Source organism: Streptomyces sp. NPDC059816 (genome assembly GCF_042732055.1).
Classification (GTDB): domain Bacteria; phylum Actinomycetota; class Actinomycetes; order Streptomycetales; family Streptomycetaceae; genus Streptomyces.
The window spans coordinates 1-113,501 of the sequence record NZ_JBHWIQ010000020.1; the positions used below are offsets into that span (position 1 = coordinate 1).

Genomic DNA, 113,501 nt, shown 5'->3' on the forward strand with positions numbered 1-113,501 from the left:
CACGCTGTTGAGTTCTCAAGGAACGGACGCTTCCTTTGTACTCACTCCAGCCATTCGGCTGAGGCTTTCCTCCGGGCGCTTCCCTTCGGTGTTTCAAACTCTATCAGGTCTTTTTCTTTACCCTGACCAGCTTCTCGCAGACATGCGAAATTCTGATCTCAAGATGAGAAAAGAGGACTTGAAGGAGACTGCCCGGCTCCACAACACTCTCGTGTCGCTCGCGGGCAGGGTTACGACTGTACAGCGGGCTTGACAGCGGGGGCAAATCGAGGGTGTACCCCTCCCTCGGCCACCCGGCTCCGCCCACACGGAACTCGGACTTTTTATGACTTACGCTGCTGAACAGTGCGCTGGTCCCGGGCAGACGGGTGACGGCGCCGTCGGACTCCGAGCCCTGGGAGGCTTGCCCATGACCCGTGTGACATCCCCCGTCTCCGGCCGTGCCATCGGACTGACCGCGGTGCCGGATCCCGTCTTCTCCGGTGCCATGGTCGGTCCCGGAACCGCGGTCGATCCCGAGCGGACGCCCGCGGAGGCGGTGGCTCCCGTCTCCGGGGTGATCGTCTCCCTCCATCCGCACGCGTTCGTGGTGGTGGACGACGAGGGGCACGGCGTGCTCACCCATCTGGGCATCGACACCGTGCAGCTCAACGGCCAGGGCTTCGAGCTGCTGGTGAACAAGGGGGACAACGTGCAGCGCGGGCAGGCCGTCGTGCGGTGGAACCCCGCCGAGGTCGAAGCGGCCGGCAAGTCCCCGGTGTGCCCGGTGGTGGCGTTGGAGGCCATGGTGGACTCCCTGTCGTCCGTGAACGAGAGCGGTGACGTGAAGGTGGGCGACACGCTCTTCGACTGGCAGTAGCGGCGACCGGCAGACCAACCATCGCGGCGGCGGGCCCGTCGCTTGTACGCGGAGACGGTGAGATGGAAACAACGCTGCGGGGCGTCGGCGTGAGTCACGGTGTGGCGATCGGCGAGGTACGGCACATGGGCACGGCGGTCCTGGAACCGCCCGCGAAGCAGATCCCCACCGAGGACGCCGAACGGGAGCAGGGGCGTGCCCGCCAGGCGGTGGACGCCGTGGCGGCCGATCTGAACGCGCGGGGCAACCTCGCGGGCGGAGAGGCCCAGGCCGTGCTCGAAGCGCAGGCCCTGATGGCCCAGGACCCGGAGCTGATCGTCGACGTCGAGCGACGGATCGCGGTGGGCAGCACGGCCGAGCGCGCCGTGTACGACGCCTTCGCCTCGTACCGGGCCCTGCTGGCCGGGGCCGGCGAGTACCTCGCGGGGCGGGTGGCCGACCTCGATGACGTGCGCAACCGCATCGTCGCCCGGTTGCTGGGCGTGCCCATGCCGGGTGTGCCGGACAGTGACGAGCCGTACGTGCTGATCGCGCGGGATCTGGCGCCGGCCGACACGGCGCTGCTGGATCCGTCGTTGGTCCTGGGCTTCGTGACCGAGGAGGGCGGGCCGACGAGTCACAGCGCGATCCTGGCGCGGGCGCTCGGGGTGCCGGCCGTGGTGGCGCTGCCGGGCGCCGGGGAGCTGGCCGAAGGCGCGGTGGTCGCCGTGGACGGCAGTACCGGGGAGGTGTTCGTGGAGCCGAGCGCCGAGAAGCGGGCCGCGCTGGCGGCGGTCGCGGAGGAACGCAAGGCGGCGCTGGCTTCCTCGACCGGTCCCGGCGCGACGTCCGACGGGCACAAGGTGCCGCTGCTGGCCAATGTGGGCGGGCCGGCGGACGTGCCGGCGGCGGTGGAGGCCGGCGCCGAGGGGGTCGGGCTGTTCCGCACCGAGTTCCTGTTCCTGGACGACAGCGCGAAGGCGCCGTCCGAGGAGAAGCAGGTGACCGCGTACCGGCAGGTGTTGGAGGCGTTCCCGGAGGGTCGGGTCGTCGTCCGGGTCCTGGACGCGGGGGCCGACAAGCCGTTGGACTTCCTCACCCCGGCGGACGAGCCGAATCCGGCGTTGGGGGTGCGGGGGTTGCGGTCCCTGTTGGACCACCCCGATGTGCTGCGCACCCAGCTGACCGCGCTGGCCAGGGCCGCCGAAGGGCTTCCGGTGTATCTGGAGGTGATGGCGCCGATGGTGGCGGACCGGACGGATGCGAAGGCGTTCGCTGACGCCTGTCGTGCGGCGGGGTTGCGCGCGAAGTTCGGCGCCATGGTGGAGATCCCCTCGGCGGCGCTGCGGGCGCGTTCGATCCTCCAGGAGGTCGAGTTCCTGTCGCTGGGCACCAACGACCTCGCGCAGTACACGTTCGCCGCGGACCGGCAGGTGGGTGCGGTGTCGCGGTTGCAGGACCCGTGGCAGCCGGCGCTGCTGGATCTGGTGGCGCTGTCGGCGGAGGCGGCGAAGGCGGAGGGCAAGAGTTGCGGGGTGTGCGGTGAGGCGGCGGCCGATCCGCTGCTGGCGTGCGTGTTGACGGGGCTGGGCGTGACGTCCCTGTCGATGGGCTCGGCGTCGATCCCGTACGTACGGGCGGCGCTGGCCAAGTACACGCTGGCGCAGTGCGAGCGCGCGGCGGCGGCGGCCCGGGCCGCGGACACCGCCGAGGACGCGCGGAACGCGGCGCAGGCGGTGCTCTCCGGGGAGTAGTCGGTGCCGGGGCGCTCCGCTGTGCGGGGCGCCCCGGTGACGGGTCCGGGTGTCAGTGGTGGGTGTGGCCGCTCGTGCCCGGGCCGATGCCGTCGATGTCGGGGGGCGCGCAGTAGTCCACGCCGGATTCCGGGGAGATGGGTTCGCCGGAGACGGCGTCGGTGCAGTAGGCGTCGAACACCTGTGCCGCGGTGAGGGGGGCGAGTCCGTCGTCGACGAGGCGCCAGCCCTGGACGCGGTCGTCGTGGCCCGGGGTGGTGGTGCGCATGACGAGACCGCCGGGGCTCCGGGTCGCGAAGCCCGTGGCGAGCACGGTGGCGAGTTCGACCGCGGCGGCTTCGTCGGCTTCGGTGAGGCCCGTCGCGTCGCTGCGGGCCCGGAAGACGCCGAGGAGGGTTTCCGCGGGGGTGGTGACGCTGCCGACGAGGTGGTGCGCGCCGGGGCGGGCGGAGCGCAGGATGCGCAGCAGGAGGTCACAGGCGCGGGCGAAGGCGGCCCGGCCGATGTCCTCGCCGCAGGTGGCGCACTCCCCCGCACGGGCGAGGGCGTGGGTGGCGTACTCCCAGGTGGCCTGGCGTGCGGTCTCGTCGAGGAGGTCGGGGAGCAGTTCGGCGAGGGGGCGGCCGTCGTAGGGGACGGTGGGGCCGGTGGCGGCGAGTTCGGCGGTGAAGCGGGTGCGGGAGGCGCGGGTGTCGGGATCGATGCCGGTGCGGGCGCAGTAGGAGGCGTACTGCTCGGGGTCGAAGAGGGCGATGCTGGTGTGTTGGCCCCGGGCGTCGAGTGCGCGGAGGACGGCTTCGGTGTGGCGCAGGTAGGCGTGGTGGTCGTCGAAGGGGAAGCTGCGGTAGCGGCGCATGGCCGTGAAGTCCACGGCGTCGGCGAGGAGGCCGAGGGTGCCGGCGATCTCGCGGTAGATCCGTTCGTTCGAGGTGGCGTGGTGGTCGGTCGGTGTCATGGTTCCCCCTGTGCACGGTCGATCGATGCTCACTCACCGTAACCGGGGGGACTGACATCGGTGCTCGGCGTGGGTGGCGGGGTCGGGGTCAGGGGCGGCGGGCGGCGAGTTCCACGTAGAAGTGGAGGAGGTCGACGCGGTCGACGGAGCCGGGGTTGACGGCCCGGTCGAGGGGGGTGCCCTGGAGGAGGCGTTTGACCGGTACTTCGAGGCGTTTGCCGGTGAGGGTGTGGGGGACGGCGGGGACTTCGATGATCTCGTCGGGGACGTGGCGGGGGGAGAGGTTCTCGCGGATGGTCCGCTTGACGAGGGAGCGCAGTCGGTCGTCGAGGGCGGTGCCCGGGGCGAGGTGGACGAAGAGCGGCATCCAGTACCCGCCGTCGGCCTGTTCGACGCCGACGACGAGGGATTCCTTGATCTCGGGGAGGCGTTCGACGGCCTCGTAGATGTCGGCGGACCCCATGCGGACGCCCTGGCGGTTGAGGGTGGAGTCGGAGCGGCCGTGGATGACGACGGAGCCGTGGGGGGTGAGGGTGATCCAGTCGCCGTGTCGCCAGACTCCGGGGTAGGTGTCGAAGTAGCTGTCGTGGTAGCGGTGGCCGTCGGGGTCGTTCCAGAAGTAGAGCGGCATGGACGGCATGGGCCGGGTGACGACGAGTTCGCCGACCTCGTCGAGGAGGGGCCGCCCCTGGGGGTCCCATGCCTGGAGGTCGGTGCCGAGGCCGGGTGCCTGGAGTTCGCCGATGTGGACGGGGAGGGTGGGTACCGCGCCGGCGAAGCAGGAGCAGACGTCGGTGCCGCCGCTGACGGAGGCGATCCACAGGCCGCCGTCGCGGTCGGCGAACTCGTCGTGCAGCCAGCGGAAGCCGTCGGGGGGCAGGGGGGAGCCGGTGGTGGCGACGCAGCGGACGCGGCTGAGGTCGTGGTCGCGGGCCGGGTGCACGTCGGCCTTGCGGCAGGCCATCACGTAGGCGGCGGAGGTGCCGAAGAAGGTGGCGCCGGTCCGTTCGGCGATGCGCCACTGGGCACCGGTGTCGGGGTGTCCGGGGCTGCCGTCGTGCAGGACGATCGTGGTGCCGGTGAGGAGCCCGGAGACGAGGAAGTTCCACATCATCCAGCCGGTGGACGTGTACCAGAAGAAGCGGTCGTCGGGGCCGAGGTCGCAGTGGAGCCCGAGTTGTTTGTAGTGCTCCAGGAGGATGCCGCCCTGGGACTGGACGATCGCTTTGGGCAGTCCGGTGGTGCCGGAGGAGTAGAGCACCCACAGGGGGTGGTCGAAGGGGACGGGGGTGAAGTCCGGTGCGGTGTCGTCGGCGGTGAGGTCCGCCCACGCCAGGGCGCCGTCGGGGGCGGGGGTGCCGAGCAGGGGGACGTGGACGACGGCGCGCAGGGTCGGCAGCTGGGCCCGGAGTTCGGCGACGGTGTCGGTGCGGTCGTGTTCCTTGCCCCCGTAGCGGTAGCCGTCGACGGTGAAGAGGACGACGGGTTCGACCTGTTGGAAGCGGTCGAGGACGCTGCGGGCGCCGAAGTCGGGGGCGCAGGAGGTCCACACGGCGCCCACGGTGGCGGTGGCGAGGAGGGCCACCACGGCCTGCGGGACGTTCGGGAGGTAGCCGCTGACCCGGTCGCCCGGGCGGACCCCGAGGTCGCGCAGCGCGGCGGACAGCGAGCCGACCTGGCGGCGTAGCTCGGCCCAGGTCACGGGGGCGGGGCCGTGGGTCTCGTCGACGTGGAGGAGGGCGGGTTCGGCGGGGCGGTCGGCGGCGGTTCGCAGGGCGTGTTCGGCGTAGTTGAGGGTGGCGCCCGGGAACCAGGTCGCGCCGGGCATCCGACGGGTGCCGAGCACCTGTGTGGGGGGCGTGGTGAAGCGGACGTCGAACCATGCGGCGACGGCCTGCCAGAAGGTGTCGAGTTCGTCGACGGACCAGCGGTGCAGGGCCGGGTACCCGCCGTGGGCGGGGGCGCCGTGGTGGGCGGCGGCCCAGGTCTGGAAGCGGGTGATCCGGGCGGACTCCACGGTCCGCCGGTCGGGCTGCCAGAGCGGTGGGGTGTTCGCTGAGGACGAGGACATGGTCGGTGCTCCCCTGCCGTGTGCTGGGTGTGGGCGTCCTCGGCGCACGGTGGGTGGTGTGCGCCTCGGCGGCTGAGGGGGACGATGCCATGTGATCGACTCGCGCACCAGGGCGGGACGCACCGGTGAGCAGTGGTGGTGTCCCGGGTGAACGGCGGCTGAACGCACCACGTTGCCCCCGGGCGCGGTGGCAGGGTGATCGTCATGGATGGTCGTGGCCTGTTGCGGTCGGTGAAGGCACTCGGTGCGGGGGGACCGTCGCTGGGGCTGCGTGCGGTGCGCGCGGCGCTGCGCCGACGGCGGGTGGACGCGTCCGCCCTGGCGCCGCGGGGGGCGGAGCGGGCCCGGGTGCCGGGTGCGGTGACGGACGTGGAGTCGGGTCCGGGCGGGGGTGTCATCCGGTTCGCCCGTTCGGAGCTGCGGCTCCTGGTGACGGTGACGGGAGCGGTGTTCTGGGGCTGGGACGGTGCCGGGCCCGAGCCGTCGTACGCCCTGTGCGGCGCGGCGCCGGAGGCCGATCCGCGCGCCATGTTGGAGCCGGACAAGGACGGTGGGTGGCGGGTGGTGTCGGAGCGGATCACGGTCGCGGTGTCGCGGTACGGGGGGATCGAGGTCCGTACTCCGGGCGGGGTGGTGTTGCGCCGGGTCGAGCCGCCGCGCTGGTGGGAGTCGGCCGGGGGCGGGGTGGCACGGTGGGTGCAGCGGGCGGAGGTGGCGGCGGACGCGCGGTTCTTCGGGCTCGGGGGGCGGGCGGCGGGGCCGCGGCTGGTGGACGGGACGTACCGGTTGTGGAACACCGATCCGGGGGGTTCGTTCGGGCCGGGTGACGACCCGTTGTCGATCACGATGCCCGTGCAGTGGGTGGTGGCGGACGGCGGGACGCATCTGGTCTTCCACGACACGACGTGGGACGGGTCGGTCTCGCTCCAGGAGGGCGAGGAGGGGGACGGTTCGGGGCACGACCGGCCGGGGACGGTGGAGCTGCGCTGTGACGGGGGGCCGTTGCGGTGTTGGGTGGTGGTGGGCGCGCCGGCCCGGGTGCTGCACACCTGGGTGTCGTTGACGGGCGCGCCCGCGGTGCCGCCCGGGTGGGCGCTCGGGTACCAGCACGCGCGGTGGGGGTTTGGGAGCGCGGCCGAGGTGCGGCGGACGGTCGCCGGGTACCGGGAGCGGGGGTTGCCGTTGGACGCGGTGCACCTGGACATCGACCATCTGGACGGGCACCGGGTGTTCACGGTGGACCGGCGGCGGTTCCCGGAGTTGCCGGAGTTGGCGCGGGAGCTGGCGGCGGACGGGGTGCGGTTGGTGTCGATCGTCGATCCGGCGGTGAAGGCGGAGCCGGGGAACCCGGTGTTCGAGTCGGGGCGGGCCGTGGGGGCGTTCGTGCGGGACGCGACCGGGCGGGAGGTGGTCGGCACGGTCTGGGCGGGTGAGTCGGTGTATCCGGACTTCACGGATCCGGGGGTGCGTGCGTGGTGGGGTGACTGGTACGGGGAGCGGTTGGGTCAGGGGTTCGCGGGGTTCTGGCACGACATGAACGAGCCGGTGTCGTTCGCGGCGTTCGGCGAGCGGACGTTGCCCCGGTCGGCGCGGCACTCGTTGGAGGGGCGGGGCGGGGACCACCGGGAGGCGCACAACGTGTACGCCCTGGGGATGGCGCGGGCTGCCTACGAGGGGGTCCGGCGGCTGCGTCCGGCCGAGCGGCCGTTCCTGTTCTCGCGGTCGGGCTGGGCGGGGATGCAGCGGTACGGGGGCACCTGGTCGGGGGACGTGGCGACGGGGTGGCCGGGGTTGCGCGCGTCGTTGGCGTTGGTGCTGGGGTTGGGGTTGTGCGGGGTGCCGTACTCCGGGCCGGACGTGGGGGGCTTCACGGGGAGTCCGTCGCCCGAGTTGTACCTGCGGTGGTTCCAGTTGGGTGCGCACCTCCCGTTGTTCCGTACCCATTCGGCGCTGCGGGCGGGGCGGCGGGAGCCGTGGGCGTTCGGCGAGGAGGTGGTGGAGCACGCGCGGGCGGTGCTGCTCGAACGGCGGCGGTTGGCTCCGTACCTGATGACGCTGGCGCAGTTGGCGGCGCGCACGGGGGCGCCCTATGCGCGTCCGTTGTGGTGGGGTGCTCCGGAGGACCGGGCGTTGCGGGACTGCGGGGACGCGTTCCTGTTGGGTGACGCCCTGTTGGTCGCGCCGGTGATGGAGCCGGGGGTGGACCGGCGTGCGGTGCACCTGCCGGCGGGCACCTGGTACGACGCGGTCAGTGGCGCCGCGTTCACGGGTCCGGGGCGGGTTCGGGTGGCGGCGCCGTTGTCGCGGGCGCCGGTCCTGGTGCGTGCGGGTGCGGTGCTGCCGGTGCGCGGGGCGGACGGCGGGGTGGAGTTGGAGGTGTGGCCTCCCGTGCGTGGGGGTACGGGAGGCGGCCTGGTGGTGGCGGACGCCGGTGACGGGTGGGGGACGTCCGAGGTGGAGCGCTTCACGACGCGGTGGCGGGGTGAGGGGGTGGTCGTGGAGCGTGAGGGCGGTGGCCCGGTGGGGTATCCGGTCCGGCTGCGGGAGGTGTGAGCCGGACCGGCGCGCCGCACGGTACGGACCGCCGGGGTCGTGGCCCGGGGTGCCGGGCCGTCCGGTCGGGGTGCCGGCTCAGCCGTGGCGGCCCTCGAACCACGCCTTGGCGGCCAGGGTGTGAAGGGGGAAGGCGAGTTCCGTGGGGCGGCGCAGCAGGTGCCACCCTTCCGTCTCGTCCGTGGGAACGGAGGGGGGCAGTTCGGACGCGGGTCGTTCCGGGAGGGCTCCGAAGAGGACGAGGTACCCGTCGGGTGCGCTGAGTACGTGGGCGATGCGCACGTCCCGGGCCGCGGCGTCGATGCCGGTCTCTTCCTTGAGCTCCCGTACGAGGGCCTCGCGCCAGTCCTCGTGGTGCTCGATGAACCCGCCGGGCAGGGCTATGCCGCCGAGTGCGGGGGCCACCGTGCGGGTGATGACGACCAGGGCGGTGCCCTGGTCGTCGTAGACGGGCTGGAGGGCCACCGCCACGGGCAGGGGGTTGCGGTACGTCGTGGTGCCGCAGGTGGCACACCCCCTGGGCCAGCCGGATGCCTCGGCGGCGAAGGGGGCGCCACAGCTCGAACAGTGGGAGTCCCGTACGGGGTTGGTGGTGTGGTGCTGGGAATCGGACACGCGCGGACTGTATCCGATCGCCCGGGGCGGACGGCGCGCCGTCCCGTGTGCGGGCGGTAGGGGCGTCGGGTCGTGCGGTGGGGTTGGCCGGAACCACCCCCGTCGGTCCCGGCCAACCTCACCGATAAGACCGGACGCAGTTCGGGGGTGTGCGGTTCTGTCGTCCGGGGCTGAATTTCACCGTTCGCCGTTCGCCGACCGTCGCGGGGGGGGTGCCCGACGGTCGGTGACGACCGGTCCCGTCAGGTGGTGGCGGTCTGGCGCGTCACCTCGCCGACGGTCAGGGCGTGTTCGACGACCTCGATGAGGACTTCCTTGGCGGAATCCCGGTGCCGGACGTCGCACAGGACGACGGGAACGGAGCCGTCGAGGTCGAGCGCTTGGCGCACGGAGTCGGCGGGGTAGCGGTCGGCTCCGTCGAAGCAGTTGACGCCGACGATGAAGGGGATGCTGCGCCGTTCGAAGTAGTCGACGGCGGCGAAGCAGTCCTCCAGGCGGCGGGTGTCGGCGAGGACGACGGCGCCGAGCGCCCCGGTGGCGAGTTCGTCCCAGAGGAACCAGAAGCGGTCCTGTCCGGGGGTGCCGAAGAGGTAGAGCACCAGGTCCTGGCGGAGGGTGATGCGGCCGAAGTCCATTGCCACGGTGGTGGTGTTCTTGCCCTCGACGCCGTGGGTGTCGTCGACCGGGCGGCCCGCTTCGCTGAGGGTCTCTTCGGTGCGCAGTGGCTTGATCTCGCTCACCGCGCCGACCAGGGTGGTCTTGCCCACGCCGAAGCCGCCCGCCACCAGGATCTTGAGGGTGACGGGTTCTATGGGGGCCTTGCCCCGCTCAGTACGCCCCAGGACCATCGGATTCGTCTCCTGCCTCAGTGGTGTGGGGCGGCGGGGGACCGTATCCTCCGCCGCCAGGTGTTTCGATGACGAGTACGTCGCCGGGGCGGACAGCGACCGTGTCGCTGCCGTCCAGGTGCAGGACCGTACCGTCCGGGTGTTCGACCCGGTCGGTGCCGAGGGCGCCCGGGGCACCGCCGGCGAGACCGTAGGGCGGGACCCTGCGGTGTTGGGAGAGGGTGGAGACGGTCATGGGCTCGCGGAACCTGATGCGGCGCACGGCTCCGTCGCCGCCGTGCCAGCGGCCGGCGCCGCCGCTGCCGTGTCGGACGGCGAACTCCTCCAGGAGGACGGGCAGGCGCCACTCCAGGACCTCGGGGTCGGTGAGCCGGGAGTTGGTCATATGGGTCTGGACGACGGACGTTCCGTGGAAGCCGTCCCCGGCGCCGGAGCCGGAGGCGATCGTCTCGTAGTACTGGTGGCGGTCGTTGCCGAAGGTGACGTTGTTCATCGTGCCGGAGCCCTCCGCCTGGACGTCCAGGGCGGCGTACAGGGCGCCGGTGATGGCCTGTGAGGTCTCCACGTTGCCCGCGACGACGGCCGCCGGGGCGCGCGGGGCGAGCAGCGAGCCGGGCGGGACGACGATGTGCAGGGGGCGCAGGCTGCCGTCGTTGAGGGGGATGTCGTCGGCGACGAGGGTGCGGAACACGTAGAGCACGGCCGCGACGACCACGGCGGACGGGGCGTTGAAGTTGGTCGTCAGCTGCGGGGACGTGCCGGTGAAGTCGATGGTGGCCGCGCGGGCCGCGCGGTCGACGGTGACCCGTACCCGGATGACGGCGCCCGAGTCGGTCTCGTAGGTGTGGGCGCCGTCCCGGAGGGTGTCGATCACGCGGCGGACGGATTCCTCGGCGTTGTCCTGGACGTGGCGCATGTACGCCTGGACGACGTCGAGGCCGAAGTCGTCGATCACGCGGCGGACCTCGTCCACGCCCTTGTGGTTCGCGGCGATCTGGGCGCGCAGGTCGGCCAGGTTGGTGTCGGGGTCGCGGGAGGGGTGGGTCGCCGTGGTGAGCAGCTGGAGGGTTTCCGCCTCGCGGAAGCGGCCGTCCTCGGCGAGCAGCCAGTCGTCGAAGAGGACGCCCTCCTCGGCGAGGGTGCGGCTGTCGGCGGGCATGGAGCCGGGGGCGGTGCCGCCGATCTCGGCGTGGTGTCCGCGCGAGGCCACGAAGAAGAGCGGGGCACCTGGGGTCTGCGCTCCGGGGCCGGTGGCGGCTTCGGCTTCGGCTTCGGCTTCGGTGCGGGTGTCGGTGGGGCGGGCGAAGACGGGGGTGATGACGGTGACGTCGGGCAGGTGGGTGCCGCCGTGGTAGGGGTCGTTGACCGCGTAGGCGTCGCCGGGGCGGATGGTGCGGCCGCGGCGGCGGATGACCTCCTTGACGCTGGTGCCCATCGATCCCAGGTGGACGGGGATGTGCGGGGCGTTGGCCACGAGGTCGCCGTCGGGGTCGAAGAGCGCGCAGGAGAAGTCGAGGCGTTCCTTGATGTTGACGGACTGCGCGGTGGACTCCAGCCGGGCGCCCATCTGTTCCGCGATGGACATGAAGAGGTTGTTGAAGACCTCCAGGAGCACCGGGTCGGCGGTGGTGCCGGTGCGGGAGTCCGCGGGCGCGGTGGTGCGTTCCAGGACCAGGTGGCCCGCCGGGTGCAGGGTGGCCCGCCATCCTTCGTCGACGACGGTGGTGGCGCCGTCCTCGGTGATCAGTGCGGGCCCGGTGACGGCGAGGTCCGGTGACAGGTGGGCGCGGCGGTGCAGGGGGGCCCGTCGCCAGGCTCCGCCGGTGTGCAGGGCCGCCTCGGCGGGGGGCTCGGGGGCGGTGGCGGGCGGGGCGAGGGAGGACAGGTCGGGGGGATCGGTGGGGCCCACGGCCTCCACCGACACGGATTCGACGACGATCGGGCGGTCCAGGGCGAAGGAGTACACGGCGCGGTGGCGGTCCTCGAAGGCCCGGGCCATCGTGTCCGGCTCCCCGAGGTCGACGGTGAGGGTGGTGTCCGTGCCGTCGTAGCGCAGTCGGGCGCGCCGGGTGACGCGGACGTCCTCGTCGGGGACGCCTTCGGCCAGCAGTTCGGCGCGGGCGGTCGCTTCCAGGGCGTCGGCGGTGTCGCGCACCCGGGGAGTCGTGGCCGGGCCCAGGGGCGCTTCGACGGACCGTTCGCGTAGGGCGGCGAGGTCGGCGAGGCCGATGCCGAGGGCGGACAGCACGCCCGCCAGGGGTGGTACGAGGACGGTGCGGATGCCGAGCGAGTCGGCGACCCGGCAGGCGTGCTGTCCCCCGGCGCCGCCGAAGGTGGTCAGGGCGTAGCGGGTGACGTCGTGGCCCTGTTGGACGGAGATGCGGGTGACGGCGTTGGCGATGTTGGCCACGGCGATGCGCAGGTATCCCTCGGCGACCTGTTCCGGGGTGCGGTCGTCGCCGGTGCGGCGGGTGATCTCGGCGGCGAGCGCGGCGAAGCGGTGGCGGACGAGTGCGCCGTCGAGGGGCTGGTCGCGGTCGGGCCCGAACACCCGGGGGAAGTGGTCGGGCTGGATGCGGCCGAGCATCAGGTTGGCGTCGGTGACGGTGAGCGGTCCCCCGGCGCGGTAGCAGGCGGGGCCGGGGTCGGCGCCGGCGGAGTCGGGGCCGACGCGGTAGCGGCTGCCGTCGAAGTGGAGGACGGAGCCGCCGCCGGCGGCGACGGTGTGGATGTCCAGCATGGGGGCCCGCAGTCGCACCCCGGCGACGGTGTGGGTGAGGACGCGTGGGTAGGTGCCGGCGTAGTGGGAGACGTCGGTGGACGTGCCGCCCATGTCGAACCCGATGACGCGGTCGTGGCCGGCGAGTTCGGACATGCGGGCCATGCCGACGATGCCGCCCGCCGGTCCGGACAGGACGGCGTCCTTGCCGCGGAACCGGGTGGCGTCGGTGAGACCCCCGTTGGACTGCATGAACAGCAGGCGTCCACGGGGCACGTCCAGTGCCTCGCCCAGGCGCTGGACGTAGCGGCGCAGCACCGGCGAGAGGTAGGCGTCGGCGACGGTCGTGTCTCCGCGGGGCACCAGCTTCATCAGCGGGCTGACCTCGCTGGACAGGGAGATCTGGGGGAAGCCGACGCGGGCGGCGAGTTCACCGACGCGCTGTTCGTGGTCGGGGTACAGATGGCTGTGGAGCAGGACGACGGCGACGGCGCGGACACCGTCGGCGCGGGCGGCGCGCAGCGGTCCTTCCAGGGCGTCGAGGTCGGGCTGGCGCAGTACCTGGCCCTCGGCGGTGACGCGTTCGTCGACCTCGATGACGCGCTCGTGGAGCGGGTCCGGCAGGACGATCTCGCGGTCGAAGATGCGGGGCCGGTTCTGGTAGGCGATGCGCAGGGCGTCGCGGAACCCCCGGGTGATGACGAGGGCGGTGCGTTCCCCGGTGCGTTCGAGCAGGGCGTTGGTGGCGACGGTGGTGCCCATGCGCAGGGACGCGATCGTGGGCGCGGCCGGGGCGGGTCCGGGGTGCTGCGGGCGCTCTGCTCGTCCTGGGTGGGCTGCGGGCTCGGCGTGCGCTGCGCGCGCGGTGTGTTCGGCGTGCGCGGCGTGTTCGGCGAGGAGGAGCCGGATGCCCTCGACGGCGGCGTCGGGGGTCTCGGGTCCGGGGTCGCCGGGGGTCCCTCCGGGTCCCGCGGGGTCGCGGGGCCGTGCGGAGAGGACCTTGCGGGTGACGAGGCTCCCGTCGGGCCTGCGTGCGACGACATCGGTGAAGGTGCCACCGCGGTCGACCCAGAACTGCCAGCCCGTCACGTCGTTCTCCCCGCTGCCGTGCTGCTCAGAGGGCCCTCAGGCCGCTGATCACGTCGCGCAGGATACTCGCGTCCGGCAGCTCGGCAGGTGGCACGGGGCGTGTCACGTGCACGAGTTCGTCTTCGACGAGGTCACCGATCAGGACGCGGACCACGCCGATCGGAAGGTCCAGTTCCGCCGCGAGTTCGGCGACGGACTGCGGCGTGTCGCGGCACAGCTCGATGATGTCGACGTGTTCCGGGGAGAGTGACTGGTCGGCCTCCGGGTTGGCTACGTGGGACTCGGTGAGCACCACCGCGATCAGATCGAGGCGGTGTTGGTTGGCGCTGGTGGTGCGGCCCCGGGTCATCGCGTACGGACGTACCACGGGGCCGGCGTCGTCATCGAACCAGTGGGGGGTTCCCTGACCGTCTGCGCTCATGCAGTCCCACTACCCGCCAGGGGACGGTTCGGTGCGCGGAGCGGCCCCCAAGTGCGCGCCGACCCGCTTCACGAGCAGGGTCATCTCGTAGGCGACCTGACCCACGTCGGAGTCCGCGTCGGACAGGACGGCGAGACAGCTGCCGTCTCCGGCGGCGGTGACGAAGAGGAACGCCTCGTCGAGCTCCACGACGGTCTGGCGGACGCCGCCCGCGTCGAAGTGCCGGCCCACGCCCTTGGCCAGGCTGTGGAAACCGGAGGCCACCGCTGCGAGGTGCTCGCTGTCCTCCCGGGTCAGGCCCTGCGACACACCGGTCGGCAGGCCGTCACCGGACAGGACGAGCGCCTTCCGGATGCTGGCGACCCGCTGGACGAGTTCGTCGAGCAGCCAGTTGAGGTCGGAGTTCTCCCCGGTCGCGATGTGGCCGTTGGCCTGTGGTGCGGTCATCGACCGTCCCCCTCAGATGTGGTTCCGTGTGCTGTGCCGCCCCGGGCGTTGTCGCCCGCGGCGTTCTCCTCGCGGCCGCGGGCCCACCCTCGTTGGAGCGAGGCCATGCGGCTGCGTACTTCGTCGGCGTCCCGCTCTTCGGGCGCCGGTCGGGCGCGATCGCTGCGCAGGTCCGGGCCTTGTCTGAGCTGGGGCGCGAGATTGGCCTGGCGGACCCGGCGCGGGAGGCCGCCGGTCGGGGGTTCCGCCGTGGGACCGTCCGGGCCGGGGCGCCGTCGGTCCGTGGGGGTGCGGTCCCGTCGGGGCAGGGTGGCTCCGCCACGTGCGGTGGCGTCGCCGCCCGTGGGCTGGATGCTTCGTACGGCGTCACCGCCGGGCGCGGGGGTGCTCGTGGTGGCCTCCGGGAAGCGGCGTCTGCGCGGGAGGTCCGGCGGGGTGCCGGGGCCGGTGCGCGAGGTGGTGCGCTCCGCGCCGGGTTCGGGGGTGCGGGCTCCGGCTTCGACGACCGGACGGCCGTGGGAGCTGACGAGCTTGGGGGCGCGACGGCGCTGGAGGTCCGGTTCGGCTTCGCGGTACTCGTCCGGCGCGCGGTGCCGTCCGGGCGGGGGCGCGTCGTCGTCCGGGGTGCCGAGGCGGCCGGTGAAGACCTCGATGTCGTCGGCGGAGCCGATGGGCGCCGCCACTTCGGCGGGGCCGTCCAGGACGGAGGCGGGCAGTCCGGGGAGCGTTCCGGTGCCCTGGGCCGGGGTCGCGGCACGGCCGCCCGCCCTGGCCTCGGCGAGGACGCGTCCGGCGCGGACCCCGACGCCGTCGGTGTCGCCGTCCGGAGCCACGTCGGTGAGCAGGGTGTCGGGCAGGAAGACGACGGCGGTCGTGCCGCCGTACGGCGAAGGCTGGAGCGCGACGCGGACGTTCTGGCGCTGGGCGAGTCGGCTGATGACGAACAGGCCCAGGCGGTCCGTGTCGGACAGTTCGAACTCGGGGGTCTCGGCGAGCCGGAGGTTGGCGTCGAGCAGGGCCTCGGAGGTCATGCCCAGTCCCCGGTCGTGGATCTCCAGGGTGAAGCCGTTGGCCACGTACTCGCCGTGCACCTGGACCGTGGTGTGCGGCGGGGAGAACACCGTGGCGTTCTCCAGGAGTTCGGCGACGAGGTGGCTGACGTCGGCGACGGCGGGGCCGATGACGGCGATCCTGGGCAGTCGGCGGACGGCGATGCGCTCGTAGTCCTCGACTTCGGCGACGGAGGCGCGGACGACGTCCATCAGCTGCACGGGCTTGCGCCACTGGCGGGAGGGGGCGGCGCCGGAGAGGATCACCAGGCCCTCCGCGTGGCGGCGCATGCGCGTGGTGAGGTGGTCGATGCGGAAGAGGTCGGCGAGTTCGTCGGTGTCCTCGGTGCGACGCTCCATGGCGTCCAGCAGCGTGAGCTGTTTGTGGAGCAGGACCTGGCTGCGGCGGGCGAGGTTGACGAAGACCTCGGAGACGCCGTGGCGCAGTTCGGCCTGTTTCACCGCGGCTTCGACGGCGGCCCGCTGGAGGATGTTCAGGGCGAGTCCGACCTGGCCGATCTCGTCCTTGCCGTATTCGAGGCGCGGGGCTTCGGTGTTGACGTCGATCTTCTCGCCCGAGGCGAGCCGCCGCATGACGCCCGGGAGCCGGACGCCGGACGCCTCGGTGGCCTCCAGCCGCAGCTGGCGCAGGTCACGGATGAGTCCGCGGCCGATGCGCACGGAGAGGAACACCGAGAACAGCACGGCGATCAGGCCGAGGACGCCCGCGATGACGGCCCGGGCGATGACCCCGACGGCGATGGGGTGGACCCGGTCCTGGTAGCGGTCGTTGGCGGCGGCGTTGCGGTCGGCGAGGTTGTCGAGGACACCTTCGGTGGCGTCGTTCCATTCGCCCGCGGAGACCATGGTGGGCACGCCGGGAGCGGCGGCGCCGACGGACTGCTCGGCGACCCTGAGCGCTGCGGTCTCGTCGTCGTGCCAGTAGTTCTCGTAGCGCTCGCGCTCGGAGGACGGGAGCAGGGTCAGGTTCACCTCGTACAGCAGTTCCCGCTGGGCGACGAGGTCGGAGATGGTGCGGATCTCGTGGCGGGTGAGGCTGCGGGCGACGAGCGCGGAGCCGAGGAGCGCGTCCTCCCGGGAGAGGAGTTCGCGGGCGCGGGCGATGCCGACGAGGGCGCGGCCCTGCTTGTCCATCTCCGGGTCGTCCAGACCGTGCACGGTCATGACGAGCGCGTAGCTGGGGTCGATCAGCAGGTTGTAGAGGTCGAGGGCGGTGGTCCGGCTGACCGTGCCCTCCTCCACGGCGTGCCGCACCGAGTCGATGCCGTCGAGGGCTTCGAGGAGGGAGGTGAGGCGGTCGCGGGACTCGGCGTCGAGGTCGTCGGCGACGCCGGAGGCGCGGGTGTTCTTCCGGACCTTCGCGACGAGCTCGTCCGTGCGTTCCCGGACCCGGTGCAGATCGGTCAGGGCGTCGCTGGAGCGGGGGTCCGCGAGGTAGACCATGGACTGGCGGCGCTCCTCCTGGATCGCCTGGACCATGTCCTCGATCGGATAGCCGATCTTGTCGACCACCTCGGCGACCGTCAGGAGTTGGGCCGCCTCACGACTGGTGATGACGGTGGAGAAGCTCCACAGAGCGGTGAGCGAGACCAGCGGCACCAGCAGCAATGCCACGATCTTCCGGCGGATCGATCTCCCGCGAAAGCGCATGGCCTCCCCCTACTTCGAACCCCCGTGCCGGGGGTAAACAGGCGCGTCAAGAAACGGCGTGAGCCTACTACTGACGTAGCCACTTCTCGAAGACGTGTCCGGATAATTGTTCCCGCCGGAGCCCACGAGACATCATCAGTTGTCCACCTATGATGGGAGATTGCCGCCCAGACCGGCGCATGTGTCTCCGAGCCCGATCCCTCAGCTCAGCGAGATCAGTTGGCTGGAAACGTGCGGTATGCGGGAATCTTCACGTGCACTCGTGCGTCTTCCTTACGGAGGCGGGGCACGGGGTGACGCCTTCGAAGTGGCCGGCGCGAAGGGGAGCCGGCGTTCATGAGCGGGGTACGAGCGGGGCCGCCGGATCACCGTGTGGTCACAACGGCCCCGTGCCGCCGCCGGGCGGCATAAAACAGAGCAACACGGGCACGACATGGTTGTCGACGGCTGCGGCACCGGCGGACGGACCCGTGGACGGTGGGGAGTGACGAGGTCATGAAGACGGCAGAGCGGCGGACACCGATCGGGCGGAAGACCCCGGTGGAGCGTCCGGACGCGGGCGGCGGAGTCGGGGCGACCGCCCGGGTCCACCGCGTGGACGACTCGGCGGGGGTCGCACCGCCCCGCCCCAAGCCCTTGTGGGTCGAGGAGCCCGCGCACCGGTACCGGATGGCCGATCCGGTGCGCACGGCGGCCGTGCGGGCCGTGCTGATCGTGTCGGTCACCCTGATCCAGGCCATGGTGGCGTTCTTCTGCACGCTCGCCGAGTCGTGGCTGGCCTTCCCGATGGTGCTGAGCAGCATCCTCAGCACGGTGGTCGCCACCTGGAGCGTGCTCGACGTCTGGGTGACGCGCCAGGTGTGGAAGCAGCGCCACGGCGTGGTCTCCACGCCCAGCAGCACGGCGCGGGCCCTGCGGCGCGAGCGGCGCCGGGCGCTGAAGCAGGAGCGGCGGGCCGAGCGGGCCCGTACCCGCCAGGAGCGGCGCGGGGGCCGGCCGGAGCAGCTGTCCCACTCCTAGCCCCGGTGAGGCCCTGGTGCCCGCGCCGCCCTGCGCGGCGCGGGCACCGGGCGTCAGGCCGTGGGGGCCGGGCGCTTGTACATCCGGGTCGCGGTGATCTCCCCGTGCACGCCCTCGTCCGAGGCCTCGGCCCGGGGCAGTCCGGGACGCAGGTGCTCCTCGACGCTGATGTACTTCAACCCGGCCCGCAGGTCGGCGTCGTTGCGCAACCTGATGACCAACGGGAACTCCGCGAGGGCCGTGGTGTCGAAGAGTCCCGTGGTGTACAGGAGCTGGACCCCGAGCGCGTCCGACACCGCGCGCTGGAGCTCCAGCAGGTACGTGGCGTTGGCCCGGCCGATCGGGTTGTCGAGGAACAGGGTGCCGGCATGGCGGTGCTTGTCGTGGCCCCGGTCGTTGGAGCGCAGCGCGGCCATCGTGCAGTAGAGGGCGATCGCCGCGGTCAACAACTGGCCGCCGGAGAACACGTCGCCCATCTGTCCGACCGGTACCCGCTCCGCGCGCAGGACGGCGTCCGGCTTGAGGATCTCCACCGAGATCCCCCGGGGCTCCAGGGCGGCTCCCACCCCGCGCAGCAGCAGGGACATCCCGTCGCGCCGGAGGTCCGCGTTCTTGCGGACGGCGGCCCGGGTCGCCTCGTCGATCACCTCGCCCAGCCGTTCGACCAGGGTGGCCTGGTCGGGCTCCTCGAAGCGGATGCGGAGGAACTCCTGCCCCGACCACTCGCCGAGCCCTTCGGGCAGCCGGGACAGGCGCTGCGCCGAGCGCAGGGTCGCCAGGGCCGACTCGACGAGCCCGCGCAGTCGGTCCACGATCGAGTCGCGGTTGCGCTCCAGTTGGGCGAGTTCGTCGGTGAGCACCCGCAACCGGGGCGCGAACGCGTCGGCCCACTTCTGGGCGTGCTCGGGCAGCGCGGAGGCGGGCAGTTCGCGGATCTGCTGGCGGGCCGGGGTGCGGACCTGCTCGTACCGGGTGGAGTTGGCGTGCCGGACGAGGACGTCGCTGGCCTCGCGCACGGCGCCGTCGGCCGCCGAGAGGTCGGTGGCACAGCCGCGCAGCGCACGGCGGGTCTCGGCGGCGGCGGCGCGGGCCTGATCCAGGCTGCCCGGGTAGGGCTCGGCCTCCTCGGCGGCGGACTCGTCGTCGTGGTGGTCGCGCAGCAGGTCCCGCAGGAGTGCCGCGGTCTCGTCGAAGCCCCCGGCGGCGTCCTGGGCCGCGCGGTGGGCCTGGAGCAGTTCCCCGTGCGCGTCGCGGGCCCCGTGCAGTGCCTCCGTACGGGCCGCGAGGTCGGCGGTCGCGGCCCGCAGCAGGATCTGGGCGTGGTCGACGCTGGTGGGGGTCTTGTCGTCGGGCAGCTCGGTGTGGACCTCGGCGTCCTCGGGTGCGAGGCGTTCCGCGTCGCCGCGCAGCCGCCCGAGTCGCTCGCTGGCCGCGGAGACCCGGTTCTCCAGGAGCTGCACCAGTTCCTCGGCGCGGGCGGCGGCGGCCTGCCGGGAGGGGCCGTCGGCGCCGTCCGGGGACTGGAGGAGTTGTTCGGCCCGGGCGCGGACCTTGTTGGTGAGGCGGTCGAGTTCGGTGAGGGCGGTGCTCTCGTCGCTCTCGGCCCGGGCCTGTTCGGCCCGCAGGTCGGCGCCGACGCCGACCTTCTCGTACACCTGGGAAGCGGCGCGGTACGCCTCCCGGAGCGCGGGCAGCGACGCCTTCGGTGCGGCCGGGGCGGCGTCGTCCTGCTCCTGGTGGTCCTCGGGGGCGCCGGCGATGTCGGTGCGTTCGGCACGCAGGGCGCGGGCCGTGCGGCGGGCGTCGTCGGCGGCCCGCTGGGCGGCGCGGCGGTCCTCGTCGGCGGCGCGGGCGCGGTCGAGGCAGTGCTGGGCCCGGGCCTCCGACTCGACGGCCTCGTCGGAGAGCTCGCGCACCTTCACCTGCCAGGCCGCGCGTTCCCGCAGCCGGAACGCCAGGCCGGCGAGGGCGTCGGCCGCACGGCGGGCGCGCTGGGCGGTCTCCTGGCGTTCCTCGCGGACCCGGGCGGCCTCGGCGGCGGACTCCTCGGCCTCCGCGCGCTCGGTGCGGGCCTCGGCCAGTTCGGCTTCGGCCTCCTCGGCGAAGGCCCCGGCCTGCTCGGCGGCGACGGCAAGTTCGGTGAGGCGGCCGGCGGGGCAGCCGGTACGCCAGGAGGCCAGGCGGGAGGCGAGTTCGCGATCCTTGCCCAGGCGCGCGGCGAGGGTCCTGATCTCCTCGTCCCGCCGGGTGGCGCGCGTGCGTAGGGCCCGGCGCTCCTCGTCGGCGGCGTGCTCGTCGTGCATGGCCGGGTTCGGGGGGACCAGGAACACCGCGGTGTCGGCGGAGTCCTCGGCGATGCCGGCCGGCGGGGTGGGGGCGAGCAGGGCCGCGGCGGTGCCCACGGCGACCGTGGAGCGCGGCAGCAGGGCGGCGCCGGCGAGCGCCTCGCGGGCGCGGGCGTGGGTGTCGGGGTCGGTGATGACGACCCCGTCGACGAGTTCCGGGCGGGCGGCGAGCACCCGCGCGTGGTCGGCGGGGTCGACGGCCTGGGCGAGGTAGCGCCAGCCGGGGAGGGCGGGGATGCCCTGTTCGCCGAGGAACTCGACGGTGGCGAGGACGTCGGGGCCGGGCGGCAGCAGTCCGCCGTCACCGAGGGCGCCGAGGATGCGGGAGTCGTCGGCGGCGGCGGTCCGCAGGTCGAAGAGGTGCCGCTCGGCCGCGGTCACGCCCTCGTCCAGGAGGCCGCGCAGGTCGTCGGCGACGTGGTCGAGTTGCTCGACCGTGAGCGGGCCCGCCGTGCCCGGGGTGGTGTCCGGGTCCGGGTACGGGTCCGGGGCTGCGGCGGCGCTCACGGGACGGCGGGCGGCCTCGCTGTCGGCCGGTGCCGAGGGCGACCGGCGCGGCTGCGGCACGCCCGGGGCGTCCCCGGGGCGGGGCGGGGCGCCGGGCAGGCCGAGGAGTTCGGTGAGGCGTTCCTCGGCGGCGAGTGCTTCGACGGTCAGCCGCTCGGCCTCGTGGTCGCGGCGGGCGGCCTGCGCGGCGTCGGCGGCGCGGGCGGCGGTGAGTTCGGCGCGGGACTCCACGGCGGCGGCCTCGCGGGCGCGTTCGGCGGCCCGGCGGGCGGACTCCCGTGCGGTGTCCCAGGCGGCGACGGCGGACTTCTCCGCGTCGCTGGCGGCGAGTGCGGCCCGCGCCGGGTCGGCGTCCGGGGCGGTGTCGTCCAGCCAGCCGGCGCGCACCGCTTCGGCGGTCTCCTGTTCCACCTCGGCGAGGCGCTGGCGCAGGTGGCCCACCTCGCTGCGGGCGCGCTGGGCTTCGGTGGCGGCGACCGTGGCGTCCCGGTGGGCGACCTCGCCCGCTTCCTGGAGGGCGGTGGAGCGCTCCTCGCCCTCGTTGGCCAGGGCCTCGGCCTCCTCGGCGGCGGTGTGCAGCACCCGGACGAGGTCGGCGGCGGCCCGGGCCCGGGCCGCCAGCGCGGGGGCGGCGTCCCGTTCGGCCTCCAGGATCGCGGCGGCGACCCTGGCGGAACGGTCGGCGGCGGCGCGGTGCCGCAGCACGGCTTCCGCGCCCTGCCAGGCGGCGTGCAGGGTGCGGGCGTCGGCGACCTCGCGCTTCTGCGCCGCCGTGGCCTTCTCCGCCCGGACCAGCGCCAGGGAGGCGTGCCGGAAGGCGAGTTCGGCGGCGATCAGATCGGTGCGGGCGCGCCCCTGTTCGGCTTCGCCGACGGTCTGCTCGGCGGCGGTGACCCGCTGGGCGAGGTCGGCGGTGCGCATTCGTTCGGCGGCGCCGCGCGCCGAGAGGCCGCGGAGCAGGGTGCGGGTGCGTCGTTCGGCGGCGCCGTGGATGTCGCGGGCCCGGGCGCGGGTCTCCGCGGCGTCCACGATCTTGCCGAGGAGGTCGACGGAGCCCGCGGTGAAGTCGCGTTCGGCGATGAGCTCGGAGCGGCGGCCGAGTTTGTTGCCGAAGCCGCTGACGAGGTCGGCGAGTCCGTCGGTGTCCCGGGTGTCGGTGACCGCGCGCAGCAGCAGGTCGGTGAAGTCGGAGTCCTTCTTGACGGCGAACAGTCCGGCCGCTTCGCCCTCGTCGGCGTTCATCTCGCGCTGGTAGCGGAAGAGTTCGGGGTCGAGGCCCAGTTCGCCGAGGTGTTCCGTCCAGCGTTCGTGGGTCTCCTCCCAGTGCACGTCGAGGTGCGGGTACGCCTTGCCCGCCTCGGTGAGGGCGTCGCGGAACCCCTTCATGGTGCGGCGGCGGCCCCGGGCTCCGGAGGCCCCTTCGACGGGCGGGCGGACGGCGGTCGACTCGGCGACGGGCAGGTTGTCCAGGCTGAGGCCGGGGCCGGGGCGCAGGGAGTACCACGCCTCGGCGAACTTGCGGGGGTCGTTGGAGACCTGCCGGCCGCGCCATTCGCTGACCTTGCCGACGACCACGCACTCGCCGGTCAGGGTGTGCTGCCACTCCAGGGCGACGTGCCCGCAGTCGTCGGCGAGCAGGAACTTGCGCAGCACTCCGGAGCTGGCTCCGCCGAGGGTGTTGCGGTGGCCCGGGAGCATCACCGAGAAGATGAGTTTGAGGAGGACGGACTTGCCGCCGCCGTTCTCCAGGAACAGCACGCCCGCGGGCGCGGGGCGGCGCGGCGGCCCGACCGGCTCCTCCTCGAAGAACTCCGCCTGGGTGGGGGCGGGGTCGGGCACGGGGGCGCCGACTCCGCGCAGGTCGAGCACGGTGTCGGCGTAGCGCGCACCGGCCGGCCCGATCGAGTAGAGGCGGACCCGGGACAGCTCGTACATGGCGGCGGACTCTCGTCGAGAACGTGGACGTGGGGGGCGATCGTGGCGGACCTGCCGCGGGGACGACGGGCTGCCGTCAGGTCAGGTCAGGTCAGGTCAGGTCAGGTCAGGTCAGGTCAGGTCAGGTCAGGTCAGGTCAGGTCAGGTCAGGTCAGGTCAGGTCAGGAGTGGAACGGAAGGCCGGCGTCGGCGACGAGTTCCAGGTCGTCGGCCTGGTCGGCGGGCAGCAGGGTGGCGGTGCCGTCGGTGACGGGGACCACGCCCAGGTCGAGCAGTTCGGCCATCGCGGCGCCGCCCGCCAGGTCGCGGACCTGGAGCTGGTAGCGGGCGGTGGTGCGGAAGGTGCCGCCGGCGTCGTCCCCGGTGCGCTGGAGGAAGCCCGAGTCGGTGAGGAAGGCGACCGCCTTGGCGACGATCCCGGTGGTGGATCCGGCGAGTCTGCGGGCGTCCTTGGTGGCGCCGGTGGAGCTGCGGCGCGCCCAGGTCCGCCAGGCGGCCTCCAGGCCGGGCTCACCGGACGCGGGGTCGGTGTTCTCGCCCTGCTCCGCCGCGCGCTCCTCCAGCCGTCGGCACGCCTGCCGGACGAAGGCGTCGACGCCGTTGACGGTGACCCTGCCGATGTATCCGTCGTCGACGAGGTCCTCGGGGCGGGGGAAGGCCAGCGCGGCGACGGCGAGGTGGGCGAGGCCGTGCAGGAAGCGGTCGGTGGAGTCGGCGGCGGTGCGGCGGGCGTAGTCGCTCATCCGGACCGCGAAGACGGAGTCCTCGGCGGCGGTGACGGCCATGCCCGCACGCGGGGACACCTCCAGGACGACCAGGCCGAGGCCGGTGGCGACGGCGTCCGCAAGTCGGGCGAACGCGGGGTCCTCGCGGTAGCGGCGCAGCAGTTCGGCGTACTCCTGGTCGCGGGCGGGCTGGAGTTTGGGCTGGAGTCCGAAGGCGACGAGCCGGGCGGCGTCGGCGGTGTCCGCGGGGGTGACGGGGGCGGGGGCCGCAGCTTGCTGCCGGTCCTCCGGCTCGCTCCACGCGGCGGTGTCTGCGTGGTGGTCGCTCACGGCTGGTACTCCTCGATCGGGTGGTTCGTGGTGCCGGTGGGGCGGGTGGAACGGAAAAAGGCCCGGGGCGTGCGGGGCCGACGGGGGGTGCGGTCGCGGTCCGGTGCCCGGGGCGCGGGGGCGGGTCTCACACGGCCTCCTTCCGGTCGGCGGCCATCCCCAGGGCGTCCAGCAGGGCGGTGCCGACGATGAGGTCGGCGCCGCCGAACTCGGGGTCCGCCAGCTCGGTGCCGTCGTCGACGGCGAAGAGCAGTTTCTCCTCGCCCTGGCGGTAGGCGGTGCCCACCGCCGGGCTCGCCGCGTGCACGGCGAGCAGGGCGAGCAGGTAGGGCAGGTCGTGGTCACCGCCGCGGCGGGCCTCGGCGAGCAGTCCGGACAGCCGCCGGGGGGCGTCGGGCGGCAGGTCGAGCAGCCGCATCGCCTGGGCGAGCTGTTCGTCGCTGAAGCGGCTGTCGTCGGGGGTGGCGATCAGATCGGGCTCGGGCATCTCCGCGCCGAGGTGCTCCCGCTCCAGGGGCGGGGTGAGCAGGATGTCGACCAGGTCGGCGACACGCACCGACACGGGGGTGCGCAGGCCGGTGCCGTGGGCGAAGAACGCGTCGGTGACCCGGGTGGCGTGGGCGACGGGGAGCGGCAGGGTGGGGGCGACGAGTTGGCCGTACAGGTCGAGGCCCGCGCTCGCGGTGGGCGGGGCGAACGCCTGACGGTCCTGTTCGGCGCGGAACAGGGGGCCCGCTTCGAGCAGCCGGGACTGGAGCTGGGTGTGACGGCGGATGCAGTCCTTGACGATGTCGACGAGTTCCGCGGCGCGGCGCTTCTGCTCGGGGTCCTCGGACTCGTCGCGGGCCTTGCGGATGTTGGTGAGGATCGCGTTCTCGTGGCGGTAGCGGTCGGCGACGTGGTCGAGCGCTTCGTCGATCATGTCGGGGACGCCGTGGAGCCAGTCGACGGCGCGCACGTTGCGCCGGGTGGCGTCGAGGGCGCGGCGCAGCGTCTCGGAGTACTGGACCGTACGGTAGCGGGCCTGTTCGGCGGCGAGTTGCGCATCGGCGAGGCGGCCCCGGCGGATCAGGACGTCCAGTTTGACCTCGGCGGCGATCTGCGCGCTGGTGACATCGGTGTCGAGGGCGCCGACGAGGACGTTGACGGCTTCGTCGGTGGTCCGGAGGTAGACCCCGCCGCCGTAGCCGGAGACCTCCTCGATGAGTTTGAAGTCGTAGTCGCGCCGTACGTAGGTGCCGTCCGTCGCGAAGGTGCCGTACACGGCGCGGAAGCCGCGGTCGACGCTGCCGACGTTGATCAGGTTCTCCAGGACCCAGCGGGCGACCCGCTCGTGTTCCCCGGCGGGGCGCCTGGGCGCCTGTGCGGCGATGCGGGGCACGAGCCGGGCCACTATCTGGTCGTGGTCGGCGCCCGTGTCGAAGTCCATGTTCAGCGTGACGAGGTCGATGGCCGACAGCGCGACCTCGGCCATGCCGTAGACCGAGTACTCCCCGGCGAGGTTCGCCTTGCGGGCGTCGAGGTCGTGGAGCGGGGCGGTGCACGCGAGCGCGCGCAGACGCCGCGCCAGGCCCTCGTCGGCGGCCGGGCCCGGGGCGGGGCGCGGCCCCGCGCTGAGCTGGGGCGGAACGGGTTCCGTCGAGACAGGCGAAGTCACGGGGCACAGCCTAGGTCCTCGATCTGACATCGGCCGAAACGACGCAGATGCCCCCGGGCGCGGCGGTCCGGTGTCCCGGGGCCCGGCGTCCCGGCATCCCGGCGTCCTGGGGGCAGGGGGGTGCTCCGGGGCTCCGGCACGTCACCCGAGGTCGGGCTCGGCGGCCGTCCGTTGCCCGTACGCCTCGACCAGCCGGCGGCGGGAGTCGTCCAGGTAGGTGGCGAGGAGGTGTTCCGCGGTGGCGCTCTCGCCGCTCTCCAGGGCCTTCAGGATGCGCTCGTTGCGGGCGAGGTAGGGCTCGTGGAGCCCTCGGGGGTCGTCCACCAGGTGGAAGGCGAGGCGCAGTTCGGCGAGGACGCTGCGCATGAGTTCGTCGGTGCGTTCGCTGCCGGCGAGGGCGACGAGTTCGCGGTGGAAGCGGATGTTGGCGGTGGAGACGCCCTTCCAGTCCCGGGCGTGGGCGGCGGCGCGGCCCTCGGCGACGGCGGCGGCGATCTGCTCCACGGCGTGGGGCGGGGTGCCCAGGCCCCGGACGACCGCGCATTCGACGAGTCGACGCGTGCGGTAGATGTCTTCTACGTCCTGGATGCTCAGCATGCGCACGAAGACGCCGCGGTTGAGCCGGTGTTCCAGGAGGCGCTCGTGGGTGAGCAGCCGGAAGGACTCCCGCAGGGTGTTCCGAGAGATGCCGAGCGCCCCGCCGATGGCGTCCTCGGAGAGCCGGGTGCCGGGCGGGAAGTACCCGTCGGCGATGCGACCGCGCAGGACGTCCGCGACCCGTTCGGCGGTGCTGGTCCGGCCGAGGAGCACCCGGTCACCGGCCAGGCCGGTCAGTTCTGCCATGCCGGGGATTCAATCGCAGCCCCCGGAACGGGACAACCGCGGGACGACGGTCCCCGACGAGAACGGGTCCACACGGGTATTGAGCGATCGTTGAACGATCCTCTACCTTGCTGAAGAGACGGCCCTTCGGCCCCCGGTACCGCCCACGACGCGACGCCTGGCCCCCGCCGGCCCTGCCCGGCCCGAGCGCGGCCGCGTCATCGCGTCATCGCGTGACCGCGTGACCGGCGCCGACGGACTCCGAGGGACGGGAAGGGAGGGGCACGTGGTCACCATCGACCTCAACGCCGACCTGGGCGAGGGCTTCGGCCGCTGGACGCTCACCGACGACGAACGGCTGCTGTCCGTCGTCACCAGTGCCAATGTGGCCTGCGGGTTCCACGCCGGGGACGCACTGACCATGCGGCGGGTGTGCGCACGGGCGGCGGAGCTCGGCGTACGGATCGGGGCGCAGGTCTCGTACCGGGACCTGGCGGGCTTCGGACGGCGCGCCATGGACGTCCCGCCGCAGGAGTTGGCGGCCGAAGTGGCGTACCAGATAGGGGCGCTGGAGGTGTTCGCCCGGGCGGCGGGGGCGGCGGTGGCGTACGTGAAGCCCCACGGCGCGCTCTACAACCGGGTGGTCCACGACGGGGAACAGGCCGCCGCCGTGGTGGAGGGCGTGCTCCTCGCGGGCCGCGCCCTGCCCGTGCTGGGGCTGCCCGGCTCGCGGTTCCTGGCAGCCGCCGGGGCGGCCGGACTACCGGTCGTCACGGAGGCGTTCGGCGACCGCGCCTACACCGAGGGGGGCACGCTCGTGCCGCGCGGCACGGACGGCGCGGTGGTCACCGACCCGGACGACGTCGTGTCGCGTTCGGTGGGCATCGCCCGTACCGGCTCGGTCCGCGCCCACGGCGAACGGGAGATCTCCGTGGCGGCGCGCTCGCTGTGCCTGCACGGGGACACCCCGGGAGCGGTGGAGCTCGCCCGTCGGGTGCGGGCGGGGTTGGAGCGGGCCGGAGTGCGGGTGGAGGCGTTCGCATGAGGCCGCTGGAGGTCGGGGAACGCGCCCTGCTGGTGGAGGTGGACAGCGGCGCGGAGGCACAGGCGCTGCACGCCGAACTGGTGCGGCGCCGGGACGCCGGGACGCTGCGGGTGCGCGAGATCGTGCCCGCGGCGCGCACGGTCCTCCTCGACGGCCTGGACGACCCCCGGGGGCTCGCGGCGCAGCTCCCGACCTGGGCGGCCCCGCCGCCCCGGGCGAACACGACGGACACCGTCGAGATCCCGGTGCGCTACGACGGGCCGGACCTGGCCGAGGTCGCCGCGCGGTGGGGGGTGTCCGTCGACGAGGTGCCGGCGATCCACTCCGGTACCGCGTTCCGGGTCGACTTCTGCGGTTTCGCGCCCGGCTTCGGCTATCTGACGGGTCTGCCGGACCGCTACGACGTGCCGCGCCGGGCCACTCCGCGCACGACGGTGCCCGCGGGTTCGGTGGCGCTGGCCGGACCGTACACGGGGGTGTACCCGCGTGCGTCGCCCGGCGGCTGGCAGCTCATCGGGACGACCGGGGTGACGCTGTGGGACCCCTGTCGGGTGCCCGCCGCGCTGCTCTCCCCCGGTGTCCGCGTCCGGTTCGTCACGGGGGAGGTCCGGTGAGCGGTTCGACGGCCCCGGCGGAGGGGTCCTGGTGACCGACCGCGCCGTGGTCGTCGTACGGCCGGGCGCGCTGACCACCGTGCAGGACCGGGGACGCCCCGGGTACGCCCACCTCGGGGTGGGGCGCTCGGGTGCCCTCGACCCGCCGTCCGCCGCGCTCGGCAACCGGCTCGTCGGCAATCCGGAGGACTCCGCCGTGCTGGAGACCACCGTCACCGGCTGTGCGGTGCGGCCCCGGCAGGGCGTCCTGGCGGCGGTGACCGGGGCACCCTGCCGGGTCACCGTGGACGGGCGCCCGGCCGGGTCCGGCAGTGCCCTGTGGGTGCCGGCCGGGGCGGTCCTGGACCTCGGCACGGCCACCGCCGGGGTGCGCAGTTACCTGGCGCTCGGCGGTGGCGTGGCCGTGGACCCGGTGTTGGGGAGCCGCTCGACGGACCTCCTGTCCGGGCTCGGGCCACCGCCGCTCGGCGCCGGGGACGTGCTCCCGCTGGAACCGGGGCGCCCGCCCGTCGCCCGGGTGGACACCGCGCCGCAGCCGGGTCCGCCCGGTGCGCGCCGGGAACTCGTGCTGGGGGTGCGGTTCGGGCCGCGCGCCGACTGGTTCACCGCCACGGCGCTGCACGTGCTCACCACGCGCGCGTACCGGGTGTCCCCGGCGAGCAACCGGGTGGGGCTGCGCACCGAGGGGCCGGCGCTGCAACGCGCCGTCGGGGGCGAGCTGCCCAGTGAGGGCCTGGTGCTGGGCGCCGTTCAGGTGCCGCCGGACGGACGTCCGGTGGTGTTCCTCGCGGACCATCCGACGACGGGTGGCTATCCGGTGGTCGCCGTCGTCCGGGAGGCCGATCTGCCGGCCGTCGCACAGGCGGCGCCGGGCACGCCCGTGCGCTTCGTGGTGGCGCCGGCGGAGCGCCGCCGCGGTCACGGCTGACCGAGCACGTCCGGCACCTCGCGCCGGCGGTGCGGTCGGCCCGGGAACGGGGCGCGGGCGCCCCGTTCCCGGCGGGGTTCAGACGGCCGGGGCGTCGGGGCCGATGCGGCTGCGGACGGCCGTTTGGACCTCGTCCTCCTCCGCGGGGTCCGCGGCGAGCCTGCGCAGCCGCTCCACCACCCGCGCGTCGCCGGTCTCCGCGTGCCGCGCGGCGATCTCCCGGGTGCTCTCCTCGCAGTCCCACAGGCATTCCACGGCGAACCCGGCCGGGAACGACCCGTCGGTCGCGGCGAGGGCGCGGGCCGCGCGCCCCCGCAGATGGGAGGAGGCGGTCTCGCGGTAGACGTGGCGCAGCACCGGGGCCGCGCAGACGATGGCGAGTCGACCCGCGCCGTCCACGAGGGTCCACAGGGTCGCGGCGTCCGGGCCTTCGGAGCGCACCGCCTCCCGGAGCGCGCCGAGCACCAGGGTCGCGTCGCGGGCGCCGCCCCGGCAGGCGAGCACGCGTCCGGCGGCGGCTCCGAGGGCGTCGGGCCGTTGCACCCAGGCCCGGGCGCGGTCCACGGCGGCGACGCTGCGCATGCGTTCGAACGACTCGACGGCGGCCTCCACGACGGTCGCCGAGGGGGAGGCGACGGCCGCTTCGATCAGGTCGAGGGCGAGGGGGTCGTGGGCGTCGGCGAGGTAGCGCAGGGCGGCCGAGCGGGCGCCGTCGGTGCCGCTCAGCGCGGCTTGCGTGATCTCGGGGCGGTCCTGCGGCCCGGCGACGGCCGTGAGGCAGCGGGCGGCGGGCGCGTGCAGGGGCGTGCCGCGTTCGGCGCCCTGGTCGGCCCAGTCGAGGACCGCGCGCACGCTCCAGCCCGGGCGCGGCCCGGTGGAGTCGAGTTGGCGCTGCCAGCGGTCGAAGGAGCCCTGTTCGCCGGCGGCCCGGACCCGGCCGGCCACCGCCTCGCGGGGGTCGTCGGCCCACAGGCGCCAGGGTCGTGGCTCGTAGGCGTCGCGGACTGCGGCGGCGAGCGCGGCCTCGCCCTCGGTATCGCGGGCGAACCGGGCCAGGACGGGCACGGCGAGGGCGCGCAGCCCGGCGTCGTCGTCGCGCAGCGCCAGTTCGTCGAGGGCCCAGGCCCAGTTGGTGCCGTGCGTGGCGTACCGCCGCAGCAGGTCCAGGGCGTCCCGGCGCCCGTAGGAGGCCAGGTGGCCGAGGACGGCGAGCGCGAGCCCGGTACGGGAGTCACGGGTGTCGAGGACGTCCTCCGGGTGGAAGAGGTGCGCCTCGACGGCGTCCAGTTCGCCGTGCAGGTCGAGGTAGAGCCGCGCGTAGTACAGGGAGCGGTTCTCGATCTGCCAGTCGTGGCGGGGGTCGTGGAGAACGCACTGGTTCAGTGCCGCGAGCGCGTCGGCCCGCGGAGCGGTGAGCGCGTGGAGCGTGCCGTCGCCACGGCCTCTCTGGAGGAGACCTAGCAACGTGCCACTGGGCGCTATACCCGAATCGAACATGGGAAACAGCCTCACATCAAGCGTCGACGCGACCGGGGATTCGCATTTACCAGGTCACGCGACAACACGTCGGGGCGCCCGTCGTCTCTTGCTTGCTGTAGACCATCTTCCTCTGCCTCTCGTCGGTGGCCCGTGCCGGGCCGTTCAGGGCCCGCGCGGTGCGGCAACACCTGCCCATCCGTCGCGTCCATGAATCACGTGGTCATGATGACCCAGGCGTTCACAATGCCGCGACCGATTTCCCGGACCGGCGTTCCGCCTGGTCAGGGGCGGGTGCTCTAGCCGGCGCCGAAGAGTTCCAGGAGCTGGGTCTTGCCGAACATCCGGGCGGTGTCCGTGGCGGACGGGCTGCCGGCTCCGGGGTCCGCGCCGCCCTCGAACAGGACCCGGGCGACCTCGTCCTCGCCCTTGAAGACGGCTCCCGCGAGGGGGGTCTGTCCGCGGTCGTTGGGCCGGTTCGGGTCGGCGCCGCGCTCCAGGAGGGCCCGCACCACGTCGGCGTGCCCGTGGTAGGCGGCCAGCATGACGAGGGTGTGGCCGTGGTCGTTGGTGAGGTTCACCGGGACGCCGGCGTCGACGTAGGCCGCGAGCCGGTCGGCGTCCCCCGTGCGGGCCAGCTCGTAGAGCTTCGTCGCGAGTTCCACGACGTCGGCGTCGGGGGTGGCCCCGGGCTCGGGGGCTTCGCTCATCGGACGGTGCCTCTCTCTCGGTCGGTGCAGGTCCCGAGGGTGCCGGTGGGCCCTCGGACGGTGTCGAAGAGACCAAAGACACAGAGGTCTCCCCGGACGGGTGAATCGACAGGGTACTGCCCGTGCGGGTGCCTGAGCGGCGGCGCCCGCGGGTGACGCCGGCTCCCCGTTCGGCGGCCCCGGCAGCTGGGGGCGCGTGCCCGTTCGGGTCACGGGGCGTGCCGGTCCGGGGCTCCGCCGGCCCGCACCGGGGCGCCGGGCCCGTAGACCGCGGGCGGGGGAACCCCTGCCGGACGGGTGAACAGACGTACGCCACTCAGGCGAAACATCGAGCAATTCACCCCATTGCACCTTTTATCGTACGGATACCTGCTGTGAGCCTGGAACAGCTCATGGTGACTGTCCCCACCGACCAGGAGAAACCCCATGATCCTCTCCATCTCAGGCGTCGTGCTGCTCGGAATCATCGTGTTCCTGTTCTTCCGCAAGGACGGCCTCAAGGGCTCGCACGCCGTGGTCTGCGCCCTGTTCGGCTTCTATCTGGCGAGCACGGCAATCGCCCCCAGCATCAAGGCGGGCGGGGCGAGCCTCGCCAGCCTCCTCGGCGGGATCAAGTTCTGACGTTCCGCCGCACCTGCCCACCCCTTTCGTGCCCACCCCCCGCACGCACCCCAGGAGATCGACGTGGTCCGGCGCCCCCTCCCCCGTCTGCTGCGCGACGGCAGCGCACCGATCGCCCGGAGCCGGGAGCTGGCCAGGTCGGCGGCCGACAGCGCCACCGACGTCCTCCATCCGCTGATCACGATCGCGCGCGGACTGCGCCGGCTGTCCGCGGCCGGGCGGCGCAAGTGGGCCGCCACGCCCAAGGACGGGCGCGGCGGTCTGCTGTTCGTCGCCGCCTCCCTGGTCCTGGTGGTGGCACTGGTCCCGTACGGACCGGCGGTCGCCGTGGTCACCCTGATGGCGGCGGCGGCCTGGTCCGGTCGGGACCGGGCCCCCGCGACCCCCGCCGGTCCCGACGAGTCCCAAGTCCACCGCCTCACCTCGCTGTACGAGGCGCTGGTCCCGTACTTCTCCGTCCCCGAGGACCCCAACCCGCTGTACGCCCACGGCGGTGACTGGGAGCAGGCGTTCGGCGCCTTCGAGTTCGACGACGGCCGCCTCTCGCGCCTCCTGGTTCGCTACCCGGCGTACTTCACGGACGGCGAGCCGGCGGCGCGCGCCCGTATCGAGCAGGTGCTGCACGCCAAGTCGGGGCGCGGGCGCGAGTACCGCTTCGACTGGGACGAGGAGGGCAACGAGTTGACGGTCACCGCACTGTCCCCGCTGCCCACCGACATCGTCGCGCAGCGGTTCGTCACGGCGCCCGGCGAACTCGTGCTCGGCCTCACCGACCCCACCGGCGTGCCACGCACCCTCCCGGTCGTCCACGGCGACGACATCCGCGACGAACCGCCCGTCGTCTGGCGCACCGGCCACCGGTCCACCGAACCGCATCTGCTCGCCGTCGGACGTCCGGGCAGCGGCACGACCAGCCTGTTGCGCTCCCTCGCCCTCCAGGCGCTCCCCCACGGCGACGTCCTGGTGGTGGACGGCGCCGGGACGGGCGAGTTCGCGTGCCTGATCGGCCGTACCGGCGTCCTCGCCGTCGAGACCGGGCTCTCCGGGGCGCTCGCGGGGCTGGGGTGGGCGGCGCACGAGACGGAACGGCGGTTGACGGACGCCCAGGAGGCCCGTCGGGCGGGCAGCCCACCGCCCGAGGACGTCCGGCGCCCGCTGTACCTCCTGGTGGACCGGCCGTCGGTACTCGGACACCTGGCCGCGGCGGACGGCACCCGTGATCCACAGGCCCTGCTCCAGACCGCGCTGCGGCACGGCCGGGCCGCGAGCGTGACGGTGGTGGTCGCGGAACAGTACGACGCGCTCGACTCGCTCGCCGAGGCGGTCCTACGGCACACCCGGGCGCGGGTCACCCTGGGGCCGGTGGTCGAGGGCACCGAAGGGGTCCTGGGCGCGGCACCGCACACCACGCCCGTCAAGGAGGTGCCGCCGGGCCGGGGGTACGCCCGCCTCGGCGACGGACCCGTGCTGCGGTTGCAGGTCCCCGCGACGCCCGATCCGTACGACGAGGCGACCAGCGAGGCGCACCGGCAGGCCGTGCTGGCGCTGCTGCCGGAGCGAGCCGCGGCGACCCCTCCCCCGGCCGAGGCCCCGTCATCCGCCGAGGCTCCTTCGCCGGCCGAGGCTTCTCCACCCGTCGAGGCTTCTCCACCGGCCGAGGCTTCCGCACCGGTCGAGGTCCTGCCGCCCGCCGGGGAGGGTGACGTGTCGGACGCACCCACCCGGGACGTGCGCTCGCGCCGGGCGGCCGCGGCGTTGGAGGGCTGACCCGCCCCGGCCGGGCCGCCCCGGTCAGGCCACCCGGGCGGCCCGGGTCAGGCCACGAACGTGCGCGTGGGCTCGGCCCCGTTCGCTCCCGCCGCACCGCTGCGGACCAGTCGCGCCGCCGCCGCGAGCCGGGCCGCCGCCTCGTCGGCGACCGCGCCGCCGACCGTGAACGGCAGCCGGACGTACCCCTCGAACGCCCCGTCCACCCCGAAACGGGGGCCGGACGGAACCCGGATGCCGACCCGTTCCCCCACCTCCGCCAACCGGGAGCCGGAGAGCCCGCCGGTGCGCACCCACAGCGTCAGACCGCCGTCCGGCACCTCGAACTCCCAGTCGGGCAGCTCCCGTCGCACCGCCGCCACCAGGGCGTCCCGGTTCTCGCGGGCCTGGGCGCGGCGCAGCGCGACGGCCTCCTCCCAGCCGCCGCCGCGCAGCAGCCAGTTGACGGCGAGCTGTTCGAGGACGGGGGTGCCGAGGTCGGCGAAGGCGCGGGCCGCGACGAGGCTGCGGATCAGGTCGGGGGCGGCCCGGACCCAGCCGATCCGCATGCCCGCCCAGAACGCCTTGCTGGCGGAGCCGACCGTGATCACCGTGGAGCCCGCGGGGTCGAACCCGCAGACGGGGCGGGGCATCGTCAGGTCCGGTTCCAGAGCCACTTCGCTCATCGTCTCGTCCACGATGAGCACCGTTCCCGCGGCGCGGGCGGCCTCCACCAGGGCGCGCCGCTGGTCCTCGCCGATGAGGGCCCCGGTCGGGTTGTGGAAGTCGGCGACGACGTAGGCGAGCCGGGGCGCCGCGTCCCGGAGCACCTGGCGCCAGCGGTCCAGGTCCCAACCGCCGAGGCGTTCGGCCATCGCGACCGGGACGAGCCGGGCGCCGGCCTCCCGCATGAGCTGGAGGATGTTGGCGTAGCTGGGCGACTCCACGGCGATCCGCTCGCCGCGCCCGGCGAAGAGGTGACAGATCGCGTCGGTGGCTCCCATCGCCCCGGTGGTGACCATGATCTGCTCCGGCATGGTGGGGATGCCGCGTGCGGTGTAGCGGGCGGCGATCATCTCCCGTAGCGCGGGCAGCCCGGCCGGGTAGTCGCCGTGGGTGTGGGCGTACGGCGGCAGTTCCTCCAGGGCGCCGTGCACCGCCCGGGTGAGCCAGGGCTCGGGGGCCGGCAGCGCGGCACAACCCAAGTCGATCATGGACCCCAGGGCCTCCGGGGGCAGCGGTTCGAGGCCGCGCGCGGGGAAGGGGTTCCCGGCCGGCACCGAGGTCCAGCTCCCGGCGCCCCGACGGGACTCCAGGAAGCCCTCGTTGCGCAGCTCCTCGTACGCGGCGGCCACCGTGGTGCGGCTCACCGACAACGCGAGGGCGAGTTCGCGCTCGGCGGGGAGCCGGGCGCCCACCGGGACCCTGCCCTCCAGCACCAGCAGGCGGACTCCGTCGGCGAGCGCCCGGTACGCGGGCGGTCGACGGCTCCCGGGGCCGGCCGGCCTGGCCTGCTGCGAGGTGAGCAGACGGGCGAGCTGAGCCGAACCCACCGTTGAGGTCCACTGAGCCATGCTCTTCAGTCCACCTTCCTCGAATTGGCCATGGAACGAAGCAACGTCCCCGCCACAGAGTGACACGAGCCAGGCCACTACCACCACTCAGGGGCGCCGCGTGTCTGTGTCGACTTCACCTCCCTCTCCCCCGTCCACAACGACCGGCGCCGAGCGGAACGTCCCCGCGCCCGAGGCGGCTCCCCCCGACCCGCTCCCCCGCCGGCTGCTCCGCCTGTACGGCGGGCTGGCGCTGTACGGGGTGAGCTGCGCCCTGCTCGTGGAGGCCGGACTGGGCCTCGAACCGTGGGGCGTGCTGCACCAGGGGCTCGCGGGGCTGACGGGCCTGACCATCGGTGCGGTCACGATCATCGTGGGCGCGCTGGTGCTGCTGCTGTGGATACCGCTGCGCCAGCGCCCGGGGCTCGGCACCGTCTCGAACGTCGTCGTGATCGGCCTCGTGATGGACGCGACCCTGTTCTTGGTGCCGGACGCCCGGGCCCTGGCCGTCCGCATCCCGCTGATGGTCGCGGCGGTGGCGCTGAACGGCGTGGCCACCGGGCTGTACATCGCCGCGCGCTTCGGCCCCGGCCCGCGCGACGGCCTGATGACGGGGTTGCATCGGCGGACCGGGCGGTCGATCCGGCTGGTCCGCACCTGCCTGGAGGTCGCCGTCGTCACCACCGGGTTCCTGCTGGGCGGCACGGTCGGCGCGGGCACGGTCGTGTACGCACTGGCGATCGGTCCGCTGGCCCAGTTCTTCCTGCGGCTCTTCACCGCCCGGGCCGCGTCCCGGGTTCCCGTCGCCGGAGGAGGCCGGGCGATACTGCGCAAGTGACCCCACAGCCCCACCACCCCTATCTGGACCACCCCGCTCCGCTCGCGTTCGCCCACCGCGGAGGCGCCGCGGACGGCCTGGAGAACACCGTGACCGCCTTCCGGCGGGCCGTGGAGCTGGGTTACCGCTATCTGGAGACCGACGTCCACGCCACCGCCGACGGCAAGCTCGTCGCCTTCCACGACGCGACCCTGGACCGGGTCACCGACGGCTCCGGGTCGATCACCGCACTGCCCTGGTCCGCCGTGGGCCGGGCACGGGTGGGCGGCACCGAGCCGGTCCCCCTCTTCGAGGAGCTGTTGGCCCGGTTCCCCGAGGCGCGCTGGAACGTCGACGCCAAGTCCGAGTCCGCCGTGCTCCCGCTGCTGGACCTGATCCGGCGCACCGGGGCCTGGGACCGGGTCTGCGTGAGCTCGTTCGCGGAGGCCCGGGTGGCGAGGGCGCGACGCCTGGGCGGCCCCCGGCTCGCCACCTCGCTGGGCGCACGGGGCGTCCTGGGGCTGCGGCTGCGCTCGTACGGGCTGCCGGCTCCGGTGCGCGGTTCGGCGGTGTGCGTCCAGGTCCCCGAGGTGCAGACGGGGGTGCGGGTGGTGGACCACCGCTTCGTCCGGGCCGCGCACGCCCGCGGGCTCCCGGTGCACGTGTGGACGGTGAACGACCCCGCACGCATGCACGCGCTCCTGGACCTGGGCGTGGATGGCATCATGACCGATCACATCGACACCCTGCGGTCGGTCCTCACGGACCGGGGCGCGTGGGTCTGAGCGCACCCCCGCACGGGCCTCCCGCGCCGGGGAGCACGACGGGGAAGCGAGGGGGCCGGTGGGGGCCAGGGCCGTGCGGACGGATCCCGATGACGACGCCGGGCAGCGGCGGCGCGAACAGCACGGGTGGTACCTCTACGACTGGGCCTGCTCGGTGTACTCGACGACGGTCCTCACGGTCTTCCTCGGCCCGTACCTGACCGAGATCGCCAAGGCGGCGGCCGACGCCGACGGCTATGTGCACCCGCTCGGCGTCCCGGTGCGGGCGGGCTCCTTCTTCGCGTACTCGGTGTCCCTGTCGGTGATCGTCGCGATCCTGATCATGCCGATCGCGGGGGCCGTCGCCGACCGCACCGGTCGCCGCAAGCCGCTGCTGGCCGCCGCGGCCTACACCGGAGCGTCGGCCACGGCCGGCATGTTCCTGTTGGGCGGCGACCGGTATCTGCTCGGCGGCCTCCTGCTCGTCGTCGCCAATGCGTCCCTCGCGGTGTCGATGGTCCTGTACAACTCGTTCCTGCCGCTGATCGCCCGTCCCGAGGAGCGGGACGCGGTGTCCTCGCGCGGCTGGGCCTTCGGTTACACCTCGGGCGCGCTGGTGCTCGTCGCCAACCTCGTCCTGTTCCTGCGGCACGACGACTTCGGGGTTTCGGAGAGCACCGCGGTGCGGATCTGCCTGGCGTCGGCGGGCGTGTGGTGGGGCGCCTTCACGGTGATCCCGCTGCGCCGTCTGCGTGACCGCCGCACGGAGAAGGCTGCGGGCGCCGGGGGCGCCGCCGGCGGCTGGCGGCAGTTGGCGGCCACCTTCCGCGAGATGCGCCGGCAGCCGCTGACGCTGGCGTTCCTGCTCGCGTACCTCGTCTACAACGACGGGGTGCAGACCGTGATCTCCCAGGCGTCCTTGTACGGCTCCGAAGAACTGGGGCTCGACCAGTCGACCCTGATCGTGGCGGTCCTGCTGGTCCAGCTCCTCGCGATCGCGGGCGCCCTCGGCATGGGGCGGCTGGCCCGGACCTACGGGGCGCAGCGGACGATCCTGGCCTCACTGGTCGCCTGGACGCTGATCCTCGGGGCGGGGTACTTCCTGCCGGCCGGGGCCCCCGTCTTCTTCTTCCTGCTGGCCGCCGGGATCGGTCTGGTGCTGGGCGGTACGCAGGCCCTGTCGCGCTCGTTGTTCTCCCACCTGGTGCCGCCGGGCAAGGAGGCGGAGTACTTCTCCGCGTACGAGATGAGCGATCGCGGGATGTCCTGGCTCGGCCCGCTGCTCTTCGGCCTGACGTACCAGGTGACCGGAAGCTATCGGGACGCGATCCTGTCCCTGGTGGCCTTCTTCGTGCTCGGGTTCTTCCTGCTCGCACGGGTTCCGGTACGCCGGGCGGTGCGCGACGCGGGCAATCCGGTGCCGGAACGGATTTAGCGCATGGGGGCAAAGGGCGGTAGTGTACGCCTTTGGCCTGCCAGGCGTACCGTTACTGCGCGCTAAACCAGCCGAAACGTTGGGTTACATCTCCTATCAGATGTGACAAACCGGGCGCGGGTGGGTACTGCATTGGTCAACAAGGCTGCGGCTACGACGGCGACGCAGGAGCCCGGAACGGGAATCTTTACCGCCGACCGGACGTTGACCGGATGACGACGACAGCGACACCTGTCCTGTGGGCGACAAGCCCGGGAGGCACGATTCATGAGTGAGCGAGCTCTTCGCGGCACGCGCCTCGTGGTGACCAGCTACGAGACGGACCGCGGCATCGACCTGGCCCCGCGCCAGGCCGTGGAGTACGCATGCGAGAAGGGGCATCGATTCGAGATGCCCTTCTCTGTGGAGGCGGAGATCCCGCCGGAGTGGGAGTGCAAGGTCTGCGGGGCCCAAGCACTCCTCGTGGACGGCGAAGGCCCAGAGGAGAAGAAGGCGAAGCCCGCTCGAACGCATTGGGACATGCTGATGGAGCGCCGCACCCGCGAGGAACTCGAAGAGGTCCTTGAGGAGCGGCTTGCCGTACTCCGCAGCGGCGCGATGAACATCGCCGTTCATCCGCGGGACAGCCGCAAGTCCGCCTGACCCCGTCCGGGGTGCAGGTGGAAAAACAGAACAGCTCGATCGCCTCCGGGCGGGTGCCCCTTCAGGTAGGGCACCCGCCCGCGGCTTTTCCCGTCAGGGCTTTCCCGTCAGGTGGTCCCGTCAGGGGGTGAGGGGCGGGCGCGGGCCGTCCTGCTCGGGAGCGGGTTCCCGGTCCCGGATCACCTCGCCCTGGACGACCTTCCCGTCCGGGCGCCTCATCCGGGCCTGCTGGAAGGCGTCCCCGAGGAAACCGTCACCGCCACCCGCCGCCGCCACCCGGCGCTCCAGGGCGCGTTCCGTCCGCCGCCCGATGAGCCCCCGGACCGGCGGGAGCAACAGCAGCAGTCCGACCGCGTCGGAGATCATCCCGGGGACGATCAGGAACAGCCCCGCGAGCATCACGAGACCACTGCCCTCCCCCGGTCGGGGGCTCTGCGGCAGCACCCCGTCCTGGGCCTGCTGGACGGCCTCGCTGAGATTCTTGAAGGCGCGCCGACCGGCGGCCTTGATCACGACACCGCCCAGCACCGCGCCGGCCACGAGCAGCAGCAGGACGGCGAACCCGCCGGCCGCGTCGGCGACCAGCGTGAGCAGCCAGATCTCCAGCACGAACCAGGCCACGAGGGCCAGCGGGATGATCCTCCGGAGCTTGCCGGGCCGGGAACGGGAGGGGCGTGGCGGGGTCGGTACACCGGTCGTCATGCATCCAGTGTGCCTGGCCGGGCGTGCGCCCGGCATAAAGCGGGTCGGTCAACAATCCTGCGCGGGCCCCGCTCAGGGTCCCGCCCGCCGCGGGTCAGCGGTTCTCGTTGCCCGGGGCCCCGGCACCGCTGCGTTCCGCGGGGGTCGGCTCGGCGCTCTTCGGCGTGGCCGCGGAGCCGTGCGACCTCAGCTTGCCGAGTCGTTCCGTGACGCCCCAGGAGGTCACCCGCCACAGGGCCTCGACCAGGATGTCCCGGCTCATCTTGGAATCGCCGTGCACCCGCTCCACGAAGGTGATGGGCACCTCGACGACGTGGAACCCGGCCTTGACGGCGCGCCGTGCCAGATCGACCTGGAAGCAGTAGCCCTGGGAGGCGACCTCGGTCAGACCGAGCCCTTCGAGGGTCTCCCGGCGGAAGGCGCGGTACCCCCCGGTCACGTCGCGGAGCGGCACGTCCAGGAGCAGCCGCGAGTACGTGCTGCCGCCGCGGGAGATGAACTCGCGGGACTTGGGCCAGTTCACGACCCGGCCGCCCGGGACCCAGCGGGACCCGAGGACGAGGTCGGCCCCCTTGAGCGCGGTGAGCAGTCGGGGCAGTTCCTCGGGCTGGTGGGAGCCGTCGGCGTCCATCTCGATGATGACGCCGTACCCCTCGGCGAGGCCCCACCGGAAGCCGGCGAGGTAGGCGGCGCCCAGCCCCTCCTTGCCCTTGCGGTGCAGCACGTGGACGTGCTCGTCCGCGGCGGCGAGCTCGTCGGCGAGCCGGCCGGTGCCGTCCGGGCTGTTGTCATCGGCGACGAGGACGTGCGCGTCGGGAACCGAGTCCCTGACGCGACCGACGATCGACTTGATGTTCTCGGCCTCGTTGTAGGTCGGGATGATGACCAAGGCCGTACCCAGTGGGCCGAACCGCCGCTCTTCGGCACCGGCCGAGGAGATCGCGTCGCCGTCGTTCACAGGAGCCCCTTCGTGCATGTCGTACGCAGGTGTCCACCATAGTGGGCGCGACCCGTACACCTGTGCCGCAACCGGCACGCAGGGCCGGACTTCGCCCGGGTGTCGCGCCGTGGGGCACGGATCGGGGCCCGGCAACCCTTCGGTCCGGCCCGGGACCCGCTGGCTGCGGATCGACCGGGTCCGTTGTCTACTGAGCGGCCGGGCCCCATCGGTCGCACGCGGCCCCGGGCTCCTCGGGGAGCCGGGGGGACCCCCGACCGGCGGAACGTTCCCCCGCCCCCGAGGCGCGGGAACTGGGCCTGGCTCCCAGCGGTGGGACACCGGGCACGGTGCCCCACCCCTGACCCAGCGGCGTTCGACGACTGCGCGGACGTTCGCCGGTCGGACGTCCAGTGGTGGACCCGGCCGAACCTACCCGGCGCCGGCGGCTCCCTGTCAATACCTCCGCGACCTGCATCGATCCCGGGAACCCGCAGGTCAGCGCCGAGGACCCGCAGGTCGCGCGGTGCGGCACCACGCCCCCGTCCGGATGCGCGCCACCCCGCCAATCACTCACCCGGCCGTACGTACACCGTCCGTCCGGCGACCACCGTGCGCAGGCACCGGGGCGCCTCGGACCCCGGAGACAGGTCGGGCAGACCGGGGGTGCCGGAGCGCGGGTCGGTGGACCAGCGGGCCACCCGGTCGTCGGGGGCCTGGACCAACAGCGCCCCGGTGCGCCACACGGCGTAGTCGGCCGGCGCTCCGGGCACCAGCACGCCCCCGTCGTCCCGTCCGGTGGCCCGCCAGCCGCCGCGGGTGTGGGCGGCGAAGGCGGCCCGCACGGACACCCGGTGCTCCGGGGTGCGGTGGTGGGCCGCCGCCCGGACGGTGTTCCAGGGGTCGAGCGGGGTCACGGGGCTGTCGGAGCCGAAGGCCAGGGCGACCCCGGCGCGCAGCAGCGCGGCGAAGGGGTTGAGGGAACGGGCGCGTTCGGCGCCGAGCCGTTCGACGTACATGCCCTCGTCCCCGCCCCACCGGGCGTCGAACGCGGGCTGGACGGAGGCGGTCAGCCCCAGCTCGGCGAAGGCCGCGATCGTTTCGGGGGTGAGCATCTCCGCGTGCTCCACCCGGTGGCGGGCGGCCCGGACACGGGCGAGCCCGACCTTTTCGGCCGCGGCGCGGAAGCCCTCCACTACGGCGCTGACCGCGGCGTCGCCGATCGCGTGGAACCCGGCCTGGAGGCCCGCCTCGGTGCAGGCGACGACGTGGGCGGTCACCTCGGCGGCGTCGAGGTAGGACGCGCCGCGGTGCGGTGCGTCGGCGTAAGGCTCGTGCAGGCAGGCGGTGTGGGAGCCGAGGGAACCGTCGACGAAGAGGTCGCCGGCGGCGCCCACCGCGCCGAGGGAGCGGATCCGTTCGGCGTCCGCGGCGCCCGTGACCCGCTCGCCCCAGTAGCCGACGACGCGGGGCCCGGGCTCCTCGCCGGCCAGCTTCAGCAGCCCGGTCAGGTCGTCCTCGCTGGAGATCTCGGGTCCGCCGCACTCGTGCACGGAGCCGATGCCGAGCGAGGCGGCGTGGCGCAGCGCCGCGCGCTGGGCCGCGGTGCGCTGGGCGGGGGTGACGGCGGCGAACGCGGCGGCGCGCACCGCGTGGTGGGCGTCCCGGGTGAGGGGCGCGTCGGGGGCGTGGCCGTCCATGCCGGTGATGCCGGGGACCAGGTCGAGGAGGGCGGTGCTGACCACGGCCGAGTGGACGTCGACGCGTGAGAGGTAGAGGGGGCGGCCCCCGGTGGCGGCGTCCAGCTCCTGACGGGTCGGGGGGCGGGTGTCCGGCCACCGCGCGGCGTCCCAGCCGTGGCCGAGGAGCACCCGGTCGTCGGGGCGGGCCCTGGCGTGGGCCCGGACGCGTTCCAGGGCGGCGTCACGGGTGACGGCCGTGGTCAGGTCGAGACCGGTGAGGGCGAGGCCGGTGGAGGTGGTGTGGACGTGGGCGTCGGTGAAGGCGGGGGTGACGAGCGCGCCCTCCAGGTCGACGGTCGCGTCGGCGGTCGCGGCGAAGGCGTCGGCCGCTCCCTCGGACCCCACCCAGGCCACCTGCCCCCGGGACACCACCATCGCGGTGGCGAAGGGGTCGGCGGGTGAGTGGATCTCTCCCCCGCGCAGCAGGACGGTGCTCGGGTCGGGCGCCCGGTCCGGGGTGGTTGTGCGCTGGCTCATGCGACCAGTGTCCTGGCAGGCCCGCCGGGCCGCGGCGCCGGGTCCGGCGCGGGGCGGTCCGGGCGCGGGGCGGGGCCGCCCAAGATCCGAGCGGTGGCCGGCTCAGATCTTGGGCGGCCTCGCCTCGTAGGGGGTCGACAAAACCACGGTCGTGCGGGTGGACACCCCGGCGAGGCTGCGCAGCCGACTCAACAGGTGCTCCAGCGCGCGCGGAGTCGCGACCCGCACCTTGAGGATGTAGTTCTCGTCCCCGGCCACGCTGTGGCACGCCTCGATCTCCGGTACGCCGGCCAGGCGTTCGGCGATGTCGTCGGGAGCACTGGGATCGAACGGTTTCACCGAGATGAACGCGGTGAGCGGCAGGCCGACGGCCTCCGGGTCGACGACCGCGGCGTACCCGCGGATCACCCCGCGCTGCTCCAGCCGCCGCACCCGTTGGTGCACCGCGGACGTGGACAGGCCGGTGGCCTTGCCGAGGTCGGTGTAGCTCATCCGCCCGTCCTTGACGAGCAACTCGACGATCTGACGATCCAGCTCCTCCATGGCGGAAACCTACAGCTCTGATGATCGCCAGGGATACCGTAAGGGCGTTCGGCTCCGTTCCGAGACCAATCGGTGACGCGACCGGCCGTTCGGCTGCCCGTTCGGCCGCCGCTCCACCCCCCGTTCCCCCGCTTGTGTGACGAACACCACAACCCGTTGGTGGTGTCCGGACATCCGACGCGATTATCGCCACGGCCGGACGGGAAATGCTTGCTGTGGCCGAAGCCGAGCGCCCGGCCCGCCCATCGAGGGGGAGAGTTCCCACATGCAGAGTCTGAAGCGCCCCGGTCGTCTGTCCCGGCTGAAGCAGCAGCCGGTCGTCGAGCCCGAGCCGGAGGGCGTCGAACCCGGCGACGACGAGTTCGACGCGTACGACACCATCGAGATCTTCCGGGTGATCTGCCCGGACTGCGCCCGGCCCATCGCCCTGCTGGACGACGAGGACGTCCTCCCGGAGCACGCGACGTGCCCCACCCCCTGGAACCCGTTCGGCCTCCAGGTCTGCGCCGGCACGGGGCGCCCCGCCACCGCGGCCCGTCCCGCGGGCGAAGAGGAGGAGGCGACCCGGGAGTCCGACGGCGAGACCGCCGTGCTGCTGACGCTCCCCCAGGGGCTCAACTGGCGCACCCAGCCGTTCTCCCACGTCGGCGGGCCGGGCTCGCGTCCCATCCGGGTCCCGCAGATGCGGCGCGACGCGGCCTGAGCGCCCCGCGCCCTCCGCGCCGACGCACCCACCCCACCCACGCACCGTTCCTCCGGCGTTCCCCGTCCGGACGCCGGCCCGGCGCAGCCGTCCGGGGCCACGGGCGCGACGACCGTCTCCCGACGCTGCGGCTTTGCGGACCGCCGGGCCGGGACCGCGTCCCCGACCAGGACCCACCGAGCGGGGGTCGTCTGACGCCCCGCCCCCCGGAGCGGTCCGCGGGCGTGCCGGCGGGTCACCCTTCCGTGGGCACCGTCGTACGCATGCACGACCGCCGTCGGGGGTGACCGCCGTGTTCGTCCGGGCGTTGGCCACGCATGACCTCGACCCTTCCCAGTTCGGGCAGGATGCGCCGCGTTCTCGTCGCCTCGCCTGAAGAATCGATTCCGCGGCCGTTGCTCCCGGCACGCCGCGCCGAGCGGCCGCTCCCGCAGCGTCGCCCTGCGCCCCGGCCGCTGCCGGGGCGTCTCACGGCCGGGCCGCCACCGGCGGCACCGGACGCCGATCCGCCCATCTACCGGGCGCTGGCGGCCCGGTGGGCTGCGGGGGGCCGGGTGCTGCCCGGCTGCCCCGACCCGGAGTGGGAACGGCTCACCGCGCCCCTGGTGCGCCCGGGACAGTTCGGCGGAACGGCCGCGGGGCCACTGCGCTAGGCGTGCGGGCGCCGCAGGGACGCCACGGGCGGCGGCTCGGGGTCAGGAGGACTCCGGGCCGGCCAAGTGACGGGCGATGACCATGCGCTGGATCTGGTTGGTGCCCTCGACGATCTGGAGGGCCTTGGCCTCCCGCAGGTAGCGCTCCACCGGGAAGTCCGCGGTGTAGCCGTACCCGCCGAGGACCTGCACCGCGTCGGTGGTGACCTTCATCGCGGTGTCGCTGCACAGGAGCTTGGCCATGGCCGCCTCCTTGCCGAACGGGCGGCCCGCGTCCCGCAGCCGGGCCGCCGCGAGGTACAGCGCGCGTCCCGCGGCCACCTGGGTGGCCATGTCGGCCAATAGGAAGCGCACCCCTTGGAAGTCGGCGACGGGACGGCCGAACTGGCGCCGCTCGACGGCGTACCCGACCGCGGCGTCCAGCGCCGCCTGGGCCACCCCGATCGCGCAGGCGGCGATGCCCAGCCGGCCGGAGTCGAGCGCCGACAGGGCGATGGCGAAGCCCTGGCCCTCCGCGCCGATGCGCCGCGCGTCGGACACCCGGACCCCGTCGAAGTGGAGTTGTGCGGTGGGCGAGCCCTTCATGCCCATCTTCCGCTCGGGGGCGGCGGCGCTCAGCCCGGGCGCGTCACCCGGCACCAGGTACGCCGTGATGCCGCGCGCACCGGCACCGCCCGAGCGGGCCAGGACGGTGTAGAAGTCGGCGATCCCCCCGTGGGTGATCCACGCCTTGGTCCCGGTGAGCACCCAGTCGTCGCCGTCCCGGACGGCCCTGGTCCGCAGCGAGGCGGCGTCGGAGCCGGACGCGGGCTCGGACAGGCAGTACGCGCCCAGCAGCCCCTCACCGAGCATCGCGGGCAGGTGTTCGGCCTGCTGCTCCTTCGTGCCGAAACCGGCCAGGGCGTGGCAGGCCAGGGTGTGGACGCTGACCCCGAGTCCGACGGTGAGCCGGGCCGCGGCGAGCTCCTCCAGCACCTGGAGGTACACCTCGTAGGACTGGTCCCCGCCGCCATGGGCGGATGCGTAGGGCAGAGCGAGCAGTCCGGACTCGGAGAGCAGGGTGAAGAGCTCGCGGGGGAAGCGACCCGCTTCCTCCTCCTCGGCGGCCGTCGGGGCGATCTCCCGCCGGGCCAGTTCCCGCACGAGCGAGAACAGGTCCCGGGCCTCGTCCGTGGGGGCGATCCGGTCCACGGGTGGTGGGACGTGGTCGGGCATGCGCGGTCCTCCCTGTCGGGCAGTTCGGGGGCGCCCGCCCGGGTGCGGCGAACGTCTCCGGCAGATCCGCGGCACGGGTTCCGCGCCGGTGGCGCAGCCCCGGTCCCCGGAGTTTCGGCACTGCCCAGCCGATGGTGGCGCTCCGGTTCACGGAGCGGAGCCGACCGGTGGCTGTGGCGCGTCGAGTATGCCCGATCGGAGGCTGTTCGTCACTGGTGCCGATCTTCGAACAGCCTGGTGGAACTTGGTACGCACCATTGACCCAACTGGTCTAGTCCTCCTACTGTTCCCCCCGAACACCCCACGTGTTCGCGCCCACCGGTGCGTACCCGACGCCCCCCAGCGTCCAGGGACCGGCGCCCGTACGCCCGACTCGGTACGTCAGCAGCACTTCCCCCCACCCTTCCCTCTCCCCCACGAGGTGAGTCGATGTCACATTCGCACCGTCCCCGTGCCCGTTTCCGGGCGCTCCTGTCCGCCGCCTGTTGTGCCGTCCTCGGGGCGGGCCTGCTCGCCGGGGCCAGCACGGCGACTGCGGGCGAGGCCGCTTCGGATGCACAGCCCCTGTCGCCGCGGGCCTCCAAGGTCGTCGGATACTTCTCCGAATGGGGCGTCTACGGCCGGAACTACCACATCAACAACATCCAGACCTCCGGCTCCGCCGCGAAGCTGACGCACATCAACTACGGCTTCGGCAACGTCCAGAACGGCCAGTGCGGTATGGGCGACTCGTACGCGGCCCTGGAGAAGACCTACCCGGCCGCCCAGTCCGTGGACGGCGTCGCCGACACCTGGGACCAGCCGCTGCGCGGCAACTTCAACCAGATCAAGGAACTCAAGGCGAAGAACCCGCACATCAAGGTGCTGTGGTCGTTCGGCGGTTGGACCTGGTCCAACGGCTTCGCCCAGGCCGCGAAGAACCCCACCGCCTTCGCCGAGTCCTGCTTCAAGTTGGTCAACGACCCCCGCTGGGCCGGTGTGTTCGACGGCATCGACATCGACTGGGAGTACCCGAACGCCTGTGGCGCCGGCTGCGACACCAGCGGTCGGACCGCGTACACCGATCTGATGCGTGCCGTGCGCGCCAAGTTCGGTTCCCAGCTGGTGACGTCCGCGATCCCGGCCGACGCCTCGCCGGGCGGCAAGATCGACGCCGCCGACTACGCGGGCGCCGCGCAGTACGTCGACTGGTACAACCCGATGACGTACGACTTCTTCGGCGCCTGGTCGCGGACCGGCCCCACCGCGCCGCACTCGCCGCTCACCAGCTACCCCGGCATTCCGAAGCCCCACTACTACTCGGACGCCACGATCACCAAGCTGAAGGGCCTCGGCATCCCGTCGTCCAAGCTGCTGCTCGGCGTCGGCTTCTACGGCCGCGGTTGGACCGGCGTCACCCAGTCGACGCCCGGCGGAAGCGCCACCGGTCCGGCCCAGGGCACCTACGAGCAGGGCATCGACGACTACAAGGTGCTCAAGGCCAAGTGCCCGACGACCGGCACGGTCGGTGGCACCGCCTACGCCAAGTGCGGTAACGAGTGGTGGAGTTACGACACCCCCGCGACGCTCGCCACGAAGATGACGTACAAGAACCAGCAGAACCTCGCCGGTACGTTCATCTGGGAGCTGAGCGGTGACACGGCCAACGGTGAGCTGATCAAGGCGCTCAACTAGCCACCGCGGCAACCACATGGGGGCGGGACCCGGTCGCGGGTCCCGCCCCTTCGTGGTGTCCGTCAGCCGACCCGCGCCCCGGGGACGGGAGGGGCGGGTCCGTCCGTCGCGGGGGGCGGCGCCGGGCAGGAGGGTTCGAGTTCCTCGATGGTGCGCAGGGTGCTGCCGAGCAGCCGGACCAGCAGTTCGCGGACCTCGTCACGGGACGGGTCGGCGCGGTCGATCCAGTCGAGGGTGACGCCCTCCACGCTCCACTGCCAGCCGAGGAGCGCCAACCGGGCCACGCGCGGAATGTCGCGACGCCCGTACGCGCCCTCGGCGATGGTGTCGACGATCGCCTCCCGCACCCCGCCGAGCAGGGCGTGCACCTCGGAGTCGAACCCGACGCCGCCGCTGATGATCGTGCGGTAGGCGGCCTGGTTGTGCTCGGCGTAGCGCAGGTAGCCGTCGATGGTCCGTTCGAGCCTGGTGCGTCCCGGGAGGTCGGTGTCGCTGCCGGCGCGGGCGACCAGACCGGCGACGGCGTCCTCGATGATCGCGAGGTAGTAGCCGCGCTTGGACTCGAAGTAGTAGTAGATCAAGCCCTTCGCGACGTGCGCCTGTCGGGCGATGTCGTCCATCGACAACGCGTCGTAGGACGTGTCGGCGAACAACTTCCGGCCGATCGCGATGAGTTCGGCCCGTCGGGTGAGGGAGCGGTCGCTGCCGCGGGTCCGGGGTCGCCCGGTGTCGGCGGCGCGTGGACCGCCGGGTCGCTGCTGCTGGCTGGTATCCAAAGGCGGCCTGTGCCTCCCGGCTGGCGACGGAACACTCGGCAGTATGGCAGAACCGGTGTCCACCCCTCGGGGCACCTCTGCGGGCTCCTCGACGCCCTCCGGAAGGGGCACGGGTAACCCCGCTACCGGATGTGCGGCGCGGCGCCCGCCCTCAGAAGAGGCCGAGGCGGGTGACCAGCAGCGCGACCACGACGACCAGGGTCCAGCCGAGGACGTGTTCGAGGACGGCGGGGCCGTCGGTTCGGGGGCCGCCCGTGCGGGTGGCGGCAGTGCTGGCCGTGGCGGAGGTCGCGGTCATGGCGTCTCGCTGTCGTCGTGCGGCGTCGTGCGGTGGGGAGCACCCCGACGGGTCTCCTTCACTGTGCCATCCACGACCGCCCGTGCGGTAGAGACGTCGGTCACGCCCCCGTGGTCGTCGGCCGCGCCCCCGCGGAACCCCGATCGGGGGAGCGCGCGTGGTGCGCAAGGGGCGTAAGGGGCGGGTGACCGGAGTGCGCCGGCCGACCGTGCTCCACGGGCGGGCCCGCCGTGCAACGCCGTCGCCCCGGCAGGTGTCTACCGTGCGAGCGGACCGCGCCGCCCGGCTGACCTCCGTGCGGCGCCGCTCGTCCGAGGCACCGACCGACGGAGGGTTCCCGGTGACACCGATCGCAGCGCAGCACGCACACCGGACACGGCGCCGCCACGGGCGGACGGCCGCGATCGCCGCCCTGACGGCCCTGACCGGCCTCGCGGCCCTGACCGGCCCGACCTCCCCGGCCACGGCGTCCGGCCCCGGGGCCCGGGCCGCCACCCCGGGGGCGCCGGGCGCGGGCGACCCGCTCTTCCCGCTGGACGGCAACGGCGGCTACCGGGTGAGCCACTACCTCGTCGAGCTGGACTGGAAGGCCCCGCGCAGCGCGTTCCCGGCCACCGCGACGATCACCGCGCGCACCACCCAGGACCTGTCCCGCTTCCACCTCGACTTCGCGGGCAACACCCTGCGGTCCGTCACCGTCGACGGGGCGCCCGCCCGCACCGAGCGGGACGGCGACGAACTCGTCGTCACCCCGTCGCGTCCGCTCGCCGAGGACAGCGCCTTCACCGTCGTGGTGCGCTACACCGCCGATCCGACGCAGACCCGGCACCGCACCGACGCCATCGAGGACTACGGGTGGATCCCCACCCCGGACGGCACGGTCGTGTACCCGCAGCCCAATGGCGCCCGGATGCTCTTCCCCGCCGACGACCATCCGAGCCGGCGTGCCCGGCTGACCTTCCGGATCACCACCCCGCCCGGGGTCGAAGCCGTCGCGAACGGGCGGCTGACCGAGCGCACCGAGCGGGCCGACGGGCGGGTCCGCTGGACGTACGACTCCCAGCAGCCGCTCGCCGTGCCGCTCGCCCAACTCGCCGTCGGACAGTTCACGTTCGTCGAGGACGAGGGTCCGCGGGGGCTGCCGATCCGGGACGTCGTCCCGGACGCCCTGGTGGCTTCCACCGAGCGCTACCGCGCCTTGACCGCCGCCCATCTCCACTGGTTGGAGGAACGGCTCGGCCCCTACCCCTTCGAGCGGTACGGCGTCCTCGTCGCGGACACCGACCTCGGGGTGGCCCTGGAGACCCAGACGCTGTCGCTGGTGCCCAAGGCCGATCTGCTGGGCGACCGCGTCGCCGCCGAACGCACCCTGGTGCACGAGCTGGCCCACCAGTGGTTCGGCAACAGCAACGGCATCCGCACCTGGTCCGACCTCTGGCTCAGCGAGGGGCACGCGCGCTTCTACGAACGGCTGTACTCGCAAGAGCACGGCGGCACCGCCCTGGAGACCGCGATGAAGACGGCGTACGCACAACACGACCAGTGGCGCAGGGACTTCGGGGCACCCGCCGAACCGACCGAGCCGAACCTGTTCAAGCGGATGCGCTACGACGGCTCCGCACTGGTGCTGTACGCACTGCGCCAGCAGGTGGGCAGCGCCGCGTTCCGGACGATCGAGCGGGAGTGGGCGCAGCGGTACCGGGGCGAGATCGCCGGCACCCGGGAGTTCATCGCCCTGGCCTGTGAGGTCACGGACGAGGACATGGAAGCGTTCCTGCGGCCGTGGCTGTACGGCAGCCGGACGCCGGCGATGCCGGGACACCCGGACTGGGTGGTCACCCGCTGATCACACGGGCACCCGCCGATCCCGCACGGGCGCCGGGTCAACGGATTCCCAGGGCGGCCAGGGCCCGGCGCCGCTGACCGTCATCCGTCGGGACGAACAGGTAACCGACCCCGCCCGATCCGGTGAGTTCCTGGCCGGTGCCGCCGTACCGCCGGGTCCGTAGCCAGGCGTTCTCCCACTCGCGTCGCCGGTAGACCCGCCGGACCTCCGCGTTCGAGGGGGACGAGGGGTCATGGGCGATCACCTCGCCCCCGGCGGTGAACCCCACGACGACCATCAGGTGCCCGGGGGTGCCGTAACCCGCGCCGGTCAGTTCCTCGGCCCGGAAGGACAGCGAGGTGATCACCGGGATGCCCGCGGCGATCAGGCCCTCCAGTGCGCCCAGCGAGGTGAACCGGGTCACCACGGCCGTCATCTGCGGGTACGAGGCTGCGTAGGCCGCGTTGAAGGACCAGTTCCCGCAACCCCCGTAGGCGTGGTCGTAGGTGGCGCGCGCCGCGTGGCAGACCTGCGGGTCGTCGTAGGCCGGGTCGACCCAGGCGAGGTCGCGGGCCGTCGGGCGGCGCCCCCAGTACTCCAGCACCATCTGGGAGGAGGCGGGCGAACACCACGCCTCGCCCCCGTTGTCGTACTCCGGATAGCGGCCGGCGTGCACCGTCTGCGCGTAGCGGGGAACGCGCAGCTCCCGGTGGACCCCGGGGAGGGCGGGTGGCGCCGGCGGAACGGTGAACCGGTCGGGCAGGTCGCTGACCGTCAGCCCGAGGCGCCGCACGAGCGGGCCCGGTCGGCTCCCCGGGGTGCGGTACAGGGTGAGCCTCGCCCGGCAGGCGACCAGCCGGGTGCCGGGGTCGGTGACGGCGAGGGTGTCGGTGCGCACCGCGGTGCGGCCGTCGCCCTGGCCGTTCTTCGAGGTGCGCGTGACGTCCCGGTCGCCGGCGGCCCAGTCGCCCATCAGGTACCACGGGGTCCGGGAGCCGTCGGCGTAGGTACCGCGCAGTTCCACCCGGAGCCACGTCCCGGGCGGGGTGTGCGCGTTCCAGGAGGGGATCACCTCGCTCGCCGCAACGGCCAGGGCCTGCTCGGGGCCGGTCCACACCGCGTGCTCCCAGGTCGTGGACCGGCCCGTGCGGGGGTCGGTGCGCTCGGTGACGCCGGTGGGCGCGTCGATCGCCAGACGGGGGTGGGCGGCGTCCACGACGCGGGTGCCCCGGGCGGTGCCCCGCGCCCAGTCGGCGCAGGAGGTCCAGCCGTGGTGGGCCACGGGCCCTGCGGGGACTGCCGCCCGGGGCGCCGGACGGGAGTCGGCGGCGGCCGTGGTGGCCGTGACGGCGGCGCAGGCGGCGGTCAGCACCGTGCGGCGGGAGGTTCCTTCGGGCGCGGTCATGGACGGAGAACCCCCGGTCGGTGCCTGGTCACGTCGGACGCGGGCGGCCCGGTCCGAGCCGCCGTCCGACCACTATCGCCCGGGTCACCCGGTCCTGACCAGCGACGACGGGGCCGACGGGGCCACCGCTCCCGACCGGAGCAATGCGGCGCCGTCGTACCCTGAAGGCGATGACCGCGCCCACACCTGCCCCCCGTGCCGCGTCGGCCGCGGTGCGCCGGCTCGCCGCGGACCTGGCGCTGCTGCCGCCGTCCTGCGGCCCGGTCCGACTGATCGCGGTCGACGGGCACGCGGGATCGGGCAAGACGACCTTCGCCGCCGTGCTCGCCGAGGCCCTCGACGGCGCCCCCGTGCTGCACCTGGACGACTTCGCCACGCACACCGAACTCTTCGCCTGGACGGACCGGTTGCTGCGGCAGGTCATCACGCCGCTGGGACGGGGGGAGCCCGCCCGGTACGCCCCCTACGACTGGAACGCCCGCGCGTTCGGCGCGCCCCGGAGCCTCGCACCGGCGCCGGTGGTGCTGCTGGAGGGGGTGGGTGCCGGACGACGGGACCTCCGCCCGGAGCTGGCCCGCGTGCTGTGGATGGAGTACGAGCGCGGGGCCGCCTGGGAGCGGGGCCGACGGCGGGACGGGCCCGCCCAGCACTCCTTCTGGGAGCGCTGGGTCGCCGCCGAGCAGGAGCACTTCGCGGGGGATCCGACGCTGCCCTTCGCCGATCTCGTGGTGCGCCAGGGAACACTGGGGTACGAGGTGAGTGCGGGGCCGGCGTCAACTGGCGGGCCCACCGAGGCAGTCGGGACGTCAAGACCACATCAATCCGTCACTGAGCGTGAGGCTCAATAGGAGTGCTCGGGGATGCCCGGAAAGCGGTTTTCGTCAGGGCTTCCGCTGCGCTTGACCGGGGGCCGTACAGGTCTTACGTTCTCCCTGTGCGGCCTTCGGGTCGCCCGTAGTCGCGAAGCCCCCGGTCGTTCCCCCGTGATCGGGGGCTTCGTTCTGCCCGGCAACACCCCCTTCGTTCACATGTTTCCGGGCGCGGACCGATGCCGGGCGCTCACCGTCGGTCACCATCGCGTGCGCCCCCCGCACACCCCCTGCACGGAACCGGCATTGCGGGCACCCTTAGATCCAGCCGCGCCACGCGGGTACGATGCGTGCGGTGCGACCGACGGACGGCGGCTCACGCACTGGCTCAACTTCCGTCCACGGCACAGCGGTTCCACACGGGTCGACAGGGGAACTTCAACTGTCAATGGCCGGTACCGACCGGCACCGGCGAGAACCGGCACATCATCGGGGGCACGGCTTGTGGGGGACGTGATGGACTTCGGCACCCAGGGCGCTCCGGCCCCGGCGGAACTAGCGTGGCTGCGCGGTGTGGACGCCTACACGATGGGGGCGTATCCACAGGCGGAAGAGGAATTCAGGACGGCCGTGCGGATGGACCCCGGGCTGGCCGACGGATGGCTGGGGCTGCACGCGCTCCGGGTGGACACCACCACGGCGCTGCTGCGCATGTACCAGCACCGCGAGCGCTTCGGCGAGCAGCGTGCCCGGCACCGGCGCACCCTGAACTCCTGGTACTGGCTGGGCTGGTGGGTACAACCGGTGCTCGAACGGCCCCGGGACCTGCTGCTCGCGCACGCCTCGCACTGGCTCGACGGGCGCCACGTGCCCGAGTTGGACCGGGCCCTCGCCGGACTGCCGCCGGTCGACGCCGACCCGCAGGTGCGGTTCCTGCACGCCTGCCGCTCCTACCTGGTCAAGGACTGGGAGCGGCTGGTGCGCCACACCGACCCGCTCCTCGACGATCCGCTGCTCGGGATCGAGGCGGGACTGTTCGGCGGGATGGCCCGGGTGCGGCTGGAGATGTTCGGCCAGGCCGAGCCGCTGCTGTCGGCGGCGCTGATGCGGTGCCGCAGCGAGCAGCCGCAGCGCAAGGAGCTGCGGTACTGGCTGGCCAGGGCCCGGGAGGGCACCGGTCGCAGCGCGGCGGCGCTCCCGCTCTACCGGGCCGTGCACCGGGTGGACCCCGCGTTCATGGACACCTCGGCCCGGCTCGCGGCGATCGCCGAGGGGGAGGGCTTCGACGACGTCCTCGACCTCGCGCCCTTCTCGCTGCCGGTGCCCGCTCCGGAGAACGCCGTGGGGCCCGACCCCCTGTTCGACGCCGAAGGCCGGGACGTGAAGGTGGGCGAACCGCCCTCGGACCCCGCCGTCGGTGGAGCGCCGGGGCTCGGGGACCCCGTCCGGGAGAAGGCCTCGGGGCCCTCCCCGCACCGCCCTTCGACCCCGGTGGCCGATCCCTCGCTGCTCGCGGACGCGCTCGCCGAACTGGAGCGCATGGTGGGCCTCGACCCGGTGAAGCGCCAGGTCAAGGCGTTGTCCGCGCAGCTGAACATGGCACGGCTACGGGCCGGCCAGGGGCTGCCGGTGCAGCCGCCGAAACGGCACTTCGTGTTCTCCGGCCCCTCCGGCACCGGCAAGACCACGGTCGCCCGAATACTGGGCCGCGTCTTCTACGCCCTCGGGCTGCTCGGCGGGGACCATCTGGTGGAGGCGCAGCGCGCCGACCTGGTCGGCGAGTACCTCGGGCAGACGGCGGTGAAGGCGAACGAGCTGATCGACTCCGCGATCGGCGGGGTGCTCTTCCTGGACGAGGCGTACGCGCTGTCCAACTCCGGTTACGGCAAGGGGGACGCGTACGGGGACGAGGCGCTCCAGGTCCTGCTCAAGCGGGCCGAGGACAACCGCGACCACCTGGTGGTGATCCTCGCGGGCTATCCGGAGGGCATGGACCGGCTGCTCGCCGCCAACCCGGGGTTGTCGTCACGTTTCACCACGCGGGTGGACTTCCCCTCGTACCGTCCCCTGGAACTGACCGCGATCGGTCAGGTGCTCGCGGCCGAGAACGGTGACGCCTGGGACGAGGAGGCGGTGGACGAGCTGCGTTCCATCAGTGGTCATGTGGTGGACCAGGGCTGGATCGACGAGTTGGGCAACGGCCGCTTCCTGCGCACGCTGTACGAGAAGAGCTGCGCGTACCGGGACCTCAGGTTGTCCGGCTACACGTGCACGCCGAGCCGGGACGATCTCGCGACCCTGCGGCTGCCCGATCTGATGCAGGCGTACGGGGAGGTCCTGTCGGGACGGGGGCCCGGCAAACCGCTGGCCGGGGCCTGACCCCGGCTGCCCGCGCGGCCGGACGGGCCCCGCCCCCGACGGATCAGGCGCGGTGGCCCGTGGCCCGGTCCTGGACGAGGGCCCGCAGGGTGCGGGCGTCGCCGATGGCGCGTTCGCGGGCCATGCCGGGCTGGATGCCCATGGCGGGGAGGCTGGTGCCGTCGCTGAGGTCCAGGAAGACCCAGGGGTCACCGGGGCGCAGGTTCACCTGGACGACCTGGGCCCACTCCAGCCGTCGCGACGAGGCGACGTTGACGACCGTCAGCCCTTGCTCATCGGCGACGATCTTGGGGCGGCCCAGCAGGGCGAGCACACCGAGGCAGAGCACCCCGGTGAAGACGAAGCTGGTGCGCTCCCCCGGGCTGAGCTGCGGCAGGATGAACGCGATCACCGTGAGGACGACGAGGATCGCGACGCCCGAGCCGAGCAGGATCACCCGGATCAGGGACGGGCGGAAGGTGACCGGGAGGGCCGGCAGGGCCGGAGCGGTGACCGCCGCGGTCGGGGGCCCGTCCTGGTTCCCCGGGGAAGGGGTGCCGGGGGCCGGTGCGGGAGTGTCGGGCATGGTCTCGGTCTTCTTCAGAGGCGGCAGGCGTGGATGGCGGTGGTGAGGATGGCCCGCGCACCGAGCTCGTACAGGTCGTCCATGATCCGCTGGGCTTCCTTGGCGGGCACCATGGCGCGGACGGCGACCCAGCCCTCGTTGTGCAGCGGTGAGACGGTCGGGGACTCCAGACCCGGAGTGAGGGCGACGGCCTCCTCCAGGTGCTCGGCGCGGCAGTCGTAGTCCATCATCACGTAGCTCCGGGCGACCAGGACGCCCTGGAGCCGGCGGAGGAACTGCTGTGCCTTGGGCTCTTCGGTGGTGGCGCCGGTGCGACGGATGACGATCGCCTCGGAGGTCATGATCGGGTCGCCGATCACTTCGAGGCCGGCGTTGCGCAGCGAGGTGCCCGTCTCCACGACGTCGGCGATGACCTGGGCCACCCCGAGCTCGATCGCGGTCTCCACGGCGCCGTCGAGGTGCACCACCGAGGCGTCGATGCCGTTGTCGGCGAGGTGCTTGGCGACGATGCCCTCGTAGGAGGTGGCGACGGTCAGCCCGCCGAGGTCGGTGACGCCGGCGGCCGTGCCCGGGCGGGTCGCGAACCGGAAGGTGGAGCGGGCGAAGCCGAGCGGCAGGATCTCCTCGGCGTTGGCACCGGAGTCCACCAGGAGGTCGCGGCCGGTGATGCCGATGTCGAGACGACCGGAGGAGACGTAGATCGCGATGTCGCGGGGGCGGAGGTAGAAGAACTCGACCTCGTTGTCCGGGTCGACGATGACGAGTTCCTTGGACTCCCGTCGCTGCTGGTAGCCGGCCTCATGGAGCATCGCCGACGCAGGTCCGGACAGTGAACCCTTGTTGGGGACGGCGATGCGCAGCATGAGGCCAGTTCCTTTACGTGTGGCAGCGGTGGGGTGTGCGTCAGCGGTGCGGGGTGTGCGTCAGGCGCGAGGACGGCGACGGGCCGGAAGGGCTCCGTCGCCCGGGCGCGCGGGGCGGTGGCCGAGCGCGCGCCGGCGGCGCGCGCTCTACAGATGGGCGTACACGTCGTCGAGGGAGATCCCGCGCGCGACCATCATCACCTGGACGTGGTAGAGCAGCTGCGAGATCTCCTCGGCGGCGGCTTCCTTGCCCTCGTACTCGGCGGCCATCCAGACCTCGGCGGCCTCCTCGACGACCTTCTTGCCGATGGCGTGGACACCCTTGTCGACGAGTTCGGCGGTGCGTGAGGTGGTCGGATCACCGTGGGCGGCCTTGTGTTGGAGCTCCGTGAACAGCTCCTCGAACGTCTTCTTGGACATGGTGCGGACCACTCTACGGGACCCGCGCGGGCTCCCCCTAACGGCCCGTGGACACCGGGGTCAGCGCCAGGGCTCGGCGACCGTGCGCAGGGTCGCCGCGGTCGCGACGGCGGCGGTGACGGCCTCGTGGCCCTTGTCCTCGCGGGAGCCCTCGATCCCCGCCCGGTCGAGTGCCTGCTCCTCCGTGTCGCAGGTCAGGACCCCGAACCCGATGGGGACACCGGAGTCCACCGCGACCTGCGTGAGGCCCTGGGTGACGCCCTGGCACACGTAGTCGAAGTGCGGGGTGCCGCCGCGGATGACCACCCCGAGGGCGACGATCGCGTCGTAACCGCGGCCGGCGAGCACCTTGGCGACCACGGGCAGTTCGAAGCTGCCCGGGACGCGCAGCAGGGTGGGCTCGTCGATGCCCAGTTCCCGCAGGGCCCGCAAGGCGCCCTCGACCAGTCCGTCCATCACCGTCTCGTGCCACTGGGCCGCGATGACGGCGACCCGCAGGTCGCCGCAGTTCTTCACGCTCAGTTCGGGTGCGCCGTTGCCGCTCACGCGCTGCTCCTGGTTCTCATGGGGCTCGTACTGCTCTGACGTCGTGCCGGTGGTGCGGGTCCTGCGGGTGCTTCAGGGTGTCGGGGCGTGCCCCGGATGTCACTGGTTGGCGCAGGCCCGGGTGGCGGGGGCGTCCAGCCAGGGCAGGTCGTGCCCCATGCGGTCCCGCTTGGTGCGCAGGTAGCGCAGATTGTGTTCACCGGCCTGCACGGGCACGGGTTCGCGTCCGTTGACGGCGAGACCGTGCCGCACCAGGGCGTCGGTCTTCTCCGGGTTGTTGGTGAGCAACCGCAGGCTGCGCACGCCGAGGTCCTTGAGGATGCGGGCGCCGGCGCCGTAGTCGCGGGCGTCGGCGGGCAGCCCCAGTTCGAGGTTGGCGTCGAGGGTGTCGTGCCCGCGCTCCTGGAGTTCGTAGGCGCGCAGCTTGGACATCAGGCCGATGCCGCGGCCCTCGTGACCGCGCAGGTAGACGACCACGCCCCGGCCCTCGGCGGCGACCCGTTCCATCGACGCCTGGAACTGCGGTCCGCAGTCGCAGCGCAGGGACTGGAAGACGTCTCCGGTGAGGCACTCGGAGTGGACCCGTACGAGGACGTCCTCGCCGTCGCCGACCTCCCCGTACACCAGGGCGAGGTGCTCGACGCCGTCGGCGGTCGCGCGGTACCCGTACGCCGTGAAGTCCCCGTGCGCGGTGGGCAGTCGTACCGCGGCCTCGCGGCGTACGGCGGGTTCCTCGGTGGTCCTGCGGTAGGCGATCAGGTCGGCGATGGAGATGATCGACAGGCCGTGCTTGCGGGCGAACGGGACGAGTTCGGGCAGCCGCAGCATCCGGCCGTCCTCGCCGGCGATCTCCACGATGGCCCCGGCGGGCCGCAGTCCGGCCAGCCGGGCCAGGTCGACGGCGGCCTCGGTGTGACCGTCCCGGGCGAGCACGCCGCCGGGGCGGGCGCGCAGCGGGAAGACGTGGCCGGGCCGGACGAACTCGCCGGGCGCGGAGGTCCCGTCGGCGAGGAGGCGCAGGGTGGTGGCGCGGTCGGCGGCGGAGATCCCGGTGGTGACGCCGTGCGCGGCGCCGGCGTCGACGGAGACGGTGAACGCGGTCCGCATGGACTCGGTGTTCTCGTCGACCATCTGCGGCAGTTGGAGGCGGTCCAGTTCGACGCCCTCCATCGGGGCGCAGATCAGGCCCCGGCACTCGCTCATCATGAAGGCGACGATCTCGGGGGTGGCCTTCTCGGCGGCCAGCACGAGGTCGCCCTCGTTCTCTCGGTCCTCGTCGTCCACCACCACCACGGGGCGGCCCGCGGCGATGTCCGCGATCGCCCGCTCCACCGGATCGAGGGTCAACCGCTCGTCGTCGGTGCCCTGTGCGCTGTCACTCCCCCCGGTGGCACCGGCGGGCCGGACGGGCGGGAGGTGTCGTCCGGGGAGGACGGTGCCGGATGCCGGGTGGCCGTTCATGCGGGGACTCCTTTCAGTGGGGGCTGCGCAGCCGCTCGGGACCGCAGCCACCAGTCGCGCATGCCCCACAGGGCGAGGGCGAAGTAGACGACGTAGACCAGGCCCGAGAAGGCGAGCCCGCTGGAGAAGGCGAGGGGGACGCCGACGACGTCGACGAGGATCCAGGCGAACCAGAACTCCACCAGGCCCCGGGCCTGGGCGACCATCGCGGCCAGGGTGCCGACGAAGATGTACGCGTCGGGCCACGGGTTCCACGACAGTTCGGGCACGGCGGTGAAGAGCAGGCCGACGGCGAGGGTGCCGAGCGCGGTGCCGCCCAGCAACAGCCCCCGTTCCTTCCAGGTGGCGAAGCGGACGGCCAGGGAGCCGTCACCGGCCTCCTGCCTGCCGCGCGTCCACTGGCGCCAACCCCACAGGGCGACCCCGATGACGAGGAGCTGCTTGCCGACGCCACCGGCGAGTTCGGCGTGGGCGTACGCGGCGACGAGGATGACGCCGGAGAGCAGCTGCACGGGCCAGGTCCACAGCGAACGGCGCCAGCCGAGCGCCAGGGCGACCAGTCCGACGGAGTTGCCGATCAGGTCCGACCAGATGACCCGCTGGTCGAAGGCGGTGAACGCGGTGGACTGGAGCCAGCCCAGCCCGCTCATCGTTGTTCTCCGCGGGCCCCGAGCAGCCGCTCGACGTACTTGGCGATCACGTCGACCTCCAGGTTGACCGGGTCGCCGGGGCGCTTGATGCCGAGCGTGGTCAGGTCGAGGGTGGTCGGGATGAGGCTGACGGTGAAGTGCTCGTCACCCGCTTCCACCACGGTGAGGCTGACGCCGTCGACGGTGATGGAGCCCTTCTCCACGACGTAGCGGGCCAGTTCCCGGGGCAGCGAGATCCGGACGATCTCCCAGTGCTCGGAGGGCTCCCGCGCCAGGACCGTCCCGGTGCCGTCGACGTGGCCCTGCACGATGTGGCCGCCGAGTCGGGCGCCGACCGCGGTGGGCCGTTCCAGGTTGACCCGGGAGCCCACGGCGAGGGCGCCGAGGCTCGACCGCTTCAGGGTCTCGGCCATGACGTCGGCGGTGAACTCGTCGCCGGTCAGCTCCACGACGGTCAGGCAGACGCCGTTGACCGCGATCGAGTCGCCGTGCCCCGCGTCCTGGGTGACGACGGCACCGCGCAGACGGAAGCGGGAGGCGTCGCCGAGTTCCTGGACTGCGGTGATCTCGCCGAGTTCTTCGACAATTCCGGTGAACACGGTCAGTGCTCCTTCGTGTGCGCGGGAGGAACGGCGGCTGTGGCGGGCCCGGAAGGGGCGGGTGGAGCGGGCGTCGCGGTGATGCGGAGGTCGGCTCCCACCGGGACGGTCTCGTTCATGTCGAGGCGCAACGCTTCGGCGAGGGTGGTGATTCCTGCGCCGTTCAGGACGGCCGGCCCGCCTCCGAGCAGGACCGGGGCGAGATAACCGATCACCCGGTCCACGGCTCCGGCGGCGACGAACGCTCCGGCGAGCCGCGCGCCGCCCTCCAGCAGCACGGACCGCACGCCCCGGGCGTGCAGGTCGGCGAGCAGGGCGGGAACGGACAGGCCCCCTTCGGCGCGGGGGAGCCGGACGACCGCCGGCTGCGCGGCGCCCTCGCTGCTGAACGGCGTCGCGGTGACGTCCTCGGCCACGGCGATCAGGGTGGGTGCCGCGGCGTCCAGGACCCGGGCGCCGGGGCGCACCGCGGTGCCGGAGGTGTCGAGGACGACCCTCAGCGGCTGGCGGGCGCCCTCGATCCCGCGGACGGCGAGGTGGGGGTCGTCGGCCCGGGCGGTGCCCGCGCCGACGACGACGGCGTCGGACTCGGCGCGCAACCGGTGCACGTCGGCCCGGGCCTGCGGCGAGCTGATCCACCGGCTGGTGCCGTCGGCGGCGGCGGTCCGGCCGTCGAGGGTGGCGGCGTACTTCCAGGTGACGTGGGGGCGTCCGCGCCGCACGGAGGTCAGCCAGGCGGCGTTCACCGTCTCGGCCTCGGCGGCGAGGAGCCCGCGTTCCACGTCGACGCCGGCCGCGCGCAGGGTGTCCGCGCCGCCGGTCGCATCGGGGGTGGGGTCGGCCACGGCGTAGACGACCCGGGTCACTCCGGCGGCCAGCAGGGCCCGGGAGCAGGGGCCGGTGCGGCCGGTGTGGTCGCAGGGTTCGAGGGTGACCACGGCGGTGGCGCCGCGGGCCCGCTCGCCGGCCGCGCGCAGGGCGTGCACCTCGGCGTGCGGGCCTCCGGCACGCTGGTGGTGGCCCTCGCCGACCGGTTCGCCGCGGGCGTCGATGAGGACGCACCCGACGACGGGGTTGGGGCTGGTGTGGCCGAGTCCGTGCGCGGCGAGCGCGACGGCGCGCCGCATGGCGGCTGCTTCGGCTGCGGTGGCCACCGGGTCCTCCTGCCTCTTCGGGCACGGACTCCGGGGCTGTCGAGGACGACAGAAGACGGACGTGACACACCGGGGGCACGGGGTCGTGACCGTCCGCGGAAAGGACGGCACCGGACCTCGGCGCACACCTGACGTGCTCGCCCGCGCGCACTGCCTCCCATCCGGACTTTCACCGTCGGTCCAGGAATTTCACCTGGTCAACCGGTCACTGGAGGTGACCGGGTCGCGGACTTTAACCGCCGGCTCGGACTTTCACCGACCCCGGAGTGCGCTGCTGCTGGTACGGAACCAGTCTGCCACGCTCGCCGGCGGGCCATGCGGGCGCGTGGTTGTGGACTGGCTCACAAGGGGGCGCCCGTGCGGGCGCGATGTCCGCCCCCGACGGCAACTCAATTTCCGGACAGTCGACTTGGGCGATGCGCCCGGCTATTGACGGAGCTGTGAAGGGCTCCCTACTCTCTGCGTCACCCCCAAGGAGGAGCCCTGCCCTCGGACGCGGCCAGCGTTCGACGGAGCGCCCGGCGGCGGAGTCTACGGCCCTTGCCCGCCGCCGGGTCCATGGCGGTCCTGGGTCCGTCGAGCCGCGACGCCCCCCCCGCGTACGTCCCCGCTGCGCCGTGCCGCCCTGACGCAGGCGCGTCCGCCGATCGAGGGGTGCGTCGGCGTGGGTGTCACGGATGCGGCCCCGTGTCCGTCGTGACTGGTGAGGGCGTTCCGTTCGGGACGTCGACGGCAGCGGAAGGCGGGTGCGCGATGACCACGACGGTGGTGACCGGCGGTACGGGAACGCTCGGCAGGCAGGTGGTGGACCGGCTGCGGGAGGCGGGGCACACGGTGCGGGTGGTGAGCCGGCGCGCCCAGCCGTACGCGGTGGACCTGGTCAAGGGGAGCGGTCCGCTGGACGAGGCGTTGCGCGGGGCGGACGTGGTCGTGCACTGCGCGAGCGGGCAGCGCGGGGACGAAGTGGCCGCCCGCCGTCTGATCGAGGCCGTCCGGCGGGCGGGGGTGGGGCACCTCGTCTACATCTCGATCGTCGGGGTCGACCGGGTGCCGCTCGGGTACTACCGGACGAAGTGGGCCGTGGAGCGGCTGATCGAGGCGTCCGGCACCGGCTGGACGATCCTGCGGACGACGCAGTTCCACGATCTGGTGCTCACCCTGCTGACGGGGTTGGCCAAGCCGCCGGTGATGTTCGTCCCGGCAGGGGTGGCCGATCAGCCGATCGGGTCCGGTGAGGTCGCGGACCGGTTGGCGGAACTGGCGGACGGGACACCGGCCGGCCGGGTGCCCGAACTGGGCGGACCGCAGGTGCGGGACCTCGGCGAGTTGGCGACGGCGTACCTGGCGGCGAGCGGGCGGCGCCGGCGGACCGTGCGGGTGCCGCTGCCCGGGAAGGTGGCGCGGGCGCTACGCGCGGGTGGTCATCTGACCCCGGACCGGGCGGTGGGGCGGGAGACGTTCGAGGCGTTCCTGACCAGGGTCCTCGAACCGTCGAAGAGGGGCTGAGGGGAGAACAACTCGTCCTGTGCGGCGTCCCGCGCGGTGAACAGGGCGCCGCGCAGGACCGCGGCGCCGCCCAGTTCACCGGGACGGACCTCGGTGCGCAGCGGGGTCAGCGCGGCGATGCGGGCGCCGACCCGGGCGGCGAGGTCCGCTCCCCCGGCGCGGCCCACCTCGCCGCCGAGCACGACGCAACCGGGGTCGAGCACGGCGGTGACCGCCGCCGTGCCCACGGCGATGTGGGCGGCCAGCGCGTCGAGGAAGGCGTCGGCGCCGCCGGGCAGCGCGGCGGGTCCGGCCGGCGGCGCCCCGGCGACCGCCGCCCGGACCACGGCGGCGGCGGGCGGCTCGTGGGCGACGGCGGCGGCCGTCATCCCGTACCGGGTCGCGAGGTCGACGACGGCGCCGGACCCGGCGAGGTCGTGGAAGCCGCCGCCGCAGGAGTGGACGGAGGGCAGGCCGTCGGTGCCGGGCACGGGGAGGAACCCGATCTCGCCGGCACCGCCGGAGGCGCCCCGGCGCAGGGCTCCGTCGAGGACGATCGCGGCGCCCACCCCGTGGCTGAGCCAGAGCAGGACGAAGGTGTCGCGGTCCCGCGCGGCGCCCTCCCGCTGTTCGGCCAGGGCGGCGAGGTTGGTCTCGTTCTCGACGATCACCCGGGTCGGGAGGCGTTCCTGGAGGGCCGTCATCAGGCTGTGGTGCCAGGTGGGCCGGCCGGTGCCGTTGCGCAGTTCGCCGGTGGCCGGGTCGACGAGGCCCGGCGCGCCAACCCCCACACTGTGCAGAGCGGTGGCCCCGGCCCGCTCCGCGGTCCGCTCGACGAGGGCGACGACCTGAGCCGCGGCCGTCCGGGGGTCGCCGGTGACGGGGGCCGATGCCTCGGCCACCACCTGGCCGACGAGGTCCGAGACGATCACGGAGACGCTCTGCTTGCGGACGTCGAGCGCGGCCAGGTGCGCGTAGTCGGCGACGATCCCGTACAGCCGGGCGTTCGGGCCGCGCCGTTGGGCGCCGGACTCGCCGACGACGGTGACCAGGCCGCTGTGCTGGAGCCGCTCGACCAGGTCGGCGACGCTGGGCCGGGACAGGCCGGTGAGTTGCTTGAGCTGCCCGGCCGTCAGGGGGCCCTTGCTCTGGAGGAGGCTCAGCGCGAGCCGGTCGTTGATGGCGCGGGCCGTGCTCGGTGATGCGGGCATGCGGTCGATCCTTCCAGACGCCGACCGGCGGGTCGCCGGCCGTCCTGTCCTGCCGTTCCGTCGCTAGTCCCGTGGGTGCGGACGACATCGAGGTCTATTTATCAGGCAAGGTTCCTGATAGTTTACGCCGCGGTCGTACCGGACGGGACGGCCACGACGGTCGACCGGCCGTCGGCACGAGGACCGGCCCGAGGGCCGGGCACAGCGGGAGGCAACACCGAATGGCGAGCAAGGGGGCCTCGACGGCCCAGGTCACGACGGCGGTTCGACGCGCCCGGTACGCGGTGGCCGCCGTGTTCTGCGTGCACGGCGCGGTCACCGGATCGTTCGCGACCCGGGTGCCGTGGATCCAGGACCACGCGGGGGTGAGCGCCGGCCAGTTGGGGCTCGCCCTCGCCTTCCCCGCGATCGGCGCGGCCCTCGCGATGCCCCTGGCCGGCAGGATCGGCCATCGGTTCGGCGCACGCACCGCACTGCGCGCACTGCTGGCCCTGTGGACGCTGTCGCTGGCCCTGCCCGCGCTGGCACCGAACCTGGCGACCCTGTGCGTGGCGCTCTTCGTCTACGGGGCCACCTCCGGGATGTCGGACGTGACGATGAACGCGCTCGGCGTCGACCTGGAGAGACGGCTCGACCGGTCCATCATGTCCGGGTTGCACGGGATGTGGAGCGTGGGCGCCCTGATCGGCTCGGTCGGCGGCACCCTCGCCGCGCACCTGGGCACCGACGCACGCGTGCACCACGTCCTGACGGCGGCCGTCCTCACACTGCTGGGCCTCGCCGCCTGCCGCGGGGTGCTGGACATGCGGCCCGCAGTGGACGAGGAGCCGCCGCCCCGGTTCGCGCTGCCGCCGCGTTCGGCCCTGCTCATCGGCACCGTCGGCTTCTGCGCGGTCTTCGTGGAGGGCGCGAGCCTCGACTGGTCGGCCGTCTACCTGCGGGACGTCCTGGACGCGTCGCCGGGGCTGGCCGCCGCTTCCACCACCGGTTTCACCCTGACCATGGCGGTGGCGCGGCTGGCGGGCGACCGGGTCGTCGACCGCTTCGGCGCGGTGCGGACCGTGCGGGTGGGCGGCGCTCTCGCCGCGGTCGGCGGACTGATGGTCGTGACCTCGAACCATCCGGCGGTGGCCATGAGCGGGTTCGCCCTGCTCGGGCTGGGGGTCGCCGTGGTCGTGCCGCTGGCGTTCGCCGCGGCCGGGCGCAGCGGGCCGAACGCCAGCATGGCCATCGCGGGCGTCGCCACCGTCACCTACTCGTCGAGCCTGCTCGCACCGTCCGCCGTCGGGGCGCTCGCCGATCTGACGAGCCTGGTGGTGTCGTTCGGGCTGGTCACGGCGCTGGCCTTCGGGCTGATCGCCCTCGCGGGCGTGCTCCGGACGGCCGAGCGCACCACCCGACCCCGGGTCGACTCGCCGAGCGCCACGACTCCGACCTCGAAGCCCTGACGGACGATCCGTACACACGCCCCCCTGCTCCCGACCGCCTGCCCCTGCGCCGCAGGTCGGGAGCAGGGGGCGTCCGGATGCCGGGCAGCCGGGTGCGGGGGCGCGCCGGTGCCATGCCGCCGGGACCGGGCGATCCCGGGACCTTTAGCATGTCCCCGATCATCCCGGCGTACGGACAGAAAGTGACCTCCCCATGGACCTCGGTGTGCGCTGGAAGCTGCACGGCGACGGGCGGACCCCCGCCCCGGGCGCCGTCGTCCGGCCGGACGAACGGCTTTCCTGGCCACGGACCTTCGGCCTGGGTGCACAACACGTGGTGGCCATGTTCGGCGCCTCTTTCGTAGCGCCCGTTTTGATGGGCCTTGACCCGAATCTCGCGATCATGATGTCCGGGGTGGCGACGGCCATCTTCCTGCTGGCGACCAAGGGCCGGGTGCCCAGCTACCTGGGCTGCTCACTGTCCTTCGTCGGGGTGGCGGCCGTGATCCGGGCGCAGGGCGGCACCAGTGCGACGGTGACCGGTGCGGTGTTCGTGGTCGGCGTGGCGCTGTTCCTGGTGGGCATCGCGGTGCAGCGGTTCGGTGCGCGGATCATCCACGCGGCCATGCCGCCGATCGTCACGGGCGCCGTGGTGATGCTGATCGGTTTCAACCTGGCGCCGGTCACCGCCACCACCTACTGGCCGCAGGACCAGTGGACCGCGTTGCTGGTGATGCTGTTCACCGGCGCCGCGGTGGTGTGCCTACGGGGTTTCTGGTCCCGTATCGCGATCTTCCTGGGGCTGCTCTTCGGGTACGGGATCTCCTGGCTGTTCGACCGGGTCTTCGGCATGATCCACTCGAACGACGGCTCGGGGAAGGTCGTCGACCACTGGCGCCTCGACCTGTCGGCGGTGGGCGGGGCGGACTGGATCGGCCTGCCGTCGTTCCACGGGCCGTCGTTCGAGTGGTCGGCCGTGCTGGTGGCGCTGCCGGTGGTCATCGCGCTCGTCGCCGAGAACGCGGGCCATGTGAAGGCGGTCGGCGAGATGACCGGTGATCCGCTGGACGACAAGCTGGGCACCGCGATCTCCGCCGACGGCGCCGCGTCGATGCTGTCCACCGCCGTGGGCGGCCCGCCCAACACCACGTACTCGGAGAACATCGGCGTCATGGCCGCGACCCGGGTCTACTCGACGGCCGCCTACTGGGCGGCGGCGGCCTTCGCGCTGCTGTTCGGGCTGTGCCCCAAGTTCGGTGCGGTCGTGGCGGCGATCCCCGGCGGGGTGCTCGGCGGGATCACCGTCATCCTGTACGGGATGATCGGGCTGCTCGGTGCGCAGATCTGGATCAACGCGGGCGTGGACCTGCGCAATCCGCTGAACCTGGTGCCGGCCGCCGCGGGCATCGTCATCGGCGTCGGCAACGTCTCGCTGGAGTTCTCCGACACGTTCTCCCTCAGCGGCATCGCCCTGGGCACCATCGTCGTCATCACCGGATACCACGCGCTGCGCGCACTGGCCCCGGCCCACCTCAAGACGCAGGAGCCGTTGTTGGACTCCGGGACGTCGACGTACGACGAGGCTCCTCGCCGGTCGGACGGCAAGGACGGCGACACCCCGCGCCGGGGGTAGCGGCGCGGGCGGGGTCCGCAGCGCGCCGTGGGCCCCGGCCCCTGTGCGGTGCCGCGCGGGGAAACCTTATCCCCGGCCGTGGGTGTTGCGGGGGTGCTGGCGGGCGGTCCGTTCGTTGCCCCGCCGGTAGTTGCCGGTCCAACGGGCCATGACCCGTTGCTGGTCACCGGTCGCCGCCTCCTGGAGGAACCGCGCGGCCCGGGCACCCCGGAGAACGGTCGCCGACCGCCCGTGGTGCCGTATCTCCACGGTGCCGTCGCCGCGTTCCTCGAACACGAACCCCTGTGCCGCTGCCATCTGCCCCGCCTCCCGGAGGTCTCGCGTACGCAGGCCCATGGTGCTCGGTCGGCGGGCGTCGCGCGAGCCGATATCGACGGTGCCGACGGCCCGGCGCGCGTCCCGGCCGTTGCGCCTGCGGGGGCTCGGGGCCTCTCGGTAGCCTGACGTCACTGACGTCGGGGGGAGCTGACCGTGGGGAACGTGCTGCCGGTGGCCGTCGGGGCCGCCATCGGCCTCGTGGGTGTCCTGCTCGGTTCGTGGTTCACCGCGCGCCGACAGGACCGTCTGTGGCTCCGCGAGCAGAAACTCAAGGCCGGAATCGGCTTCAACACGGCAGTGGCGCAACTGCTGGACCACCTGAAGGAGACCCGGCTCGGCGACGACGGCCCCGGGGCCGACGAGTTGGCGGACCGGATGCAGGAAGCACGCTCGGCCCTCTACCTGCTCTGCGCCGACGGCACCGTCGACCTCGCCGACGCCCTCGCGCGTCGGGTCTGGAGCACCCGGCCCACCGACGGCAGGGACGACCGTAGGGCCGAGTTCCAGGAGACCTTGGACCTCCTGCGTCGCTTCACCCACCAACTCAGGAAGGAGATCGCCAGCACGTAGCCCCGGGGCGACGAACTAGCCGCCGGTGGCGAGTTCGTAGGCGTACGCCGGGGTGAACGTTCCCGGACGGCCCCGGCAGCCGTCCGACTCGCCGGGCAGCTTGACCCACAGGTACGCGTCGAGGCGGGGCTCCCCCGTGTTCAGGGTCGGCGGTCGGCCCAGCGCACGGCCGGCCGGATCGCACCAGGCACCGTCGGCGGGGGCGCCGTTGCCGTTGCGGCTGGTGTCGACCACGGCACCGAGACCGGGGGCCCCGTCGAGGGCGTCCAGCACGGCCCGGGCGAACGCGTTCTCGTCGGTGGTCCGGTGGAAGTTGGAGACGTTGGTGAAGATCCCGTCCGAGGAGTCCGCCGATCCGGCCCCCGCCTCGCGCAGTCGGGCCGCGATGGTCGCGGGGGCGTGCCAGCCGGAGTGACCGGCGTCGAAGTAGACCCGGGCCTGCGGATTGGCCTCCTTCAGGACCCGACCGGCCCGGGCCAGGGACTGGTAGCGCCGTTCGCGGGCGGCGTCCGGGAGGCAGTCGGCCAGGGCGACCGCGTCGGGTTCGAGGACGACGATGACCTCGTCGTCGCCGAGCCCGGCGGCGAACCGGTCGATCCAGTCGTCGTAGGCGGCGGTGTCCGGGGCGCCGCCCTGGGAGGCGCCGCCGCAGTCGCGGTCGGGGATGGTGTACGGGACCACCACGGGAACCCGTCCGCTGTCCGATCCGCCCGAGGTCACGGCCCGCACCCGGGCGGTGATGTTGGTGGGCGTGTAGTCCGCGAACCAGACGGCGGCGGGTCGCTCCGCGATCTCGGACCTGATGGCCGCGGCCCGGGGGTCACCGGGGTTGGCCCGTACCCAGTCCAGTACCTGGGACTCGGGGTGACGGTAGAGCCCGGAGGACGCGGGGGCCTTCCGGGTGGCGGGCGCACGGGTCGCGGGGCGCGCGGGGGCGGACCTGGTCGGTGCCGACGGGCGCGGGGTGCGGCTCGCGCTGGCCGACGGGGTGGTGGTGGGGCCCGGGGTCGCCGTCTCGTCCGGTGGGGCGGAGCGCCGGGGCGAGGGGGACGGCGGCGGTTCGACCGGGAGTGGCGGGACGATCGGGGTGGAGGTGATCCGGGGCCGCGCCTCGTGCGCCGGACCGCCGCGCTCCCGCAGTGCGTCGAGCGTGCCGGCGACCGTACCGAGCAGGGCGACGGCCGAGGCGGCCAGCACCATCGCGGTCCGGTGCCGTCCGTGGCGTCGACGCGGACGGCGGGTCTCACCCGCCCGTCCGCCGGGTCGCCTCGCGTGCGCACCGGGCACGGCGCCTCCCCTCCCCCGGTGCCGTGCGACCGTTCCCCCGTTCCGGGGAAGCCCCCGGCCCATCGGCACCCGGGACAGCCTAGAGCTGGGACGCTGCCGCCATGACACGGTTGACGGAGTTCCCCGCACCGACGCACGGGGTGGACGCGGTGGTACGGGCCATGCGTGCGCTCGGTGCGCAGTGGCCGCCGGGAGACGGGGTGTCGGTCTTCAACGGCGTCTACCTGACCGTCACCGAAAGGGTCGGCCGGGACATCCACGGCGGTGGCTTCCCCGACCGACGGGCCGCGACCACCCTGGCCGTCCTCTTCGCCCGGCGGTACCTGGTGGCGGTGCGGGCGGTGGAGGAGGGGGAGCGTCCGCCGGCCTGTTGGCAGCCGCTGTTCCAGTTCCGCCGGCATCCGGGGGTACGTCCGGTGCAGTTCGCGCTGGCGGGCGTCAATGCGCACATCGGGCACGATCTGGCGCTGGCCGTGGTGGACACCTGCCGTACGCTCGCCTGCGAACCCGCCGACCTGGAGGACGAGTTCGACCGGGTCGGCGAGTTGCTCGTGGCGTTGGAGGAGCAGGTGCGCGAGGAGCTGATGCCAGGCCCCGACCTGCTGGAGCTGGCGGATCCGCTCACCCATCTGGCGGGGGCGTGGAGCCTGGAGCGGGCGCGGGACGCCGCCTGGTCCTCGGCCCGTTGCCTGTGGGCGCTGCGCCGGCTGCCGGAGCTCGGTGACGAGACCGCCGCCCGGCTGGACGCGGCGGTCGGCCTCGTGTCCCGCTTTCTGCTGACCCCGTCCCGCTGAGGCCGCCGGGGGCGCCCCGGGTTACGCGTTGGTCCCGGCGTCCACGGTGATCGCCGCTCCGGTGATGTGCCGGCCGCCCGGCCCCGCCAGGTGGGCGACCGTCGCGGCCACGTCGTCGGGGGCCAGGAAGCGTCCCAGCGCCGACAACGCCCGCTGGTCGTCGGCGTCCTGGCCGTTCCCGGGGTTCATGTCGGTGTCGGTGGACCCCGGGTGCACCACGTTCACGGTGATGTCCCGCGGGCCGAACTCCCGGGCCAGCGCCCGGGTCAGCCCGCCGAGGGCCGCCTTGGTCATGGAGTACAGCGCGACGCCGCCGAACGGCACCCGCTCGGCGAGGTTGCTGCCGATGCTGATGATCCGCCCGCCCGCCGGCAGGTGCGGCGAGGCGGCCTGTACGGCGAGGAACGCCGCCCGGGCGTGCACGGCGAGCGCCCGGTCGAGCTCTTCGAGCGTCACCTCCTCCACCGGCCCGAAGGGGAAGATGCCCGCGTTGTTGACCAGGACGTCGAGTCGCCCCAGTTCGTCCGCCGTTCGCCGGACGGCCTCGACGACGGCCGCCGGATCGGCGGAGTCCGCCTTGATCGTCAGCGCCCTGCCGCCCAGCGCTTCGACCTCGGCCACCAGTGCCGCGGCGCGCTGCTCACCGAGGTCACTGACGTAGGTGAACGCCACGGCCGCCCCGTCCCGGGCGAGTCTGCGTACGACGGCCGCCCCGATGCCCCGGCTGCCCCCCGTCACCAACGCGACCTTGCCGGTCAATGTGCTCATCCCCGCACCCCTCCCATTTCTGTGTCGATCGCTACAGAATCATTCACCTCCACACCCCGGCACGTCAAGGCATATATTTGTCGCTCGTTACAGAATTGCTCGACCGAAGGGAGACCGTCATGCCCCCGCCCCGTGGACGCCCCCGCGCGTTCGACCGGGACACCGCTCTGGCCCGTGCCATGGAGACCTTCTGGCGGTACGGCTACGAGGCCACCTCGGTGACCGACCTGACCGCGGCCATGGGCATCAGCTCACCGAGCCTGTACGCGGCCTTCGGCTCGAAGGAGCAGCTGTTCCGGGAGGCCGTCGCCCTCTACGACGCCACCGAGGGCGAACCGGCGACCCGGGCCCTGGTCGAGGAGCCGACCGCCTACGCCGCGGTGGCCGCCGTACTGCGCTTGAACGCCCGCGCCTACGCCCATGACGGCCGTCCCGCGGGCTGCATGATCGTGCTGTCGGCGATGAACTGCTCCCCGTCCGGCTCCGGAGTGCGCGACCACCTCGCGGAGCGCCGTCGCGAGGGTGCGGACGCCCTGCGCGCCCGGCTCGACCAGGGGGTGCGCGCGGGCGAGTTGACGTCCGACACCGACACCAGGGCGGTCGCCGCGTTCTACACGGCGGTCCTCCAGGGCATGTCGGTACAGGCCCGGGACGGCGCCGGGCACACGGAGCTGGAGCGGATCGCGGACCGCGCGCTGGCCGCCTGGGACGCGGTGACGGCGCCCACCGGCTGAGCCGGGGACGCCGTCAGGGGGAACGCAGGGGAACGCCGGGGAACGCAGGGACGGACGGCCGGATCAGTCCTCCGGCAGTTCCACCGGGGCGATCTCGTCGTACAGGTCGCCCGGGCCGGGGTTCGTGGCGTCGGTCTCCCCGCCGAGCTGGCGCATCACGCCCCACACGGCGTTGAGCGCGGTCTGCACGGCGCCCTCGGCCCAACCGGCGGTCCAGGAGATGTCGTCACCGGCGAGGAAGATGCCCCGCTTGTCCTCGGGCAGCCGGTCCTGCATGAAGTGCGTGAACAGCCGTCGCTGGTACCGGTAGTGACCCGGCAGGTTGGCCTTGAAGGCCCCCATGAAGTACGGCTCGTTCTCCCAGGACACCGTCACCGGGTTGCCGATGATGTGCCGTCGGACGTCGACGTCCGGGTAGATCTCGCCGAGCGACTTGAGCATGACCTCCATGCGCTCGTGCGCGGAGAGCGGGAGCCACTTGAGGCTGTCGTCGCACCAGGTGTACGAGAGGCAGATGACGGCGGGCTTGTCCGGACCGTCGTCCAGCAGGTAGGTGCCCCGCGTCATCCGGTCGGTGAGGGTCATCGACATGACGTCCCGGCCGGTCGCCTCGTCCTTGTCCAGCCAGAACGGCCGGTCGACGGGGACGAACAGCTTGCTCGACTCCATGTAGTGGGTGCGCTCGATGGCCGTCCAGTGGTCGATGGGGAACAGCGCGTCGTCGCAGTCGATCTTCGACAGCAGCATCCAGGACTGGGCGGTGAACACCACCGCCGGGTAGGTGCGGATGTCGCCCGTGGTGTCGGTGACCGTGATCCGGTTGCCCGCCGTGCGGTGCAGTCGGGTCACCGCGGGACGCGGGGCGCCGTCGTGCAACGAGGACAGCGAGGTGCCCGGCGCCCAGTGGACGATCTTGCCCGGCGCCCGCTCCCACAACCGCAGCGGAAGCTGCTGACTGCCCCCGACGATGCCGCGGTGGTGGTCGTCGGCCTCGGTGTAGACGACCCGGAGGATCTCCAGGATCGAGTTGGGGAAGTCCGTGTCCCACCCACCGGTGCCGAACCCGACCTGACCGAAGATCTCCCGGTGCCGGAAGGACCGGAACGCCTCCGAGTCGCAGAGGAAACCGTAGAAGGTCTGGTTGTCCAGCTTCTCGACGAGTCGCGCCCAGATCTCCCGGATGCGGGGGACGTCGCGCTCGCGCATGGCCTGGTTCATGTCGGAGAAGTCGGCGCCCTCCTCCAGGCAGGCGTTCCACGCCTCGGCGACCTGGCGGTACACATCGGGCAGGTCGTCCAGGGTGCGGGCGTAGTGGGACTCGCCCTTGAGGTCGACCACGGTCGACGGCGTCGTCTCGGCGAGCGGGTTGGGGAAGGGCCGGGTTTCCAAGCCCACCAGGTCGATGTAGTGCTGGAGCGCGGTGGACGAGGGCGGGAACCGCATGGCGCCCATTTCGGCGGTGAGCGAGGGGTCACAGCCGTCGAAACCGACGGTGCGCAGCCGCCCGCCGATCTGGTCGGCCTCGTACACCACCGGCTTGAGGCCCATCTTCATCAGCTCGTACGCGGCCACGATCCCGGACAGTCCGCCGCCGACCACCGCGACCTCGGTGCCGTGCGCCGTCGCGGGGACCTGCCCGAGCCCGGCCGGGTGACCGAGGAAGTCGTCGTACGCGTAGGGGAAGTCCGGGCCGAACATGGTGATCGGCGGCTGCGCGTCGGTGTGCTGGACGGCTGTGGGCACCGTGGACGTCATGGGGTGGGGACTCCTTGCACGGGGGACTACGGCCGCGGCGGCGGCGGGAACTCGGGGGGAGAGGCAGGGCCGTCCTCGACGGTACGTTTCGGCGTTCCACCGGGACAAGACGCGTCCGTTGCGCGTGACCTGGCGATTCATTGCGTTCTGCGCGCCCTTCACGGCGATTCGTTGCGCTCCGGGGCGGGTCCGGGCGGGGTCAGGGCGCCCGGCCGCGCAGGACGGGTCGGCGGAGGCATGGAGGGCGAGATGACTTGTTCGAACAAGTTGCCTCATACATGCTCAACGCGGCCCCCCATTGGATGAAGGCTCAACGAACGGCTCGTCCTCGCTGCCTGGATACTCACCGCCCCTCCCGGAGCGCCCGGAGCTTCGTCTAGGCTGGGCACCGCATCACATGCTGCGCACACGTACCGGCCCGACGACCACGACCGGCGGGGCCGGCCGAACGGACGAACACGGGGAGGACGGGGAAGATGGCGCCCCGGCACGAGGAGATCGCCGAGGAACTGCGCCGGGCGATCGACACCGAGGAGTACGCGGTGGGCGCGCTGCTCCCGTCGGAAACCGAACTCGCCGCCCACTACGGCGTCTCCCGGGGCACCGTCCGGCAGGCCGTCACCGCACTGACCACCGAGGGACTCATAGGGTCCCGACAGGGCGCCCGCCGGGTGGTGCTCGCCGGCCGCCGCGGCCAGAGCTTCGCGGAACTGCGCAGCTTCGCCCGGTGGGCCCGGTCGATGGGACGCGAGGCCAGCGGTCGGGTCATCGGCTCGGAGTACCGCCCGGCCGGAGCGCAACAGGCCTCACGGCTCCGACTCCAGCCGGGCGCACGCGTGCTGCACGTCCTGCGGCTGCGCGGGCTGGACGGCGAACCGGTGCTGCTGGAGCGGACCGTGTACGCGGGCTGGATCGCCCCCGCGGTGGAACGCGTCCCGGCCGACGCCCCCTCCGTCACACAGGCGCTGTTCGAGGACACCGGGCTGGTCCTCGCCCACGGGGAGCACCTCATCGACGCGGTGGCGGCCGGCGCCCGGGACGCCGAACTCCTCGACGTGCGACGCACCAGCCCGCTGCTGCGGGTACGACGGACCACGACGACCCGGGAGGGCCGACCGGTGGAGTGCTCCGAGGACCGCTACCGCTCGGACGCGGTCGGCTTCAGCGTCCACAACTCGCTCCACCACAACACATTGGCCCGCCGTACGGGCCCGGGCCTCGGCTGACCGCCTCGCGCCGGGCCGGTCGAGGGATCAGCCCGGCGTACCGGACGAGAAGCGGCGCAGCAGCGGGGACAGCACCAGTACCGACTTGGTGCGCTCCACGAAGGGCTCGGCCGCGATGCGTTCGAGGACGCGCTCGAAGTGCCGCATGTCCGCGGCGAAGACCTGCACCACCGCGTCGGCGGCCCCGGTCACGGTGGAGGCCGCCACGACCTCCGCGTACGGTTCGAGCCCCCGGTGGATCTCCTCCACCGACGTGTTGCTGCGGCAGTACAGCTCGATGAAGCCCTCCGTCTCCCAGCCCATGGCGGCCGGGTCGACCCGGACGGTGAAGCCGGTGATCGCGCCGGTCGCGCGCAGCCGGTCCACCCTGCGTTTGACGGCCGGCGCGGACAGGCCCACCTGTTGGCCGATGTCGGCGTAGGAACGGCGGGCGTCCTGGGCGAGGGCGTGGACGATGGCTTCGTCGAGGTCGTTCAGTCGCACGGCGGGTCGTTCGCTTCTCTCACTGGCCCCGACTGCTGCGGGGACGGCGGTGGGCCGTCCCCGCAGTAGAACACGGCCGTGACCGGGCCCGCCCGGAGGCGGACGCGACACGGAGGCGGCCGGCCCCGGGGGCGGTGCGGACCACCGCGCCCGGTACCGGCCGGCCCGTCAGTTCCAGCTCGCGTGCAGCGGCTTGCCCTCCGCGTAGCCGGCGGCGCTCTGCACCCCGACGATCGCCCGCTCGGCGAACTCCTCCAGCGATCCGGCACCCGCATAGGTGCAGGAGGAGCGGACGCCCGCGATGATCGAGTCGATCAGGTCCTCCACGCCGGGCCGCTCCGGGTCGAGGTACATGCGCGAGGTGGAGATGCCCTCCTCGAACAGCGCCTTGCGGGCCCGGTCGTACGCGGACTCCTCGCTGGTGCGGTTGCGAACGGCCCGGGCAGACGCCATGCCGAACGACTCCTTGTACAGCCGGCCCTCGGCGGACTGCTGGAGGTCGCCCGGCGACTCGTACGTCCCGGCGAACCAGGAGCCGACCATCACGTTCGACGCGCCGGCGGCGAGCGCCATGGCGACGTCGCGGGGGTGGCGCACCCCGCCGTCGGCCCAGACGTGCTTGCCGTACTTGCGGGCCTCCGCGGCGCACTCCAGCACGGCGGAGAACTGCGGGCGGCCCACGCCGGTCATCATCCGGGTGGTGCACATCGCGCCCGGTCCGACGCCGACCTTGATGATGTCGGCGCCCGCCTCGACGAGGTCGCGGACGCCCTCGGCGGCGACCACGTTGCCCGCCACGATCGGCACCTCGGGACCCAGCGCGCGGACGGCCCGCACGGCGGCGATCATCGACTCCTGGTGGCCGTGGGCCGTGTCCACCACCAGGGTGTCCACGCCCGCGTCGAGGAGCTGCTTCGCCTTGCCCGCGACGTCCCCGTTGATGCCCACGGCCGCGGCGATCCGCAGCCGGCCGCGCGCGTCGGTGGCCGGGGTGTACAGGGTGGCGCGCAGGGCGCCGCGGCGGGTGAGGATGCCCACGAGCCGCCCGTCGGCGTCCACCGCGGGGGCGTACCGGCGGTTCGCCGAGTCGAGCTGGTTGAACGCCTCGCGGGGGTCGATGTCCGCGTCCAGGATCAGCAGGTCGCGCGACATGACCTCGTTGAGCTGGGTGAACCGGTCGACCCCGGTGAGGTCCTGGTCGGTGACCACGCCGATCGGCCGGTGGTGCTCGTCGACCACGACGCCGGCGTGGTGGGCCCGCTTGGGCAGCAGGGCCAGCGCGTCCGCGACGGTCTGGTGGGCGACCAGCACGATGGGGGTGTCCAGCACGAGGTGGCGGCTCTTGACCCAGCCGACCACGTCGGTGACGACCTCGATCGGGATGTCCTGGGGAATCACCACGATCCCGCCGCGGCGGGCCACGGTCTCGGCCATCCGCCGGCCGGCTATCGCGGTCATGTTGGCGACGACGAGCGGAATGGTGGTGCCCGAACCGTCCGGGGACGAGAGGTCCACGCCCTGCCGGGAGCCGACGGCCGAACGGCGCGGGACCATGAAGACGTCGTCGTAGGTCAGGTCGTACGGGGGCTTGAGGTCATTCAGGAAACGCACGTGCTGCTCATCCCAGTCGATCAGAGGTGGCCCCCGAACAGGTCAGTCGGGGGAAAAGCACGTACTTCAGTGTCCCATGAGACGGCTCTGCACCGACCTGGGACGATCATCCAGGGCACGGAACGGGGCGTTCGTCCTTTCCTCCAAGGTCAAGGTCAAGGCCGTGGGCCGACCCCCTACCCCCGCGTGCCCCGCGCTGTCTCCCCCCACCCTGCCCCGCCCTGGGGCGGCCGACTCCTCCCCGCCCGGCGGTGCGTACCGCGTTTTCGGCCGGGGACGCGGAATCGTGTCCCCCGCGGCGCATCCGACGTCGCGTCCGGTCCGGAAGGGGTCGGTGGACGGGCGGGCACGCCGTTCTGTCCCGACCCGATGGAAGGAGGGTGACGGGTGTCCGGCACCGATGTGGTGATCGTGGGCGCCGGCGCGGCCGGACTGTCGCTGGCCCACTGGCTGACCGAGCAGGCTCCGCGCGCACCCCTGTCCACGCCCCTGTCCGTGACGCTGATCGACGCCCCACCGGGCCCGCTGCGCCCGCCCGACCGCACCTGGTGCTTCTGGGAGGGGCCCGGCGGCCCCTACGACGCGTTGCTGACGGCGGCCTGGGACCGGCTGCGGGTGCACGGCCCGGACGGTGCGGCGACGACCGGACGGACGACGCCGCTGCGGTACAAGATGCTCCGTTCCACCGAGTTCAGCACCGCCGTGGGCACCCGGATCACCGCAGCGGGGGTGCGGCGGCTGACGGCCGTCGTCCACGGGATCGTGGACGACCCGGTCGGCCGGGAGGGCGCCGAGGTGCACGGCACCCGTGCGGACGGTTCCCCGCTGCGGCTGCGGGCCCGCTGGGTCTTCGACTCCCGGCCGCCGCGGGTCGCTCCCCCGGCCCGCACCGTGCTGCTCCAGCACTTCCGGGGGTGGTTCGTCCGGACGCGACGGCCCTCGTTCCGCCCGGACACCGCCGATCTGATGGACTTCCGCACCCCGCAGCCGGCGCGCGGCCTGTCGTTCGGGTACGTCCTGCCGACCGGCCCGTGCACCGCCCTGGTCGAGTACACCGAGTTCTCCCGCACCGTCCTCACCGGCGAGGGCTACGACCGGGCCCTGCGGCACTACCTGGACCGGATCCTCGGCATCGACGGGTACGAGGTCACCGCCGTCGAACAGGGAGTGATCCCCATGGCCGACACCCGCTCGACGGTGCGTGCGGGGGCCTCGGTGTTCCGGATCGGCGCCGCGGGCGGGGCGACCCGCCCCTCCACCGGGTACACCTTCGCCGGGGTGCAGCGGCAGACCCGCGCCGTCGCCGCCCTGCTGCACGCCGGACGCGTCCCCGTGCCACCGCCGGCCCACGGCCCGCGGGCCCGCGCCATGGACGCCGTCCTGCTGCGGGCGCTGGACACCGGCCGGGTCGCCGGCGCCCCCTTCTTCACCCGGCTGTTCCGCACCGTGCCGCTGCCGACGCTGCTGCGCTTCCTGGACGGGGACACCCGACCGTCCGAGGACTTCGCGATCGGGCTGCGCACCCCCGTGCGGCCGATGCTGCACACCGCCCTGGAACTGCCCTTCGTCCCCCGCCGCGCCACCAACGGAAGGCCCCCACGATGACCCTGCTGCGCGACGACGCCCTGTCGGCCGCGTTCGACCACGCGTCCCGCTCGTACGACCGGTTGACCGCCGTCAACCCCGGCTACCACCGCCAGCTGCGCCGCTCCGCGCACCGGCTCGGGCTGCCGCACGACGGCACCGGGCTGCGCGTCCTGGACCTGGGGTGCGGCACCGGGGCGTCCACCGCCGCCCTGCTGGACGCCGCGCCCCGGGCCCGGATCACCGCGGTCGACGCCTCGGGCGGCATGCTGGCACGGGCCCGCGCCAAGTCCTGGCCGTCGAACGTGAGGTTCGTCCGGGCCCCCGCCGAGGCACTGGCCGAACACGGGGTGGTGGGGCCGTTCGACGCGGTGTTCGCGGCGTACCTGTTCCGCAACCTCAGCGACCCCGATCCGGTGTTGGGCGCGGTGCGCGAACTCCTGGTGCCCGGTGGGCGGTTCGCGGTCCACGAGTACGTGCTGAGCGGCCGGGGCGCGCACCGCGCCGTGTGGTACGCGGTGTGTGCCGGTATCGCGCTCCCCGCGGGCGCGCTGACCGGGGACCGGGCGCTGTACCGGCACCTGCTCGGCAGCGTGACCGCCTTCGACACGGCGCCCGCCTTCGGCGAACGGGTACGACGCGCCGGGTTCACCCGGGTGCGGGTGCTGCCGGTGTCCGGCTGGCAGACCGGTGTGGTGCACACCCTCGTCGCGGCGGCCCCGGGGGCGGTGGCGTGAGCACCCGGTACGGGCGCGACCGCCGGTCCGTCCTCCTCCCCGCCCCGGCGGGACGTCCGCGGGCCACGGACCCGCCCCCTTCGGTGGCGGTCGTCGGCGGGGGCATCGCCGGACTGACCGCGGCGACCGCGCTCGCCGAACGCGGCGTACGGGTCACCCTCCACGAACGGGAACCGGTGCTCGGCGGGCGGCTCGCGGGCTGGCCGGTGCGGTTGGCGGACGGCTCGGCGGTGACCATGAGTCGCGGCTTCCACGCCTTCTTCCGCCAGTACTACAACCTGCGGGCCCTGCTGCGCCGCACCGACCCCGGACTCGAACGGCTGCGGGCGCTGCCCGACTACCCGCTGCTGCACCACGACGGGCTGACCGACGGTTTCGCCCGGGTGCCGCGGACGCCGCCGTTCAGCGCCCTCGGCTTCGTCGCGCTCAGCCCGTCCTTCGGCTGGCGGGACCTGCTCCGGATGGACCCGCGGGCCGCCCTGCCGCTGCTGGACGTGCGGGTGCCCGAGGTGTACGGGCGGCTGGACGGGATCAGCGCCCGGGACTACCTGGAGGAGATCCGGTTCCCGGCAGCGGCCCGGCACCTGGCGTTCGAGGTGTTCTCCCGTAGCTTCTTCGCCGACCCGCGTCACCTGTCGGCCGCGGAGCTGGCGTTGATGTTCCACATCTACTTCCTCGGCTCCAGCGAGGGGCTGCTCTTCGACGTGCCCACCGAGCCGTTCCCCACCGCACTGTGGGATCCGCTCGCCGCCCGGCTGGACCGGCTCGGCACCGAGGTGCGCACCGAGTGCGGCGTCGAGGAGGTGGACCCGGGCGCCGCCGACGGGCCGTCCGTCACCGCCGGGGGTCGGACCACCCGGTACGACGCGCTGGTGTTGGCGCTCGACACCGGAGGGCTGCGGCGACTCGTCGCGGCCTCGCCCCGGCTGGGTGACGAGACGTGGCGCGCCCGGGTCCTCGCCGCGCGGGAGGCCCCGCCGTTCCTGGTCTCCCGCCTCTGGCTCGACCGGCCCGTCGCACCGGAGCGGGCCGGGTTCCTGGGCACCAGCGGCTTCGGGACGCTGGACAACATCAGCGTCCTGGACCGCTGGGAGGGGGAGGCCGCGCGCTGGGCGGCCCGCCACGGGGGCAGCGTCGTGGAGTTGCACGCGTACGCCCTGGCTCCGGACGCCGACCGGGCCGCCGAGCAGGCGCGGCTGCTCCAGCAGCTCCACCGGGTGTACCCGGAGACGGCCCGCGCCCGGGTGGTCGACCAGCGTCACGAGTGGCGGGCGGACTGCCCGCTGTTCCCGGTCGGCGGCTATGCGCAACGCCCCGCGGTCACCACCGCGCACCCCACGGTGGTCCTGGCCGGCGACCACGTCCGCAGCGGGCTTCCGGTGGCCCTCATGGAACGCGCGGCCACCACCGGGTTCCTGGCGGCCAACGCCCTCCTGACCCGCTGGGGCGTGCGCGGGCACCCGCTGCGCACGGTCCCCCGGCGGGGCCGCGTCGCCGTGTTGCGGGCGCTGGCCCGCGGGAAGTGACCGGCGGGAGGTGACCTGCGGCGCCGGGCCCCGGTGGTCAGCCGGGGAACCGGCCCGCGGCCCGCAGCTCCCAGCGCCGTTCGGCGTAGGCGAGGTCGTCCCGCCACAGCCGCTCCGCGGCCCGGCGCATCACGGGCCGCACCAGGGGCGCCAGCCCCCGGGCCACCGCGAAGCCGCCCCGGTCGGAGGCCGCGAGCACCGCCTCCACGACGGCGGTCCGCGGCCCCCGCCCCGCGCCGCCGCCCGCCGTCACCGGCGTGGCGTGGGTCTCCACCACCGACCCGGCCCCCTCTCCGGTCACGATGCGCATCACCACGGTCCGTGGTCCGGGCGCGGTGAACTCGGCCCGCACGGGCACCACGACCCGCCCGGCGACCTTGAAGGACACGTCCACCACGAACGCGTCGTCGTCCCCCGCGGTGTCCCCGGGGGCGCTGACCACGTTCAGGTCGACGAACGAGTAGGGGTGGAACCACGCCCCGTGCCAGGGGTCGAGGCGATTGGCGACGACGTCCTCCGGTTCGCAGCGCCCCACCGCCAGGCACACCGCGTCCACTGCCCGCGTCGCCTCCGGTCGCGGGGGCACCGGGGGGAGTTCGGTGGGCTCCTCACCCCCGGGGCGGTTGAGCCGCACCCAGACGAGGACTCCGTCGTCGTGGGCCGGGTACGGCGCCCACCCGGCGAACGGCCTGCCGTCCAGGGCGAGTCCGTGCCAGTGGCACACCAGCGTCCCGCACCGCACCGGGCTCTGCCGCAGCGGCGCTCCGAGGTGCGGGCAGGCCCCGGGCCCGGCCACCGCCGCGCCGGCCGCGTCCCGCCACAGCACCAGTTCGACCCCGGCCACGGTCCGCCCCAGCGGCCGGTCCGCCGTCAGCTCGCGGCTCCCCCCGACGACGTACCAGTTCCCGGTGGGGCGCTCCTGGGCGCGGGCGAGGGCGCGGGCGATCACCGCCGGCTTCGCCTCCGACCAGGTGGGCCGCTGTCGTTCCCAGGGCACCGGGGCGCGCCGCAGCCGCAGCGGTACGTACGGTCGGCGGGGGGTCATCGGACCCTGCCGGTGGTGGTGGAGGGCCGGGGCGACGGTGGCGGTGGTGGACCGCAGGCGTCGCGGTGGGCGAGGCGGGCGAGGAACGCGCTGGTCAGCCCCCGTGCGGCGACCGCCGCCCGCCGGCCGCGGCCCACCACGGCCCGCCGGTGCAGCACCGCGTACCCGTCGTCGGCGACGGCGTCGAGGATCGCCCCGTAGAGCACGAAGGCGGTCCGCACGCAGGGCCGGGAGACGGGTTCGAGGAGGTCGATGCCCGGGGCCGCCCGGGCGTAGACCTCACGGGTGAGGCGGGCCGCGGCGATCAGGGCGGCGGTGATCGCGGGATCGCGGCGTCCGGTGCGGCGGCTCCACTCCAACAGGTCCCGGTCGACGCCGTGCGCGGCGAGGAGGTCCGCCGGCAGGTAGACCCGGCCCCGGTCCAGGTCCTCGCCGACGTCGCGCAGGAAGTTGGTGAGCTGGAAGGCGACCCCGAGGTCCGCCGCGTACGGGGCGGCCTCGGCGCGGGGCACGACGGTGCCGAGGACGGGCAGCATCTGGAGGCCGATGACGGCGGCGGAACCGTGCATGTAGCGACGCAGTTCGGCGTAGTGGGGGTAGTCGGTGACGGTGAGGTCGTCGCGCATGGCGGTCATGAAGTCGGTGAACAGGGCGGGTTCGACGGCGTACCGGGCGGCGGTGTCGGCGAGGGCCCGCACCACCGGCTCCGCGGTGGGTTCGCCGCGGAGTTGGGCGGTGAGCCGCCGGTGCAGTGCGTCGAGGGCGGCAGCCCGGGCCTCGGGGCCGGCAGCCCGGGCCTCGGGGCCGGCGTCCGCGCCGAGGTCGTCGACGATGTCGTCGGCGTGCCGGGCGAAGCCGTAGAGGGCGTGCACGGCGGGCCGTCGGGCGGCGGGCAGCAGTCGGGTGGCGAGGAAGTAGGTTCGGCCGTGCCGGGCGTTGAGCCGACGGCAGTGCGTGTAGTCGGCGCGCAGGGCGGGGTCGCTGATCCCGGCCGCGTCGAGTTCACGGTCCGTCATGGGCGCTGACCCTCCTGGGGCGGGGGCGGGCGGTACGGCGGCCGGTGATGCGGGCGGCGGCGAGCTTGCCGGAGATGAGGACCGTCGGCACGCCCACGCCGGGGGTGGTGCCGCAGCCGGCGAGTACGGCGTTGGTGGTGCCCGACACCAGGTTGCGGGGGCGGAACGGGCCGGTCTGCGCGAAGGTGTGCGCCACCGCGAACGGTCCGCCGGCCGCGTGTCCGGCCGCCGTCCAGTCGAGCGGGGTGACCAGGCACTCCTCCTCGATCGCGGCGGCGAGCCCGGGCAGGTGGCGGCGTTCCAGCACCCGGAGCAGGGAGTCCCGGTAGCGGGGACCGAGCGTGCGCCACTCCCGGGCCCCGGGCCCGAGGTCGGTGTTGGGGCAGGGCGCGAGCACGTAGTGCAGATGGCGGCCGGGCGGGGCCAGGGAGGGGTCGGTGGCGGTGGGCCGGGTGATGAGCAGCGACGGGTCGGTCATCAGCCGCCCGGTGGTGAGTTCGCGGAAGGTCTCCCGCCAGGCGGCGCCGAAGGAGATCGTGTGGTGGGCGAGGTCCGGCCAGGTGCGGTCCGTCCCGGTGTGCAGGACCACGGCGGACGGTGCGTGGCGCAGCCGCTGGGGGCGGCGCGGGGCGCGGCCCAACAGGCGGTAGGCGACGGGCAGGTCGGGGGTGAGGACGACCGCGTCGCAGGCGATGCGCTCGTGTTCGGTGTGCACGGCGGTGATCCGTTCGCCGCGGCGTTCCAGCCGGGTCACCGTACTGCCGTAGCGCAGGGTGGCGCCCGCGTCGGCCGCCGCGTCGGCCATCGCCCGGGGCAGCGCGTGGACCCCGCCGCGCGGGAAGTACACCCCGGCGACGGTGTCCATGTAGGCGATGACGGCGTAGGCGGCGAGCGCCCGGGCGGGCGGCACCCCGGCGTACAGCGACTGGAAGGAGAAGACCCGCCGCAGCCGTTCGTCGGAGAGGAACCGGCCGATGCGGGCGTCCAGTCGGCCGAAGCCGCCGAGGGCCGCGAGCCGGGCGAGGTCGGGGTGCAGCAGGCCGAACGGGGAGTCGAAGTCGGTGTCGATGAACCGCCGCATCTGCACCTGGTACAGCTCGGTGAGCCAGGCCCGCAGCCGCCGGTACCCGAGGGCTTCGCGGGCGCCCGCGAAGCGGTGGACTTCGGCTTCCATGGCATCGGCCCGGGTGTGCACGTCGAGGCTGGAGCCGTCGGCGAACCGGGCCCGGTAGGCGGGGTGCAGCGGGACCAGGTCGAGCCGGTCGGTCAGGTCCTCGCCGACGGCGGCGAAGGGTTCCGCCATCAGTTCGGGCATGGTGAGCACGGTCGGACCGGTGTCGATCCGGTAGCCGGACCGGTGCAGCAGCCCCGCTCGACCGCCCGGTCCGGTGTCCCGCTCGACGAGGGTGACCCGGCGGCCCGCGCCGAGCAGGTGCAGTGCGGCGGAGAGTCCGGCGAGCCCGGCCCCGACCACCACCACGTGGTCGGTGGGCCCTGCAAGGGTTCTCATCGGGGGGCTCCTTCGCTGGGGTGGGTCGAGGGCCGTTCACCGCGGGCGACGGCGGTCAGCAGCCGTCCCAGGTGCGCGAGTGCCCCGGGGGAACCGGCGGGTTCCGCGGTCGCCAGGTGGCGGCGGGCCAGTTCGGCGAGGTGGTCGATGCGTGCTTCGACGACGTCACGGGCGCCGGTCATGACGAGGGTCGTCCGGACCCGTTGCAGGTCGGCGGCGCTGAGGTCGGGGGCGCCGAGCGCGGCGTCGAGCACGGACACCGCGGCCCGGTCCCCGCACGCTTCGGCGCGGGCCCGGCCGACGGCCGTCAGATAGGTCGGCTTGCCCTCGCGGATGTCCTCGCCGGAGGGCTTGCCGGTGTCGGCGGGGTCGCCGAAGGTGCCGAGCAGGTCGTCACGGAGTTGGAAGGCGATGCCGGCGCAGCGGCCCGCCGCGCACAGGGCCCGGGTGACCTCGTCGCCGGCCCCGGCGAGGGCGGCCCCGAGGGCGAGCGGCCGTTCCACCGTGTACAGGGCGCTCTTCAGCCGGGCCACCCGCAGGGCCTGGGCGCGGGAACGGGCGCCGGTGACCTGTCCGTGCAGGTCGAGGTACTGGCCGGCCACCATCTCGGTGCGCAGCGCACGCCACTGGGCACGGACCGGGCCCCGTACGTCGGGTGGCAGGTCGGTCTCGGCGACCACGTCGTCGGCCCAGGCCAGCGCGAGGTCGCCGACGAGGACGGCGGCGCTGGTCCCGAAGTCGGCGCCGGCGTGCCGCGCCCCGGGTCCGTAGCGGTCGCGCAGCGCGGTGTGGACGGCGGGGCGGCCCCGGCGCAGCGGGGAACCGTCCATCAGGTCGTCGTGGACGAGGGCACAGGTCTGGAGGAGTTCGAGTCCGGCGGCGATCCGGAGGGCGGGGGCGACGGCGTCGACGGGAGCGCCGCAGGACCGCAGGGCCCACCACAGGAACTGTGACCGCAGTCGCTTGCCGCCGTCCAGGGTGAAGCGGACGGTCCGCGCGGCGATGTCCTCGGCGAAGACGGCGTCGATGAGCGCGGATTCCCGTTGCCGCTGCGCGAGTAGGTCCGCGAGGACCCGACCGACCTCGGCGGGCACGTCGGCGTCGGTCCGCCGGGCGCGGTCGGGCGGGGACGGCGGGTGGCGGCGCACGACCGGTTCGCGCGGCGGGGGTTCGCGCAGCGGGGCCCGCCCCGCTGGCGGCCTTGCGCCGGGGTGGTCCTGGGCGGCGGTGCGGCGCATCGCGCCCCCTCTCGTCGCGTGGTTCGGCTGACTCCCGGAACCGGTTCGCGACGGGGCACGCTTTTGGATGCGGGGCGCCCCGCTCGGTGCGGCCGGGACGGTTACCCGGCCTACCAGCCGGGCCGCCGGCACGGCCGGGACACCACCGGGTGTCCGCCCGCTTCCACACCACCGGACCAGCGCGGCGCCGCCCGCTACCCGGGCGGCGGGTCGTACAGTCCGTCCAGCAGGCGCAGCGCCTCGGCGAGGCTGGTGGGGCGGACCGCGCCGGGCAGCGGGGGGCCCGCCCAACCGGGGCCCGCCGCGAGGACCGTGGCGCCGCGACGGGCGCCCCGCACGCCCCAGGTCGTCGCGCCGAGGTGCCGCACGAGCGTGCGGTCGGCGGTGGTGCGGGACTGGGACCACAGGACGACGGCCGCGGGTCCCGCGCGGCGCACGGCCTCGTCGAGGGCGTCGGCGGGCACCGCGCCGCCGAACATCCGCACCGGAACGCCGCGTTCGGTGAGGCCCGCCGTGAGCGCCTCCAGGGGCAGGGTGTGCAGCTCGCCCGGCGCGCAGGCGACGATCACGGGGGCCCCGGGGCGTTCGCTGCCGGGCGGGGCTGCGGGGGCCCGGCGCAGCGCCGAGGAGATGTGCCAGGACAGCAGGTGTTCGACCTCGACGTACCGTTCGCCGGAGGACTCCCACTTGCGTCCGACGGCCCGCAGCGCGGGCATCATGACCTCGTTCCAGGCGGTGACCAGGCCGTGTTCGGCGAGGGCGGAGCGGAGCACGGCGTCGACGGCGGTGGAGTCGAGGCGGACGGCGGCCCGGGCGAGGCCCCGGCACTCGGCCCGGACCCGGCCGAGCGGCAGTGCCCCGTGGTTGCCCGGGCGCGGGGGTCGTACGCCGGCGGGCGTCCCGGTGGGGTGGTCGGGGCGGGCGGCTCGGGGGTCGGGTACGGGGTCCGGGGCGGCGGAGGCGGCCCGGGCCGCCTCGGCGGGCGGGACGCCCGAGGCGGTGAGGCGGCACATGGTCTCCAGCACGGCGATGTCCGCGGGGGACCAGCGGCGGTGCCGACCGTCCTGGTGGTGCGCGGGTCCGATGCCGTAGCGGCGGTCCCAGGAGCGCAGGGTGGTCGGCGCCACGCCGAGTCTGCGGGCCACGGCGCCGGTGGTGAGGGCGGCTTCGGCCGGTGGACGCTCCGGGGCCGGGCGCTGGTGGGGAAACGGGGACGACGACGGCATCGGCCCAGCCTAGGAGACCGACGCACAAACGATGCGTGTTGCGCCCTCGGGGCGCCGGACCGGAGGGTCGGTTCAGGCGGTTCGTCCGTTCCGGGGCGGTCCCCCGGTCGTTCCGTACCGCCGGTCCTCCGTACCGCCGTCCCCTCCCCCGCGAGCCCGAGGAGTCACACCGTGGTGACCACCGTTGCACCGCCCGCGCCCGGACCGAGCGCCCCCGCCGAGGAGACCCGGTGGGAGGAGGAGGTGTCGGTGGCGCTGCTCGGCGGCGATCCGGACGCCCTGGCCGCCGCCTACCGGCGGTGGGGTCCGTTGGTGCACACCCTCGCCAACCGCTCGCTCGGCGACGCCCGGGAGGCCGAGGACGTCACCCAGCAGGTGTTCCTGGCGGTGTGGCGGGGCCGGGCGGGCTACCGGCCCGCGCGTGGACCGCTGGCCGCGTGGATCGTGGGCATCACCCGTCGCAAGATCGCCGACGCCCTGTCCGCGCGGACCCGTCGGGGTGTCCTGGTGGCCGCGGCGGCGACCGTGGCGACCGAGCGGCCCGCGCCGTGCGCCGACCCGGAGGCCGTGCTCGACCGGGTCCTGGTGGCCCAGGCCCTGCGCGGACTGACCCCGGTGCAGCGGGACCTGCTGTGCCTGGCCTTCTACGAGGACCTGACGCAGTCCCAGATCGCCCGGCGCACCGGATTGCCGCTGGGCACGGTCAAGAGCCATGTGCGGCGGGGTCTGCACCGGTTGCGCGGCTGTCTGGGGGACGCCGCCCCGGGCGTGGTCCCGCCGCCGGAGCGTGCGGCGTGAGGCGGGGCCGTCCCGGCCGCGCCCCCGATGGCCCACGGACCGTCCCGGAGGTGAGCGGTGACCCGGCATCCGCACTGCGCCGAACTGGTGGAACTGGCCCTGCGGCACGCAGCCGACCCGGACGCCCCCGAGGAAGCGCCCGGCCACCGGGCCGACCTCCACGCCCATCTGGTGCACTGCGCCCCGTGCCGCGCCGAACTCGCCGCCCTGCGGCGGGTGGTGGCGGCGCTGTCCGCGGGTGAACCGCTCGATCCGGAGCTGACGCCCGTGCCGCCCGGGGTGTGGCGGCGGATCGCCGACGAGGTCGACCGCGAGGAGTGAACCAGCGGCCCGCGGGTCGGCGTCAGGCATCGGCCCGGGCGGCCCGGAACCGGGTCAGCCCCTCGGACAGTTCCACGATCGGCTCCGGGTAGTCGTACCGGGCCCGCTCGGCGCCCGTCAGCTTCCACGGTTCGTGCACCTTCGGGCCGGCGAGCTCCGCGAGTTCGGGCACCCAGCGCCGTACGTAGCTGCCGTCGGGGTCGAGACGCCGGCCCTGACGCACCGGGTTCAGCACCCGGCCGGGACGGGTGTCGGTACCGGTTCCGGCGGCCCACTGCCAGTTGAGCTGGTTGTTGGCGAGGTCCCCGTCGACGAGCAGGTCCAGGAAGTGCCGGGCGCCGACCCGCCAGTCGACGTAGAGGGTCTTGGTGAGGAAGCTGGCCGCGAGCAGCCGCCCCCGGTTGTGCATCCAGCCCTCGTGCCGGAGCTGACGCATCGCCGCGTCGACGACCGGGTAGCCGGTGCGGCCCGCCCGCCAGGCCGCGGTGTCCCGCTCGGCGTCCGGGCCGGTCCGCCAGCGGTCGTGCCGGGTCCGGTAGTCGGCGGTCGAGGTGTGCGGGCGGGCCGCGAGCACCTGGTGGTGGAAGTCCCGCCAGCACAGTTGCCGTACGAAGGCGTCCGCGCCGGGCCCGCCGGCCGCCCGGGCCCGGTGGACCAGTTCGCTGGCGGACAGCGTCCCGAAGTGCAGGTGCGGGGAGAGCCGTGAGGTCAGGTCGCCCGCCAGGTCGTCGTGCCCCTCCTCGTAGCCGGTGAGCCGCCGCCCGAGCCAGCGGGTGGCCCGTTCCCGTCCGGTGCGCTCCCCGCCCCGGGCGAGCCCGGGGGACACGTCCTCGGCGTCCGCCCGCTCGGGCAGGGGTTCCGAACCGACCTCCTCGGGCACCCGGATGCTGCGGGGCGCGCCGAGCGGTTGCCGCAACTGCTCGGCGGCCCAACGGCGGTGGTACGGGGTGAAGACCGCGAAGTGGTCCGAGCCCTGGGGTGTGACGGCGCCCGGCGGGAGCGCGGTGATGACCGCGTCGTGCGCCGTCAGCTGCCCGCCCGCCTCCCGTACCGCCGTGGCGAGCCGGTGCTCCCGACGGGCGGCGTAACCGCTGACGCCCGCCGCGAGGTGGACCTCGCGGGCGCCCGTCTCGGTCATCACCGCGCGCACGACGGTCACCGGATCACCGGTGCGCACGACCAGTCGTCCGCCCCGGTGGCGCAGCGCGGCGTCGAGGTCCGCCAGGCAGTCGGCGAGGAACGCCCGCCGGTTGGGCGCCGCGAAGCCGGCCCCGGTCACCCCCGGGTCCTGTACGAAGAGCGGCACGATCCGCCTCCCCGCGTCGAGCGCGGCACGCAGCGGGGGGTGGTCGTGCACCCGCAGGTCGGAGGTGAACAGGACGACGGACACGGTCATGGCGCCGCTCCTCGGTCGGGGCTGGTCGGACACGCCCGGTTCGGTGCGCGGGCGGGCGTCGGATGCACTCCGCGCTGCCCTTCGGGTGCGTTGCTGTGCGGGTGCGTTGTTCGGCCCCCTTCGGGTGCGTTCCCGTGCAGGTGCGTTGTTCGGCCGGCGTGCGCTGGTGCGTTGCGCAGTTCCCCGCGCCCCTGATCCGGCCCGCTGTGGTGGTCGCCCCCGGGAGGGGTCCAGCCGGAGGGCCCCTCAGGGGCGCGAGGAACTGCGCGAGCAACCACCCACGACCCGCAGGGAAGATCCGACCAGAGGACCCCCTGCGAGGCACGACGCATCGAGGCCGCCCTCCGACCACCCGCACAGGTCGCCCCGGGAGGGTCCAGCCGGAGGGCCCCTCAGGGGCGCGAGGAACTGCGCGAGCAACCACCCACGACCCGCGGGGAGGATCCGGCCGGAGGGCCCTGTACAGGGCGCGGCGCATCGGGGCCGCCCTACCCGCCGGCGCCCGCGCGCCGCTGACCACGCTCGGCGGTGCGGGCGATGTTGCGGACCATGCCGCCGAAGACCAGGGCGTGGAACGGCGAGACGCTCCACCAGTACAGGTGCCCGAGGAGCCCGTGCGGGTGGAACAGGGCGCGCTGCCGGTAGCGGGCGCGCCCGTCGTCGGTGCGGTCGACGGTCATCTCCAGCCAGGCGAGCCCGGGCAGCCGCATCTCGGCGCGCAGCCTGAGCAGCCGGCCCGGTTCGATCGCCTCCACCCGCCAGAAGTCGAGGGAGTCGCCGGCGCGCAGCCGAGCCGCGTCCCGGCGGCCCCGGCTGAGTCCGACGCCGCCGACCAGCCGGTCCAGCCAGCCGCGTACCGCCCAGGCCAGCGGGAAGGAGTACCAACCGTTGTCCCCGCCGATGCCCTCGACGACCCGCCACAGCTCGGCGGACGAGGCGTCGACCGCGGTCTCGCGCCGGTCCGTGTAGAGGCTGCCGCCGGCCCAGTCGGGGTCGGTGGGCAGGGGGTCGCTGGGCACGCCGGGCGTCGCGGCGGACGACCAGCGGGTCACCACGTCGGCCTCGCGGACCCGGCGCAGCGCCAGGGTGAGTGCGGTGTCGAAGGGCAGCGGGTGCCCCGGGGGGTCGGTCACGTACCGGGTGATGTCGTGGTCCTGTCGGACGACCTCGTGGCGCAGCGACTCGGCGAGCGGCCTGGCGATGGTCCGGGGGACGGGGGTGACCAGCCCGATCCAGTGGCTGGACAGTCCCGGCGACAGCATGGGCACCGGCAGGATGAGCCGGTGCGGGAGTCCGGCGACGGCCGCGTACCGGGTCATCATCTCGCGGTACGTCATGATGTCCGGCCCGCCGAGGTCGAAGGCGCGGTTGACGTCGTCGGGCATCTCGGCGCTGCCCACGAGGTACCGCAGGACGTCCCGGACGGCGATGGGTTGGACCCGGGTGCTGACCCAGCTGGGGGTGACCATGACCGGGAGGCGCTCGGTCAGGTAGCGCAGCATCTCGAAGGAGGCGGAGCCGGAGCCGATGATGACGGCGGCCCGGAGCACCGTCGTGGGGACGCCGGAGTCCAGCAGGATGCGGCCGACCTCGGCGCGGGAGCGCAGGTGCGGCGAGAGCGCGTGGTCCGGGACCCCGGCGGGGGTGAGGCCGCCGAGGTAGACGATGCGGCGGACGCCGGCCGCGCGGGCCCGTTCGCCGAAGGCGCGGGCCGCGTCACGGTCGGTGCGTTCGAACCGGGAGCCGCTGCCCATGGTGTGGACCAGGTAGTAGGCGATGTCGACATCGCGCAGTGCGGCGGTCAGGGTGTCGGGGTCGGTGACGTCCGCCCGGACCGGTTCCACCCGGTCCGCCCAGGGGTGGTCGCGCAGCACGGCGGGGTCGCGGGCCATGCAGCGCACCCGGTGCCCGGCGTCGAGCAACTCGGGCACGAGTCGTCCCCCGATGTATCCGCTGGCCCCGGTGACCAGACTGCGCACCGCCACGGTGACCTCCCGACCTCACCCCGGCTTCGCCCCGGGCACCCCTCGTGGATGCACCGGCCGTGGGTGCGGTGCGACCAGCCCACCACGCCGCGCGGCAGGTCACCCACCGGAGCGCCCCCGAAAGGGGCGCGGGCCCTCGTCGGCGGTGTGCGCGACGGGCGCCCGTGCCCCGGGGTCACTCGCTGTCGGGGTCCCGGCGGTCCAGTGCCGGCGACGGCGGGCCGCCCGCCGCCATCAGCAGGTCGGCGGCGGCGGTGTCGGTCACCAGGCTGGTGACCAGTCCGGAACGCAGCACGGCGTCGATCGCAGCGGCCTTCCGCCGTCCGCCGGCGATCGCTATGACCTCGGGGATCCGTCGGAGGCGGTCCGTCTCGACGGTGATGCACCGCTCCCCCAGGTCGCGGCCGACCCGCCGCCCGTCCGAGTCGAACAGGTGGGCGGACATCTCCGCGGCGACGCCGAGCGAGGCGTAGTGTCCGCGCTCCTCGTCGGTGAGCATGTCGTGCACGGTGGAGATCCCGGGCTCCCAGGAGCCGATGGAGACGCAGGCGACGGTCACCTTGTCGAAGTAATCGAACGCGCGCGCGATCCCGGTCTGGTTCCGCAGCGCGGTGGCGGTGGCCGCGTCGGGCAGCAGCATCGGTGCGTAGATCGGGTGGGCGTCGCCGCCGGATACCTGCGCGGCCCGGCGGACCGCCTCGACGGAGCCCCGCTCCGCCGTCCCCGCGTCGTAGACGCCGGTCAGCTGGACGACCGTGCACTGCGGCAGCCGGTCGAGGGCGGCGGCCATGTGGATGGTCGAGCGCCCCCAGGCGAGTCCGAGGACGTCCCCCTCCGCCACCAGTTCGCCGAGGAGGTCGGCGGCGACCTCGCCGAGGTTCTCCGGGTCGGGCGACTCCTCGGCCTCGTCGGGCGACTCGACGACCACGGCGTGCCGCAGGCCGTAGCGGGCGCGCAGCGCGTCGGAGCGCTCCGCGTCCAGTTCGGCGGGCACCCGGATCTCGATCCGCACGAGGTCCCGTTCGAGGGCGGTCTCCAGGACCCGCGCCACTTTGAAGCGGCTGACGCCGAACTCCTCAGCGATCTGGATCTTGGACTTGCCCTCCAGGTAGAAACGGCGCGCCATGGCGGCGGCCTGCACCAGCTCAGCGGGTCCCATCCGCATGGCCGATCGGCCCGCCGAGAAGCCAGTCAAGGCGATCTCCTCACTGCTGTTCACTTCTGCTCACGACCTGGGTTTCGCGGTTCATCCTCGCAGATGCGGCCCGACCGATCAGCTCGGATGAAACGCCCTTCACGTACCGGTGGCTCAGTGGTCGCACGACCGGGCGCCCCCGGCGATGGCCGACTCCGCCAGGGTGCGCAGTCCGCGTACGGCGTCCGCGGGGTCATCGGCGCCGTAGACGGCGGAGCCCGCGACGAAGACGTCCGCTCCGGCCTCGGCACAGCGCTCGATGGTGGTGGCCGAGACTCCGCCGTCGATCTGGAGCCACAGCTCAAGCCCGTGCTTGGCGATCAGCTGCCGGGTGCGTCGGATCTTGGGCAGCATGATGTCGAGGAACGACTGCCCCCCGAAGCCTGGCTCGACGGTCATGATCAGCAGCATGTCGAGTTCCGGGAGGAGGTCCTCGTAGGGCTCGACGGGGGTGGCCGGTTTGAGGGCCATGGACGCGCGGGCGCCCTTGGCCCGGATCTCGCGGGCCAGCCGCACGGGCGCCGCCGCGGCCTCCGCGTGGAAGGTGACGGACCCCGCGCCCGCCTCCACGTACTGCGGGGCCCAGCGGTCGGGCTCCTCGATCATGAGGTGGCAGTCGAGCGGGATGTCCGTGGCCCGCGCCAGGGATTCCACGACGGGAACGCCCAAGGTGAGGTTGGGGACGAAGTGGTTGTCCATCACGTCGACGTGGAGCCAGTCGGCGCCGTCCACCGCACGGGCCTCGTCGGCGAGGCGGGCGAAGTCTGCGGAGAGAATACTGGGATTGATCTGCACGGCCATGGTCCAAGACTGCCATGCCGGGCGGCGGTTGTTCGCCCCGGTCCGTTCCGGGACGGCCCGCCCGGCGCCGGACCCGGCCGTCGGGCCGTCCGGCCCGACGGCCCACGACCCCGGACCCAGGGAGCGAACGGGATGACGAACGCGCAGGAACACGACGGGCACCGCGGATACGGCGGGCAGGACGGGCAGGACGCACCCGGGGAGGTGGCCGGGGTGCGCGTTCCGGACACCCCGGTCGCGGCCGCGGCGACGGAACTGGTCCGGGACACCACCGACGACCTCATCTACCACCACTCCCGCCGGGTGTACTTCTTCGGTGCGCTCCAGGCGGCCCGCCGCGGGCTGGGCTTCGATCCGGAGCTGCTCTACGTCGCGGCGATGTTCCACGACATCGGGTTGGGCGAGGCGTACCGGTCCAGCGGCCGTCGCTTCGAAGTGGACGGCGCCGACGCGGCCCGTGACTTCCTGCGCGGATACGGACTCCCCGAGGACAGCGTGCGCCGCGTCTGGACGGCGATCGCCCTGCACACCACCCCCGGCATCCCGGAGCACCTGGAACCCGAGGTCGCCCTGGTCACGGCCGGGGTCGAGTACGACGTCCTGGGCCTCGGCTACCAGGACCTGCCGGACGCGGTCCGGGACGCGGTGACCGCCGCCCACCCGCGGCCCGGCTTCAAGCGGGAGATCCTCCGGGCGTTCACCGAGGGCATCGCGCCGAAACCGGAAACGACCTTCGGCAACGTCAAGGCGGACGTGCTGCGCCACTTCGTGCCCGGTTTCACGCCCGGCGACTTCGTGGAGGTCATCCAGGGCTCGCCGTGGCCCGAGTGACCGCGCCGGGGCGCGCGCCTCAGCGGTCGGTGTGCTCCAGGATCGCCGCGGCGAGGGGAGCGTGCACCGGGCGCGGGAGCGCGTGCCCCATGCCGGGGACCTCCACCACGCGTGTCCCCCGGATCACCTGACCCAGGTGGTGGGCGTGCGGCGGCGGGTAGACCGGTTCGGCCGGGGCGACGACGGCGAGGGTGGGCACGGCGTTCCGGGCGAGCTGCTCGGTGCGGACCATGCCGGCGTAGTCGGCCCGGGCGTGGGCGGTGCTGGGGGTGTGGTGCCCGGTGTGGGCGATGACCTTGCGTTCCAGGTCGCGGCTGTACTCCGGGTCGAACGGGAGGAGGTCGCCGCCCAGGAGCCGCCAGTGCTCGACGCGCTGGTCCAGCTCCGCCTCCAGGCCCCGCTGCTCCGCCGGGCGGGACCACGCCTCCAACACCTCGGGGGCGACGGCGGGAAGCTCCTCCGGGGGCGTCCGGGTGCCGTCGGGGTGCGTGTAGGGCAGCTCGCTGAGGGCGCCGGTGCCGATCAGGGTGGCGCTCAGCAACCGGTCGGGGTGGTCGGCGAGGAGCAGCTGGGTGAGCATGCCGCCCAACGACATGCCGACGACGTGCGCTCGGGCGACCCCGAGGGCGTCGAGGATCCGGACGGCGTCCTCGGCCAGCGCGGTGAGGGGGTAGGGGTCCTCGTCGAACGACCAGGTGGAGCGACCGGTGTCGCGGTGGTCGTAGCGGATCACCCGGTGCCGGGTCGCCAGCAGGTCCACCAGCGCGTCCGGCCAGCCCAGCCCGGACGCCCCCGCGCCCATGACCAGCAGCAGGGCGGGGGCGTCTGCGGGCCCCCGCTGCTGCGTCCACAACCGCACCCCGGGTGCCACGTCGACGAAGCGTTCACTCATCGTTCCTCCACTGCGCTGCGCCCCACCCTGCAAGACGAGACGTATCGTATCGCATAGGGATCACGCGACGCCCCCCTTCCCGTGCGCAGTGCTCGGGAAGGGGGGCGTCGTGGGGTCAGCCGGTGCGGCGGATCAGAGCCAGGTACATCGCGTCGGTGCCGTGCAGGTGCGGCCACAACTGGACGTCGGGCCCCTCACCGATGCTCGGCACGCCGGGCACCAGCGGGCGGGCGTCGATGAGTTCGGCGTCCGTGCCGGCACCGCGCAGCACGTCGTCCACCACCGCACGGGTCTCCGCGAGGTGCGGCGAACAGGTCGCGTACCCGACGACCCCGCCGACCCGTACCGACTCCAACGCCCGTTCCAACAGCGCGCGTTGCAGGGGCGCGAACCCGGCCAGGTCCTCCGGGCGGCGCCGCCACCGGGCCTCCGGACGGCGGCGCAGCGCACCGAGCCCGGTGCAGGGCACGTCCACGAGGACCCGGTCGAAGCTGCCGGGTCGCCACGGCGGCCGGGTGCCGTCGGCGGTGATCACCTGGTAGGGACCCGGATTCCCGGCGAGTGAACGGGCCACCAGACCGGCCCGGTGCGGCAGTTTCTCGGCGGCGACGAGCACGGCGCCCCGCTCGGCCGCGAGCCCGGCGAGCAGGGCCGCCTTGCCACCCGGTCCGGCACACCCGTCGAGCCACTTCTCGTCCCGGCCGTCGACCGGTGCGTTGGCCAGGGCGAGCGCGACGAGTTGGCTGCCCTCGTCCTGCACTCCGGCCCGGCCCTCCCGGACGGCCTCCAGCGCGCCGGGCTCCCCGCCCTCGGTGAGCCGTACCGCGTACGGCGACCAGCGGCCCGCCACGGCCCCTTCCGCGGCCAGCCCCGAGCGCAGGTCCTCGACGTCGATCCGGCCGGGCCGGGCGACGAGGGTGACCTCGGGACGTTCGTTGTCGGCTTCCAGCAGGTCCTCGATGCCGGCCCGGCCCCCGCCCAGGGAGTCCCAGAGCGCCGACACCACCCAGCGCGGGTGGGAGTGGACGACGGCGAGGTGGTCCTCGGGGTCCTCGTCGTACGGCGGCGCGACCCGCTCCAGCCAGCCGTCCAGATCGTGCTGGGCGACCTTGCGCAGCACCGCGTTGACGAACTTCGCCCGGCCGTCACCCAGGACGACCCGGGCCAGCTCCACCGAGGCCGACACCGCGGCGTGCGTGGGGATGCGGGTGCCGAGGAGTTGGTGCGCGCCCAAGCTCAGGACGTCCAACACGGGCGGGTCGACCTCGCGCAGGGGCCGGTCGACGCACTGGGCCAGCACGGCGTCGTAGGTGCCCTGGCGGCGCAGCGTGCCGTACACCAGCTCGGTGGCGAGCGCCGCGTCCCGGTGGTCGAAGTCGCCCTGCTCCCGGGCCTTGCGCAGCAAGGGGGGCAGCACCAGGTTGGCGTAGGCGTCCCGCTCGTCGACGGCGCGCAGCGCGTCGAAGGCGAGGATGCGCACGGGGTCCTTCTGCGGTCGCCGGTAGGGCCGGCCCGAGCGCTGGGAGGGGGACTGCGTCGGCCTGCGCCGCTGATCGTTCACGAAAAGGTGCTCCGGAGAAGGGGACGAACGGAAAGGGAGGAACGGGTGGGGCGACCGGGGAAAGTGCACGTCGACGGGGTCGCCCGGTCCAGCCTACGTCGCGCACCGGGCCCGCACCGCCGGGGTGACGGGCCCGGGTGGGGGGCCGGTCAGGCGTCGAGCCGCTCCCCCGCCGCGATCCGGGCGCCCCGGGCCCAGTCGGCGGCCCGCATCGGCTTCTTGCCCTGGGCCTGGACCCACAGCAGTTCCACGGCGTGCGAGCCGCTGCCGACGTGCACGCTGTTCTTGCCGACGGCGAGGTCCCCGGGGGCGAGGTCGGCCCGGTCGGGCGCGAGGGCTACCTGGATGAGCTTGAGGCGTTCGCCCCGGAAGACGGTCCAGGCCCCGGGGGCGGGGGTGCAGCCGCGGACCACCCGGTCCACCCGCAGGGCGGGGGCCGTCCAGTCGACCCGGGCGTCCTCGACGGTGATCTTCGGCGCGAGGCTGACCCCGTCGGCGGGCTGCGGCACGGCCTGGAGGGCGCCGTCGGCGATGCCGTCCATGGTCGCGGCGAGCAGTCCGCTGCCCGCGAAGGCGAGTCGGGTGAGGAGGTCACCGCTGGTGTCGGTGGGCCGCACCCGCTCGGTGACCGTGCCGTACACGGGTCCCGAGTCGAGGCCCTCCTCGATGAGGAAGGTCGAGGCGCCGGTGATCTCGTCGCCCGCCATGACCGCGTGCTGGACGGGGGCCGCGCCGCGCCAGGCGGGCAGCAGCGAGAAGTGCAGGTTGACCCAGCCGCGGGCGGGGACGTCCAGGGCCACCCGGGGCAGCAGGGCACCGTAGGCGACGACCGGGCAGCAGTCGGGGGCGATCTCCCGTAGCCGGGCGAGGAAGTCCTCGTCCCGGGGCCTGACCGGCTTCAGCACTTCGATCCCGGCCTCCTCGGCTCGCTCGGCGACGGGGCTCGCGACCAGTCGGCGGCCCCGTCCTGCGGGGGCGTCGGGGCGGGTGACGACGGCGGCCACCTCGTGCCGGTCGGAGGCGATCAGGGCGTCAAGGGCGGGGACGGCGACCTCGGGGGTGCCTGCGAAGACGAGCTTCATCGGTGGCGTTCGGCCTCTCGGGCGGGGTTCTCTGCGTGCACGGTGCGTGCTCGGGGAGCAACGCACCAGTGTAGGGGCGGCCGGGCAGGGGCACGCCGGGGGCGTACGTCGAGCCGTGCGCCCCACCTCACATATCGCACGCCCCGGCACCGTGACCACTCCAGGCGTGGCGCGTTGGTCAAGACAGCGTTGACCGCCGGGCCACCCACACGGGCCCGGCCACCCCCTTCCCACCGCCGGTTCGAGAGGCTTGTCTGATGGCCGACCACGCAACCCACGACGCACAGGCACGGGCCAGCCTGCACCTGCTGGTGCGGGACATCGAGCGGGTCCGCCGACAGGTGGACGCCCTGCGTACGCTCACCGCCCAACTGGGCAACGTCTACCGCCCGCGCCGCTCGGGCCCGTCCACGGGCTTCGTCGTCTACGGGCGCGCTCCCGCGCCCACCGTCCGTCTCGCGCAGGAACTGCGGGACAGCGTCGAGACCCTGGTCACCGCCGCGGTGGACTTCGACCGGTCGCTCGGCTTCTCCTGGGACGCGGTGGGCTCGGCGCTGGGCGTGACCAAGCAGGCGGTGCACCGGCGCTACGGTGCACGTCGGGCCGCCGCGCAGGCCGCCGCCGAGGCCGAACGGGGCCAGGAGTCCGCGGGCGCCCGGCCCGTGCACGTGGCCGGCCCGCTGCCCACGGTGCCGGCGGCCCGTGCGCTGCCGACCCAGCCGATCGGGGGGAGCCCGGCGCTACGGGACGACCCCCGACCGCCGGCCTTCCCCGGCCCCCGCAACGGCTGACCCGGCCCGACTCCCCCGGACGGCTCCCGAACCGCTCCCGAACCGCTCCCGGACGACGATCACGAGAACTCCTACGACTGACGCACCACGCACATCGGCTGAGGCGGGCCCGGGCAGACGGGGCCCGCCTCAGCCGATGTCCGGCGGGTCCATGCGCACCTGCACCCGTGTCCCGCCCCCGCCGCCCCGCGCCATCCGCGCGGCCTGAGCGGACTTCAACGCCGCGGCGAGCGCCGCGCCGCTCCCCGGCGGTACCCGCAGCAGGGCCCGCTCCCACGGCTCCCCGGTCGGCGGTTCACCCCCCGGACGCCCGGGCGCACCGCCCGGAGCGGGCACCGGCACGGGGCCGAGCACCACGGCATCGGCGGGCAGCTCCAGCGCCGCCAGGAAACCGGCGACGGCTTCCCCCGGTCCGGCCACGGACGCCATCCGCGACACCGGGGGGAACCCCAACTCGGCCCGCTCCCCCAGCTCCCGTACCGCGTGGCCGACCGGATCCCACCGCACCAGCGCCTGCACCGGCCGCAGCGTGGGCTCGGCGACCACCACGACCGTTCCGCCCGCGTCCTGTTCGCGGACCAGGGCGCTCGCACCGAGCCAGCGCCGCAGTGCCTCCTCGCCGGCCCGCAGATCGGGCCGGGAGAGCATCGCCCAGCCGTCGAGGAGCAGCGCCGCCGCGTACCCGCCCTCGGCGACCGGTTCGGCCCCGGGGGTGCTGACGACCAGCGCCGGAGCGTCCGGCACGGTGTCGAGCACCTGCTCCCGTCCGGAGGTCCGCACCGGAACGGCGGGGAACGCCCGTCCCAGTTCCTCGGCGGTCCGACGGGCCCCCACGATCTGCGCCCGCAGCCGGAACGAGCCGCACGCGGGACAGTGCCAGCGGGACTCCTCGCGTCCGCACCAGGCACAGCCGAGCGACCCGCGCTCACGGGCCTCCAGCGGCCCCGCGCAGTGACGACAGCGGGCGGGCTCCCGGCACCGTTCGCAGGCGAGCCTGGGCACGTACCCGCGGCGCGGCACCTGGACCAGGACCGGCCCCCGGGTCAGCCCTTCCCGGGCCACCTGCCAGGCCACCGAGGGCAGCCGGGCGGCCCGGGCGGCCTCGTCGCGGGCGAGGTCGGCGTCCCCCACCGTGCGCACCAACGGCGCGGCGGCCCGCACCCGGGCCCGGTCGGCCGACAGGGGCCGGGCCCAGCCGGTCGCGACGAGTTGCGCGGCCTCGACCGTGCAGCCGACGTCCCCGAGGAGGAACCCGCACCCCGCGGTGGCGGCCCGCAACAGCAGCACCTCGCGGGCGTGCGGCTGCGGGGCGTGCTGTTCGCTGTGGCTGGAGTCGCCGTCGTCCCAGAGCACGACCAGCCCGAGGTCACGCACCGGCGCGAACATCGCCGCCCGGGTCCCGACGACGGCCCGCACCGCACCGCGCCGGACGGCGAGCCACTGGGCGTACCGCTTCTCGGGCCCCGCCTCGGCGGTGAGCACCGCATGCCGTCCGGGGCCGAGCAGGGCCGTCAGCGCCGCGTCCACCCGGGCGACGACCCGTCCGTCCGGGACGACGACCAGCGCGCCGCGGCCCGAGGCCAGGGCGGCGGCGACGGCCCGGGCGATCTCCTCGGCCCAGCCGGGTCCGGGCAGTGCGGTCCAGACCGCCCGGGGGGCGCCGCCGTCCGCGAGGGCGCGCAGATAGGCCGGGCCCTGGGCGTACCGCTCCCAGGAACCCGGGGAGGGTGCGGGGGGCGGGGGCAGCGGCTCGGGCGAGGGGCGCTTCTCGGCGCGGGCGTTGCGCGGCGGGACGGCCAATTGCAGGACGTCCGCGAGGCTGCCCGCGTAGCGGTCGGCGACGGCCCGGCACAGGGCCAGCAGCTCCGGCCCGAGGACCGGCTCGGGGGACACCACCTGGGCGAGCGCGGCGAGCGGGCCGGCGTAGTCGGACGCGGCGACCCGGGCGATGAGGAAGCCGTCGACCAGGCCGCCACCCTCGCGCCGGCCGCCTTGGACCTGGCCGCGGCCGGCACCGAACCGGACCCGGACCCGGACGCCCGGCTGGGCCTGGGCGTCGAGCTCCTCGGGGACGGCGTAGTCGAAGTAGCGGTCCAGGTGGAGGACGCCCTTGTCGACCAGGACGCGGGCCACCGGGAGGTCCCCGGCCAGGGCGGCGTTTCGCCAGGTGCGCGGCTTGGCCCGGGGGACCTTCGCCTTGCGGACCGTGTCACGGATCAGGGCGAGTTGCTCCGGCGGGGCGGGGGTCGTCTCCCCCGTGCCGTCACCGGGCTCGGTCCCGCCGTGGTTTCCGCTGCTCACACCCGCATTCCTACCAGACGCCACCGACAGCGGGCGGGGGCGTCTGGGTGCCCCGACCACGCGGGCGGGACGTGCGACGAGGGCCGGCCGCCGGGGTACGGCGACCGGCCCTCGTCGGACGGTCAGAGCGGTCGACTCCCGGTCACAGCCCGGCGGCGGCGCGCAGGGCCTCGACCCGGTCGGTGCGCTCCCAGGTGAAGTCCGGCAGCTCACGGCCGAAGTGCCCGTACGCCGCGGTCTGGGCGTAGATCGGGCGCAGCAGGTCCAGATCGCGGATGATCGCGGCCGGACGCAGGTCGAAGACCTGGCTGATCGCGTTCTCGATGCGGTCCGTGTCGACCTTGTTGGTGCCGAAGGTCTCGATGAACAGTCCGACGGGCTCGGCCTTGCCGATGGCGTAGGCGACCTGGACCTCGCAGCGGGCGGCGAGCCCGGCCGCGACGACGTTCTTGGCGACCCAGCGCATCGCGTACGCGGCGGAGCGGTCGACCTTGGACGGGTCCTTGCCCGAGAAGGCGCCGCCGCCGTGCCGGGCGTACCCGCCGTAGGTGTCGATGATGATCTTGCGACCGGTGAGACCGGCGTCGCCCATGGGGCCACCGATCTCGAAGCGCCCGGTCGGGTTGACCAACAGGCGGTACCCCTCGGTCTCCAGCTTGATGCCGTCGTCCAGGAGGGCCTTCAGCTCGGGCTCCACCACGAACTCGCGGATGTCGGGCGCGAGCAGCGACTCCAGGTCGATGTCGGAGGCGTGCTGCGAGGAGACGACGACCGTGTCGAGGCGGACGGCCTTGTCGCCGTCGTACTCGATGGTGACCTGGGTCTTGCCGTCGGGCCGCAGGTACGGGATGGTCCCGTTCTTGCGGACCTCGGACAGGCGCCGTGACAGGCGGTGCGCCAGGTGGATGGGCAGCGGCATCAGCTCGGGGGTCTCGTCGCAGGCGTACCCGAACATGAGGCCCTGGTCGCCGGCGCCCTGCTGGTCCAGCGCGTCGAGCTCCTTGCCCTCGGCGCCGGCCTCGACCCGCGACTCGTACGCCGTGTCGACGCCCTGCGCGATGTCGGGCGACTGCGCGCCGATGGAGACCGAGACGCCGCAGGACGCGCCGTCGAAGCCCTTCTTCGAGGAGTCGTAACCGATGCCCAGGATCGTGTCACGGACGAGCTGCGCGATGGGCGCGTACGCCTTGGTCGTGACCTCGCCGGCCACGTGGACCAGGCCGGTGGTGATCAGCGTTTCCACGGCGACCCGGGATGTCGGGTCCTCCCGCAGAAGCGCGTCGAGAATGGTGTCGCTGATCTGGTCGGCGATCTTGTCGGGGTGACCCTCGGTCACGGACTCCGAGGTGAAGAGACGGCGGGACACATCGCTCCCTGTGGTTGCAGCGGCTGCTGGCTGTTCATGGTCGGACCCCCTCCGGAGGCTGCACCCGGGGGCGGTCCGTCATCAGTTTATCGGTCGTGCTCGTCGATCGGGTCACGTGTCTCGCCACATGGAAGCCCTGTGACCTGCAGCACCGGCATTCTGGTGCACGGTCGTCACTCTCCACCAGAGCGCCTCCACCCGGATGAGCGGGTTCCGGGCGCCCGGACGGCGAGCTCGGACGATTGTCGCGCAGGATACCGGGGTCACTGGTGGGGCGCGCCGGGGAACCGGGCCACCACCAGATCCCACACGGTGTCGGCCAGGGCCTCCTTCGGCCCGAACGGCACGGGGGTCTCGCTGCCGTCGGCGCCCAGCACCACGGCCTCGCTCTCGTCCGCCCCGAAGGTCTTGCGCTCCCCGACCTCATTGACGACGAGCAGGTCACAGCCCTTGCGGCGGAGCTTGGCGCGCCCGTTGTCGAGGACGTCCTCGGTCTCGGCGGCGAAGCCGACCACCACCTGGCCGGCGCGGGCCCGCTGCTGGGAAACCTCCGCGAGAATGTCTGGATTCCGTACCAGGGCGACGGGCTCGGGTTCCTGGCCGTCCCGCTTCTTGATCTTGCCGGGGGCGTAGGCGGCGGGCCGGAAGTCGGCCACCGCGGCGGCCATGACCACGGCGTCGGCGGTGGCGGCGGCCTTCAGCACGGCCTCGCGGAGCTGGGCGGTGCTGCCCACCGGCACCAGGTCGACGCCCGCCGGATCGGGCAGGGCCGCGTTGGCGGCGACCAGGGTGACCCGGGCGCCCCGGGCGGCGGCGGCCCGGGCGAGTGCGTAGCCCTGCTTGCCGGAGGAACGGTTGCCGAGGAAGCGCACCGGGTCCAGGGGTTCCCGGGTCCCCCCGGCGCTGATGACGACGTGCCGTCCGGTGAGGTCGGGCTCGCGCACGCCCCGGGCGAGGACCCGACGACAGACCTCGTAGATCTCGCCCGGGTCGGGCAGCCGCCCCTTGCCCGTGTCGACTCCGGTGAGCCGTCCGACGGCGGGCTCGATGACGAGCGCTCCGCGACGGCGCAGGGTGGCCACGTTCTCCTGGGTGGCGGGGTGCTCCCACATCTCGGTGTGCATGGCGGGCGCGAAGACCACCGGGCAGCGCGCGGTGAGCAGGGTGTTGGTGAGCAGGTCGTCGGCGAGGCCGTGGGCGGCCTTGGCGAGCAGGTCGGTGGTGGCGGGGGCCACCACGACGAGGTCGGCACCCTGTCCGATGCGGACGTGCGGCACCTCGTGGACGTCGTCCCAGACCCCGGTGGCGACGGGCTGCCCGGACAGCGCGGACCAGGTGGCGGCCCCGACGAAGTGGAGTGCGGCCTCGGTGGGGACCACCCGCACCTCGTGCCCGGACTCGGTGAGCCGGCGCAGCAGCTCGCACGCCTTGTACGCCGCGATCCCGCCGCTGACCCCCAGCACGACCTTGGGCCTGGCCGCCTTGTTCATGTGTCTCCCCGACTCGGCTCGCGCACGGCCGGTGCCGCCGTGCGCTCCTGGTGGTGCGCGTGTGCCTCCATGAGACACCACGGGCCCGACAGCGTCGCTGCCGGGCCCGTGACGGGTGAAGCGGTGGGAGCTACTGCGCGGGGCCTTCGATGGCCTCGGAGGTCAGCAGGCCCGCGTTGATCTCGCGCAGGGCGATCGAGAGCGGCTTCTCGTGGACGTGGGTGTCGACGAGCGGACCGACGTACTCCAGCAGGCCCTCGCCGAGCTGGGAGTAGTACGCGTTGATCTGGCGGGCACGCTTGGCCGCGTAGATCACCAGGCTGTACTTGGAGTCGGTGGCCTCAAGCAACTCGTCGATCGGCGGGTTGATGATGCCCTCGGGCGCGGTGATGGAAGAGGACACGCTCTACCTTCCGATGGGGGGCTTCCGCGTCTTCCTCGGTGACGGGGCGTACGGGAAGCCTGAGGGAAAAGACGGTACGGGATCAGTGAAGATCACACGACGTTCATCAAGGCTAGCAGCTCACGCGCCACGTCCTTGACGGAGGTGTTGACCAGGGTGGTGTCGAACTCCGACTCGGCGGCCAGCTCGACCCGGGCGGCTTCGAGCCTGCGCTCGATGACCTCGGGGGGCTCCGTGCCGCGGCCGGTCAGGCGACGGACCAGTTCCTCCCACGACGGGGGCGCGAGGAACACCAGCTGGGCGTCCGCCATGGACTCCCGAACCAGTCGGGCCCCCTGGAGGTCGATCTCCAGGAGCACCGGTTCCCCGGCGGCCAGTCGTTCCTGGACGGCTCCGCGGGGGGTGCCGTAGCGGTTGCCCGCGAACTCGGCCCACTCCAGCAGTTCACCGTTGGCGATCAGCTTGTCGAACTCCTCGTCGGTGACGAAGAAGTACTGCACACCGTGCTGCTCGCCCGGCCTGGGGCCCCGCGTGGTGGCGGAGACCGAGAGCCAGACGTCGGGGTGTTCTTTGCGCATATGAGCGACGACCGTGCTCTTGCCGACCCCGGAGGGGCCGGAGAGCACGGTCAGCCGCGGACGTACGTCCGGGGGTACGGGGGACGTCCCCCGGGATGTTGCAGCCATGGAGCGATTATCCAGGTTCTCGGGGGTGCCCGAGCACCTCAGGCGGGGCCGCCGCCGAACTCGCGCTCCAGCGACGCGATCTGGTTGGAGCCGAGTCCCCGGACGCGCCGGCTCTCGGAGATGCCGAGCCGCTCCATGATCTGCTTGGCACGGACCTTCCCGACGCCCGGCAGGGATTCGAGGAGGGCGGAGACCTTCATCTTGCCGATGACGTCGTTCTCCTGGCCCTGCTTGATGACCTCGTGGAGGGAGGCTCCGGAGTGCTTGAGTCGATTCTTGACCTCGGCCCGCTCCCGGCGAGCCGCGGCGGCCTTTTCGAGCGCAGCTGCGCGCTGTTCAGGGGTAAGGGGCGGAAGAGCCACGCCTACGTCACCTCGGATGTCGAACTGTCGGATGTCTGTCAGGTACAGCAGTCCGGTGAGGAACCTAGTCGCCCCACACCTGGGGAGCAACGAGCAACGCGCTTGCCCGTCCGCTCTCGACGGAGACTAGCGGCCAGGACCCCGAGAGTCAGCGAGAACAGCGGAAAACTCCTGGTCAGCCTTGATCGAGCCTGACATTTCGGGGCAAACAAACCCCATTTCTGAGAACTCTTTCAGAAGGACACCCCACCTCGGCGGGTCGCGAAGGGCGCGCACGAAGCCGAAATCCGAAGACTGCCCACCCCCCGCCGCACCGAAACCGGCCCTCTACAACCACCCGCCCGGCTCCCGATCCGCCCCGGGAGCCGCCCCGACCGGTGAACCCCGAACCGGGCGAAGCGGGAGGGATCACCGGCCGGCCGGCCCCGCGGGGCGGGTGCGCCACCCGGTCCCGGGACTCGGCCCTGCGCACCGCGTCGCCCGGACGGATCACCCGGACGAGCGGCCGGACCCATGGATGGGCGAGGCGGGCGAGACGGACAAGACCGACGAGAGCGACAAGGCGGGCGAGGCGGTCAGCCTGCCGTGTGGACGGCCCGGCGCACTTCGTCGGCGAAGCGGTCCGCCGACGCACGCAGGGCCACCGGGTCCGGACCGTGGCGCAGGACCCCGCGGCTCACGTTCGGGACCACCTGGCGCACGGCCGCCCCGAAGACCCGCGGCAGGTCCGCGGGCGTCGCGCCCTGCGCCCCGATCCCCGGCGCCAACAGCGGGCCGCCGATCGCGAGGTCGTAGGAGGACAGGTCGCCGAGGGTCGCGCCGACCACCGCGCCGAAGGACCCGAGCCCCGCGCCGCCGGCTGCCGACACCTCGGGAGCGTTCTCCTCGGCGAGCCGGGCGAGCATCGTGGCGCCCACGGTGCGCCCGTCGCCGCGCACCGCGTGCTGGACCTCGGCGCCCTCCGGGTTGGAGGTGAGGGCGAGCACGAACAGGCCGGTGCCGCTCGCCCGCGCCAGCTCCACCGCCGGCGCCAGCGAGCCGTAGCCCAGGAAGGGCGAGACCGTCAGGGCGTCCGAGAAGAGCGGCGCACCGGGCCGCAGGAAGGTGTCGGCGTACGCGGCCATCGTCGAGCCGATGTCGCCGCGCTTGGCGTCCATCAGGACGAGCGCCCCGGCCTGGCGGGCCTCGGCGACGCAGGTCTCCAGCACGGCGACGCCGCGGGAGCCGAACCGCTCGAAGAAGGCGCTCTGCGGCTTCAGCACGGCGACCCGGTCCGCCAGCGCCTCGACCACGGTCCGGCTGAAGCGCTCCAGCCCCGCGAGGTCGTCGCCGAGCCCCCAGGAGGTCAGCAGGGAGGCGTGCGGGTCGATCCCCACGCACAGCGGACCGCGCTCGTCCATGGCGCGGCGCAGCCGGGCGCCGAAGGGTACGGGGGCGGGGGCGGGGGCGGCGTCACTGGTCATGCGGGCTTCCTGGTGTCGGCGCCGACGGCCTCGGCGAGGGTCGGGTGCTCGGAGGCGGCGAGCCGGGCGGCGAGCCCCCGGTGGATGCCGCGGGCCCACGCGGGCCCCTGGTAGATGAAGGCGCTGTAGCCCTGGACGAGGGTCGCTCCGGCCAGGACGCGCTGCCAGACGTCCTCGGCGTCCTCCACGCCGCCCACCCCGATGAGGGTGACCCGGTCGCCCACGCGCGCGTACAGCCGGCGCAGCACCTCCAGGGAGCGTTCCTTGAGGGGCGCGCCGGACAGTCCGCCCGCCTCGGCGAGCAGCGCGGGGTCGCTGCGCAGGCCGAGGCCCTCGCGGGCGATGGTGGTGTTGGTCGCGATGATGCCGTCGAGACCGAGTTCCACGGCGAGGTCGGCGACGGCGTCGATGTCGTCGTCGGCGAGGTCGGGGGCGATCTTCACCAGGAGGGGCACCCGGCGGCCGGTCACCGAGCGGTCGGCGGCCTCGCGCACGGCGGTGAGCAGGGGGCGCAGGTGGTCGACGGCCTGGAGGTCGCGCAGTCCGGGGGTGTTCGGCGACGACACGTTGACCACCAGGTAGTCGGCGTGGCGGGCGAGCCGTTCGGTGGACTTCACGTAGTCGGCGACGGCTTCCGCCTCGGGCACGACCTTGGTCTTGCCGATGTTGACGCCCACGGTGGTCCGGAAGACCTCGCGCCGGGCGGCCAGGCGTTCGGCGACGGCGGCGGAGCCCTCGTTGTTGAAGCCCATGCGGTTGATCAGCGCCCGGTCGGCGGTCAGCCGGAACAGCCGGGTGCGGGGGTTGCCGGACTGCGGTTCACCGGTGACGGTGCCGATCTCGACGTGGTCGAAGCCGAGCATCGCCAGGCCGTCGACGGCGACGGCGTTCTTGTCGAAGCCGGCGGCGAGCCCGAAGGGGCTGTGCAGCCGCAGGCCGAGCGCCTCGGTGCGCAGTTCCCGGTGGCGCGGGGCGAGGACGGCGGCGACGAGGGTCCGCAGAACGGGGACCTTGGCGGCGCAGCGGATCCAGCCGACGGCCAGGTGGTGGGCCTGTTCGGGGTCCATGCGACGGAACAGGAGCTGGAAGAGAATCTTGTACATGGGTGGTGGTGTCCTCGGGCCGGGGGAGGTGGAGGGGGCTCGGGCCTGGAAACGGGGGCACCGTCACCGGTGCCCCCGTGGGGTGTGTGCGGGGGCGACCCGTCGGGCGGGGAAGGGGCCGGCCCCCGCTTGCCGCAGGAGGCCGGCCCGGGTTCCTCCGGGTCAGTCCCGGGCCGCGATCAGCCGCTCGGCGTGCTCCTGGAGCGAGCGCACCCCGACGTCCCCGCGGTTGAGGGCGTCGATGCCCTGCACGGCGGCGGCGAGCGCCTGGACCGTGGTCAGACAGGGCACGGACCGCGCCACGGCGGCGGTGCGGATGTCGTAGCCGTCGAGGCGGCCCCCGGTGCCGTACGGGGTGTTGACGATGAGGTCGACCTCGCCGTCGTGGATGAGCTGGACGATGGTCCGCTCCCCGTTCGGGCCCTCCCCCTCGGACTGCTTGCGCACCGCGGTGGCGTTGATGCCGTTGCGCTGGAGGACCTCGGCGGTGCCGGAGGTGGCGAGGAGTTCGAAGCCGTGGGCGACGAGTTCCCGCGCCGGGAAGATCATCGAGCGCTTGTCGCGGTTGGCGACGGAGATGAAGGCGCGGCCCTTGGTGGGCAGCGGCCCGTAGGCCCCGGCCTGCGACTTGGCGTACGCGGTGCCGAAGACGGAGTCGATGCCCATGACCTCGCCGGTGGAGCGCATCTCCGGGCCGAGGATGGTGTCGACGCCGCGTCCGTGGATGTCACGGAACCGCGACCACGGCATCACGGCCTCCTTGACGGAGATCGGCGCGTCGGGCGACAGGGTGCCGCCGTCGCCGCGGGCCGGCAGCAGCCCTTCGGCCCGCAGCTGCGCGATGCTGGCGCCCAGCGAGATCCGGGCGGCGGCCTTGGCGAGCGGTACGGCGGTGGCCTTCGAGGTGAAGGGGACCGTACGGGAGGCGCGCGGGTTGGCTTCGAGGACGTAGAGGATGTCCCCGGCCATGGCGAACTGGATGTTGATCAGTCCGCGCACGCCGACGCCCCGGGCGATGGCCTCGGTGGAGGCGCGCAGCCGCTTGATGTCGAAGCCGCCGAGGGTGATCGGGGGCAGTGCGCACGCCGAGTCGCCGGAGTGGATGCCGGCCTCCTCGATGTGCTCCATCACGCCGCCGAGGTACAGCTCCTCGCCGTCGTAGAGCGCGTCGACGTCGATCTCGATGGCGTCGTCGAGGAAGCGGTCGACGAGCACCGGCCGGGAGGGGCTGATCTCGGTGGACTCGGCGATGTACGAGGACAGGCGGGTCTCGTCGTAGACGATCTCCATGCCGCGTCCGCCGAGCACGTAGGAGGGCCGGACGAGGACGGGGTAGCCGATCTCGTCGGCGATCGCCTTGGCCTCGGTGAAGGTGGTGGCGGTGCCGTGCTTGGGGGCGGGCAGTCCGGCCTCGGCGAGGACCCGGCCGAAGGCGCCGCGGTCCTCGGCGGCGTGGATGGCCTCGGGCGGGGTGCCCACGATCGGCACGCCGTTGTCCTTGAGCGCCTGGGCGAGGCCCAGCGGGGTCTGGCCGCCGAGCTGGACGATCACGCCCGCGATCGGACCGGCCAGGGACTCCGCGTGGACGATCTCCAGGACGTCCTCCAGGGTGAGCGGCTCGAAGTAGAGCCGGTCGGAGGTGTCGTAGTCGGTGGAGACCGTCTCCGGGTTGCAGTTGACCATCACGGTCTCGTACCCGGCTTCGCTGAGCGCGAAGGAGGCGTGGACGCACGAGTAGTCGAACTCGATGCCCTGGCCGATGCGGTTGGGGCCCGAGCCGAGGATGATCACTGCGGGCTTGTCGCGCGGGGCGACCTCGCTCTCCTCGTCGTAGGACGAGTAGAAGTACGGCGTCCTGGCCGCGAACTCGGCGGCGCAGGTGTCGACGGTCTTGTAGACCGGGCGCACTCCGAGGGCGTGTCGGACCTCGCGGACCACGTCCTCGCGCAGACCGCGGATCTCGGCGATCTGGGCGTCGGAGAAACCGTGCCGCTTGGCCTCGGCGAGGAGCTGGGGCTCCAGTCGGTCGGCGGCGGCGAGTTCGTCGGCGAGTTCCTTGATCAGGAAGAGCTGATCGACGAACCAGGGGTCGATCTTCGTGGCGTCGAAGACCTCCTCGGGGGTGGCCCCGGCGCGGATGGCCTGCATGACGGCGTTGATCCGGCCGTCGGTGGGCCGGACGGCCTCGCGCAGCAGTTCGGCCTTGTCGCCGGGGTCACCGACGAAGGTGAACTGGCTGCCCTTCTTCTCCAGCGAGCGCAGCGCCTTCTGGAGGGCCTCGGTGAAGTTGCGGCCGATGGCCATGGCCTCGCCCACCGACTTCATGGTGGTGGTGAGGGTGGAGTCGGCGGAGGGGAACTTCTCGAAGGCGAACCGGGGGGCCTTGACGACGACGTAGTCGAGGGTCGGCTCGAAGGAGGCCGGGGTCTGCTCGGTGATGTCGTTGGGGATCTCGTCCAGCGTGTAGCCGACGGCGAGCTTCGCCGCGATCTTGGCGATCGGGAAGCCGGTCGCCTTGGAGGCCAGCGCGGAGGAGCGGGAGACCCGGGGGTTCATCTCGATGACGATGACCCGGCCGTCCTCGGGGTTCACCGCGAACTGGATGTTGCAGCCGCCGGTGTCCACGCCGACCTCGCGGATCACCGCGATGCCGATGTCCCGCAGGACCTGGTACTCGCGGTCGGTGAGGGTCATCGAGGGGGCCACGGTGATCGAGTCGCCGGTGTGCACGCCCATGGGGTCGAAGTTCTCGATGGAGCACACGACCACGACGTTGTCGTGCTTGTCGCGCATCAGCTCCAGCTCGTACTCCTTCCAGCCGAGGATGGACTCCTCCAGGAGCACCTCGGTGGTCGGCGAGAGGGTGAGGCCCTGTCCGGCGATGCGGCGCAGTTCCTCCTCGTCGTGGGCGAAGCCCGAGCCGGCGCCGCCCATGGTGAACGAGGGCCGGACGACGACGGGGTAGCCGCCCAGCTGCTCGACGCCCCCGAGGACGTCGTCCATGGTGTGGCAGATCACCGAGCGGGCGGACTCGCCGTGCCCGATCTTGGCGCGGACGGCCTCCACGACCTGCTTGAACAGCTCGCGGTCCTCGCCCTTGTTGATGGCCTCGACGTTGGCGCCGATCAGCTCGACGCCGTACTTGTCGAGGGTGCCGGCCTCGTGCAGCGAGATGGCCGTGTTCAGGGCCGTCTGACCGCCGAGGGTGGGGAGCAGCGTGTCGGGGCGCTCCTTGGCGATGATCTTCTCGACGAACTCCGGGGTGATCGGCTCGACGTAGGTGGCGTCGGCGACCTCCGGGTCGGTCATGATCGTCGCCGGGTTGGAGTTCACCAGGATGACCCGCAGGCCCTCGGCCTTGAGGACCCGGCACGCCTGGGTGCCGGAGTAGTCGAACTCGGCGGCCTGGCCGATGACGATCGGGCCGGAGCCGATGACCAGGACGGACTGGATATCGGTGCGCTTAGGCACGCTGGCCCTCCATCAGGGTGACGAAGCGGTCGAACAGGTACGCGGCGTCGTGCGGACCGGCGGCGGCTTCGGGGTGGTACTGGACACTGAACGCGGGCTTGTCGAGGAGCCGCAGCCCCTCGACGACCTGGTCGTTCAGACAGACGTGGGAGACCTCGGCGCGGCCGTACGGGGTGTCGCTGACCCGGTCGAGGGGGGCGTCGACGGCGAAGCCGTGGTTGTGCGCGGTGACCTCGACCTTGCCGGTCGTGCGGTCCTGCACGGGCTGGTTGATGCCCCGGTGGCCGTACTTCAGCTTGTAGGTGCCGAAGCCGAGGGCCCGGCCGAGGATCTGGTTGCCGAAGCAGATGCCGAACAGCGGGGTGCCGCGGTCCAGGACCGCGCGCATCACGGCGACGGGGTGGTCGGCGGTGGCGGGGTCGCCGGGGCCGTTGGAGAAGAACACCCCGTCGGGGTTGACCGCCTCCACGTCCTCGATGGTCGCGGTCGCGGGCAGGACGTGCACCTCGATGCCGCGCTCGGCCATCCGGTGCGGGGTCATGCCCTTGATGCCGAGGTCGATCGCGGCGACGGTGAAGCGCTTCTCGCCGACCGCGGGGACGACGTACGGCTCCCGGGTGGCGACCTCGGCGGAGAGGTCGGCGCCCTTCATCTCGGGGGCCTGACGGACCTCGGCCAGCATGGTGCCCTCGTCGGGAAGCGCGTTGCCGGAGAAGATCCCGACCCGCATGGCGCCGCGTTCGCGCAGGTGCCGGGTGAGGGCGCGGGTGTCGACGCCGGAGATCCCGACGACGCCCTGGGTGGCCAGTTCCTCGTCGAGGGAGCGGCGCGAGCGCCAGTTGGAGGGCACCCGGGCGGGGTCGCGGACGACGTACCCGGAGACCCAGATGCGGCGGGACTCGGGGTCCTCGTCGTTGACTCCGGTGTTGCCGATGTGCGGGGCCGTCATCACGACGACCTGCCGGTGGTACGAGGGGTCGGTGAGGGTCTCCTGGTAGCCGGTCATCCCGGTGGAGAACACCGCCTCGCCGAAGGTCTGGCCGACGGCTCCGTACGCGCGGCCCCGGAAGACGCGACCGTCCTCCAGGACGAGTACGGCGGGAACCCGGGTTCCCCTGGTGGAGGTCGGCTGCGCTGTCTGCGCGCTCATCGGTCCGCGCCTTCCGTGATGGTGGTGTGCAGGGGGGTGTCCGCCGCGGGGGCGGCGAGCGCCTCGACCCAGGCGGTGTGCTCGGCGGCGTGGTCGGAGCGGAAGCCCGAGTCGATCAGCCGCTCGCCGTGGGTCCAGGTGATGACGAGCAGCCCGCCCTCGGCGAGGACCTTCCCGGCGATGCCCTTGTCGAGGCGGGCTCCGCGGATGCGGTCGGCGGGGACGAAGAAGTCGCTCGCTCCGGGACGGACCACGTCGAGGCCCTGTGCGGTGAGGGTCAGCTCGACCCTCGACCGGGCACCGAGGCCGTGCGCCACGATCCGGTCGAGCCACTGCCCGGCGGTGGTGGAGCCGTGGTAGCGGCCGTGCAGGGTGAGCTGCGGGGCACCGAGGCCGGCGGGGGCGGTGGGCAGCTCGGGCAGGTCGCTCTGGAGGGTGCCGCGCCACTTCCAGCCCTCGCGCATCAACCAGTACACGAGCGCGACGAAGAGGACGAGGCCGACGAGCCAGCCGATCCGGGCGGCCCAGTCGGTGACTTCCGCCGATTTCCGCTCGGTGGCGAGCACGGAGAGGACTTCGGCACTGCGCAGGGGGTGAGGCATCACACGAGCTTCCCGTCGACGACCGTGGCACGGCCCCGCAGCCAGGTGTGGGTGACGCGTCCCGGCAGCTCGCGCCCCTGGTAGGGGGTGTTGCGGCTGCGGGAGGCGAAGCCCGCGGGGTCCACGGTTCCACGGTAAGCGGGATCGACGAGGGTCAGGTTGGCGGGCTCGCCCACCGAGACGGGGCGGCCGTGTCCGGCGAGGCGTCCGATCTGCGCGGGGCGCACCGACATCCGGTCGGCGACCTGCGCCCAGTCGAGGAGTCCGGAGTCGACCATGGTGTGCTGGACGACGGACAGCGCGGTCTCCAGGCCCACCATGCCCATGGCGGCGGCGGCCCACTCGCAGTCCTTGTCCTCGTGCGGGTGCGGCGCGTGGTCGGTGGCCACGCAGTCGATGGTGCCGTCGGCGAGGGCTTCGCGCAGGGCCATGACGTCGGCCTCGGTGCGCAGCGGCGGGTTCACCTTGTAGACGGGGTCGTAACTGCGGACCAGTTCGTCGGTGAGCAGGAGGTGGTGCGGGGTGACCTCGGCGGTGACGTCCCAGCCCTTGGACTTCGCCCAGCGGACGATCTCCACCGAGCCGGCGGTCGACAGATGGCAGATGTGGACGCGGGAGCCGACGTGCGCGGCGAGCAGCACGTCCCGGGCGATGATCGACTCCTCGGCGACGGCGGGCCAGCCGCCGAGTCCGAGTTCGGCGGAGACGACGCCCTCGTTCATCTGGGCGCCCTCGGTGAGCCGGGGCTCCTGGGCGTGCTGGGCGACGACCCCGCCGAACGCCTTCACGTACTCCAGGGCCCGCCGCATGATCACCGCGTCGTCGACGCACTTGCCGTCGTCGGAGAAGACCATGACGCCGGCGGCGGAGTCGTGCATGGCGCCGAGCTCGGCGAGCTTCTTGCCCTCCAGGCCGACGGTGACCGCGCCGACGGGCTGCACGTCGCAGTAGCCGTGTTCGCGGCCGAGCCGGTAGACCTGCTCGACGACGCCCGCGGTGTCGGCGACCGGGAAGGTGTTGGCCATGGCGTGCACGGCGGTGAACCCGCCGACGGCGGCGGCGCGGGTGCCGGTGAGGACGGTCTCGGAGTCCTCGCGGCCGGGCTCGCGCAGATGGGTGTGCAGGTCGACCAGGCCGGGCAGCAGGACG

The 113,501-nt window shown here is 73.7% G+C and carries 95 protein-coding genes and 1 riboswitch (1 of these 96 running past the window's edge); of the genes, 33 read left to right on the top strand and 62 right to left on the bottom strand.

The genetic code is table 11. The annotated features are described in order from the left end of the window. From ACFV88_RS24865 to ptsP, 3 genes are all read left to right on the top strand, one after another. On the top strand, positions 1 to 253 hold a 253-nt coding region (locus ACFV88_RS24865; protein ID WP_385494077.1), incomplete at its 5' end, for a hypothetical protein. A gap of 156 nt (positions 254 to 409) precedes the next feature. Next, complete coding sequence (locus ACFV88_RS24870; protein ID WP_385494078.1) at positions 410 to 859, top strand: PTS glucose transporter subunit IIA; 450 nt, start codon at positions 410 to 412, stop codon at positions 857 to 859. 62 nt (positions 860 to 921) lie between these two features. Further along, a complete protein-coding gene (gene ptsP, locus ACFV88_RS24875; protein WP_385494079.1) occupies positions 922 to 2,592 on the top strand; it encodes a phosphoenolpyruvate--protein phosphotransferase in 1,671 nt (556 codons plus the stop codon). A gap of 52 nt (positions 2,593 to 2,644) precedes the next feature. Here the strand turns inward: ptsP and ACFV88_RS24880 are convergent, their stop codons facing one another. Both ACFV88_RS24880 and ACFV88_RS24885 read right to left on the bottom strand, forming a co-directional pair. Further along, positions 2,645 to 3,547, bottom strand: a complete 903-nt coding sequence (locus ACFV88_RS24880) for a hypothetical protein (protein ID WP_385494080.1) — start codon at positions 3,545 to 3,547, stop codon at positions 2,645 to 2,647. An 88-nt stretch (positions 3,548 to 3,635) separates the two neighbouring features. After that, on the bottom strand, positions 3,636 to 5,618 hold the full coding sequence (locus tag ACFV88_RS24885) for an acetoacetate--CoA ligase (RefSeq protein WP_385494081.1): 1,983 nt from the start codon (positions 5,616 to 5,618) through the stop codon (positions 3,636 to 3,638). 204 nt (positions 5,619 to 5,822) lie between these two features. On the opposite strand from ACFV88_RS24885, the gene ACFV88_RS24890 reads away from it, so the two are divergent. After that, positions 5,823 to 8,171: a TIM-barrel domain-containing protein gene (locus ACFV88_RS24890; RefSeq protein WP_385494082.1), complete on the top strand. Its 2,349-nt coding sequence runs from the start codon at positions 5,823 to 5,825 to the stop codon at positions 8,169 to 8,171. Between the two features lie 78 nt (positions 8,172 to 8,249). Here ACFV88_RS24890 and ACFV88_RS24895 read toward each other — a convergent pair whose 3' ends face one another. The 6 genes from ACFV88_RS24895 to ACFV88_RS24920 all read right to left on the bottom strand — a co-directional run bounded on the left by ACFV88_RS24895 (position 8,250) and on the right by ACFV88_RS24920 (position 17,030). Then, positions 8,250 to 8,786: an NUDIX domain-containing protein gene (locus ACFV88_RS24895; protein WP_385494083.1), complete on the bottom strand. Its 537-nt coding sequence runs from the start codon at positions 8,784 to 8,786 to the stop codon at positions 8,250 to 8,252. A 242-nt stretch (positions 8,787 to 9,028) separates the two neighbouring features. Continuing rightward, the gene (locus ACFV88_RS24900; protein WP_385494084.1) at positions 9,029 to 9,634 is read right to left on the bottom strand and encodes an ATP/GTP-binding protein; all 606 of its coding nucleotides are present in this window, start codon (positions 9,632 to 9,634) and stop codon (positions 9,029 to 9,031) included. Beyond that, positions 9,615 to 13,442, bottom strand: coding sequence for a hydantoinase B/oxoprolinase family protein (locus tag ACFV88_RS24905; protein WP_385494085.1), 3,828 nt, complete (start codon positions 13,440 to 13,442; stop codon positions 9,615 to 9,617). Before ACFV88_RS24905 ends, ACFV88_RS24900 begins: the two co-directional genes overlap by 20 nt. A 25-nt stretch (positions 13,443 to 13,467) precedes the next feature. After that, complete coding sequence (locus tag ACFV88_RS24910; protein ID WP_385494087.1) at positions 13,468 to 13,863, bottom strand: DUF742 domain-containing protein; 396 nt, start codon at positions 13,861 to 13,863, stop codon at positions 13,468 to 13,470. Positions 13,864 to 13,872: 9 nt separating this feature from the next. Further along, on the bottom strand, positions 13,873 to 14,310 hold the full coding sequence (locus tag ACFV88_RS24915; protein ID WP_385494088.1) for a roadblock/LC7 domain-containing protein: 438 nt from the start codon (positions 14,308 to 14,310) through the stop codon (positions 13,873 to 13,875). Next, positions 14,307 to 17,030 carry a nitrate- and nitrite sensing domain-containing protein gene (locus ACFV88_RS24920; RefSeq protein ID WP_385494089.1) on the bottom strand — a complete coding sequence of 908 codons (2,724 nt, stop codon included), beginning with the start codon at positions 17,028 to 17,030 and terminating at the stop codon, positions 14,307 to 14,309. Before ACFV88_RS24920 ends, ACFV88_RS24915 begins: the two co-directional genes overlap by 4 nt. 495 nt (positions 17,031 to 17,525) lie before the next feature. Here ACFV88_RS24920 and ACFV88_RS24925 point away from each other — a divergent pair, with 495 nt between their 5' ends. Beyond that, a complete protein-coding gene (locus ACFV88_RS24925; RefSeq protein WP_385494090.1) occupies positions 17,526 to 18,050 on the top strand; it encodes a hypothetical protein in 525 nt (174 codons plus the stop codon). Positions 18,051 to 18,103: 53 nt separating this feature from the next. Here ACFV88_RS24925 and ACFV88_RS24930 read toward each other — a convergent pair whose 3' ends face one another. The 4 genes from ACFV88_RS24930 to ACFV88_RS24945 form a co-directional block, all read right to left on the bottom strand. Further along, a complete protein-coding gene (locus ACFV88_RS24930) occupies positions 18,104 to 22,837 on the bottom strand; it encodes a hypothetical protein (protein WP_385494091.1) in 4,734 nt (1,577 codons plus the stop codon). Between the two features lie 161 nt (positions 22,838 to 22,998). Beyond that, positions 22,999 to 23,892 (bottom strand): hypothetical protein, encoded by an 894-nt coding sequence (locus ACFV88_RS24935; protein WP_385494093.1) that lies wholly within the window; start codon positions 23,890 to 23,892, stop codon positions 22,999 to 23,001. Positions 23,893 to 24,019: 127 nt separating this feature from the next. Beyond that, positions 24,020 to 25,549 carry a hypothetical protein gene (locus ACFV88_RS24940; RefSeq protein WP_385494094.1) on the bottom strand — a complete coding sequence of 510 codons (1,530 nt, stop codon included), beginning with the start codon at positions 25,547 to 25,549 and terminating at the stop codon, positions 24,020 to 24,022. A 141-nt stretch (positions 25,550 to 25,690) separates the two neighbouring features. Beyond that, on the bottom strand, positions 25,691 to 26,392 hold the full coding sequence (locus tag ACFV88_RS24945; RefSeq protein WP_385494095.1) for a GntR family transcriptional regulator: 702 nt from the start codon (positions 26,390 to 26,392) through the stop codon (positions 25,691 to 25,693). Positions 26,393 to 26,657: 265 nt separating this feature from the next. Between ACFV88_RS24945 and ACFV88_RS24950 the strand changes: the two genes are divergently transcribed. From ACFV88_RS24950 to ACFV88_RS24960, 3 genes are read left to right on the top strand one after another with little or no spacing between them, the layout of a single operon-like run. After that, positions 26,658 to 27,416: a LamB/YcsF family protein gene (locus ACFV88_RS24950; RefSeq protein WP_385494096.1), complete on the top strand. Its 759-nt coding sequence runs from the start codon at positions 26,658 to 26,660 to the stop codon at positions 27,414 to 27,416. Further along, positions 27,413 to 28,030 carry an allophanate hydrolase subunit 1 gene (locus ACFV88_RS24955; RefSeq protein ID WP_385494097.1) on the top strand — a complete coding sequence of 206 codons (618 nt, stop codon included), beginning with the start codon at positions 27,413 to 27,415 and terminating at the stop codon, positions 28,028 to 28,030. Before ACFV88_RS24950 ends, ACFV88_RS24955 begins: the two co-directional genes overlap by 4 nt. 31 nt (positions 28,031 to 28,061) lie before the next feature. Further along, a complete protein-coding gene (locus tag ACFV88_RS24960; protein WP_385494098.1) occupies positions 28,062 to 28,958 on the top strand; it encodes a biotin-dependent carboxyltransferase family protein in 897 nt (298 codons plus the stop codon). A gap of 78 nt (positions 28,959 to 29,036) precedes the next feature. Here the strand turns inward: ACFV88_RS24960 and ACFV88_RS24965 are convergent, their stop codons facing one another. Both ACFV88_RS24965 and ACFV88_RS24970 read right to left on the bottom strand, forming a co-directional pair. Further along, positions 29,037 to 30,455 carry a HEAT repeat domain-containing protein gene (locus ACFV88_RS24965; protein ID WP_385494100.1) on the bottom strand — a complete coding sequence of 473 codons (1,419 nt, stop codon included), beginning with the start codon at positions 30,453 to 30,455 and terminating at the stop codon, positions 29,037 to 29,039. A 278-nt stretch (positions 30,456 to 30,733) separates the two neighbouring features. Next, positions 30,734 to 31,144: an ankyrin repeat domain-containing protein gene (locus ACFV88_RS24970; protein WP_385494101.1), complete on the bottom strand. Its 411-nt coding sequence runs from the start codon at positions 31,142 to 31,144 to the stop codon at positions 30,734 to 30,736. A 426-nt stretch (positions 31,145 to 31,570) separates the two neighbouring features. Here ACFV88_RS24970 and ACFV88_RS24975 point away from each other — a divergent pair, with 426 nt between their 5' ends. Next, complete coding sequence (locus ACFV88_RS24975; RefSeq protein WP_073791794.1) at positions 31,571 to 31,765, top strand: hypothetical protein; 195 nt, start codon at positions 31,571 to 31,573, stop codon at positions 31,763 to 31,765. Between the two features lie 63 nt (positions 31,766 to 31,828). Continuing rightward, positions 31,829 to 33,532, top strand: coding sequence for a hypothetical protein (locus ACFV88_RS24980; protein WP_385494103.1), 1,704 nt, complete (start codon positions 31,829 to 31,831; stop codon positions 33,530 to 33,532). Between the two features lie 47 nt (positions 33,533 to 33,579). On the opposite strand, the gene ACFV88_RS24985 is transcribed toward ACFV88_RS24980, so the two are convergent. Beyond that, positions 33,580 to 35,085, bottom strand: a complete 1,506-nt coding sequence (locus ACFV88_RS24985) for a PLP-dependent aminotransferase family protein (protein ID WP_385494105.1) — start codon at positions 35,083 to 35,085, stop codon at positions 33,580 to 33,582. Positions 35,086 to 35,290: 205 nt separating this feature from the next. Between ACFV88_RS24985 and ACFV88_RS24990 the strand changes: the two genes are divergently transcribed. From ACFV88_RS24990 to ACFV88_RS25005, 4 genes are all read left to right on the top strand, one after another. Then, a complete protein-coding gene (locus ACFV88_RS24990; RefSeq protein WP_385494206.1) occupies positions 35,291 to 35,902 on the top strand; it encodes a YitT family protein in 612 nt (203 codons plus the stop codon). Further along, positions 35,899 to 36,666 (top strand): glycerophosphodiester phosphodiesterase, encoded by a 768-nt coding sequence (locus ACFV88_RS24995; RefSeq protein ID WP_385494106.1) that lies wholly within the window; start codon positions 35,899 to 35,901, stop codon positions 36,664 to 36,666. The genes ACFV88_RS24990 and ACFV88_RS24995 overlap by 4 nt, the downstream gene beginning before the upstream one ends. Before the next feature lie 58 nt (positions 36,667 to 36,724). Continuing rightward, positions 36,725 to 38,080, top strand: coding sequence for an MFS transporter (locus ACFV88_RS25000; RefSeq protein ID WP_385494107.1), 1,356 nt, complete (start codon positions 36,725 to 36,727; stop codon positions 38,078 to 38,080). 267 nt (positions 38,081 to 38,347) lie between these two features. Beyond that, the gene (locus ACFV88_RS25005; RefSeq protein ID WP_099500427.1) at positions 38,348 to 38,722 is read left to right on the top strand and encodes an RNA polymerase-binding protein RbpA; all 375 of its coding nucleotides are present in this window, start codon (positions 38,348 to 38,350) and stop codon (positions 38,720 to 38,722) included. 120 nt (positions 38,723 to 38,842) lie between these two features. On the opposite strand, the gene fxsA is transcribed toward ACFV88_RS25005, so the two are convergent. The 4 genes from fxsA to ACFV88_RS25025 form a co-directional block, all read right to left on the bottom strand. Then, positions 38,843 to 39,424: an FxsA family membrane protein gene (fxsA, locus tag ACFV88_RS25010; RefSeq protein ID WP_385494109.1), complete on the bottom strand. Its 582-nt coding sequence runs from the start codon at positions 39,422 to 39,424 to the stop codon at positions 38,843 to 38,845. Between the two features lie 94 nt (positions 39,425 to 39,518). Beyond that, on the bottom strand, positions 39,519 to 40,382 hold the full coding sequence (locus ACFV88_RS25015; RefSeq protein ID WP_385494110.1) for a polyprenol monophosphomannose synthase: 864 nt from the start codon (positions 40,380 to 40,382) through the stop codon (positions 39,519 to 39,521). A gap of 548 nt (positions 40,383 to 40,930) precedes the next feature. Further along, positions 40,931 to 42,580 (bottom strand): amidohydrolase, encoded by a 1,650-nt coding sequence (locus ACFV88_RS25020; RefSeq protein WP_385494111.1) that lies wholly within the window; start codon positions 42,578 to 42,580, stop codon positions 40,931 to 40,933. A 102-nt stretch (positions 42,581 to 42,682) separates the two neighbouring features. Continuing rightward, positions 42,683 to 43,123: an Lrp/AsnC family transcriptional regulator gene (locus ACFV88_RS25025; protein WP_385494112.1), complete on the bottom strand. Its 441-nt coding sequence runs from the start codon at positions 43,121 to 43,123 to the stop codon at positions 42,683 to 42,685. Between the two features lie 265 nt (positions 43,124 to 43,388). Here ACFV88_RS25025 and ACFV88_RS25030 point away from each other — a divergent pair, with 265 nt between their 5' ends. Beyond that, positions 43,389 to 43,826: a hypothetical protein gene (locus ACFV88_RS25030; protein ID WP_385494113.1), complete on the top strand. Its 438-nt coding sequence runs from the start codon at positions 43,389 to 43,391 to the stop codon at positions 43,824 to 43,826. 695 nt (positions 43,827 to 44,521) lie between these two features. Here ACFV88_RS25030 and ACFV88_RS25035 read toward each other — a convergent pair. Further along, positions 44,522 to 45,694: an acyl-CoA dehydrogenase family protein gene (locus ACFV88_RS25035; protein WP_385494114.1), complete on the bottom strand. Its 1,173-nt coding sequence runs from the start codon at positions 45,692 to 45,694 to the stop codon at positions 44,522 to 44,524. Positions 45,695 to 46,123: 429 nt separating this feature from the next. On the opposite strand from ACFV88_RS25035, the gene ACFV88_RS25040 reads away from it, so the two are divergent. Further along, positions 46,124 to 47,368 (top strand): glycoside hydrolase family 18 protein, encoded by a 1,245-nt coding sequence (locus ACFV88_RS25040; RefSeq protein WP_385494115.1) that lies wholly within the window; start codon positions 46,124 to 46,126, stop codon positions 47,366 to 47,368. 62 nt (positions 47,369 to 47,430) lie between these two features. Here ACFV88_RS25040 and ACFV88_RS25045 read toward each other — a convergent pair whose 3' ends face one another. Together ACFV88_RS25045 and ACFV88_RS25050 are read right to left on the bottom strand one after the other, a co-directional pair. Further along, positions 47,431 to 48,144: a TetR/AcrR family transcriptional regulator gene (locus tag ACFV88_RS25045; RefSeq protein ID WP_385494116.1), complete on the bottom strand. Its 714-nt coding sequence runs from the start codon at positions 48,142 to 48,144 to the stop codon at positions 47,431 to 47,433. Positions 48,145 to 48,295: 151 nt separating this feature from the next. After that, on the bottom strand, positions 48,296 to 48,442 hold the full coding sequence (locus tag ACFV88_RS25050; protein ID WP_385494117.1) for an SCO1431 family membrane protein: 147 nt from the start codon (positions 48,440 to 48,442) through the stop codon (positions 48,296 to 48,298). A 262-nt stretch (positions 48,443 to 48,704) separates the two neighbouring features. On the opposite strand from ACFV88_RS25050, the gene ACFV88_RS25055 reads away from it, so the two are divergent. Beyond that, positions 48,705 to 50,288 carry a M1 family metallopeptidase gene (locus tag ACFV88_RS25055; protein ID WP_385494119.1) on the top strand — a complete coding sequence of 528 codons (1,584 nt, stop codon included), beginning with the start codon at positions 48,705 to 48,707 and terminating at the stop codon, positions 50,286 to 50,288. Positions 50,289 to 50,325: 37 nt separating this feature from the next. On the opposite strand, the gene ACFV88_RS25060 is transcribed toward ACFV88_RS25055, so the two are convergent. Next, positions 50,326 to 51,672 carry a C39 family peptidase gene (locus ACFV88_RS25060; RefSeq protein WP_385494120.1) on the bottom strand — a complete coding sequence of 449 codons (1,347 nt, stop codon included), beginning with the start codon at positions 51,670 to 51,672 and terminating at the stop codon, positions 50,326 to 50,328. A gap of 170 nt (positions 51,673 to 51,842) precedes the next feature. Between ACFV88_RS25060 and ACFV88_RS25065 the strand changes: the two genes are divergently transcribed. Both ACFV88_RS25065 and ACFV88_RS25070 read left to right on the top strand, forming a co-directional pair. Continuing rightward, positions 51,843 to 52,520, top strand: a complete 678-nt coding sequence (locus tag ACFV88_RS25065; RefSeq protein WP_385494121.1) for a uridine kinase — start codon at positions 51,843 to 51,845, stop codon at positions 52,518 to 52,520. A gap of 477 nt (positions 52,521 to 52,997) precedes the next feature. Continuing rightward, positions 52,998 to 54,860, top strand: coding sequence for an AAA family ATPase (locus ACFV88_RS25070; RefSeq protein ID WP_385494122.1), 1,863 nt, complete (start codon positions 52,998 to 53,000; stop codon positions 54,858 to 54,860). Between the two features lie 43 nt (positions 54,861 to 54,903). Here ACFV88_RS25070 and ACFV88_RS25075 read toward each other — a convergent pair whose 3' ends face one another. From ACFV88_RS25075 to ribD, 8 genes are all read right to left on the bottom strand, one after another. Beyond that, complete coding sequence (locus tag ACFV88_RS25075) at positions 54,904 to 55,425, bottom strand: PH domain-containing protein (RefSeq protein WP_385494124.1); 522 nt, start codon at positions 55,423 to 55,425, stop codon at positions 54,904 to 54,906. Positions 55,426 to 55,439: 14 nt separating this feature from the next. Then, positions 55,440 to 56,288 (bottom strand): ATP phosphoribosyltransferase, encoded by an 849-nt coding sequence (gene hisG, locus ACFV88_RS25080; RefSeq protein ID WP_385494125.1) that lies wholly within the window; start codon positions 56,286 to 56,288, stop codon positions 55,440 to 55,442. Between the two features lie 147 nt (positions 56,289 to 56,435). After that, complete coding sequence (locus ACFV88_RS25085) at positions 56,436 to 56,708, bottom strand: phosphoribosyl-ATP diphosphatase (RefSeq protein WP_033275136.1); 273 nt, start codon at positions 56,706 to 56,708, stop codon at positions 56,436 to 56,438. Positions 56,709 to 56,768: 60 nt separating this feature from the next. Further along, positions 56,769 to 57,254, bottom strand: a complete 486-nt coding sequence (gene ribH, locus ACFV88_RS25090) for a 6,7-dimethyl-8-ribityllumazine synthase (protein WP_385494126.1) — start codon at positions 57,252 to 57,254, stop codon at positions 56,769 to 56,771. 99 nt (positions 57,255 to 57,353) lie between these two features. After that, entirely contained in the window at positions 57,354 to 58,715 is a 1,362-nt protein-coding gene (locus ACFV88_RS25095; RefSeq protein WP_385494128.1) for a bifunctional 3,4-dihydroxy-2-butanone-4-phosphate synthase/GTP cyclohydrolase II, read from the bottom strand. Next, on the bottom strand, positions 58,712 to 59,365 hold the full coding sequence (locus ACFV88_RS25100; protein ID WP_385494129.1) for a nicotinamide riboside transporter PnuC: 654 nt from the start codon (positions 59,363 to 59,365) through the stop codon (positions 58,712 to 58,714). Before ACFV88_RS25100 ends, ACFV88_RS25095 begins: the two co-directional genes overlap by 4 nt. Next, entirely contained in the window at positions 59,362 to 59,964 is a 603-nt protein-coding gene (locus ACFV88_RS25105; protein WP_385494130.1) for a riboflavin synthase, read from the bottom strand. Before ACFV88_RS25105 ends, ACFV88_RS25100 begins: the two co-directional genes overlap by 4 nt. 2 nt (positions 59,965 to 59,966) lie before the next feature. Beyond that, positions 59,967 to 61,118 (bottom strand): bifunctional diaminohydroxyphosphoribosylaminopyrimidine deaminase/5-amino-6-(5-phosphoribosylamino)uracil reductase RibD, encoded by a 1,152-nt coding sequence (gene ribD / locus ACFV88_RS25110; RefSeq protein WP_385494131.1) that lies wholly within the window; start codon positions 61,116 to 61,118, stop codon positions 59,967 to 59,969. Between the two features lie 143 nt (positions 61,119 to 61,261). Beyond that, positions 61,262 to 61,392: riboswitch (FMN riboswitch) on the bottom strand. Between the two features lie 479 nt (positions 61,393 to 61,871). Here ribD and ACFV88_RS25115 point away from each other — a divergent pair. Next, entirely contained in the window at positions 61,872 to 62,624 is a 753-nt protein-coding gene (locus tag ACFV88_RS25115) for an SDR family oxidoreductase (RefSeq protein ID WP_385494132.1), read from the top strand. Here the strand turns inward: ACFV88_RS25115 and ACFV88_RS25120 are convergent. Continuing rightward, the gene (locus tag ACFV88_RS25120) at positions 62,540 to 63,814 is read right to left on the bottom strand and encodes an ROK family transcriptional regulator (protein WP_385494134.1); all 1,275 of its coding nucleotides are present in this window, start codon (positions 63,812 to 63,814) and stop codon (positions 62,540 to 62,542) included. The genes ACFV88_RS25115 and ACFV88_RS25120 overlap by 85 nt on opposite strands. Positions 63,815 to 64,035: 221 nt before the next feature. On the opposite strand from ACFV88_RS25120, the gene ACFV88_RS25125 reads away from it, so the two are divergent. Both ACFV88_RS25125 and ACFV88_RS25130 read left to right on the top strand, forming a co-directional pair. Continuing rightward, a complete protein-coding gene (locus ACFV88_RS25125) occupies positions 64,036 to 65,262 on the top strand; it encodes an MFS transporter (protein ID WP_385494135.1) in 1,227 nt (408 codons plus the stop codon). Between the two features lie 193 nt (positions 65,263 to 65,455). Continuing rightward, a complete protein-coding gene (locus ACFV88_RS25130; RefSeq protein ID WP_385494137.1) occupies positions 65,456 to 66,874 on the top strand; it encodes a uracil-xanthine permease family protein in 1,419 nt (472 codons plus the stop codon). Between the two features lie 66 nt (positions 66,875 to 66,940). On the opposite strand, the gene ACFV88_RS25135 is transcribed toward ACFV88_RS25130, so the two are convergent. Continuing rightward, a complete protein-coding gene (locus ACFV88_RS25135) occupies positions 66,941 to 67,171 on the bottom strand; it encodes a hypothetical protein (RefSeq protein ID WP_385494138.1) in 231 nt (76 codons plus the stop codon). A 174-nt stretch (positions 67,172 to 67,345) separates the two neighbouring features. On the opposite strand from ACFV88_RS25135, the gene ACFV88_RS25140 reads away from it, so the two are divergent. Continuing rightward, on the top strand, positions 67,346 to 67,762 hold the full coding sequence (locus tag ACFV88_RS25140) for a hypothetical protein (RefSeq protein WP_385494139.1): 417 nt from the start codon (positions 67,346 to 67,348) through the stop codon (positions 67,760 to 67,762). A 15-nt stretch (positions 67,763 to 67,777) separates the two neighbouring features. Here the strand turns inward: ACFV88_RS25140 and ACFV88_RS25145 are convergent, their stop codons facing one another. Then, positions 67,778 to 68,962, bottom strand: a complete 1,185-nt coding sequence (locus ACFV88_RS25145; protein WP_385494140.1) for a glycoside hydrolase family 6 protein — start codon at positions 68,960 to 68,962, stop codon at positions 67,778 to 67,780. Between the two features lie 188 nt (positions 68,963 to 69,150). Here ACFV88_RS25145 and ACFV88_RS25150 point away from each other — a divergent pair, with 188 nt between their 5' ends. Beyond that, entirely contained in the window at positions 69,151 to 69,843 is a 693-nt protein-coding gene (locus ACFV88_RS25150) for a DUF5995 family protein (RefSeq protein ID WP_385494141.1), read from the top strand. A 21-nt stretch (positions 69,844 to 69,864) separates the two neighbouring features. Here the strand turns inward: ACFV88_RS25150 and ACFV88_RS25155 are convergent, their stop codons facing one another. Then, positions 69,865 to 70,611: an SDR family NAD(P)-dependent oxidoreductase gene (locus ACFV88_RS25155; protein WP_385494142.1), complete on the bottom strand. Its 747-nt coding sequence runs from the start codon at positions 70,609 to 70,611 to the stop codon at positions 69,865 to 69,867. Positions 70,612 to 70,730: 119 nt separating this feature from the next. Between ACFV88_RS25155 and ACFV88_RS25160 the strand changes: the two genes are divergently transcribed. Next, positions 70,731 to 71,345: a TetR/AcrR family transcriptional regulator gene (locus ACFV88_RS25160; protein ID WP_385494143.1), complete on the top strand. Its 615-nt coding sequence runs from the start codon at positions 70,731 to 70,733 to the stop codon at positions 71,343 to 71,345. Positions 71,346 to 71,408: 63 nt separating this feature from the next. Here the strand turns inward: ACFV88_RS25160 and ACFV88_RS25165 are convergent, their stop codons facing one another. Continuing rightward, on the bottom strand, positions 71,409 to 73,100 hold the full coding sequence (locus ACFV88_RS25165) for a flavin monoamine oxidase family protein (RefSeq protein ID WP_385494144.1): 1,692 nt from the start codon (positions 73,098 to 73,100) through the stop codon (positions 71,409 to 71,411). A 476-nt stretch (positions 73,101 to 73,576) separates the two neighbouring features. On the opposite strand from ACFV88_RS25165, the gene ACFV88_RS25170 reads away from it, so the two are divergent. Further along, positions 73,577 to 74,326 (top strand): GntR family transcriptional regulator, encoded by a 750-nt coding sequence (locus ACFV88_RS25170; protein ID WP_385494146.1) that lies wholly within the window; start codon positions 73,577 to 73,579, stop codon positions 74,324 to 74,326. Between the two features lie 27 nt (positions 74,327 to 74,353). Here ACFV88_RS25170 and ACFV88_RS25175 read toward each other — a convergent pair whose 3' ends face one another. Further along, a complete protein-coding gene (locus ACFV88_RS25175) occupies positions 74,354 to 74,809 on the bottom strand; it encodes an Lrp/AsnC family transcriptional regulator (RefSeq protein ID WP_385494147.1) in 456 nt (151 codons plus the stop codon). 168 nt (positions 74,810 to 74,977) lie between these two features. Beyond that, a complete protein-coding gene (locus ACFV88_RS25180) occupies positions 74,978 to 76,420 on the bottom strand; it encodes a GuaB1 family IMP dehydrogenase-related protein (RefSeq protein ID WP_385494148.1) in 1,443 nt (480 codons plus the stop codon). A 387-nt stretch (positions 76,421 to 76,807) separates the two neighbouring features. Here ACFV88_RS25180 and ACFV88_RS25185 point away from each other — a divergent pair, with 387 nt between their 5' ends. Genes ACFV88_RS25185 through ACFV88_RS25195 form a run of 3 tightly spaced genes read left to right on the top strand, consistent with a single transcriptional unit; the run spans position 76,808 to position 80,267 of the window. Beyond that, positions 76,808 to 78,025: a lycopene cyclase family protein gene (locus ACFV88_RS25185; RefSeq protein ID WP_385494149.1), complete on the top strand. Its 1,218-nt coding sequence runs from the start codon at positions 76,808 to 76,810 to the stop codon at positions 78,023 to 78,025. Next, entirely contained in the window at positions 78,022 to 78,741 is a 720-nt protein-coding gene (locus tag ACFV88_RS25190; protein ID WP_385494150.1) for a class I SAM-dependent methyltransferase, read from the top strand. Before ACFV88_RS25185 ends, ACFV88_RS25190 begins: the two co-directional genes overlap by 4 nt. Next, on the top strand, positions 78,738 to 80,267 hold the full coding sequence (locus ACFV88_RS25195; protein WP_385494152.1) for an FAD-dependent oxidoreductase: 1,530 nt from the start codon (positions 78,738 to 78,740) through the stop codon (positions 80,265 to 80,267). Before ACFV88_RS25190 ends, ACFV88_RS25195 begins: the two co-directional genes overlap by 4 nt. Before the next feature lie 37 nt (positions 80,268 to 80,304). On the opposite strand, the gene ACFV88_RS25200 is transcribed toward ACFV88_RS25195, so the two are convergent. The 5 genes from ACFV88_RS25200 to ACFV88_RS25220 form a co-directional block, all read right to left on the bottom strand. Then, complete coding sequence (locus ACFV88_RS25200) at positions 80,305 to 81,312, bottom strand: DUF5914 domain-containing protein (protein ID WP_385494153.1); 1,008 nt, start codon at positions 81,310 to 81,312, stop codon at positions 80,305 to 80,307. Beyond that, a complete protein-coding gene (locus ACFV88_RS25205) occupies positions 81,309 to 82,328 on the bottom strand; it encodes a phytoene/squalene synthase family protein (RefSeq protein ID WP_385494154.1) in 1,020 nt (339 codons plus the stop codon). Before ACFV88_RS25205 ends, ACFV88_RS25200 begins: the two co-directional genes overlap by 4 nt. Continuing rightward, positions 82,315 to 83,838, bottom strand: a complete 1,524-nt coding sequence (locus ACFV88_RS25210; protein WP_385494155.1) for a phytoene desaturase — start codon at positions 83,836 to 83,838, stop codon at positions 82,315 to 82,317. The genes ACFV88_RS25205 and ACFV88_RS25210 overlap by 14 nt, the downstream gene beginning before the upstream one ends. Then, positions 83,835 to 85,076, bottom strand: coding sequence for a polyprenyl synthetase family protein (locus ACFV88_RS25215; protein ID WP_385494156.1), 1,242 nt, complete (start codon positions 85,074 to 85,076; stop codon positions 83,835 to 83,837). The genes ACFV88_RS25210 and ACFV88_RS25215 overlap by 4 nt, the downstream gene beginning before the upstream one ends. 194 nt (positions 85,077 to 85,270) lie before the next feature. Beyond that, positions 85,271 to 86,302 carry a MerR family transcriptional regulator gene (locus ACFV88_RS25220; RefSeq protein WP_385494157.1) on the bottom strand — a complete coding sequence of 344 codons (1,032 nt, stop codon included), beginning with the start codon at positions 86,300 to 86,302 and terminating at the stop codon, positions 85,271 to 85,273. Between the two features lie 174 nt (positions 86,303 to 86,476). Between ACFV88_RS25220 and ACFV88_RS25225 the strand changes: the two genes are divergently transcribed. After that, positions 86,477 to 87,100, top strand: a complete 624-nt coding sequence (locus ACFV88_RS25225) for a sigma-70 family RNA polymerase sigma factor (RefSeq protein ID WP_385494207.1) — start codon at positions 86,477 to 86,479, stop codon at positions 87,098 to 87,100. Between the two features lie 57 nt (positions 87,101 to 87,157). Then, positions 87,158 to 87,421 (top strand): hypothetical protein, encoded by a 264-nt coding sequence (locus ACFV88_RS25230; protein ID WP_385494158.1) that lies wholly within the window; start codon positions 87,158 to 87,160, stop codon positions 87,419 to 87,421. A 22-nt stretch (positions 87,422 to 87,443) separates the two neighbouring features. On the opposite strand, the gene ACFV88_RS25235 is transcribed toward ACFV88_RS25230, so the two are convergent. From ACFV88_RS25235 to rpe, 4 genes are all read right to left on the bottom strand, one after another. Beyond that, the gene (locus tag ACFV88_RS25235; RefSeq protein WP_385494159.1) at positions 87,444 to 88,817 is read right to left on the bottom strand and encodes a cryptochrome/photolyase family protein; all 1,374 of its coding nucleotides are present in this window, start codon (positions 88,815 to 88,817) and stop codon (positions 87,444 to 87,446) included. Positions 88,818 to 89,305: 488 nt separating this feature from the next. Then, positions 89,306 to 90,796, bottom strand: coding sequence for an SDR family oxidoreductase (locus tag ACFV88_RS25240; protein WP_385494208.1), 1,491 nt, complete (start codon positions 90,794 to 90,796; stop codon positions 89,306 to 89,308). A gap of 181 nt (positions 90,797 to 90,977) precedes the next feature. Next, the gene (locus ACFV88_RS25245) at positions 90,978 to 92,021 is read right to left on the bottom strand and encodes a sugar-binding transcriptional regulator (protein ID WP_385494161.1); all 1,044 of its coding nucleotides are present in this window, start codon (positions 92,019 to 92,021) and stop codon (positions 90,978 to 90,980) included. Between the two features lie 90 nt (positions 92,022 to 92,111). Then, positions 92,112 to 92,798, bottom strand: a complete 687-nt coding sequence (gene rpe, locus ACFV88_RS25250) for a ribulose-phosphate 3-epimerase (RefSeq protein ID WP_385494162.1) — start codon at positions 92,796 to 92,798, stop codon at positions 92,112 to 92,114. A gap of 132 nt (positions 92,799 to 92,930) precedes the next feature. Between rpe and ACFV88_RS25255 the strand changes: the two genes are divergently transcribed. After that, positions 92,931 to 93,629, top strand: a complete 699-nt coding sequence (locus ACFV88_RS25255) for an HD domain-containing protein (protein WP_385494163.1) — start codon at positions 92,931 to 92,933, stop codon at positions 93,627 to 93,629. A gap of 19 nt (positions 93,630 to 93,648) precedes the next feature. Here the strand turns inward: ACFV88_RS25255 and ACFV88_RS25260 are convergent, their stop codons facing one another. The 3 genes from ACFV88_RS25260 to fmt all read right to left on the bottom strand — a co-directional run bounded on the left by ACFV88_RS25260 (position 93,649) and on the right by fmt (position 97,164). Then, on the bottom strand, positions 93,649 to 94,521 hold the full coding sequence (locus tag ACFV88_RS25260; protein WP_385494164.1) for an alpha/beta fold hydrolase: 873 nt from the start codon (positions 94,519 to 94,521) through the stop codon (positions 93,649 to 93,651). 115 nt (positions 94,522 to 94,636) lie between these two features. Beyond that, positions 94,637 to 96,082: an RsmB/NOP family class I SAM-dependent RNA methyltransferase gene (locus tag ACFV88_RS25265; protein ID WP_385494165.1), complete on the bottom strand. Its 1,446-nt coding sequence runs from the start codon at positions 96,080 to 96,082 to the stop codon at positions 94,637 to 94,639. Between the two features lie 149 nt (positions 96,083 to 96,231). Then, the gene (gene fmt / locus ACFV88_RS25270) at positions 96,232 to 97,164 is read right to left on the bottom strand and encodes a methionyl-tRNA formyltransferase (RefSeq protein WP_385494166.1); all 933 of its coding nucleotides are present in this window, start codon (positions 97,162 to 97,164) and stop codon (positions 96,232 to 96,234) included. A gap of 257 nt (positions 97,165 to 97,421) precedes the next feature. Between fmt and ACFV88_RS25275 the strand changes: the two genes are divergently transcribed. Then, positions 97,422 to 97,955 (top strand): hypothetical protein, encoded by a 534-nt coding sequence (locus ACFV88_RS25275; protein ID WP_385494167.1) that lies wholly within the window; start codon positions 97,422 to 97,424, stop codon positions 97,953 to 97,955. 129 nt (positions 97,956 to 98,084) lie between these two features. Here ACFV88_RS25275 and ACFV88_RS25280 read toward each other — a convergent pair whose 3' ends face one another. The 12 genes from ACFV88_RS25280 to ACFV88_RS25335 all read right to left on the bottom strand — a co-directional run. Further along, on the bottom strand, positions 98,085 to 100,256 hold the full coding sequence (locus tag ACFV88_RS25280) for a primosomal protein N' (RefSeq protein WP_385494168.1): 2,172 nt from the start codon (positions 100,254 to 100,256) through the stop codon (positions 98,085 to 98,087). Between the two features lie 142 nt (positions 100,257 to 100,398). Then, complete coding sequence (metK, locus tag ACFV88_RS25285; RefSeq protein ID WP_385494169.1) at positions 100,399 to 101,622, bottom strand: methionine adenosyltransferase; 1,224 nt, start codon at positions 101,620 to 101,622, stop codon at positions 100,399 to 100,401. A gap of 263 nt (positions 101,623 to 101,885) precedes the next feature. Further along, positions 101,886 to 103,112, bottom strand: a complete 1,227-nt coding sequence (gene coaBC / locus ACFV88_RS25290) for a bifunctional phosphopantothenoylcysteine decarboxylase/phosphopantothenate--cysteine ligase CoaBC (protein WP_385494170.1) — start codon at positions 103,110 to 103,112, stop codon at positions 101,886 to 101,888. 130 nt (positions 103,113 to 103,242) lie between these two features. Beyond that, positions 103,243 to 103,515: a DNA-directed RNA polymerase subunit omega gene (gene rpoZ, locus ACFV88_RS25295; protein WP_005319902.1), complete on the bottom strand. Its 273-nt coding sequence runs from the start codon at positions 103,513 to 103,515 to the stop codon at positions 103,243 to 103,245. Positions 103,516 to 103,607: 92 nt separating this feature from the next. After that, positions 103,608 to 104,201, bottom strand: coding sequence for a guanylate kinase (gmk, locus tag ACFV88_RS25300; RefSeq protein WP_385494171.1), 594 nt, complete (start codon positions 104,199 to 104,201; stop codon positions 103,608 to 103,610). Between the two features lie 38 nt (positions 104,202 to 104,239). Continuing rightward, the gene (locus ACFV88_RS25305; protein ID WP_003956414.1) at positions 104,240 to 104,563 is read right to left on the bottom strand and encodes an integration host factor; all 324 of its coding nucleotides are present in this window, start codon (positions 104,561 to 104,563) and stop codon (positions 104,240 to 104,242) included. A 575-nt stretch (positions 104,564 to 105,138) separates the two neighbouring features. Then, positions 105,139 to 106,026, bottom strand: coding sequence for an orotidine-5'-phosphate decarboxylase (gene pyrF, locus ACFV88_RS25310; protein WP_385494172.1), 888 nt, complete (start codon positions 106,024 to 106,026; stop codon positions 105,139 to 105,141). Next, positions 106,023 to 107,129 (bottom strand): quinone-dependent dihydroorotate dehydrogenase, encoded by a 1,107-nt coding sequence (locus ACFV88_RS25315; RefSeq protein ID WP_385494173.1) that lies wholly within the window; start codon positions 107,127 to 107,129, stop codon positions 106,023 to 106,025. Before ACFV88_RS25315 ends, pyrF begins: the two co-directional genes overlap by 4 nt. Before the next feature lie 162 nt (positions 107,130 to 107,291). Continuing rightward, positions 107,292 to 110,600, bottom strand: coding sequence for a carbamoyl-phosphate synthase large subunit (gene carB, locus ACFV88_RS25320; RefSeq protein WP_385494174.1), 3,309 nt, complete (start codon positions 110,598 to 110,600; stop codon positions 107,292 to 107,294). Then, positions 110,593 to 111,750: a glutamine-hydrolyzing carbamoyl-phosphate synthase small subunit gene (gene carA / locus ACFV88_RS25325; RefSeq protein WP_385494175.1), complete on the bottom strand. Its 1,158-nt coding sequence runs from the start codon at positions 111,748 to 111,750 to the stop codon at positions 110,593 to 110,595. Before carA ends, carB begins: the two co-directional genes overlap by 8 nt. Next, positions 111,747 to 112,352: a hypothetical protein gene (locus tag ACFV88_RS25330; protein WP_385494176.1), complete on the bottom strand. Its 606-nt coding sequence runs from the start codon at positions 112,350 to 112,352 to the stop codon at positions 111,747 to 111,749. Before ACFV88_RS25330 ends, carA begins: the two co-directional genes overlap by 4 nt. Beyond that, a protein-coding gene (locus ACFV88_RS25335; protein WP_385494177.1) for a dihydroorotase crosses the window boundary here: on the bottom strand, positions 112,352 to 113,501 show its 3' portion. Its footprint extends 137 nt past the window's final position; only the last 1,150 of its 1,287 coding nucleotides appear in the window; its start codon lies off the right edge, out of view — the gene reads right to left on this strand; it ends in the stop codon at positions 112,352 to 112,354. Before ACFV88_RS25335 ends, ACFV88_RS25330 begins: the two co-directional genes overlap by 1 nt.

Excerpts from the sequence above, each read along its gene's own strand:
- ACFV88_RS25160 (WP_385494143.1), top strand. The coding sequence starts at position 70,731 with ATGCCCCCGCCCCGTGGACGCCCCCGCGCGTTCGACCGGGACACCGCT.
- ACFV88_RS25220 (WP_385494157.1), bottom strand. The coding sequence starts at position 86,302 with ATGCCGTCGTCGTCCCCGTTTCCCCACCAGCGCCCGGCCCCGGAGCGT.
- ACFV88_RS25125 (WP_385494135.1), top strand. The coding sequence starts at position 64,036 with ATGGCGAGCAAGGGGGCCTCGACGGCCCAGGTCACGACGGCGGTTCGA.
- ACFV88_RS25260 (WP_385494164.1), bottom strand. The coding sequence starts at position 94,521 with ATGAGTGAACGCTTCGTCGACGTGGCACCCGGGGTGCGGTTGTGGACG.
- coaBC (WP_385494170.1), bottom strand. The coding sequence starts at position 103,112 with ATGAACAAGGCGGCCAGGCCCAAGGTCGTGCTGGGGGTCAGCGGCGGG.
- ACFV88_RS24920 (WP_385494089.1), bottom strand. The coding sequence starts at position 17,030 with ATGCGCTTTCGCGGGAGATCGATCCGCCGGAAGATCGTGGCATTGCTG.
- ACFV88_RS25030 (WP_385494113.1), top strand. The coding sequence starts at position 43,389 with ATGCAGAGTCTGAAGCGCCCCGGTCGTCTGTCCCGGCTGAAGCAGCAG.
- ACFV88_RS24965 (WP_385494100.1), bottom strand. The coding sequence starts at position 30,455 with ATGTTCGATTCGGGTATAGCGCCCAGTGGCACGTTGCTAGGTCTCCTC.
- ACFV88_RS25005 (WP_099500427.1), top strand. The coding sequence starts at position 38,348 with ATGAGTGAGCGAGCTCTTCGCGGCACGCGCCTCGTGGTGACCAGCTAC.
- ACFV88_RS25165 (WP_385494144.1), bottom strand. The coding sequence starts at position 73,100 with ATGACGTCCACGGTGCCCACAGCCGTCCAGCACACCGACGCGCAGCCG.
- gmk (WP_385494171.1), bottom strand. The coding sequence starts at position 104,201 with ATGGCTGCAACATCCCGGGGGACGTCCCCCGTACCCCCGGACGTACGT.
- ACFV88_RS25150 (WP_385494141.1), top strand. The coding sequence starts at position 69,151 with ATGACACGGTTGACGGAGTTCCCCGCACCGACGCACGGGGTGGACGCG.
- ACFV88_RS25315 (WP_385494173.1), bottom strand. The coding sequence starts at position 107,129 with ATGTACAAGATTCTCTTCCAGCTCCTGTTCCGTCGCATGGACCCCGAA.
- ACFV88_RS24885 (WP_385494081.1), bottom strand. The coding sequence starts at position 5,618 with ATGTCCTCGTCCTCAGCGAACACCCCACCGCTCTGGCAGCCCGACCGG.
- ACFV88_RS25075 (WP_385494124.1), bottom strand. The coding sequence starts at position 55,425 with ATGCCCGACACTCCCGCACCGGCCCCCGGCACCCCTTCCCCGGGGAAC.
- ACFV88_RS25060 (WP_385494120.1), bottom strand. The coding sequence starts at position 51,672 with ATGACCGCGCCCGAAGGAACCTCCCGCCGCACGGTGCTGACCGCCGCC.
- pyrF (WP_385494172.1), bottom strand. The coding sequence starts at position 106,026 with ATGACCAGTGACGCCGCCCCCGCCCCCGCCCCCGTACCCTTCGGCGCC.
- ACFV88_RS24910 (WP_385494087.1), bottom strand. The coding sequence starts at position 13,863 with ATGAGCGCAGACGGTCAGGGAACCCCCCACTGGTTCGATGACGACGCC.
- ACFV88_RS24900 (WP_385494084.1), bottom strand. The coding sequence starts at position 9,634 with ATGGTCCTGGGGCGTACTGAGCGGGGCAAGGCCCCCATAGAACCCGTC.
- ptsP (WP_385494079.1), top strand. The coding sequence starts at position 922 with ATGGAAACAACGCTGCGGGGCGTCGGCGTGAGTCACGGTGTGGCGATC.
- ACFV88_RS24945 (WP_385494095.1), bottom strand. The coding sequence starts at position 26,392 with ATGGCAGAACTGACCGGCCTGGCCGGTGACCGGGTGCTCCTCGGCCGG.
- ACFV88_RS25210 (WP_385494155.1), bottom strand. The coding sequence starts at position 83,838 with ATGAGAACCCTTGCAGGGCCCACCGACCACGTGGTGGTGGTCGGGGCC.
- ACFV88_RS25155 (WP_385494142.1), bottom strand. The coding sequence starts at position 70,611 with ATGAGCACATTGACCGGCAAGGTCGCGTTGGTGACGGGGGGCAGCCGG.
- ACFV88_RS24915 (WP_385494088.1), bottom strand. The coding sequence starts at position 14,310 with ATGACCGCACCACAGGCCAACGGCCACATCGCGACCGGGGAGAACTCC.
- ACFV88_RS25050 (WP_385494117.1), bottom strand. The coding sequence starts at position 48,442 with ATGACCGCGACCTCCGCCACGGCCAGCACTGCCGCCACCCGCACGGGC.
- ACFV88_RS25025 (WP_385494112.1), bottom strand. The coding sequence starts at position 43,123 with ATGGAGGAGCTGGATCGTCAGATCGTCGAGTTGCTCGTCAAGGACGGG.
- ACFV88_RS25070 (WP_385494122.1), top strand. The coding sequence starts at position 52,998 with ATGGACTTCGGCACCCAGGGCGCTCCGGCCCCGGCGGAACTAGCGTGG.
- ACFV88_RS25330 (WP_385494176.1), bottom strand. The coding sequence starts at position 112,352 with ATGCCTCACCCCCTGCGCAGTGCCGAAGTCCTCTCCGTGCTCGCCACC.
- ACFV88_RS24955 (WP_385494097.1), top strand. The coding sequence starts at position 27,413 with ATGAGGCCGCTGGAGGTCGGGGAACGCGCCCTGCTGGTGGAGGTGGAC.
- ACFV88_RS25215 (WP_385494156.1), bottom strand. The coding sequence starts at position 85,076 with ATGCGCCGCACCGCCGCCCAGGACCACCCCGGCGCAAGGCCGCCAGCG.
- ACFV88_RS24870 (WP_385494078.1), top strand. The coding sequence starts at position 410 with ATGACCCGTGTGACATCCCCCGTCTCCGGCCGTGCCATCGGACTGACC.
- ACFV88_RS25145 (WP_385494140.1), bottom strand. The coding sequence starts at position 68,962 with ATGGTGCTGGCCGCCTCGGCCGTCGCCCTGCTCGGTACGGTCGCCGGC.
- ACFV88_RS25275 (WP_385494167.1), top strand. The coding sequence starts at position 97,422 with ATGGCCGACCACGCAACCCACGACGCACAGGCACGGGCCAGCCTGCAC.
- ACFV88_RS24975 (WP_073791794.1), top strand. The coding sequence starts at position 31,571 with ATGATCCTCTCCATCTCAGGCGTCGTGCTGCTCGGAATCATCGTGTTC.
- ACFV88_RS25115 (WP_385494132.1), top strand. The coding sequence starts at position 61,872 with ATGACCACGACGGTGGTGACCGGCGGTACGGGAACGCTCGGCAGGCAG.
- fmt (WP_385494166.1), bottom strand. The coding sequence starts at position 97,164 with ATGAAGCTCGTCTTCGCAGGCACCCCCGAGGTCGCCGTCCCCGCCCTT.
- ACFV88_RS25085 (WP_033275136.1), bottom strand. The coding sequence starts at position 56,708 with ATGTCCAAGAAGACGTTCGAGGAGCTGTTCACGGAGCTCCAACACAAG.
- ACFV88_RS25235 (WP_385494159.1), bottom strand. The coding sequence starts at position 88,817 with ATGACCGTGTCCGTCGTCCTGTTCACCTCCGACCTGCGGGTGCACGAC.
- ACFV88_RS25100 (WP_385494129.1), bottom strand. The coding sequence starts at position 59,365 with ATGAGCGGGCTGGGCTGGCTCCAGTCCACCGCGTTCACCGCCTTCGAC.
- ACFV88_RS25040 (WP_385494115.1), top strand. The coding sequence starts at position 46,124 with ATGTCACATTCGCACCGTCCCCGTGCCCGTTTCCGGGCGCTCCTGTCC.
- ACFV88_RS25200 (WP_385494153.1), bottom strand. The coding sequence starts at position 81,312 with ATGACCCCCCGCCGACCGTACGTACCGCTGCGGCTGCGGCGCGCCCCG.
- ACFV88_RS25135 (WP_385494138.1), bottom strand. The coding sequence starts at position 67,171 with ATGGCAGCGGCACAGGGGTTCGTGTTCGAGGAACGCGGCGACGGCACC.
- ACFV88_RS24985 (WP_385494105.1), bottom strand. The coding sequence starts at position 35,085 with ATGGCTCAGTGGACCTCAACGGTGGGTTCGGCTCAGCTCGCCCGTCTG.
- ACFV88_RS25205 (WP_385494154.1), bottom strand. The coding sequence starts at position 82,328 with ATGACGGACCGTGAACTCGACGCGGCCGGGATCAGCGACCCCGCCCTG.
- ACFV88_RS25065 (WP_385494121.1), top strand. The coding sequence starts at position 51,843 with ATGACCGCGCCCACACCTGCCCCCCGTGCCGCGTCGGCCGCGGTGCGC.
- ACFV88_RS25190 (WP_385494150.1), top strand. The coding sequence starts at position 78,022 with ATGACCCTGCTGCGCGACGACGCCCTGTCGGCCGCGTTCGACCACGCG.
- fxsA (WP_385494109.1), bottom strand. The coding sequence starts at position 39,424 with ATGACGACCGGTGTACCGACCCCGCCACGCCCCTCCCGTTCCCGGCCC.
- ACFV88_RS25120 (WP_385494134.1), bottom strand. The coding sequence starts at position 63,814 with ATGCCCGCATCACCGAGCACGGCCCGCGCCATCAACGACCGGCTCGCG.
- ACFV88_RS25255 (WP_385494163.1), top strand. The coding sequence starts at position 92,931 with ATGACGAACGCGCAGGAACACGACGGGCACCGCGGATACGGCGGGCAG.
- ACFV88_RS24890 (WP_385494082.1), top strand. The coding sequence starts at position 5,823 with ATGGATGGTCGTGGCCTGTTGCGGTCGGTGAAGGCACTCGGTGCGGGG.
- ACFV88_RS25170 (WP_385494146.1), top strand. The coding sequence starts at position 73,577 with ATGGCGCCCCGGCACGAGGAGATCGCCGAGGAACTGCGCCGGGCGATC.
- ACFV88_RS25020 (WP_385494111.1), bottom strand. The coding sequence starts at position 42,580 with ATGAGCCAGCGCACAACCACCCCGGACCGGGCGCCCGACCCGAGCACC.
- carA (WP_385494175.1), bottom strand. The coding sequence starts at position 111,750 with ATGAGCGCGCAGACAGCGCAGCCGACCTCCACCAGGGGAACCCGGGTT.
- ACFV88_RS24925 (WP_385494090.1), top strand. The coding sequence starts at position 17,526 with ATGAAGACGGCAGAGCGGCGGACACCGATCGGGCGGAAGACCCCGGTG.
- ACFV88_RS24880 (WP_385494080.1), bottom strand. The coding sequence starts at position 3,547 with ATGACACCGACCGACCACCACGCCACCTCGAACGAACGGATCTACCGC.
- ACFV88_RS25130 (WP_385494137.1), top strand. The coding sequence starts at position 65,456 with ATGGACCTCGGTGTGCGCTGGAAGCTGCACGGCGACGGGCGGACCCCC.
- hisG (WP_385494125.1), bottom strand. The coding sequence starts at position 56,288 with ATGCTGCGCATCGCCGTCCCCAACAAGGGTTCACTGTCCGGACCTGCG.
- ACFV88_RS25095 (WP_385494128.1), bottom strand. The coding sequence starts at position 58,715 with ATGAACGGCCACCCGGCATCCGGCACCGTCCTCCCCGGACGACACCTC.
- ACFV88_RS24930 (WP_385494091.1), bottom strand. The coding sequence starts at position 22,837 with ATGTACGAGCTGTCCCGGGTCCGCCTCTACTCGATCGGGCCGGCCGGT.
- ACFV88_RS24970 (WP_385494101.1), bottom strand. The coding sequence starts at position 31,144 with ATGAGCGAAGCCCCCGAGCCCGGGGCCACCCCCGACGCCGACGTCGTG.
- rpe (WP_385494162.1), bottom strand. The coding sequence starts at position 92,798 with ATGGCCGTGCAGATCAATCCCAGTATTCTCTCCGCAGACTTCGCCCGC.
- ACFV88_RS25035 (WP_385494114.1), bottom strand. The coding sequence starts at position 45,694 with ATGCCCGACCACGTCCCACCACCCGTGGACCGGATCGCCCCCACGGAC.